Raw genomic sequence first — 115,343 nt, 5'->3', positions numbered from 1 at the left:
CTTTCATCGCATCAAATCCCTGACTGCCAATGGCAGTTGCGATCAAACCGAATGTTCCGTACGGTGCGAACTTCATCACTATGCCGACAAGGTACATCATTAATTCATTTCCTTGTTCAAACAGCTTTAGCAAACCTTCCGTCTTCTTCCCAAGCATGGCAATGCCAAGACCTAAAAATACACAAAAGACGATGATTTGAAGCATGTTTCCTTCAACTAAAGATTGGACTGGATTGGTTGGGATGATGTTGAGTAGTGTTTCTGCCATTGATGGGGCTTCCTCTGCGGAATAATCAGCTGCTTTCGTATCAAAATGACCGAATGCTCCCGGCTTGATTAATAAGGCTAATGAAATGCCAATGATGATGGCAAAAGTAGTAGTAAGCAGGAAATAAGTAATGGTTTTTACGCCGATTCTGCCAAGCTTTTTCGGATCACCTAGACCTGCTACACCTAGTGTGATGGAAAAGAATACGATCGGCACCACTAACATTTTAATCAGGTTTAAGAAGATTTGACCTAGAGGCGTAAATAGATAAGGGTCTAACACTTTGAATACATTTGGAGCAAAAATGTTAAGCAATAGTCCTGTGATTGCACCTACAAACAAGGCAATAATAATTTTCGTCGCTAGCTTCAATAAAATCTCCCCTTCCTCATCAACAAAGACCCACAAGAGAGTTTTCTCGTGGGTCTTTGTTTCCATACACGTACCACTGTTTACTCTCTTCACGCCGATGAGGTTAGCTGACGGGTTAGGACGAAGAGATGTCCTTTTTTCTCACAGAGAAAAATTCACCCCAAAAACATGGGTCCCCCATTCCTTTAGAAGGATTAAGCGTGTGGTAATATGATATTTTCATACTATTTATACCTTATTTTCGGAAAATTGTAAACAGGTTCATATGAACTTTTTAATTACTTTCTTCCTTATTCGTGACCTCCAAAATATCTAAAATGAACACAAAGATCGGGATACCAATAATCAGTCCCCAAATGCCGATGTAGTGTTCAGAGAAGATCAGCACAACAAATGTGAAGAAGATAGGGAGTTCTGTTTTTGCTGACATGAGCTTCGGGTTTAGGAAATAGGCTTCAATGGCATGGATGATGACGATCACAAGCACGATATACAGGACATACATGCCGCCTCCAAGCGTATACGCAATGATGCTGAGTGGAATAAGTGAGATAACCACACCTGCCACAGGGATTAAGCCTAGCAAAAAGACCATGACCGCTAATCCAAATAATTGCGGGAATCCCATAATACCTAGCGCAATGGTTGTTAAAACACAGTTAACAGTTGCAATAATAAACTGTGCTTCGAGTACCTTTCCGAACGTTCTGGAAAATTTACGTCCAAAGAAGGCGATTTCGTTATAGAACACAGAGATTTTACTCGTTTTGAACTTGTTCATGAATTGAATGAGGCGTTCCTTTTCGAACAGGAAGAACATGCTTAATATTAAGGACATAATGACCTGGATACTGAACGTACTGAAATCAGTTAAGTATGTATAGAGGAAATTAAACCCTTTCTCAAAGTAAGCTGATATTTTAAAATCTCCGAATACGTTCGTGATGACATCAATGAAGGGTAAATCTTGTGGATGATCTGCAATTTTCTTTCCTAAATGAAATAGCTGCTCCACCTGTTTGGCGATGATTGGCACAAACACGAATCCGCCAACCGTCAATCCACCAGCCAAAAGAATATACAAAATGGTAATAACCGATTTCTGCCCTATTTTCAGGAAGCGACTTAAAAAGCCTCTAATGACCTCTTCTAACCGATTCATCAAAAAGGTGAATATGAAGGTCAAGAGAATTAAATTCATCATTCCTCTTAATAAATATAAGGCTGTGGCTAATACTACAAATACAGAAAACCGCTTAACACCGGGTTTTTCGAACAATTTTAAAAATGCTGCCATTTCGTTATACACCTGCCAGGACTAAAGTCTATTTTTCATTGGATCTGATATACATTATATCGGATCTTTCTGTAAATTATATAACAAAAGGTCAATGAGGTCTTACGATTCGACCTAAATTTATCAAGCTTTCATGTTTTTTCTTTTTTTACACAAGAAAAAACCGAACCCCATGTAGACATAAGGTTTCGGTTTTTGGTTGTTTTTATACTATACAGCTTGCTTTATATTGCGCATTTCTTGAAGGGCTGTTTTGCTCTTCGCTTCGTCAAATTCACCTTCACTTTTCGCCACAACAATTGTCGCGATTCCATTTCCAATGAGGTTTGTGATGGCTCTTCCTTCGCTCATGAATCGATCTACACCAAGCAGAAGTGCAAGCCCCTCTAGCGGAATGACCTGTAGTGCAGCGAGTGTAGAAGCCAGCACGATAAATCCGCTTCCTGTCACCCCAGCCGCTCCCTTTGATGTGAGCATTAGAACAAGGATAATGGTGATTTGCTGGCCGATAGACAAGTCTACACCAAACACTTGCGCTAAGAAGACCACAGCCATCGATAAGTAGATCGAGGTTCCGTCCAAGTTAAAGGAATACCCTGTTGGGATGACAAGACCCACAACAGACTTAGAGCACCCGTAGCGTTCCATTTTATCCATCATTCTTGGCAGCACGGATTCTGATGAGCTTGTGCCAAGAACAATTAAAATTTCATCCTTGATAAATCGCAGGTAACCAAACAGGCTGAAGCCATACATTTTACAAATGATATTCAGCACAACGAAGATGAACAGGAACATAGTCAAATAAACGGAGAGCATCAGACTTGCGAGCGGTTTAATCGATGCCAAACCAAAGTGACCGATTGTATAGGCCATTGCCCCAAATGCACCGAGCGGAGCTGCACGCATGATATATCCAATGATTTTAAAGAAAACAAGTGACAGCTTATCAAGCCACTCAATGATTCCTTTCCCCTTCTCGCCAAGTGCAGCAAGCGCAACACCGAATAAAATAGAGAAGAATAAGACCTGTAAAATATCACCCTTTGCAAAAGCATCTACCATATTAGATGGCACGATGTGTGTGACAAATTCCATCCAGTCGATACCCTGTCCCCCGTTTTGGGTATACTGTGAAACATCCCCTTTTTCAAGCTTGCTATAGTCCAGACCTGCACCTGGCTTCATGATATTGACGACAAAAAGACCGATGACCAAAGCAAGCGTCGTGACGACTTCAAAATAAATAAATGCTTTTCCCCCAACTTTTCCAACCTTTTTCATATCCCCCATCTTGGCAATACCAAGAACAATGGTTAAGAAAATAATTGGTGCGATGACCATTTTAACGGCATTGATAAAGGTGTCACCAAGCGGCTTCATTTCTTTTCCGACGTTTGGCCAAACCATCCCGACAATGATCCCGATAATGACAGCTGCAATCACCTGAAATGTCAGGTTCTTCAAAAGCCTCTTCATAAAAAATCAACTCCCTCACCCTTTGATGTAAACGCTTAACTGTTATCTGTAGCTAAATGATAGCGATTTCATCAAAGGCTGTGAAGCTTATGAACATATCGTACATTTTGGTCTTTTTGGTCTCTTAGTCAGAATGTACGATATATTTATTGACAGGCCGGCCTACCCCGCCATATTGCATATCTAATTTCAGCTCGCCTTCTTTCACTAAGAAGTCTAAATACCGGCGTGCCGTGACACGTGCAATGCCGAGTGCATTGGCAACTTCCTCTGCAGACTGCGGACCTTCCTGCATGCCCATATAGGCTTTAATTTCATTCATCGTATGCACATTCAGCCCCTTAGGGAGCCAAGTATCTTCCTGTTTAACAGCAGGCTTTCGTATGATATCATCCAGCATCTCCTGAGAAAATTCTGCTGCTGTACGAATTTTAGATTTAAACGCTTTATAGCTTTCAAGCGATTCTTTCATACGTTCGAACTTAAACGGCTTGATGATATAATCTCGTGCACCATTTTGAAGCATGATGCCAATGGTCTCTTTGTCCTTTGCCGCAGAAATAACGATCACGTCCACCTGTATCTTTTGCTTTCTAATGTCTTGAAGCGTCTTTACGCCATCTTTTTTTGGCATATATACATCGAGGACTACAAGGTCTGGATGAATTTCTTTGATGAGCTGGATGCCCTGCTCCCCATTACCTGCGACTGCCGCCACTTGAAAGCCAGGAACACTCTTAATGAACTCTTTATTCACTTCTTGCACCATCGGATCATCTTCAATTAATAGCACCTTAATCTGAGTCATCTGTCTCTCTCCTCTATGATCATTGGGAATTCGATTGAGAAGGTGGTACCAATGCCGATGCTTGATGTGACTTCTACATTTCCCATCCCTTTGTCGATAATCGTTTTTACAATATACAGGCCATAGCCTGTTCCGCCTTCTTTGCCGTGTGTGAAGCCTTTATCGAAAATATAAGGAATCATTTCCTCTTCAATCCCGGAGCCATTGTCTTCAATTAAAATCGCGAGGACATCCTCGGTTTGATCAATACTAATCGAAATGCGTTTTGTGTCTCTTTCTACAGTATCATAAGAGGCAAAAGCATTCTCGATCAGGTTGCCAAGCAGCTTCGTCATATCATGCTGATCTAGACGCTCAGGGAAATCACGCAGACAGCTATGTTCGTCTACTTCGACCTTTATGCCTAGCTCCTTGCCCCTTCTGATTTTGCTCATCAATAATCCCGCAACGGCATCATGCTGTATGACGCGGTGAAGAAAGTCCAGCACATGTTCCTGTTCTTCCGTCGTTTGAAAGGCTAAATCGAGCGCCTGATCGGGTTTACCAAGCTGAATCAGCCCGGCAATCGTATGAAGCTTATTCATATGCTCATGATTTTGCACCCGCAGACCGTCTACAAAGTTCTTAACCCCGGTTAGCTCCTCTGCTAATTTTGCCGCTTCTGTCCGGTCCTGAAAAATGGCGACCGCTCCAATAATTTTCTTTTTCATGACAATCGGAATCCGGCTGCTCATAATCCGCTTTCCGCTCATATGAATTTCTTCATTGTAGACGGGTTCTGCGCGATCAATGATCTCTGGAAGTCTTGTGTCAGACAGCACATCCCAAATATTCCGGCCTACGACATCCCCTGTCACGCCAAAGATTTGCTTCGCCTTTTCATTAAAAATGGTGATCATGTGCTGATTATCAATGGCGATGACCCCTTCATTAATAGAGTGAAAGGTTGCGGTGCGCTCCTCTAGCATTCTGACAATCTCATGCGGCTCCAGCTTAAACATTTGCTGTTTAATATGACGAGCGAGTAAAAATGAACCTACAAGCCCAAAGCTGAGCGTCAGCAAAAGGATCATGAGGATATCCCGCTTCATTTCTCCTAATATATCGATCATACTTGGCAGCGTTCTCCCTACAAGGACGACCCCTGTTTGATTAAATTGATCATCCTTCACTGGATAAAAGGCTCTGATGGCGGTCCCAAGCTCTCCCTCTGCTTCTGAGAAATAAATATGCTCGGCAAAAGCAGGCTCTTCATCTGTCCCCTCCGAACGCTGGCCAATCCTTGCTTTCACTGGATGCGTTAATCTCACATGCTCCATATCCATGACGACAATGTAGTCAGCGTCTTGAATAATCCGAATCTCTTCGATGGCATGCTGTAATCGGTCACGTTTCTTTGTTTGATCAGCTAACGCCTGCTTTACCTCATTCATCTCCGCAACTGTTCTCGCTGTGTTCATGAGCCTTTTTCGAAGCTCTCGTTCCTCTGTTTGCTGGATTCCCCCAACAAGGACAATTCCTCCGATTAAAAGGGCGAAAATGACAACGAAATATGTGAGGATGGTGAGCTTCCATCTAATAGATAATTGTTGTAATTTCAATCGATTTCTCATCATTTTTTTCACCTGTATCTTTACGAATTCTTCCTCGGTCAAGTATGCTTGACATAAGGGGGATCGGACGCATGAAGAATTTACTCGCCTATACACTATTGCTCTTGATCGGTTTTGTAACCGCTTTATACTTTGGTTTCTATCATATGATGCCAAAAGCAGCGACGACCTTTGACGATGAACAGACAGGGCTAAAGGATCAGCTTGTGTTCAAATTTAGCCATGTCGTGGCAGATAATACACCAAAAGGACTTGCCGCAAAGAAATTTGCTGAGCTTGTGCACGAAAAATCCGATGGGAAGATCACCATTCAAATTTTCTCCAACGGAAGTCTTTATTCTGATATAGAAGAAATTAATGCACTCAAAGAGAATCAAGTTCAATTTATCGCACCATCTACCTCGAAGCTCGGCATGCTATCCTCTGAGTGGCTGGCACTTGACCTTCCTTTTGCTTTTTCTAATTATGATGCGGTTCAGGAAGGCTTGCACGGTGCAATTGGACAAAGATTGTTTGGCACCCTGCAAAAAGACGGGCTAAAGGGAATGGCGTATTGGACAAATGGCTTTAAGCAAATCACCTCTAATAAAGGTCCAATCAAACAGCCTAGTGATTTAAAAAACCAATCTCTCCGCATTATGCAAAGCGACATGATTGAAAAACAATTCAAACTTCTTGGCGCAAAGCCCTATCAGGATTCGTTTAATTCGACGTTTCAGCTATTAGAAACAAAAAAAGTAGATGGTGAAGAAAATACCATTTCAAATATTTATTCAAAAAAATTCTATCATATACAAGACTATATGACGATCAGTAATCACGGGTATTTAGGCTATGTGGTCTTAACAGATCAATCCTTCTTTGATCGCCAGACACCTGAAACGAAACGAATTTTACTTGAAGCTATGGAAGAAACAACAGCTTGGAATGAAAAACATGCAGAACAGATGAACAAAGATCAGCTGGAGGACATTAAACGGGAATCGCAGATTGCCATTCATGAATTGACGCCAGCAGAAAGACAAAAATGGATGAAAGCCCTCGATCCTTTGTATGAGGAAGCCGAAAAAACCATTGGTTCTACCCTAATCAAACAGATTCGTGAGCTGCGTGCGCGTTATGAACATTCTCCGATCCATGCTTTTCAAGAAGAGGATAAGACCAAATAAAAAATCCCTTTGAGAAAGGGATTTTTTATGCACCAGATTCACTCTGTTCTTGCTGCGTGAGCTCTTCTAATCTTGAGACAATTCTTCGCTTTCGGTATTGCATCATGCCTGTTTCGGCAATACTTTTTAGTTGTGAGCGGTTGGAAACTGCGCCAAATAAAATCCCTGCTACGGGAACAAGCTGAAACAGTTTCTTCCAGCCAAATGAATCTCGGTAATTATAGACTACCTCACGCCATCCTTGGATTTGTGAGAACATGTTTTCGTGTTTCCCTTCGGAAGCATGATAGCTCCTGAGTTCTTTTAATATCGATTTCTTCCCAACCACATCAGCAGAGGTCAACTGTAAGCATTTTATGATGAAGACCCGTTCTTCCTTGTTTTTAGGATCATAGCCATAGGTGACGGCAATATCCTGTAATGTTTTAAGGGAGAGACCAAGTACCGCAGGAATATCTGCAGCCAGTGTAAACATACCACCGACACCCGTTGTCGCCCCTTGTACCGTGGCGAGATTCGTCCTATTTTTCCCCATATGTTCACTAATGGCATCCATGATTTCAATTGGAGCTTTTTCTATATCTTCTATACGCTGAATCGATTCGTCGGCACATTTCTTTTGAAATTGATGGATGATGCCTTTTTCTGATGTCAAATAGGCACCGCCTGATTGAATGTAATGCCCCATTTCATCTAGCAGCACACCGATTTTTTTCTGGATAAAGGCAGGCGTCAGCTTGTCCAGCATTTGAAATGGCAGGCGGCTGAGTTTCTCCCAAAACCATACCTTTTGCTGATCTTTCTCCCACTGTTCAATCTGCTTTAATTGTGCTTTTAGCCACTCTCTTTCCTCCATGCCTTTTTCCTCCTTAGATGCTGCTGAAGTATTTGTTTGTTATTATACACAATCCTTTTCCATCATACGTATAGAACATTGAATCGGTTTCGAAAGGTTTGAAACTTTTTCAAAACGGTTATTGCTTAATACACAAACAAAAAGAGGAGTGATCAACATGTTAGGATTTCTGATTTCATTAGTTGTGGCGATTGTCATCGGCCTTATTGGCAGTGCACTCGCTGGAGGTAGTGTACCAGGAGGATGGATCGGTTCAATGATTGCAGGACTTGCAGGTGCTTGGATTGGTCATGGATTACTTGGAACGTGGGGTCCTAGTTTGGCAGGCTTTGCGATCATTCCAGCAATCTTAGGTGCAGCGATCTTTGTCATCATCTTAAGCCTGATCTTCCGTAGTGTGGGATCAAGGGTATCTTAAAAAAACAAATAACAGAGGAAGCAGTAGGGACACCGTCTATAAAGGCGGTGTTTTTTATGTGTTGGATTGACAAGGTATCTATTTTTTTCACTTACATATGATAAACAAACCTATTAGTTCAGATAGTTGACTTTTCATGAAGATGGGCATATGATGATTAAAAATTGCATCAAGGAAACATTTTGTGCCCAAGCAAAACTTTGTAGAATCTAGGTGATGACATATGACAAACAAATACATCGAGGCACAGGCACACATGTCAGAGGCAGCTGAGCGTGCACTTGAAGGAAAAGTCAAGGGATTTAGAAGACTCCTTCCTTTTCTCGGTCCTGCTTTTATCGCAGCCATTGCTTATATTGATCCAGGAAATTTCGCCACCAACATTGCGGCTGGCTCCAAATATGGATATCTCCTTTTATGGGTCATTCTCATATCAAATCTCATGGCTTTGCTCATCCAGTCTTTATCCGCAAAGCTTGGAATTGCGACAGGCAAAAACTTACCTGAAATCGCACGTGAAGAGTTTCCAAAGCCCGTTTCGATCGGTTTATGGATTCAGGGAGAGCTCGTCATTATTGCCACGGATTTAGCTGAGTTTATCGGGGCGGCACTTGGTTTATACTTGCTCTTTCGAATCCCGCTACTTGAAGCATCCATTATCGCGGCTATCGGTTCATTTGCGATATTGGAGCTGCAAAGACGAGGATATCGAGCATTAGAAGCAGGTATCACAGGCATGTTGTTCGTTGTCGTGATCGCTTTCGCTGTACAAACCTTTGTCGCCAAACCAGATATCGCAAGTGTCGCTGGCGGACTGTTCATTCCAAAATTTGATGGCGCAGACAGCGTGCTGCTTGCAGCTGGAATTTTAGGTGCCACTGTCATGCCTCACGCAATCTACTTACATTCAGCTTTAACCCAAAGAAGAGTCGTCGGCAGAACGGAAAAGGAGAAAAAGCAGATTTTCCGCTTTGAGTTTTTAGATATCCTCATTGCAATGATCGTCGCCGGGGCCATCAATGCCAGCATGTTGATTGTGGCAGCCGCTTTATTTTATAAAAATGGTCTTTTTGTTGAAGATTTGGATGTTGCGTTTCAGCATTTTGGTACACTCGCAGGGCCTGTATCAGCCATCTTATTTGGTGTAGGTCTGCTTGTAGCCGGACTATCCAGCTCTTCTGTCGGTACATTGTCAGGCGACATCATTATGCAGGGCTTTATTCAATACCGGATCCCGCTGTATGTTCGCCGGCTGATTACCATCATTCCTCCTATTGCGATTATTGCATCTGGAGTGAATCCGACCTCCGCGCTTGTGATGAGTCAGGTCGTCTTATCGTTTGGGATTGCCTTTGCTTTAATTCCGCTCATTTTATTTACAAGTAAAAAACGAATTATGGGCGAATTGACGAATGCTCGCTGGGTGACAGGAATATCTTGGGTGATAGCAGCTCTTGTTGTAGCACTTAATCTCTTCTTAATTGTAGATACGTTTATGTAAAAGACCGTGTTGAGCTGTCTTTTTCTTTCCATTTGGTTATGGTAGAATTCCCCTGAGAGGATGTGGATACATGTTTGTTTATCAGGATCAAGAGATATCCATGCGGCTGCTTGAGCCAAGAGACGCAAGAAGTCTGTATTTGCTCATCCAGCGGTCGAGAGAGCATTTACGTGAATGGATGCTTTGGGTGGATTCAACGCAGACAGAGGAAGACAGTATGGCGTTTATCCAAGGTGCGATGCAGCAAGCGATGCAGAACAACGGTTTTCAAGCGGGCATTTGGTCACATGGAGAACTTGTCGGCATCATTGGCACCCATCAAATTCATTGGATCAATAGAACCGTTTCAGTCGGCTATTGGCTCGGAGAAGGCCATCAAGGAAAAGGCATCATGACAAAAGCATGCCAAGCAGTCATTCGCTATTTATTTGAAGAGTGCGGGCTGCATCGTATTGAGATTAGGGCTGCTGTCGATAACCAGAAAAGCAGACGCATCCCAGAGCGATTATCCTTTTCGCTTGAGGGAATTTTAAGACAATGTGAATGGCTGGGCAATCGCTTTACCGATCATTGTGTGTACGCCCTTTTACAGCCTGAATATATAAAACAAAAAACGCATTCGATGAATCAGCCCACTTAATTGTGTCGATTGCATGAATTATTTTACAAAGTGAAGCTTTGTAGTATCCGTTGTGATCGGCATCTGATAAAATAGAAGGAAAAATCGAGGTATGATGTATGTCTCTTATTATTTTATTTTACTTATGGATTGTCCCTTTGTTATTTGGTATTTTCTTCTCCTTCCTAACAAAGAAAGCCACCTACAAACGCCGCTTTGTCCCATCCTATTGCATGATAGGACTCAGCATCGTTTTTCTCATTCTGGCACTCGTCTTTTCAGCCAGCCATTTTCTATTTATTTGCGGTATGTTCCTATTTGCCACCACCCTTGTTGGCACAGGCATTCCCTTATTCTTAGCCTTTGGAAAAACACCATCCTAAACAAAAACCACCTTTTCACGATGGAAAGGTGGTTTCTTTTTATTGAAGAGGCATTCGGTATGTCATTGTGGCATTTGGATGTTCTTCAATCGTCTTCATCATGTCTTGAAGGATCTCGGCTGCGCGATCATTTGAGTCATACTTGCCGAGCATCTTTGCCCAGGAAGTACTCCCCAAGATCATCCCTTCAATTTTTTTGCCGCTTACTGAGACTTCTTGGACATGAATCAGCGTTTGTTGGTTTTGTGTGAGGATCCATAGCATGGTTGTTATTCCCCTTTTCAATTTGTAATGACTTCTATTTGATTTCTTCTCATTTTAAGCTTTTTTAACTGATAATTCATTTGACCATTGATCATTCATTGAATTTTTCAGCATATATTAAATCTGATTCATTAGGTTCTTCCTTATACTCTTTCACATGACCATCTTTATCATATTTTATGTAAGTCATCTCTCGACCAGCAATACATTCACACTCATACTTTTTATTTCCATTCTCAAAAAACTCCACTTGATATCCCTCTGTAGTGTTCTTCCTCATATACCCTATTTTTTTCAAACTGCCATTTGGGTAAAACTCCACGTACTTCCCCTGTTTAATACCTTTCTCTACATAGAAATAACTTTCAACATGTCCGTTTTCGTACATATCATAGGCTAGTCCCGTAAATAGTTTTTCTTTCCCTCCTTGAGTATATTCTACAATCGCTAGTTCATAGGGTCCCCCATACTCTAGAGACTTTTCAAACTCAATACCACTTTCTACAACTAACTTCTTTGTCAATATATCATTCAATATTTAAAAACCCTTTCCGTTTCTATGTTTGAACAAAACAAAAAACAGCTGTAAAAAATTATATAATCCATTTTCACTTGCTCATGAGGTGGCTTCTAGCACTTTCTTGATAATGAAAAATTCCTTCACCATATTCATCACTATCAAATAATTTTCTAAACTCCGATCAACACAAAAAACCTTTTAAGACATTTAGTCATCAAGGTTTTTGTATTTCATAATACTCTAATTCAATGCATCTTCTAATGTTTTCTTTTCATGTTCTAACATGCCACTTATGATAATACCACATACTACTTCTTCTTTATCCAAAGCAAATCCTACTGTATCATTTTGTAAAATAGATACTGCATCATTTTCTGAGAATGAAATGAATACCTTATCCCTACCTATATACACGTCTAATTTACCTTTTTCGTCTATATAGGTATTATCATTAGATTCTTCTATCTGAAAACTCGGTACACCTTTAACCATAATTATATCTTCCATATCTAATTTCAAACTTTCCATTTTGTGTACATTTTCACTTAACGTTAGTGTAATTGAACGAATATTACCCGTATATTTCCCTAAACCTATTTCAATTAAAGATTTCTTGAAATCTCCAGTTCTCCAATATATCGTTGGCTCTTTTGATATATTCCAACTACCAAATTCTATATTAATCGGTGTATAAAGATCATATTCAATGTTGATAGGTTGACTGTCTTTATATTCTATTACTTTTAACATCATCATTTCTCCTTTTAAGGCATATACACAGCATGCTTTATTACTGGTAGCAATCCGTCTCCGCGAGGTTTACTAAATATTAATTCCCAATTACCTACCTTCATAATTTCTTCATATTTAATTCCTTGCTTGGCAGCATTGTTAACAGAGCTTTGGAAAATCGACAATAAAGTTTGACTATTTATCGGCATACCATGTGTCGTTGCATCTCTAGTTATATACTCAACCATATGTTTTGTCCCATTAGGGTGCACCCAGAACTTTCCATCAACTGTTGCTAATTCAAAAGATTTTGGGATTTTTGTACCTTCATAAAGTGGTTGAGTAACTTTTATATCCTTCCACACTGTACCATTATCCACATTTTTAACAGTACCACCTTTAATCCCCATCTTCCCATTGAACCCCTTCGCCCCAAACGGCAAAAGCATTCCCAGAGCCGCATTCATACTCGCTTCCTGCTGTTCTTTTGAGATCTTATTCCCAAACATATCACGCCCTGTAATCGCTTCGCTGAAGCCGTTGGTGGCGGTAAGACCATATAAGCCTTTTTGAGATGTTTTTAAGGCGTCAAAGGATTTTTGCGATGTCTTGTAAATGTCAACTGCTCTCACTGCGGCTGATGTGGCTTGAGTTGTTTTATAGACGGCTTTACCACCTTTGAAAATACGACCTGCCCATCCGACGATTGGGATATAACCCGCTGCTGCCATGCCGCCTGCGGCGACGCGCTGTCCTGCGGTGAGCTCTTCACCTGTGATCGGGTCAACACCTGTTGCGGCACGTTTTGCATCGTTCACACCTGTCAATTCATTGACGATATTTCCGCCATAATCAAGTGCTTTTTCATACCAAGGACGGTTGGCGAGTGCTTCTTGTTCCTTTGCGATCTCGCGTGCTTCTTCTTGTTCTTTTTTGATTTTCAGATATTCAGAAGTTTGCTTCTCAATATCGCTTTTTGCCTTGTAGATTTCGCTATTTTGATACGCTTTCTTGTCAAAATTCATAGGCGAAATGGCTTTTCCATCATTTGTGGCATTCATCATTTCCGTATACAATGCCATTGTAGCTTGCTGCTCCGTTTCTGACAAAGCATATTCATCTTTTAAATTTTGATCAAGCTCTCTTAGATCTTTGATCGTCTTTTTTCGCTCGTCTTCCGCATCTGCAATTTTTTCATCAAAGGTTTGACTATCAAATACTTCTAGAGAAATGAGGTCGTCGATGTCTTGAAAAATCGTTTTAAGCGCCTTTTTTTGATCCTTCACAATGCTTTTGGCATTTTTGATGCCCATATGTACAGCGTTGTCTAAAAAGTGTTCTTCTACGAAGGTTTCGCCGCCAAAACTCGTATCATCAAGTGTCCCAGAAACACCTTCATGAAAGGCTTTTTGCTTATCAATGAAGCTGATAAACATATCTACATTTCCAGCCAGTTCTTTATAAAAGCTTTTAATGTTATCGGCACCTTTTCCAGTGAAATCATCACCGAGGTTTGCCACGCCTTGAAGTGTCTTTTTCAAGTCTACCATTTGTTCACGGAGTTCCTGGTAGTGTTTTGCCCTTGCGTCCATGGCACTTGTTAGTGCTTTTGCATCAAGTATCTTGCCCAGAAGAAGTCACTCCCTCCATTATTGATCATAAAGTCTATTTTACCTTTCTCAGCGAATTGGAAAAATAGGCTTTAAGTTACAAAAATTATTTCCAAATATTTTAATAGAGATGAAGGCAAGTGACAATTGAAATATTTTTCCTAATCATCGCAAAAAAAGTCAGCCCTCTTTTCAGAAGACCGACTACTTTGTGTTTAGAAAAAGCGTTTGAGGCTTTTCTTGAGTGGAGGGATATCCAGCTCACCTTTTTCAAAGAATTTTTTCAATAAATATTTACTGAAGCCTGCTGCTTGGGTGTAAGTGATTTTCCCAGGTAACGGAGGTTCATTGGCGACAGCGACATCAATAATGACTGGTTTATCGGATTGAAGAGCTGTATCAAAGGCTGGAGCTAATTCTTCATGTGATGACACGGAGATTCCTTTGCCGCCACACGCTTCTGCAAACTTAGCAAAATCAATATCCTCCAGCTCTATACCATAATTTATGTTTCCTTTTACCTGTTGTTCATATTCAATCATCCCTAAATTGTTGTTGTTTAAGATTACGACAACGATCGGCAGCTTATACTTTACAGCTGTCACAAAGTCTTGCATGACCATTGTGAAGCCTCCATCACCACAGACGGCAATGGCTTGTCGGTTCGGTTCATTCAATTTAGCTGAAATCGCACCAGGTAAACCGCAACCCATTGTGGCAAGCCAGCTGGAGATAATGAAATCCTGCTGTTTCATTTCAAAATGACGTGCCATCCATACCGTGACATTACCAACATCAACTGAAAGAATGGCATTGTCCTCGACTGCTTCTTCTAGTCTAGCAATGACTTGCTGCGGTTTAATTGGTGAAGTAGCAACAGATTTTTCTTTATCCATTTCTTCTCGCCACTTCATCATATGCTCTGTACAAGCTTCAAGAAAGCCACGCTGTTCTTTATATTCAATGTAGGAAGTTAGTTCATGCAAACCACTCTTGCTGTCGCTCACAATTCCCACATCTACCGGATACCTTTTGCCGATTTGATCTGGTTTAATATCTAGTTGAATGGCTGGCGTGTCCTCTGGTAAGTAGTCTCTATATGGAAAGGAGGTGCCAAGCATAATTAAGAGATCACATTCTTCCATCGCTTCATATGCCGGCTTCGTTCCAATTTGACCTAAGTTACCTAAAAAGTATGGATGCCTGTCTGGCACAACCCCTTTTGCAGGAAGCGTGATGACGATAGGAGCAGCTGCCTTTTCTGCAAATGAAAGAAGCTCTTCTTTTGCATGTCTTAATCCTTTACCTGCTAAGATGACTGGCTTCTTAGCATTGTTAATCAGCTGAGCTGCCTTTAGCAATTGATCTTTCTTCGCCCGTACTTCTCCCTCAACATAAAGAGGAGATGTATAGACGGGTTTACGCTTTATTTTTTGAGAAAATAAGTCATCCGATACGGTGAGAACTGCCACACCTTTATGGGTATAAGCTGCTTTGATGGCTTGATTCAATAAGTCAGGCAGCGCCTCTGCTGTCTGTACCTGCTGATTAAAGACAGCGACATCGTCAAACATTCGCTCCAATTTGATTTCTTGGAATGCGTCTCTGCCTACTTCGGCCGAAGCAACCTGCCCTGCAATTGCTAAAACTGGTGCACCATCTGCTTTTGCATCATACAGCCCATTTAATAAGTGGACAGCACCCGGCCCAGCGATTGATAAGCAGACACCAAGTTTACCTGTTAGTTTGGCATCAGCCGCCGCTGATAGTGCTGCCACTTCTTCATGTCTCGTTTGGATAAATTTTATTTGGCTTGATTCATGCCTAAGTTCTTCAATCAATTCGTTTATACTATCGCCGGGCATTCCATAAATATGTTTCACGCCCCACTCTTCCAGTAGCGCTGTTACTTCTTTTCCTGCGGTTCTTTGCGGCATGTGAGAAAACTCCTTTTTTCTTACTCCATACCACCGCATCCTTTTGATCAAACGTTTCAACCTGCTTCTGCTACTTTTTAAAATGATAGGGCAGGGTTGCCACCACAATATCCCGCTTCCATAATAGGCGGAATCTTAATAAAAAGGCAGATTGATTATGCAAAATGGTGTGCCATCTTTTTTTCGGTATAAATTGTGGCACGAGGACCATCACTTTATATTGATGGGCATTTGCTTTTGTCTCAACTGTCTCAAGAAATTTATCTAGTGGGTGAATGAGGCTTCGATAGGACGAATGCAGCATCACAAGCCGTACACCGCTATTGAGTTTTTCCCAATCTTCTTCAATTTTCTTATCCTTTTCTTTATCAAAGGATACATGAACCGCTATGACTTGCTCTGATAAAGATTTTGCATACTGAACAGATTGTTCAACAACACGTGTGACTCCTGCTATCGGTACGATGACCACATTTCCTTTAATCTCAACTGGCTCTGTTTCATTCAATAAACGCAGTTGTTCTCCAACAGACAAATAATGCTTTTTAATGGAATAAAAGATAAATAAAACAATAGGCAGGAAAACAAATATTGGCCATACGAGATGGAACTTGGTCAAAATGAGAATCATAAAAACTGTAAAAGAAATCAGTGCTCCGACAATATTGATTGGCATTTTCGTTTTCCAGCCCTGCGGTTTTTCACGAATCCACTTCACACACATGCCGGTCTGCGACAGGGTAAATGGAATAAACACACCGACAGCATATAGCGGGATGAGATGTTCTGTCTTCCCATCAAACAACCAGATGAGCAGCATAGAGGCTACGCCTAGAAAGATAATGCCATTAGAGTAACCAAGCCGGTCTCCTCTAACAGTAAACATACGCGGCATATATTTATCCTTTGCTAAATTGACAGCCAATAACGGAAAGGCTGAAAAGCCGGTATTTGCCGCTAATATTAGAATTAGCGCTGTGACTGCCTGAATCACGTAATAGAAAAACGTACGTCCAAAAGTGTCTGACGCAATTTGTGATACAACCGTTTCTTCTGGCTTTGGCGAGATGCCGAAACCAAATGCAAGCAATGTGACTCCCACAAATAAAACAGCTAGCAATCCACCCATCATCAACAATGTTCTCGCTGCGTTTTGTGCAGCTGGTTTTTTAAAGGATGGAATCGTATTTGAAATGGCTTCTACTCCAGTCAGAGCAGAACAGCCAGATGAAAAAGCTTTTAATAACAAAAATAATGTAATGCCTTGTACGTGTGTGCCTACCGCTGTATGTTCAGGTGCTGGCGGTACGCCGCCTGTTAATAATTTGAAACCGCCTACTCCAATTAATATAAGGAGTGAAAATACAAACAAGTATACAGGATAAGCCAGAATAGATGCCGATTCTGTTAATCCACGGAGGTTGAGCACCATAATCACGATGACCAATACAATTGAGATCAAGACATGATATGGATATAGTGTTGGAAAAGCCGATGTGACGGCATCGGTCCCCGCTGAAATGCTCACTGCTACAGTCAAAATATAGTCTACAAGCAATGATCCGCCAGCGATCAATCCCGGTTTTTCACCTAGGTTTCTGCTAGAGACGACATATGCCCCGCCGCCTTCTGGATAAGCATAAATGATCTGGCGGTAAGACAGAATTAACGCCATTAAAAGAATTAATACACAACCTGCAATCGGGAGTGAGTACCAAAATGCTGCTGCACTAACGACAGAAAGAACAATTAAGATTTGTTCTGTACCATATGCAACTGATGATAATGCGTCTGATGACAATAATGCCAACGCTTTGATTTTTGATAGTTTTTGTTCTCCTGCTGCCTGTGATTTTAATGGTTTACCAATTAAAATACGCTTCATCAAACTGTACATGTGATGCCCGCTCCTTTAGTGTCAAACGATTTAAGTTGCAAAAGATGGATCGCCAAAAAGACACAGAGGCAATAGAATGCCCCTGTGTCTATTGTTTAGATCACAGGTTGGTCTTTGCTCTCTTTAACGCTTACGAGGTTAGCTGACGGATTCGGGCGCATGAGACTTTGCCCTACCTTAAAAGGATTCACCCCACATGGTGTTTTATACCACCAAAATTGGTTCCCCCGCTCATCGAAATGATTCAGCGATTGGTCTTTTATAAAAGAGATCATACTCCCGTTTGACACCAAAGTAAAGAGATTTTTTCGAGGTCTTTTGACCGTTTATTAATCAGTCTTTTTGCGGTTTTTTCGTACGAAATAAACAATCATCACAACGACAAAAGTGATCAGTACAGCGATACATGCAAAGTAAATCCAAGAATCACCGCCGCCTTGCTTTTCACCTTTTTTAAGATCATTTTTTGCATTGCTGACTGTTTGGTGATTAGAGAACACATCTTTGTTTTTGCTTTCTATTGCAACTGTTGCGGTCTCAGTATTTGTTTGAAGGAATCGAATCACTTCATTTGATATATCAGCGTCAGCTGCCGTCATTCCTGAAAAAACGGTCATGGTTTGTTCTTTATTCCATACGGATGGCTGCGTCCATACAATACGAGCTGTTGTTTCGTTGATCATGCCAAATGAGGATACATCATATTGACCCTTTTTCGCTGGAACGATGAGATCATCTGCTTTTTCTTTTAAAAGAGAGAATGTCTGGATGCCTCCGATGAAAATGAGAGAGTTCTTTTTCAATTGTTCATTTGTCACATTCGATGCTTCAATCAAATGATATTGAGTAGCTTCCGGCTGACTAAATGATTCGGTCAGCATAGCCATTTGATTGATTGAGGCTTGATTGATTTGATCTGGCATAATGATCAATGTGTTTCCTTGCTCCGTTTCTGAAGTGTAAGGAAGCGGCCATGCGGCTAAGTCCGGTGTATCACTAGTTGTTCCTTCTGGTATTTGAAGAGAGCTGTTCTTATCAATGTAAATCCAGCCTTCTTCATCTGTATGTCTACAGGATTCCATGTTTTTAAAACCTGTTGTGACAAACTGTAAGTCCACATATTCGTTCTTTTGAAGCACTTGTGAATCTACTGGAATCGACACATGGTAGAACCCATTCTCATCTTTGTTTCCTAGTTTTGTTAACGGTACGTCGTGCGGTTCGTTATTGATCATCACTGTTAGACGCTCTGCTTTGTTCGCTGGATCTGATTTTTTAAATGATAGATTTAGTTTTGCACCTGATTTTTGTTGAGCCATTAATGCTTTCGGATAATAGTAATGATCAGATGCTGTCTTTTTGGTTCCAACTTTGACATCATCTGCGCCAAAATCTATTAAGGAAATATGATGAGATGGCTTAGAAGCACTAGCTGTCACCTTTTGCAGCAGCAAGTCGGTTCCAGTGAGCTGACCTGTCAGTTCTGGCTGAGTCAAGACATTGATTTTTTCAGCAATTGTCTTTGGCTGCTTAGCAGTGACAAATAAAATGGGCTGTTCTTTTTTCTTTGCTGTCAGGGTTCTCACCGCTAACGTAAGTTGATCGCCTTCTGTTTTAATTCCAGCCGCTTGCTCGAGCGATTTTATTCGTCCATTCCAGCTTCCTTTTGCTCCAACAGCAATAGTTGGGTGCGCAATTTGCTCGACGTCCTTTTCTTGAACGAGTTTGAGGTCTGCTAGGCGGTCTTTGTTTTTCAACGTACGATATACTTTCATAGCCGCTTCTAATTCAGCCGCTTCTGGTTTATTTGGAATCACAATATCTGTTTGTTCTTCCTGATCACCTGATGGAATAAATGGTGAAGGGAAGCTGTCTAACGTCACGTCTTTCGTTTGAACTCCTTTGAACGCCAGCTCACTTTCAGGATATACTTTCAGCCAATTGGCAGGCGTCTCTTGGTTGATACACACACCTTCTTTTAACACACCATAAAATGCGAGCTGAATTTGATGAGATCCTTTTTTCAGTTGCGTTTTGTTCAATTTGATTTGAATCGATTTTTTTGGGTTTTTCCCTGATACAGGGATCGTTTTTTCAATCTCTCCATCGATCATCACTGTGAAAGATGATGGCGATATTAGTAATGGTGAAGCCTCTATATTTAATGTAAGAGTGCTAGACTCTACTTTTTCTTTCTCCATTTGATAGGAAAATTCAGTGCGGTCTTCTTGACCATACAAGGTCACCACATCTTCTGATAGATGCTGCGTTTCTGTTTGATTTCCTTTTGATGAGTGAACCCAATCGTCTTTCACTTGTACTCGATTGGATTGCGCCATTGCTTGACTTGCCATGAAAAAAGGCTGAATGGCAAGGGATAGCGCTAATATTAAAAACATCCATTTGACCGATTTCAATTTGTCACCCGCTTTTCTTTTGTTGTTGATCGTAACGCTCTGTTTTGTACCATTTCACTTCTTGTTTCAATAATCGGCTCTTCACCTCTACACATAAGGAGTACACGACAAGCGCAATCCATACTTGAGAATAGGTGAAGTACATGAGGACCACAATGAGAATATTTTGTTTGGTGAGCTCTGTTTTCTCAATACTTAATGTAATCATCACTTCTGTTAGAAAGAGGAAGAAGGCTAATCCCCAAAGGATTAGTGCGACAGCCCCTACAGATAAATGAAGATCAACAAATAGGTTTACAATAAAGATGCCATTTGAGAGCAGAACGCCGAAGAAAAATAAGAAATACGTAAAGAAGAAATAAAACAAATCGAAAACCATTCGTTTTCGTTTCAGCTTCATAAACTGCCTTAAAAATTTAAGGACAACATATTGATTCCCTCTAGCCCAGCGCGTTCTTTGCCGCCACCAGACCTTCCATGTCTCAGGCTCTTGTTCCCATGTGATCGCAGCTGGAAAAAATCGAATCACATATCCCAGGTTATACACACGGATCGTTAATTCGGTGTCCTCGGCCAAAGCTTGGACATCCCAGCCGCCGAGCTCTTCTAAAATGTGCCGGCGGATGGCGAAGTTGGTACCTGGTATTGTCGCAATACCAAACCATTTCCATCTCCCGCCCTGCGCCATCCATTGGAAACAGATGGTCTCAATATTAATAAATTTGGTCAGCAAATTTTTGGTTGCATTGATCACCCTGAATTTCCCGACAACAGCGCCTGCTTTTGGGTCATTTAATAATCCAAGAACCAAATAATAGACAGCCTTTGGTTCAGGCATGTTATCTGCATCGTATACGCAAATCACTTCTCCTGTTGAAGCCTTCAAGCCTTCATTCAGCGCAGTGGATTTTCCCTTCCCTGCAAATGGCGGCTTCGTTTCAATCATATGGACATGATCATATTGTTCACTGAATGATTGCACAATCTCTCCTGTGCGATCAGAAGAATTGTCATTAATCACAATGATTTCAAGGAGGTGTTTAGGATAAGATAGCTGAACCATCGCTTTTAATGTCTGCCGAATGACGACCTCTTCATTATGAGCAGGAATCAGGATACTGACGGTCGGCAGCTCTTTCCCTTGTTTTGTCCATTTAGGCAGCACTTTTTCATAGGTGAGGTAATGCTGAAAGCCGCCCTGCATGAGAAACATGTGGTATAGAAGCATGATCCAAATGAGCATTAATGAAAGATAAAATAAGACATCAGCCACCTAATTTTCTCTCCTTAAAAATTCGTTTTTTCATTGTCAGTCTTAAATACAATGTGTATAAAGCAAATGCCGCAATAAACAGCATGACCACGACCGTGAGAATTCTCAGCATATTTTCCATGCCACTTCGTTTGACTGTTTTTGTTTCGGCGATGTTGGATTCCTCTACTTGAATATGTCCATTCCCAGATGTTTGGATTTTTACATGTGCAGTTTGGACCGTCTGTTTTGTTTTCTTTACATCCAGCCATTCGCTAGAAGGGATTGCCTCCATCTGTGTGATTAAATTCTGTAACCCTGCTATCCCTAACTCCACGTCATAGGACAGCCCGATTGCGGCTGATTGCAGATGCTGCACGGATTGAATCGTCTGTTCAGTTAAAACATTTGAACCTTCTTTGTCAGACACTTGCTCAACTTGCTGCTGAGGATATAAGGTCATGCCGTGTAACATGGCAGGAGACGTCACGAGCGGCGATGCACCGGCTGTTTTCCAAGTGCGGTCTGACAGCTGCACCTGTCCAAATAGACTGGACACATGCTTTGAAATTACTTCATAACCTTTTTGTGATATCGCATCATGCGGCACCTCGAACGCAAGAGGATATAAGCCTTGCCTAGCAAGAAGCTCAATGCCCTTTGTCAGTTTCTTTTCTGTATAGGCGACTTCTTGCTGCTGATTCAATTTGGTATACGTATGAAAGTCTTTTTCATTTGGGAATTGGCTTTTACTTTGTTTCTTCTCTGCATTTTTTGGATCATTTGTCGTGATGGGCTGATCATATTTTGCATCCCAGAACTCAAATCCCTGACCAGATTCCTCCGTTCGATACGTACGGCTAAAGCCATGAAGAATGATACTCGCTCCATTTTCTTGCAATTGTTTTAACACATTCACGAGCTTCGGGCGGTCGCTCAGTGTGACTTCATCACCTGTTGCTCGATCTATCCAAACAGGGGTCACTGCAATTTGATAAGGAATATGCTGTGCGGATACGTATTGTCCAAGTTCTAGTAGCTTCTTCTCGTCACTTGCTGGACTGATGTTCCCGAGCATTAAGTATTTTGTCTTCATTTGCACAGAAGATGGCATGTATTTTTCTAGCACTTCTGCAAGAAGCTTGTTGTGTTGCACGACATCTAAGATACCGATATATGCCGTACCTTCTTTTGTCTGAGTCACAAATGGCAGATCAGATTGACGTTTCTTCACTAGAAATTCATTTTCCAAGTCTGTCCCTCGAACCGTTAACACATTGATCCTTCTCTCTAGCTGACGGTATGTCTGATCATGTGTATGTTTCAATTGACTGATATGATCTTGTTTGTGAAAAGTAAGCTTGGAGAATGGGCGAAGCTGTTCCGCATTGTATCCAATAGCGATGAATTGCTGTGATTCGTTCATCGCACGAATGGTTTGTTTTGACAGGGTTCTCTTTATTTCTCCAAGATAAATGACTTGCTGAAATTCATTCATCCTCTTTTCAGCCAAATGTTCATCAGATACAATCGTCGTCTGTTTTGAAAAATGACCGGCGAGTAGATCCAGCATATGAACGGCTGGAGTCACTTCCCCCGATGGTGTGGAATAAACGATCAGTGTATTTGGCTGCGTGACGAGCGCATCGGCTGAAGCCATGTGTTTAAACGAAAGAATCGAAAAAAGCGTGATCATCAAACAACATTTCATCAAAGAATTAAAGTTCATTCATCATCATCTCTTTTTCTAGTTCTTCTAAAAACTGCTCTGGCGTACGATAATCCGAGCTGCTTGTTAAATGACAGACATGAAATGTCAAGGTCACTTCACGACCGTTTAATAGGACATGCGTTTGCAGTTTATCCTTTAGCTTATCAAGGACAACTGACACATTTTCTTCTGGTGTATGGGTTAGCAGCAAGCCCATTCGTTCTTCAGATAACCGAAATTTTTTATCGGTTTCTCTTACGCTTTCGCGTATCTTGAGACTTAATTGCTGAAATAGATGCTGCATTTCTTTTTCTCCATATAACGATTTGAATTCCGCTGCGTAATTCATATGAAGAAGGATAAAGACAAATGGCTGTTTGTACCGTTCCGCCCGTTTCATTTCCTCGGATAATTCGAGCTTCATCCGCTCAGCATTGTCAAATCCTGTTGTCGAGTCAATCGCCACAAATTGTTTGATGGCCTGCTTTTGTTGTTCAATGGTGTGACGCAGCGTATTGATCCGTTCATGCAAGCTTCCCGCTGAAATAGCGAAAAAAAGAAGTGCTACGCCCCAAATTACTACATCTTGCAATGTTTGATTTGAAAAAAGGGAATTTTCATGACCAAGCTCTGTAAAGAACATGACGCTTCCTATAAAGAACAAAAACAGTAAGGTGAAAATTAATGATGGTAGGATACCAAATAAAATACCACAGCCTAACACGACAAATGTCAGTGCGATGATCATAAAGCTCTCCGCATCTTGTACGTTAAGGTAGCCCATAAACAAAATAAGGCCTGCAAACGTGAGGAGCAGAGAATAGTACAAGCGATACGTGTTACTGAACAACCGATTCATTTAGAAGCTCCCTTTCTGCAATTAAAGGCAATAAGTTATCAAATGAGTGTGTCTCTTTTTCGTTCATGTATCCTCCGTAGTAAGGCTTGAGAGGATCTTGAGTTTGTAATTCTTTCATGCGGTGATAGACAGTCTTTGCGAATTTCAGCTCGTTTTGTTTAAGGGCATACAAAATGACGAGTGCATATACCGAAGGCGATTCATATGTGACAGATGGCTTCAATGTGCTCAGTTTGTATCTTCCGTACAGTTTGCCTTCTTGTTTAAACGACGTTTTAAGCCATTTCATGATCTCGGACGTATTCACCTTTGCATGATATGCATGTAAAGCTGTATAAAGTTGATCGATCATATTGATTTCTTGATCGAATGAATAGGTTTTTTTCTTTATGTCATAGGATTTAGGAAAGAATCCTTTTTTTCTCGGTGCTTGTTTTAGAATGGCTAATTGGTTACTGGTCATTTGTTTCGTGAATATTTGGAGGGATTCCAATTCTTTGATTGCTTTTGGGTCTATATATGAGAGTGTGATTGTATGTGAAGTTCGATTGGTTGATGCATCATAATAATCGGACAATATGCCTTTGAACATGTTTTTTTCTTTTAACGCTTGAGCGATTTCTTTTGCTGTCGTTTGATACGCTGACTTCTTCCACAAATGATTTGCCTTTTGAAGTGCCGTCACTACACGTAAATCATCAACTAAAGCATTGGCCTTATTTTTTTGATCGGATTCAATTTGCCAGCTGAGAAGATGATGGTCTAGTAAAAATTGATCTTGCAGAACATCAAATTGTTGGTCAAATGAATTTTGATCTTTTTTTCGAACAAGATAATCCATCCAAAGTCCAAGTGATTCAGATAAGTAAATGTGCTGCTCTGCAAAAGAGGTGCGAATCAAGCCTTGATCTGTCATTAAGTGGTGAGTGATAAAATATTCTCCAGGCAAAACGGGCTGAGGTGATACTGGATCAGCTGATTCTTTCTGCTGTTCCCAGGTACATCCGCCTAGTAGAATGACAATGAGTAAAACAATTGCTGTACGATATATGCGTGTATGCATTCGTGTCCCCTTTCAATTCCGCGTTCTCTAAGCATCTAACGATTTATTATAGAGCGTTTTTGTTTAAATTTAAATGAATATTTTATGCCAAATTACGAGCCTTTTCGCATATTTATTCCCATTTTCAGAAAAACAATATGTCGATACACTTAATAATACTGAAAAACCCATGCGTTTCCGCACGGGTTTTTATAGAACTATTGATCTAATTTTAACTTCTTTAATTGTTCAGCTAGTGCGTTATTAATTGGTTCTTCCACTTTCTTTTGTTTCTTCATATATTTAGACACATCGTGCTTACTGGCTTTCTTTTGATTGGATTGAGATTTGCGTTTTTCGAAGACAGACAGTTTTTCTCTATGGCCGCATACACAAGCAAAGATTTTGCCATCGCCTTCTCCGCGCAGCTCGAGCTTTTTATGACAGTTCGGGCAGCGTGCGTTTGTTTTCTTCGCCACATTTTTACGATGGCCGCATTCTCGGTCCTGGCAAACGAGCATCGTGCCATGTTTTCCATTCACTTTCAGCATGAGTTTACCGCAGTCTGGACAATGGGTGCCAGTGACATTGTCATGCTTAAAGGTCTGGTTCGTCTGTTTGATTTCAGATACAGCTTGTTTGGCATATGACTTCATTTCACTCATGAATTGAGAAGCTTTCAATTGCCCTTTGGCGATTTTAGAAAGCTTTTGTTCCCATTCCGCTGTTAATGCAGGAGACTTTAAGTCCTCAGGCACTAACGAGAGCAGCTGCTTCCCTTTCGATGTGATGAAAATGTCTTTGCCCTTTTTCTCGATTAAGAAGCTATTGAACAGCTTTTCAATAATATCGGCTCTTGTTGCTACTGTTCCTAGTCCACCTGTTTCACCAAGGGTTTTCACTAAGTCCTTTTCCTCGTTCTGCATAAATGCCGCTGGGTTTTCCATAGCAGATAATAGGGTCGCTTCATTAAAACGTGCAGGAGGCTTCGTTTCTCCTCTTGTCTCTTTCAGCTGTCGTACATCTAGTGACTGTCCTTCTGAAAGCAGCGGCAAATGTTGATCTGCCTCGGCTGATTCCTCTTCTTCATATGAGTCATCGTACACGGCTTTCCAGCCAGCTGCTTGCACGGTTTTCCCTTTTGCTGTGAACGTTTCACTGCCTATTTTGGTGATGACCGTTGTTTCCTCATACTCGAAAGGATTCATGAGTACCGCAAGGAATCGTTTGGCAATGAGGTCATATAATTTACGCTCTTTATCGCTTAATACTCCTGGGTACAGCTCTTCCTCGGTTGGAATAATCGCATGGTGATCTGACACTTTGGCATCATTGACGAAGCCTTTGTGCGCTTTGACACCTGATTGTAAAATCCGGTTCACATGCTGGGCGTACGGTCTGACGTTCATTCCTTTTAAACGATCTTTTAATGTAGGAACGATATCCGCTGAAATAAATCGTGAATCTGTACGTGGATATGTTACGAGCTTATGCTGCTCATACAATCGCTGAAGCGTAGATAATGTTTCTTTGGCTGAAAAACCATAGCGTTTATGTGCATCACGCTGCAATTCAGTCAGATCGTACAGTCCCGGCGCGAAAGCTTTTTTCGCTGTTTTTTTCAACGCATCAACCACTGCTGGTTTTCCTTCGCAGGCTGTCAAGCGTTCTTTGATCACACTCTCTTGGAATGTCCGGTTTTGCTTTGTTTTGGCATCCTGCCATGTCAAAGTCAGTCCATCTACTTGTGCAGTCAATCCATAGAACGGCTTCGGCTGAAATTGCTGAATGTCTTCTTCTCGTTTGGCGATCATGGCGATCGTTGGTGTTTGCACCCGTCCGCAGGAAAGCTGTGCATTGAACTTCGTTGTCAGCGCTCTTGTTGCGTTGATGCCGACAATCCAGTCTGCCTCTGCACGTGCAACGGCTGAGCGATACAGGTTATCGTATTCTTTGCCGTCTTTTAATCGTTTGAAGCCTTCTTGAATGGCTTTGTCCGTGACAGATGAGATCCATAATCGTTTCAAAGGCTTTTTCACATGCGCTTTTTCAAGAATCCATCGAGCGACAAGCTCCCCTTCACGTCCAGCATCTGTTGCGATGACAATGTCTTTGACATCTTTCCTCGCAAGCTGCGCTTTCACTGCTTGGAATTGTTTTCCTGTCTTTTTCATCACCACAAGCTTAAGCGGTTCTGGAATGATTGGTAAATCCTCTAAACGCCAGGATTGAAATTCTTTTCCGTAGCCTTCTGGATCAGCCAGTGTGACCAAATGGCCAAGCGCCCACGTCACAATGTATTGATCTCCTTCTAAAAAGCCATTTCCTTTTTTATGACACTTCAGTACACGTGCAAGATCACGTCCGACTGAAGGTTTCTCTGCTAATACAACTGTTTTTGACACTAGATTTCACATCTCTTTCTTCTATCCATCCTTTTATTATAGCAGACGTGGAGATGCGGTTCTAATGGCGGATTATTTCTTCAATCGTGTGATGATTTCGTTTGTGACTTCTTGCGTTTGATAGGCGCCGCCGATGTCTGCCGTTAAAAAGCCATCTGCTGTGACTGATTCGATGGTTTCGAGCAGATGTGTGCCCAGTTCTTCCTCTCTGAAATGATCCAGCATGAGTTTAGCCGTCCAGATTTGACCGATTGGGTTAGCGATTCCTTTTCCCGCAATGTCTGGAGCTGATCCGTGTACAGGCTCAAACATGGATGGGTATTTGCCATTTACATTGATGTTGGCGGCAGGCGCTACGCCAATACTTCCCATAATGGCTGCCCCAAGGTCTGTCAAAATATCACCAAACAAATTACTGGCAACAATCACATCGAATTTTTCTGGTCTTGTTACAAAGAAGGCTGAGAGCGCGTCAATGTGCTGTGAGTCTGCTTTCACCTCTGGATAATCCTTTGCTACGTCTTGAAACACTTCATCCCAAAAAGGCATGGTATGAACGATCCCATTCGATTTGGTTGCACTCGTCACATGCTTTCGCCTTTTTTCTGCTAATTGAAAGGCAAAACGCATCGCACGCTCTGTCCCTTTTCTTGAGAACACTGCATTTTGAACTGCAAGCTGATCTTCCCCTTGATACATACGGCCTCCAATTTCACTATATTCACCTTCACCGTTTTCTCTGACAACTAGAAGATCGAAATCCTTTGGCTGAGCAAGCGGTGAGCGAATGCCGCTAAGCTGTTTTGCAGGTCTGATGTTTATCACCTGTTCAAATTCCCGCCTAATCTTAATAAGCAGTCCCCAAAGTGATACGTGATCCGGCACTAAATTGGCATCTCCGACAGCCCCTAAGAAAATGCTGTCAAAGGCTTTCAATTGATGTAATCCATCCTTTGGCATCATCTCGCCATGCTCTAAATAATATTCACAGCTCCACGGAAAATCCTGAAAGGTAAAAGACAGACCGCCATGCACTTCTGATACCGCTTTCAATACTCGTATGGCTTCAGGTACAACTTCCTTCCCAACCCCGTCACCTGGTATCGCCGCAATTGAAACATGCTTCATTTATTTCTCCCCCTTTATTATCGGTCGACCGTCGACCGTTTAAGTTTGAGTTTACTAGAGAGTGCATGTTCTTTCAATGGATAAAGGCGCTTTTTTGATCAAAGCGCCTGTTTATCCTGCAAAAGCATCGAGGGTTTCTCCTTCTTCCTCTTCGTACCTTTTTTATCTGAAAGCAGCAGTCCGCCTAAGGTCAGAGCCGTTCCAAGTACAGACATGAAAGTCAATCTCTCATGAAGAACGATCATTGAAATGACCATCGTAATAATAGGAACGCCATAAATATACACACTCGCTTTCACCACACCGAGCGTTTTCACTGAAAAACTCCATGTGAGAAAACAAATAGCTGATGCGAACAGGCCTAAAAACAATAAGTGAAAGGCAAACGACGGGTTCGTCAATCGCCCCCAGTCTATACGAATTTTAAAGTGCCAGATCAGGGGAAGCATCCAGAGTAAGCCGTAAAAAAAGACACGTCTCGTCACTTGAATGATATGGTATCCATATTGATTGATGATTTTCGATAAAATAGAATAGAAGGCCCAGACAATGGTCGCCGTTAATGCTAGCGCATCACCGATTGGATTCAATTGGAACGTCGTCATTCCATTAAAGCTAATCAGGACAATTCCTGTCATCGCGATGAAAAAGCCTATGAAAAACCGGCGATGCAAAGGCTCATCTTTCAATAAAAAATAAGCCAATAAAAATGAGAAGAATGGTACAACTGAGCTGATGACACCTGCATTCGAAGCAAACGTATAGGTGAGTGCGACATTTTCTAAAAAATAGTATAAGACCACACCACATAAACCTGCGAGCGCAAACATCAATTCATGCTTTTTACGCTGCACCTTCATAGTGACCGGATAGATCATCATCAGAGCGAGATATCCAATAAAAAAGCGGAAAAATAATATTTCTGTTGGAGAAAAAGCCGTTAACAATATTTTGGTTGAGATAAAGGTTGATCCCCATAGAAAAATGGTGAACATGGCCGCCAGATGACCAAGAAGCTGTTTATTTTTCATCTGCTGTTACCTGCTTTGTGAAAATTTGCTGATATTGCCCTGGTGTGAGCCCAATAAATTCTGAAAAGAAATGACTCAAATGACTTTGATCAGAAAAACCGGTGGAGACTGCCGCATCTACAGGCTTCACTCCTTTGGCGAGAAGCTCCTTCGCATAATTCACTCTCACTGTTTGTAAATAACGATACGGCGAGATCCCTCTGTACTTTGTAAAAGCACGCAGAAGTGAGTATTTATTCATGGATACAAGCTCTCCTAAGTCGTCTAACGATATATTTTCCGTAAGGTGTGTTTCAATATATTGCTGTACGTCTTGGACTTTTTGTTCGGCGGCATGTACTACTGACGCTTTTTCCTCTGATGTATCAGCGTAGGCTTCAATCAGCTGCTTCATAAAGAAATAGAACGTTTCCTGTTTATTCAAAGCTGGGGCTTCTTCTGTCATCATTTGATGAAGATCATATAACGGCTTTGTCAGTTCACTTTGTGAAAACACAGGAGCTTTAAAATGCGGCTTGTGCTGAAACATCTTCTCTATCACATCTGCTTCAATATTTAAACAACGATAATCTAGTGTACTGTGATCAATCTGCTCGCATGCATGATTGTCATATGGATTGAAAAGAAGAATGTCTCCCTTTTCAATGATGTATTCTTTATTTTGGCAGATCAAACGTCTTTGACCATCCTCAATAAATCCAATCACATAGTATGTATGAAAATGATTCGGGAACTTTTGCATGATGCCATGAAAGCGATACGCCTCTATTTGCAAGTCCTGATCAAAATGTACCGTTCGTTCCTCTTGTGTTTTCATGTCGATCCCCTCTTTCACTGAACTGATCATCAGTGTAGCACACCCTTTTTCTCTTGAATTGTACGATATTGACTTTTCCGATGCAGGCTTGCCTAGAGGGAAAAACTTGGATAACATGAGACAAAAGATGATGTGTAAATGAGGGAATGACAGGATGAATTCATTCGAGATGGAAAGACCAGCACCATACCATATGCAATTTTATGAACAGCTGAAGCAAATGATATTTGATGGACAGTTTCAGCCAGGGGAACGCATCAATGAGACACAGCTTGCCAAACAATTTGGTGTAAGCCGATCACCAGTGAGAGAGGCAATGAGACTTTTAGAAAAAGATGAGCTCTTGATCGCTGATCATCGGTCGGGCTACTCTGTCTATACGTTAACGGAAAAAGATGTCGAGGAGCTTTATCAAATTCGGATCGCCCTAGAAACGCTTGCTGTTGAGCTTGCATGCAAGGAAGCCTCGCAAAGAGAGCTGGAGGAAATTGGGCATGTCCTCACGCAGGCAGACGAAGCAATCAAACAGCAGCTGCCATCTAAAGACATCGTCCAGTTACATGAAGCCTTTCATCAAAAAATCATTCTAGCGAGTCACAATCACCGCTTATGTAAACAATTGAATCATGTGAATGCACTCATTCATTTTTGCCGCATCTTTCATTTTAGCGGCGGGGCGCGTGCTGAGACGATTCAAACAGAGCATGCTGCCATTTATTCTGAAATGAAAGAGCGCCGCTCCACAGAAGCCATCCAAGCAATGACGAATCATTTGTTACATGATGTGATGCACTTAAAGCAAGTACTCTCTGAAACAAACACGGATTAAGTGATTTTTCCTTTTTCCCATTTTTTAAGCATTACATGAACATATTTTGAATTTTTCGTAGATTTCAGCATGTCCAGACGATCTTTCGTTTATATTAGAAGATGAGAAACTAGCTTTTATACAGGAGGATTTGTTTATGCATACAAGTATTAGCCGTCTTCGAAAGGCGGGTTTTATTGAGGGTATGTCTCTTTTAACCCTTCTTTTAATTGCCATGCCTCTGAAATATTTTGCGGATATTCCGATGGCAGTCACCATTGTAGGCTCTCTTCATGGCGCATTGTTTGTCATCTATATGCTGATTTTGGCATATGTGACCTTTAAAGTTCGCTGGCATTTGAAATGGTCGATCGCTGGTTTTTTTGCGGCGTTCATTCCTTTCGGCAACTTCGCCTATGATAAGGTGCTCCGCCAGTATGATACAAAAGCTTAATCAAAAAGGGCTAAAACGAAATTCGTTTTAGCCCTTTTTCTACACACTAAAGTATTTTTTAAATCGAGGCATATTTCACTATGGCTGCTTGACGCGTCATTTCGTGATATGCCACCCATAATTCATCACCTGGCAGTACGCTGGTGATTGGATCGATTGGCTGGTTCACTTCATACATCATGCCATCTCGCTCAATCTGAATGATCGCTAGCGGCTGGTTGCCGATGACACCAGCAAATGCGACATGGGTCACTTTTGCACTTCCTTGTTTCTCTTGCATGAGACTGATTTCTTTATCCAGCTCTTCTTGTTTTGTCTGCATCGTGATTTGAGTTCCTGGCGCGACCTCCATATGATCAGGGATGAATTGACTGACCGTTTTTGTGATGGACTGATCTCCGCTAGAAACCGTCACATCTAGCATGATCGGCTTCTGACCATGAATCGTGACTGGATATTGCTTCACCCGCTGGATGGTTCCTGTTAATGTCACGTCTTTCCCCGATCGATTGCGCACTTCATGGCCATAGGCTGCCATTTTCAACTGACCGCTAATGTCGACGAGGTCGGCTTTTTCTCCTGTTCTAAATTCAAAACCAGCGGCTTGAATCATCGGAATGGTATACCTTTTCTGATCTGCTTCAAATGTAAGCGATAAGACCGTGCCTCGTCCTACGGTTCCATATGATTCTATATTTCTTAAAACAGCGCCTTTGATGAACTTTGGCTCACTTGTCTGTGAGAAGTCCCCCTCTTTTAAGAGCATCGCCTTTTTCTTCTTCGGATTGTAGAGAATGGCGATACGCTGACCCGGCTGCGGTATTTGGGTGTAGGATACAACCGTTTTAACTGCCTTCTCGATATTTTCCCCATCGTATTGAAATTGCAGCTGCATTTTGACAAGCGGCTGTTCGTTGATGTAGGTACCCGTTTCTTTGACAGATACAATATTGGCTTCTAATGTGACACTGTCCTTGATCTTGTTCTTTCTCACCAGTCTCAAAATCGGCGGCAGGAAGATGGCTAGCACAAATAACAGCAGTGGAATAAACAGCCATATCGCCCAGTTGAGAATGAGCGGTCCGCCTTTCATGACATATTGCATAAAGGTGTCAACAGACGTTTGGTGAGCAGGACTGGCGTTTTCGATTGAGATCATTTTTTTCAAAGGAAATTCCTTTAGCTCTTTGCTCTTCGTCTCAAATGCACCCGTTAATTGATTGTCGATTGAATAATAGATCCAATCGCTTTTCACATTTTTATTGAAAGAGAGTCCTTCTCTTTGTAACGTTTCATATGAAAACGACTGCAAAAGCTTGCTAACAGACGTCGCCTTATTCGTGCGGTGGTTATAAATATAACCAGTCAGCTTGCCTTTTGCTTCGTCCTTTGCTGTAGAGCCTGCAAGAAGAACTTCTTCCTCATTAAGCTGGTAGATAAGGGTTTGATAAATCGGTTTTGGTGTTGGGACGACTTCCCCAAGCCTTCCCTCTGCATTCACTTTCCTTGGTCTTTTTGGATAGTTAGATTCGACAGCGACTGCAACATTTTGGGATGTTCCGATCGTTTTTTCCAGCTGCTGCTCCACTTTATCTTCAATGAGGCTAAACGGTTCAGCGTTTTTGGAGACATAGACCCCAAGCTGATTCTTATCGTTTGAGACTCCGCTGACATATGCCTTCTGGTCATTTTTCAAAGTCAATTCAAATATAGGAATAGGGGTCTGTCCTCTAAAGGAATTCATGACGACATCGATGGAAACTGGCCTTGCTGGCAGCTTTAGCTCGCTTAGATTGTGCACATGAAACTGACCATCCTTTAGCTCACCAAGGACTGCAGCGGCGCCTTCCATTTCTCCTGTAAACACAAGCCGTCCATTCCATTGATATGTATTCGTTTTTAAAAACGAGGGTATCTGTAGATTTTGCTTAACGAGCTCTTTCTTTTCTCCGCTTGGCGTTAGTTTCTCGATCAACAGCTGCCCGTCTTTATTTTTTAAAGCAAGTAAGAGATTGTTACCTTGAATGGATGGCAGCATTTCATTAAACGAATCGCTTGCTGTCGTCCATTCACTGATTCTTTTTCCTGATTGAGGATCATACATTTCAAAATGGAGCTGCTGGTCTTTTGATACAGCACTCACCACTCGTTTTCCTTCATCAAATGTAAATATTCGTTTGACGTCATATTCCGTCACTTTCCCTGCTGACAAATCATCTTGGTAATGGTTCCACACCAAGACACTAAGAATGATCGCTGGAATAAAGAAGACAATATATTTGAGGAAAATCACTGGTATTCTTTTCACTTGATCGCTTCCTTTCATGAGGTTCCTTTATCTTATACGTCAGTGCAACGAGAATGTTTCATGCTAGAAGAATACCATTCCAGCCTTTAAGTTCCATATTTTACAAACTTGGTAGTTTGCGATAAAATCCAATCAGATTCGAAAAAAGGATGTTATCACAATGAGTAAGCTATCATCGATCATTCTAGCGGCTTGGCTGCGTGTTCCCCGTTGGTTCAAGCAATGGGTGCTCGTATCCATTTCCATTTTCTTTTTTTATATGTGTTTTGTAAAGGGGCTGACTAGCTGGCATACCTTGCCGCCCATCACTTTACTATCATGTGTCATCGGTTCTTTCTTCATTTGGCTGTTATGGCTAAAAGGTCAAAAAAATAAGTGAAAGGGGGAAAATCATGAAAGAATCCATTAGTTATTTTGCTATCTCTTTTGTTCTGCAATTGGTTTGGTTTGGCATTGTGCACCCAAATAGAGGCGTGACACTCTTGGACATGTTCATTTTTTCTATTTTGTTTGCGGTGATGTTCTTTTTTATTCAGAAGATTTGGCGTTATCAGAAGAAAGGAAGAAGTGAGTGATCATGAAATGAATCCAATGAAAAAGGCTGCCAAATAGATGGCAGCCTTTTTCTTGCTTTTTTCATGCAAATAAATAATCAATGTGTGATCTCCGTTACGGAGTGTATGAATTAAGATTCGATCATATCAGTGTGTCATATGTGTTCCGAGTGAACCTACGTTTGAAAGTAAACGCCATGGAAGTTCTGGATAACAAGACAACGAAAGCCCTACCTCTCATTCGTCCTTACGGCTCCGAAGCCGTGCCAGTGTGAATTGTAAATCAAAACGTCTTTTTTCCACTCTTCCGCTTTTATAGGGGGCGGGTGCAGAAGGAAAAGAATAAGTTTGTTCGCTTTGACAGCGTCTCGTTCTTATCTAGTAGAAGCTCTATTGCTTCTCATTATGTCATAGAAAAAAGAAAGTTTACTTTCTTTATTTATTTGCTTATTTCAACACTTAATATAAAACTATAACACATCCCCCCATCTTACGCAAGTGTTAAAGTGATAATTCAGCTGGAGTACGGTTTCCTTCATTCATGTAACGAATAGATGTTGGATCAATCTTCAGAATCACTAGGTTCGGATCATCTTTTCCTTTAAACCATTTCTCCATCTCCTCAGACCAAAGGCGGTCGATCAGTTCTGGATCATCGGTTAATGTGGCGGTACCTGCGATTTCTGCATACGTGTCACCGAATCCTTCACCTGAATAACCAATGAGAATATGGACATTCGGGTTTTTTTCAATTTCGTCTGCTTTATGTGTTTCTTTGCTCGTTGGTGTATATAATGTCAGTCCCTCATGGAAAAAAGTCATGTAGCGGGTATGCGGCTTATCCTGTTCAACGGTCGCCAGTGTTCCGACCTTTTGTTCATCTAATAGATTGAGTACCTTTTGTTTTAATTCTTCTTGTGACATATCGTTTCACTCCTTCAAATTTCATCCGTACTCTTAGGTTTCCACGACAATCCATTCATTAAACAAAGAAATGTGTTTTTCATAAAAAGAGATCTTCTGGCTGATGCTATAGAAAACAGGCTCAATGAAGGGAGAAGTTGAACATGCATCATGAAACGATGTTCCATTTAAGTTCACTTGTCATTGCGGCAGTTGTTGTGGGCATTATCGTATGGTCTGTCTCATCTGTGCAGAAAAATCGCAAGAAATACTAAACACACCGCCCAATCAGGTGGGCGGTGCGCTATTGATCATGTATTCATAAAGGAACCGCCGTTGACGTGAAGTGTTTGTCCTGTCATATAAGACGATTCGTCAGAAGCAAGCAGCACATAGCAGCCGACATGCTCTACAGGCTGTCCTGGTCTTCCCATTGGGGTTTCTGCCCCGAAGCTTTCCACACGATCCTCATCAAATGTAGATGGAATGAGCGGCGTCCAAATTGGACCTGGCGCTACACCGTTCACCCGAATCCCATCCTTCACAAGCGACTGAGCCATAGAACGCGTAAAGCCATTGATGGCGCCTTTTGTCGCCGTATAATCAATCAGCACTTTGTTGCCTCGATATGGGTTAATGGATGTTGTATTAATAATTGTACTTCCTGGTTTTAAGTAATCCAGTGCTTTCTTCGTAAAATAAAAATAGGAATAGAAGTTGGTTCTAAAGGTTTGGTGAAGCTGTTCACTAGATATATCCTGAATCCGTTCTTTCGGATGCTGTTCAGCCGCATTATTCACTAAAATATCTAATTGCCCAAAGGCTTCAACTGTTTTTTCTACCGCTTTCTCGCAAAAGGCTTCGTCACCGACATCTCCTGCAATCGTTAAACATTTGACGCCTTCCTGTTCTACGCGCTTTTGCGTATCCTTTGCATCCTCATGTTCATTTAAGTACACAATGGCGACGTGTGCCCCTTCTTTTGCATAGGCAACAGATACAGCACGTCCAATTCCACTATCTCCGCCTGTAATCAGTGCGACTTTCCCTTTGAGCTTGCCAGACCCTTGATATGATTCATCCTCAAAGATCGGCGCAGGATTCATTTCCCTTTCACTGCCTGGCTGCTGATCCTGTGTTTGGCGCGGAATGCCATTTGTTAAATATTCACGTAAATCCATGTGTAAGCTCCTCCTTGATTTGTTGATGTATCCTTTCATTACCACCTCATTTTTTCACTCAAACATCCCGGTGCGGCACTGATGCGTTTTGAAATTCGGCATGTTTCAAGATGGATAAAATCGGTTACATGATCATTAAAAAGGAGCGTTCTCACATGCTGTCAACCATTTCGAAAACCTTTAGCAAACCAAAAGGCTGGCTCGGAAGCATTGCAGGCTTCATTATGGCAAATGAAAATAAAGCACTGAATCAGTGGGCGATCCAGCATTTAGATTTGTCAGATGGTGAAAACATTTTGGAAATCGGCTATGGACCCGGCTACAGCATCAAGCATATGCTTAAGCATTATGAAGGTCTCCATATAGATGGACTAGATGCTTCCTCCACCATGCAGGAGCAAGCAAAATCCCGCGTCAGCAAACGGTCAAAAGACAAACAAGTCCGGCTGTATGTAGGAAAAATCGAGAAAACACGTTTGCCGGGAGAGCAGTATGACAAAGTACTGTCTGTGAACAACTTTACGATTTGGGATGATCCAAAGACTGGCCTACTCAACCTTTATCACACGTTGAAACCCGGCGGAAAACTCGTCATTGTGATGCAGCCAAGAGAAAAAGGTGCTGATGCGAGCCGGACAAAAGAGATGGGTGAAAACATATTGAATGATTTACAGTTTGCGGGGTTTGACCATTTTTCTGTTGAGTATGAGGAAATTCGTCCAACGCTTGCTGTCTGTGTCACAGCCAAAAAGCCGAGAAGCGAATAAGCTCTCGGCTTTTTTCTTACCACTTTGCCTCTTTGACAAATTGATAGAACAGCTGATGCAATTTCTGTTCAATGTCTTCCTTTAACCCATGACCATAAAGCGTCATGCTTTCCTCACTTTCAATGATGGATGAACTGATCAGACTAAACATTTCTGACCCTTCCTTGCCTAGCTCTAGCGGCGCCAGCATCATGAGCATTCGTGACATCTGCTGCTGCCCGCCGTCCATGCTTTTGACCTCGTATGCCTGATCAAGATCATAAATATGAAAGATAGGTTCCTTGATGAACGTATGCTTTAAATGAAAAAGAGCAAATTCTGTACCAGGAATCCCTAAACCACCTTGCTGTTCACGTTCTAGTAAACCACTTGCTACCTCATCCGCATGTGTGATAAATCCTTCCTCTTCAAGCTGACGAAGCAGCTGACTGATTGTTGCCTCATGCTGCGGCATCGCCTTTCTATTGTCGATGGTGAAATGGGACAAGATGCTGCGAATCACAGACATGTAATTCGTCACCCGCTCTGCAACCACCATCATATTAACGGATTCTTGTACCGCTTCTTTGGCAGCTTCTTTCATCCTTTTTTTCTCGATCATATAAGGGATCTTTCGTTTAATATGAGCCTTCACACGCATAGCATCATCCTCGTTTAAGAGCGGACTGACCATGATGTAATCGATATGCTCATATGGGATAGGAACGGTCGAGACAATCATGTCATAGCTTGATGCATCGATTTCTTTTAGTTCCATCAAGGAAGACAGATCGAATTCGGCGATCTCTGGCAATTCTTTTTTTAACCGAGATGCGAGCATTTTAGAGGAACCGATCCCGCTTGAGCACACGACCAATGCATGAATGTTCGTTTCTTCTTTTTTGATCTCAAGCACTGAGCCAAAGTGAAGCACAATAAAGGCGATTTCATCCTCTGGAAATTCGATCTCTGGAAAGAAACGTTCGACTCCTTCTTCAATCGCCATGAAAAGTAAAAAGTAGTCCTTTTTAATTTGTTGTGTAAGTGGATTGTAGATTCTCATCTTTTCCTTTAAACGGTTCATGGCAGGTTCAAGATGAGACACGAGTCCCTCATACAATGAATCATTCTCATTTAAATGATAGCCAGTTTTATTTGAAATAAAATCAATGAGCTTCTTCGTTCTAATCGCGATATCCAGCTCGATTTCATCAATACGGTATTCTGCCCCAAAGCTGCGGTTTGCACTGCGCAGATGGATGGTCATATATCCAACCTCTGCTTCAGGGATTTCGACATTAAACATGCGTTCAAGTGCTCTTGCGATTCGCAGAGATGATTCAAATTCTTTTGTGCGCTTTAGTTCAAGCAGCTCTTCCTCTTCCATTCGAATGGTTTCGCCAAGCTGAATCCGTTCGATAGCATAGGTTAAGTGAACGACAAGCGCAATATAGGCACTATCAGATAAAGAGAGTGACAGGCGATTTTTCAAATGAAAGAGAAGTCTTTCTACCTTGAGCAGCTGCCCTCTGCTGACAACGCCAAACACTTTTTCCGTCGCTTTCGTTCGTTGCTTGATATTCATTTCAATCGTTTCTAAAAATAATTGAATATCGAGCCGGTCGACAATGAGGTTGCCGACAATCTTTCGTTTTGCTTCCTCCGGTCCTTTTAATTCAATGCCATACCCGCGTTTTCGGATCAACTGCAAACCGTATGGCGCGATCCACTCCGTCAGTTCATCTAAGTCATAGCTGATCGTCGCATTTGTGACCTGCAAATCGGAAGCGAGTGTATATAATTTCACCGGTTCCTTTGCTTCAAGTAGCGCACATAATATTAAGAGCTTCCGTTCATCAGAGCTATATTCAATTTGATCCTCATTTGACATATGAGCAAGAAGCCGCTGTTTATCCTCCTGTTCACCGACTGCCTTCAAGCCTTTCCCCGGCTGTTTATCTAGTGAAAGATCATAATTCTTTAATATGGGTTTAATTGATTTTAGTTCTCTATGAATCGTCCTTGTACTCACCTGAACAGAATCGGCTATCTCACGAATGGTGACATAACGATTTTGCTGAATGATGTATTTGATGATCTTCTGTTCTCGTGCCGTTATGTACATGAAATGCCTCCTTCTGCAAAAATAGGTCTATTGTCGCACCTTAATATAAAACGCTTTCAACAATGATGCAATCTTAAGTTGATCTGACTTTGGCACATCAGCTGTGACAAAATTAAATACAACGTCTGATCATACATTTCTCCAAAATGACGGTCCATAATCCTTTTGATGAAATTGAACCTTTTGTTCATGAAAAGGCAGTGAACCCCCAGCTTTTAAAGAATACGTCGGATTGTATATTGGAGAGCCAAAGCAATAATCCATTGTTCCTTCTTCCGGGCGAAAGATGACAGTTCGCATTGTTCCAAACAGCTCCTCATAATTGTGCACAGCTAGACCATTAGGATATTCTGTCTGAAACAGCTTAGCAAGAGAATCACTTGTTTGTTGTTCTTTTAAAGCCTCTACTAACATGTCATATCTGACAACAGAATGATGTTTCGTCATTCTTTTTGCCGTTTGATCAGCAAGCGGATGATTTGTGGCTGCAATATAACCTTCCTCCGGTCTTCTCACCATTTTACGGCCATCAATGATTTCAATCACAGCCGCTTCTCCTTTTCGATCGGCAAGCATGAGGTGGACATTTGAGGCAACGGGCATTTCCTGAATAGAGCGAATGGCTTCCTCAACTGTTCTACAGTTTTCCAGAACAGATCGAATCACATGATACACTTGCAAGCCGGCAACTGCTGGAGGCTTTAAACCGGGTTCATTTCCAACCGGCGGACCACATGCAGAGAATGTGACAGAAAGACCATGCTCATTCATCCCATCAGATCTGCCAAACAAAAGCAGCGACGAGCCTGTATGATATGCCAAGCCCTTCACATGTGTCGTCACAAGACGCATATCATCAAATATCGGAGAGAAATCATAGTTACGCAGCATGACCGTTTGTTGACCTGTCTCCATATTTCCCTGCCTCACGCAGTGGGAACAGCCTGGCTGTAGATGAGATGAATAGAAAAAGGTCAAATAGCGCTCATCTAATTGCAGTTCATCACAAAATCCAGCAATCTCTTCTTCTAACTGAGGAAGATAAGGGCGCATCAGCTGCTTCGTTTCTTTCACAGCCTCTTTTGCAAGCGGTTCTGTTCGAATGTATTGTGTCTGTAGCCATTGCTTTTTCTTCATCCAGACAGCCTGCTGTTTTCCCACTTCATAAGCGGTTCCTGTCATTTCTTGAAAATATGCACTGATTTCCTCCATGCCTGCACACCTCTTTCGCTTTCGTTTCTTTTATCATATCGAAACCCTCCTTCATTTAAAAGGATGAAAAAAACTGCAATCCCAATGGATTACAGCTGTTTACAGGATTGTTGAAACAATGCTTTTGCCATTGCTTCATATCCTTTATGGTTCGGATGAAATTGATCAATCGATAAGTACTCATTTTCATGTCCTTCAAACGCCCGGTACACATCCACAACCTCTACATGCGGATTTGCAGCAAGCGAGCGAAGCTGATGATTGTATTGCTGAAGCCACCGCCCGGCTATAGGTATTTGCGGAAAAGGATTATATAAATTCATGAGATACACGCAATAGGGCTGCTTCTGCCCTCTTTTGATCTGAGCGATTTCTTGAATCATTTTGCTGAAATTCGCTTGGCAATGCAGCGTCGCTTGCAGCAATTTCTTTTCATCTTCACCCTTTTCATACTGCTGAATCGCTTGAACAAGGTCATTCCCACAGCCTGTGATGGTGATGATGTCAGCTGCTGCAATAGCACGCCTCACATCAGATCGTTTGAACAGCTGTAAAATCTGATCTGTTGTTAACCCTGACTTTGCAAATACAGACAGCTCGACTGGAGTATGTGTCTTTTTTTCAAGCATCCACTGATACCGCTCTGCGAAGCCTCCACCAAATAAACGTGCCCCCACTCCAACTGTTAAGGAATCTCCAATCGCAACATAGGATCGTCCCACTCTTATCCCTCACTCTCTCCTGCCTTCTCTTATATATACGAAATCGGAGAACAGATGCTTGTAGCAGATGACTTAGAGACATTCATCTTTTTTTCATGAGACATCTTTACAAACTCTTTACTTGCGAGATCGACTGATTTTTTGTTCAATAAGAATAGGTTGAGATCATGAAATTTGCACCTGCATGCGTTCCAGAAAAATTGACAAACTTTTTATCTTGATTTCGAGACTTTATACCTTGACTTCAAACTACATTGTGATTACAATAAAAATATCAGTTTTTATGTAACTGTGCTTGTTACATCTTTTTCGTAGCATTCCACTATGATTAAAGATGCCACATATTCAGTGTATCTTTGGGATACGCTAAAAAAATCACTGAAACAGAAAGGATTGAATAAACATGGCAAAAGTTTTATACATCACTGCACATCCGCATGATGAAACAGTTTCTTACAGTATGGCTACTGCTAAAGCATTTATCGAATCTTATAAGGAAGCAAATCCAAGTGACGAGGTTGTACATATCGATTTGTACAAAGAAAACATCCCTCACATTGATGCAGATGTATTCGCTGGCTGGGGCAAGCTGCAATCAGGTGCTGGTTTCGATACACTTTCAGCTGAAGAGCAAGCGAAGGTTGCTCGCCTAAACGAATTAAGCGATCAATTCGTTTCTGCTGACAAATATGTATTTGTTTCACCACTTTGGAACTTCTCATTCCCACCAGTTCTTAAAGCATACATCGACTCTGTTGCTGTAGCTGGTAAAACATTCAAATACACAGAGCAAGGTCCTGTTGGATTATTAACAGACAAAAAAGCTCTACACATCCAAGCACGTGGCGGATACTACACTGAAGGTCCTGCTGCTGAACTTGAAGCAGGCCACCGTTACCTTGGTACAATTGCGAGCTTCTTCGGAATTCCTTCTTTCGAAGGTCTTATCGTTGAAGGTCACAATGCTGAACCTGCGAAAGCAGAGCAAATTAAAGCAGATGCAATCGAACGTGCAAAAGCTTTAGGTAAAACTTTCTAATAAACTGAACGCGAAAAGCCAATGATCTTAACGGTCATTGGCTTTTTATTTATCTAGATGAAAGCCTAATTCTCTGGAGATACCGCTCGCGGCTTTTTTGACTTGTTCAATTAAGTATGGAAGACGTTCCTTTTGATAACCCGCTTCAAACCCAGCAATGCTAATTCCTGCTGCGACTTCCCCAAGGTGATTGAATATAGGTGCTCCAACCGCAGCTGTATAGTTTTCAAGCTCCGAATAACTTAACGTATACCCCCGCTCATTTGATTCTTCCAGTATGTTTCGAAGAACCTCTTTATCTGTAATGGTTCCGATTCCGATTTTCCCTAGCTCAATCGAATCGATATAGGCAAGTCTCTCGTTCTCTGGCAAAAAGGAGAGAATACTTCTCGCACAAGCACCCGCATATAAAGGAGAGCGCCTGCCGACGGCGGTGTAGAGACGAACAGGCTGCGTCCCTTCAATTTTATCCACGTAAATGGCTTCGTCTCCTTCACGAACGATGAGCTGTACAGCTTCTCCCACTTCATCCCGCAAGCCTTCCATAAATGGTCTCGCAATTCTCCGAATATCAAGGCGATCCGCCACAAGCTGACCGTATTCTAGAAACATCAGTCCTAACCGATAAGCACCTGAATCTTGCTTTTCTAATAACCCCATATCGGTTAAAGAGCTCGCCATGCGGTGCACAGACGTTTTCGGCATGCTGGAAAGCTCGATCATTTCATTTAACGTTAATTGGTCACGAGCGATAAACAGCCGCAAAATCTCCATTGATTTCACGACGGTTTTATTTGTATTTTGCATGGCCATCCCCTTTTCTAAACGAATGCTTCCAGCTTGATTCTAGCAGCAAGCTCCTTCAGTTCTGCTTCTTGCTTAAATACCGCCTGCTCCGCGTCCTGATGGTCGATTCGCTTAAAATACAAATTCGCCCCGGGCATCGCTTGTGCTATGAGCGGCAGATCGACCGTCGCAACTTCTCCAATCCGCGGGTATCCGCCTGTTGTTTGCCGATCTGCCAGCAGAATAATCGGCTGACCGTCAGGAGGAATTTGAATAGAACCAAAGGCAACCGCCTCTGAAATCAATTCAAGCTTTTCTTTTAAATGAACCGGCTCCCCCTTCAAGCGGCAGCCCATGCGATCTGATTGAGGCGTGACCTGGTAAGGCTGTTCAAAAAAGGTGTGTTGAGATGTTTCTTGAAAAAAAGAAAGGTGTCTCCCTGGCAGCACCCGAATCACGGGCGATTTCCGCAGCGGCAAAAAATGTGTATGACTTACAGTCCAATCGGGTGCGCTGTACGCCGACTGCTTCAGATTGCTTTTGAGTCTATCAGACAATCGATCCGCTACAATTAAAGGCTTTCCAATGGACAGGACGTCTCCTTTTTCAAGCGGACGTCCGTTCAGTCCACCGATTCCTGCTCTCACATAAGTGCTTTTGCTCTCCATCACCGGCTCTACATCGAATCCGCCTGCCACAGCAAAGTAAGCGCGGCAGCCTCTTTTACAAGGTCCAAAGGTGATTGTGCTTCCTGCTCGAATAAAAAGCGGCTTCCATAAAGGGGCTGGCTCTCCATCGATGTCGATCTCTACATCAGCGCCAGTCACTGCAATAAGCGCATCCTTGTGACATGTCAACACAGGACCCGGCCCCATTAATGTGATTTCCAGTACGGCTTCGTTTTCCTCGTTGCCTGTGAGAATGTTGGCAATTCTAAGCGAGAGCGCATCCATGCCGCCGCTCGTTAAGACGCCATACTTTTGATAGCCTTTCCGCCCTTTATCTTGAATGGTTGTGAACATTCCTGGCTTGATGACATGAATACTCAACGTTCTGCCTCCTTCATGCTGAAAAATTCCTTTTCAGACATTTGGACAAATCTGACCTCGTCCCCTGCTCTCAATAGACTCGGGACTTTCTCGTCTGGTCGAAAGAGTGGCAGCGGTGTTTGTCCAATGAGCTGCCAGCCGCCAGGTGTGGAAATGGGGTAAACGCCGGTCTGCTTTCCTGCAATGCCGACAGATCCTTTTGGAATGGACATTCTCGGTGTTTCCCTGCGCGGGGCTGTGATCTTTTCAGACAGCCCGCCTAAAAACGGAAACCCTGGGGCAAATCCAATCATATAGACAAGATACGTCCCTGCGGTGTGAATACGCACGACTTCTTCTGGTGTTAAATGATTGATCCGGGCGACTTCTTCTAAATCAGGACCCAGCTCTCCCCCGTAGCAGACCGGTATGTCGATGGTGCAGCGCTTAGCCTGAACCCCCTCCTGCCATTTCTCTTCAAGGAGTGTTTCAATATAGCTTTTCACCCATTCATAGGGGGACAAATCTTGTTGTTGAAGATGGGCAGATTGATAAACGGTATACGGCTCGTAGAAAACAGTCACGTTTGTAAAGGCTTGAACAGCTTCCACATATCCGGCAAATGGATGCTGTTCAATACAAGAAAACAGCTGCACAACACGCTCATGAATTTCTTCACATATGTCTGCTCCTGCTTGAATAACAATCGCTGCATCTCCCAACGGGTGGAAGGTGATAGAATTTTTTATTGCTGAAAATGCCACTTGAGGACCCCTCTCTTTCTAAAGCACACCAAGCTGTTGATCTCGTTGATCTGTGATGAACATATGCCCAGGTGCATGGGTAATCGCAATGTCTGGTTTTGTATGCATGACAATGGCTTGCGGCGTCACCCCACATGCCCAAAACACCGGGACCTCTCCTTCTTTGATCACAGATGGTTCTCCAAAGTCCGGCTGATCCACATTGTCAATTCCGATCATCGCTGGGTCACCTATATGAATGGGGCCACCATGAACTGACGGGAACCTAGACGTCACTTGTACACTTCTTGTGATCTGATGCGCCGGAATGGGTCTCATGCTGACGACCATCGGGCCATGAAATGCCCCCGCCCTTTCACAAGCGATATTCGTTTGATACATCGGAACGTTATGGCCGTTTTCAATATGGCGAACAGGGATATCATTCAGCATGAGCGCATGCTCAAACGTAAAACTGCAGCCGATGAGAAAGGCAACCATATCGTCCTCCCAATAAGCAGAGATATCTGACACCTCTTCTTGAAGAATCCCTTTTCGGTAAACACGGTATTTAGGAAAGTCCGTACGAATATCCGCTTGAGGTGCAGACCGTCTCGGCACTGGATCACCCGGCTCCAGCACATCAAGCAAGGGGCATGCAGCCGGATTGCGCTGACAAAACAACAGAAAATCAAAGGCAAGTTCCTTTTTGACGATCATTAAGTTGGCTTGAGCATATCCCTCTGCTAGGCCTGCCGTTGGCCCTGTGATTTCTTTTTTACGAATCAACTCTCTGATCTGTGAAGGCTCATATGTTTGATAGATATTCATTCGATTCAGCTCCATAGTTTTGGAATTTCATTGATGATGGTATATCCGCCCATCATTGCCATGATGACAACTACAAATGCGCCTGATACTGTCAAAAAGAATGGATGTCGATAATCCCCGACAATGTCTTTCTTATAAGCCGCTACCAGCAAGGTGCCAAGCGCGAGCGGTAAGATCAATGCATTGATTGCCCCAACTAATATCAATATGTTCACAGGTCTTCCGATCGTAATAAAACAGATGGTCGAGAGGGCAATAAAGCCGATGATAATGCCACGTTGATTTTGCTCAATTTTTGGCGAGAAGGTTTTAAAGAAGGAAACTGATGTATATGCTGCTCCAATGACGGACGTAATTGCCGCAGCCCACATAATAATGCCAAACATTTTATATCCGATATTTCCTGAAGCTAGTTGAAATACAGAGGCAGGCGGGTTAGATGGATCAATCTGCAAGCCTTTTGCGACAACTCCTAATGTAGCAAGAAAGAGTGCTACACGCATGATGGACGTAATGAGGACACCGAAAATAGAGCTTTTCGTCACTTGGGGCAATGCTTCCTTCCCCTTAATACCTGCATCCAGCAAGCGGTGTCCGCCAGCGAAGACGATATAGCCGCCTACTGTTCCGCCTACAAGTGTCACAATGGATAAAATATCAATTTTCTCTGGGACAAATGTTCTCACTGCCGCTTCTCCAACTGGCGGTGCTGTTGAAATCGCCACATACAGCATCAGACCAATCATGACAAAACCCGCTATCTGTGTGAAACGGTCCATCGCTTTTCCAGCCTCTTTGATCACAAAGATCAGAATAGCAATAGCAGCACTGACCCCTGCACCGATTCGCGGATCGACTCCGAAAATGACCTGAAAACCGAGACCAGCACCAGCGATATTTCCGATGTTAAAGGCAAGTCCCCCAATGACAATCAAAACGGCCAGGACATAGCCGAGACCCGGCAGAACCATATTTGCAATATCCTGCCCTCGTTTTTCTGACACAGCGATGATGCGCCATACATTGGTTTGCGCAAAAATATCTAACAAAATAGAGATGAGAATGACAAACCCAAAGCTAGCCGCCAGCTGCTGTGTAAAGACAGTCGTTTGTGTTAAAAATCCCGGTCCGATGGCGGACGTCGCCATTAAAAAGGCTGCGCCCATCAGCATAGACCGGTTCCCCTTTGGTGCCTTCGTGTGCTTGACTTCCTCTTTTTTCATGCTGTTTCCCCCTTGATGACGATTTTTATTGAAAGGCTTTGAGATGAATGCTCGCTTCTTTTAGCTTTGATGTAATAGTTTTGGCAAATTGGAGCGCATGGATGCCGTCTCCATGAATACAGACAGTATCCGCTTTAAGCGAAATGTCTTCCCCTTGAACGGTATGAACCTTCCCTTCTCTCACCATACGAACGACCTGCTGAACGGCCAGTTCATCGTCTTCAATGAGTGCGTGTGGTTCGCGGCGGGATGTCAGCGTCCCGTCTGATTGATAGGTCCGATCAGAAAATACTTCATGCGCCACTTGAAGACCCATTCTCTCACCTGCTATCGCAAGTTCACTGCCTGAAAGCCCGTATAATACAAGACTTGGATCGACATGATACACAGCCTTCGCAATCGATTCAGATAATTCAGTATTTTTAGCCGCCATGTTGTACAGGGCGCCGTGTGGCTTGACATGCTGCATCGTGCCGCCTTCTGCTTTGAGAAAGGCTGATAGAGCGCCAATTTGATAGACGACGAGATCATAGGCTTCCTCTGCTGAAATCGCCATTGGACGTCTGCCAAATCCGACTAAATCTTGCAGACCCGGATGCGCGCCAATTCGGACCCCTTTATCCAGTGCCATTCTGACGGTTTTTCTCATGACTGTTGGATCTCCTGCATGAAAACCACAAGCGATGTTGGCTGAGGTGACATATTCTAAAATTTGTTCATCCGAACCGATAGTATATTGACCAAAGCTTTCTCCCAAATCACAGTTGATATCTACTTGATACATAGGATCCCTCCTTGTTGTTCCGAATAACGGAACATAAAGTCCGAATATTCGAATTTATATTGATTATATCAATTTTGGATAGATTGCACATGACATTGTCAGAAAACATAACAATAGAACTAGGACATAAAAAAGCGAGAGGATATCGCCTCTCGCTTTTTCATCATGTTCTTTATTTAGACAGCACCCAATGCTGGATGGCTTTTGCTACACCGTGTTCTGTGTTAGGAGCTGTAATCCAATCAGCGGCTTCTTTCACCACTTCTTGCGCATTTCCCATCGCAATACCTAATCCGGCTTCTTGGATCATAGCCATATCATTTAGGCTGTCGCCAAGTGACATGACATTGTCCATCGTACAGCCAATGCGTTCTGCTACCTTTGCAAGAGCTGCCGCTTTGTTAATGCCAGCTGCGTTGACTTCGATATTGGTTGGACTTGAATTTGTGATTTCTAGATGCTCGTTTGTTTTCAATGTATTGAGTACTTCCTCTCGAACGTCATCATCATGAATATCAAAGCCAAATTTCAACCATTCATGGTCATGAATTCGTTCTGGGAATTCACCTCTCCACACCTTATCCACAGTGGAAGCCCAGTAATCGGTTTCGTACCTATTTTTTAGATCCCACATCATTTGGACATGATCAGGATGCAATAGATCTCGTTCGATCAGCTGGAAGTTTGAATCCCAGATTTCACTTCCGTTTGCTGTCACAAGGTAAGAAGACAGCTTAAGCGGCTCAACCAGCTCTCGGCATGTCATCAGCGTCCGCCCTGTGCTAATCACCACATGGACCCCTTTTGCTTCAGCATCTTTAATGGCTTGTTTATTTTCCTCTGGAATGACATGTTCACTGTTTAACAGCGTGCCATCCATATCAATAGCAATCAATCGGATGTCTTTCTTATCAGTTTGTATGGACAAATTGAGTACCCCACTTTGTATCATTTTTTTTAACTATCTTTATTTTAATATAAAGAGGGAGATGGCACAAAGGGACGAGTTTGATCCCATAGAAAAAAGACCTTGTTACAGGTCTCTTCGCATTGGCTTAGCGTTCACATGCAATCCCGTCTTTATCACGGTCAAGTCGCTTATTTTTTTGATAAAGTGCTTTTGACACATACGGCTTGTACTTTGTTTTGCCGCCTTTGTTTTTCGTGTTTTTGCTTTTCGCTACGCCGCCTTTATAGACTTTGTTCAGCGCTTTGCAGTTTTTGTAGGACTTGACTGTTTTTGCATCTGCAGTGTGGGTGTCGACTTGTGTAACGCTTAGTAAAAGACCTAAGGACAAGACAGCCACCATGATTTTTTTCAACATGTAGAATCCCCCTATTTTTTCTATTTTTACATTTTTATCATATGTCACCACTTTTTGTTTTTCAAGACTATCGAGCTAAATATATTGATTTTTTTGGAATAAAACATGCTTTATATCCTATATGGTACACTGAGTGGGAAACCTTTCCGGTTTTGACACGTATATGAAGAGAGGAGTTTTTCACATGAAAATGAAATATACCATTCTATATGTAAACGATGTTGAGGCAAGTATTCATTTTTATCAACATGTACTTGGCTTTCCTATGAAACTTAGGGTTGAATCCTATGTTGAGTTTGACACGGGGGACGTGACATTATCGATTAACTCGCGTCAGGATGTCAAAGATGCACTTGGATTGCCTGTCCCTGAAGCAAATCAATCCTCGCAAACGTTTGAGATTGGATTTGTTGTGGATGATGTGGAACAAACCATTGCATCAATGAAGGAAAAAGGGGTTTCGATCATCAAAGAACCTGCAAAAAAACCATGGGGTCAAACCGTCGCTTATGTCGCTGATCCTGATGGTCATTTCATTGAAATATGTGATGCCGTCTCCTAATCCTGTTTAAAGGAGTGAACCAGTATGAGAAAAAAACATGCCTTTATCGCCGGTGTTTGCTCAATGATTGTGATTTGCAGTGCCGCTATTATTTTGCAGCACCATGAGTGGATAGGATGGGTCAGTGGTGGAATCTCTATTATCGGGATCATGATGTCTGGGCTTCTAATGGGGGCTTGGACAAGCGGAGATGAAACAAGAGCCGCCTATCATTCTGAAACGAAAGAACACCGCATGTGGCGTCTGGATACGGCCTTTCTCATGATGATCTTTGCACTTCCGCACATGGCAGTGTCGATCTTTTATTTTTTAATGTAACACTTGTTAAAAGGAGTTCGTCATATGGCTGTTTTTATTTTATTCGTTGTATTTGGCTTCCCTATTCTTTCTGTGCTGATTGGCATTTTTGGCACAATGCTTTTGAAGAATGTTTGGATGCCGACTTTGATTGTCCTGTTAGCCAGCGTCATTCTCATGTACACATACATTGGCGGGGATGAATCCTTTCTCATTTGGGTCATCATCTACACCGTCTTTACGTTGATCGCTGCATGGATGACAAAGCGGTTTCGGTTCAAGTAAAAAAGAACAGTTTGCACTGTTCTTTTTTTGATCATATATCGGCGCACCATAGCTCAATTTCAATTTTCAGCTCAGGCCATCCTAAAGCTGATACATAAGCAACCGTCATTGATGGGTAAGCTGTTTTGAAGATCGTATCCCACTGAGGATATAGATGATCCCAGTCGATTTCTTCTGTTGCCCATATATTGACCTTGATGACATGCTCTTCATTCAATCCTTCTGATTCAAGGATTTTTTTGATATTTTCAAACGTATTGGTTACCTGGTCGTTTAAACTTGATGGTACCTGTCCATCGATATCTGTTCCGACTTGACCCGATGTAACAAATAATCCCGCGCCCTTTGGTACTCTTGTGATATGACTATAGCTGCCAACGGGCTTCGGCATACTTTCTGGGTTTTTTCTTGTGATTTTTTCCATATGATTTCCCTCACTCACTTTGATTTTTCTGCTAGATTTCTCTTCATGTAGACAGACTTCACCAATTTCTATCTATCCTAAAAGAAAACAGCAGTGGAGTATCCATAGCCACAAGGTAAGAACATCAATATTTTCTTTTTCATGACCGGAACACTCCCTTTTGATTGCGTGAGCAAGGTTTTGATCATCTATATAGTACCTGAAACGAGACGTTCAGTCAAAATGGTTTATAGACGATAGCGCGCAATATCGTGATTCAATCGTATGCTTAGTTCATTGAGCCTTTCTGCTGCTTTTGCCACATTGGATATGGCTGTCACTTGTTCGTCTGTGGATGCGGTGATCTCTTCGATCGCAGCGGCATTTTCCTGAGAAATATGGGCTGCGCCTTGCATGGCTTTTGTGATGAGGTCGTTTTGCTCTAGTAATGCATTCAGCTCTTTTGCCATGGCGTCTGTTTCAACGATGGTTTGTGAAATCGACGTAGAGATGGCATTGAATTCATGTTCTGTTGCATGTACCGCGTCATCTAACTCAGCGAAACGATCCATTGTGTTTGACATCATGTCGGCTGTTGCCGTCGTTTCTTCTTTAATGCCTTGTACCATTTGCTGAATTTGCACAGCTGATTGTTTTGTCTGCTCTGCTAAATTCCGCACTTCACTCGCCACAACCGAGAAGCCCTTACCGTGCTCTCCTGCGCGTGCTGCTTCTATGCTGGCATTCAGCGCAAGTAAATTCGTCTCATTTGAAATACTTTCAATCGTATCTGTAATTTTAGAGATATCCTGTACTTTTGTACTTAATTGCTCAATGCCTGCTCTAATGCCTTGAGACGCTTGAATGGATTGTTCATTTGATTGTTTTAATTGCTGAACAATTTGCTGGCCCTGCTGCGAAGATTGATTCGATTGGTCAGAGATTCGTTTAATTTGGTCACTTTGTTCTTTGACGTTCTCAATCGATTGATTGAACTGGGTCATTTGTTGATTGGCTACATCAAGGTCAGATGCCTGATGAAGCGTTCCAGTCGATATGTCACCAATCGCTCTGCCAATCTCTTCACTGCTGGCTGAGGTTTCTTCAGATATTGCTGATAAATCTGTGGCTGATTCGACGAGTTGACTGCTCGTCTCCTGTAGACCGCTTACAAGTGTCCGGAGTTCTCCTGACATATGATTAAAGCCTTTTGCCAGCTGTCCAATTTCATCTGTTGTCTCTTTTAAACTCGTGCGTTCAAGATTCCCCTCCGCAATTTCTTTTGAAGCAGCAGTGACTTGCTTGAGCAGTCTGACCTTTCCTCGAGCAGCTAAATAAAAGACGCCAAGACTGAGAAGAGCGACACCTGCTGTAATGAGCATGATATAGAGCTTCATCTGCTCTAATTCTTTATAAAATTCATCCTGGAAGACGGCGATGCCGATACTCCAATTCCAGGGCGTGAACTGGCTCATATAGGCAAGCTTTTGCTTTTCTTCCCCAGTGGCATCGTCCTTATCTAAATAGGTCACATAGTGTGCATCCTCGCCTTCTGATTTGGCTCCAGCGACCATTTTTTCACGATTGGTCGTGTTATCTGGAATGACGCCAATGTCATTGACAGGATGGACTTGAGAGGAATAATCTGCTCCATATGCGACAAGATAGCCTTTATTTTTATAGATAAAATCTGACTTTTGAAATTGGTACCCTTTCCCGTTGTCATTTTTTGGCCCGCTCAAGTAAATGCGGGCTTGTTCCTGTGCCTGTTCAATCGTCAGTTCTTTTTTCTCTACACGATCATTCAACTGTTCAAGTGTAGCCATTGCTCCGCTGACGATGTGCTTTAAATCGGCTTTCCCCGCATCAATTAAGACATGTTTCGCTAATAAATACCCCGTTGTCCCAACAAGTCCGCCGGTTAAGATCGTGATGACGATAATGGCAGACATTAATTGAAAAAAGACACTCCTTGACGCAAACATTTTCCTTTTCATATACAAATTCCCCCTTACTTCATATATCGACAAACGGGGTAAAGTATTAAAAAGTCATCAAAAAATCCCTTTCACTCGTTGGAAAGGGATTTTCTAATTATCGATCTGTTTCTTTAAGAATGGCTTGATAGAGATCATCTGCTGGCGTGAGGCCACATACTTCTTCCAGCACACCTTCAATGCCTTTTTCTTTTCTTAATGCCTGCAAACGAACCGCTTCTTCGTCTTCGGCGAAGTCATAAGCGAGAGCTGCAGCAATGCCTTTGATTAAGTACTCTGGCTGCTTGATCTTTTTCGCCGGACCGATTAAACGGTCATCTGCTCCTAGCTTTCTAAGAGGAGAGCGTGCGACGCGAGTGACTTCGTCGGAGATAAAAACATTTTCGAATCGTTTGATGATTTTTTGAATATACGCATCATGTTCTTCTTTTTCAAAGCCATATGTGTCGATTAAATAACTGCCCGTTTCGTGCAGTGCACCTTCAACCACCTGGCGAATCTCTGGTGTATCGACGGCTTCTTTAATCGTTTGAACGCCTTGCTGATACCCGACATACGCAGCTAACGCATGTCCTGTATTGACAGTAAAGAGCTTGCGCTCAATATACGGCGTCAAATCTTGTACAAAGGTCGCTCCGTCAATTTGAGGAACGTCCCCAATAAAGCCAGTCTCATCAATGACCCATTCGAAAAATGGCTCGACTGATACTTTTAAAATGTCCTCATGGTGCTGAATCGGCACAATGCGGTCCACAGCAGCGTTTGGAAAACCAACTGTTTTTGATAACGCTTCTTGTTCCTCTTCTGTTAGATGAGAGAAAACGGCTTCTTTTAAATGAGAGCTGCCTCCAATCATATTTTCACATGCCACGATGTTGATGATATGGTCAGGCTTTTTCTGTTTCAATCCTTCAGCAATCGATGAAGCAATGATCTTCAAAACGGTTGGTCCAACAGCTGTTGTAATCAAATCGGCTGATGCCACCGCCTCTGTTAATGCCGCTGGGTCTTGTGCAGAATTGATCGCTGTCACTGGACCGACTACTTCTTGCTTCTGACCTGGTGCTGCGAGTTCAACCGTGTATTCTCCTCTTGCATTCAGCTCGTTGATGACCGCTTCATTTACATCAGTGAAGACAAGCTCAAAGCCTGATGTTTTTAACAAAGAACCGATAAACCCTCTGCCAATATTCCCTGCTCCAAAATGAAGTGCCTTCATGTTAGTTCACCTCGTTAAAGATGGCGATCAATTCATCCTGATCCTTTGCATGGATGATGCGTTCTACATTTTCCTCTTCTGAACAGACAATCGCAATTTGAGAAAGAATATCGAGATGTTCGTTGTTTTTACCTGCGATGCCAAAGACGACTTTGGCGATATTTCCTTCGCCGTATTCAACGCCATCTGGAATTTGAATGATGGAAATCCCAGAATGAAGGACAGCTGCTTTCGCATCCTCTGTTCCATGAGGAATCGCAATCCCGTTGCCCATAAATGTAGACGAGATATTTTCTCTTTCAAACATTTTGTCAACATAATCACTTGTGACATAGCCATTTGCCACTAGGACTTCGCCTGCTTTTTTAATGGCTTCTTCTTTCGAGCCTGCTTGTTCGTTAAGAAATATATTGTCTTTTGATAGTACTTGTTTCATGAATGATCACACCTTTTTTTAGAATGGAAAATCAGGAAAACAACCAAAACGGGGAGTTCAATGAAGAAAAATTGAACTCAACCCGTTTCGCCATGTTATTTTTTCAATTTCTCAATTAGCTCATCGTATTTCGGGCTGTTTAAGAAATTATCAACTGAGATATGCACAGCGCCTGGCAATTTTGCCTTGGCTCTGTCTGTTAAATCTTTATGAGTGAAGACCACATCAGCATCATTTGGAATGTTGCTGATGGATGTGTTTGTCACATCAATATCAAGCTCTGCCTTTTTGACTTTATTCTTTAAGATGGATGCGCCCATCGCACTTGAGCCCATTCCTGCATCACAGGCAAAGATGATTTTGTTCACATCATCTGGATTGACATCACTTGGAGATGCTGCTTGCTCATTTGCTTCAGCGTCTTCTTTTTGTGCTGTAAGAGCAGAGGCGGCTGCGCTTTTCTTCCCTTTCATGTCCTGCATTTTTTCTGTTGCTGCTGTTAAGTCTTCGTCAACTGCTTTTGAAGCTTTTAAAATCACAGAAGCGACAAGGAATGAGACGACGGTAGCCACGACAACACCTGCTAGAACAGCAAGATGTCCGCCTTTTGGTGACATCAGCATGAGAGCGATAATACTTCCTGGTGACGGCACAGCCTTTAAGCCTGCATTTAACAGGGTAAAGGTCAGAACGCCGCTCGCTCCCCCTGCAATCACCGCCAAAATGAGCTTTGGTTTCATTAAGATGTACGGGAAGTAAATCTCATGAATTCCTCCTAAAAATTGAATGACAATCGCACCCGGTGCAGACTGCTTTGCATTCCCTCTTCCGAAGAACATGTATGCAAGTAGAACACCTAAACCTGGCCCTGGGTTTGTTTCAAGCAAGAACAGAACGGACTGCCCTGTCTTCGCCGCTTGCTCTACTCCTAAAGGACCTAAGATCCCTTGATTAATCGCATTGTTTAAGAACAAGACTTTCGCTGGTTCAATGAAAATACTTGCTAGCGGAAGCAAATGTGCATTCACAATGATATCTACACCTGCCGCAAGGGCTTTATTTAGACCAAGTACCACTGGTCCGATGGCGTAGAAGGCAATCGCGACAAGAATGGCACCTAAAATCCCTGCCGTAAAGTTATTCACAAGCATTTCAAAGCCCGATTTGATTCGATCTTTGAAGAGCTGATCAATTTTCTTAATCAAGTAACCGCCAAGTGGTCCCATGATCATGGCACCTAAAAACATTGGAATGTCCGAACCGACAATGACCCCAATCGTCGCAGTTGCACCGAGTACCCCGCCTCGATGGTCGTATACGAGTTTACCGCCTGTGTAACCAATTAAGAGCGGCAGTAAGTAGTTGATCATTGGGCCAACAAGTGAAGCTAATTGTTCATTTGGCCAATAGCCACTCGGAATGAATAATGCCGTAATGAGTCCCCAAGCGATAAATGCTCCAATATTCGGCATAATCATGCCGCTTAAATAGCTTCCAAAGCGCTGTACTTTTACGCGGAATCCGCTTTTTTCCTGCATCTATGAAAACTCCTTTCTTCTTTCCCTTTATTTAGGGCTTTATAGGTCAAAAGATATAAGAACAAGTGTCAGTGAAGCCCTTAACCTTATCGTAAAACGCTTTCACTTTCTCTTCAATTGAAACTAAATGTCACTTTGTCACTTAGTGTGTGACAAAATTGAAATATGATGTGAATTCTCTGTCAGAGCATAGGACAAATAGAGTAAAAAAGTTGATGTGCCGTGGTTTTGACGCAAAATTCATTGGAATTTCACAACTTTCAAATCGTCACTTCTTGTTTCCTCTTCTTAAATCGAATAGGCTTATACATGATCAAACCTATTCAATCAAGAAATGTCTGCGCAGACATGACACAGAAAAAGTGAACCATCTTGCTGTTTGTTTCGTTTACCTTTTAGAGTGAGCGGCACAATAGGAGGAGCGGTTTTTTCTGTGACTCACAGTTTACTGCCGCTTTCTTTCTGATACATGAGACATTTTCATAGGTAGAAAGGCGGTTATACACTTGTTGAAACATAGTAAGTGGCTTCTGCTCCTTATCGTTACGTTTGCTTTTTTCATTCCAAAGGAAGCATTTGCCCATGCATACGTCGTCAGCTCGAATCCAGCAGCAAATGAAGAGCTGGAGAAGCAGCCTCCTTCGGTCTCTATCACATTTAGTGAAGGAATTGAAAGTGGATTTCATGCCATTAAGGTGCTAAATGCAAAAGGGGATCGTGTGGATCAAGGTGATACGGTCATCAAAGATCAAAAAATCATGGAAGCTGCTTTAAAAAAGGGTTTACCAAAGGGAATTTACACCATTCAATGGAATGCGGTATCAGCAGACGGGCACTCTGTCTCTGGCATGATCCCGTTTAGTATTGGCAAAGCGGATGGCGGTTTTGACCAATTAGATCAAGGTCAAACGAATGAATCCATCGATGTTGCCTCAACCATTGACAAAGCCTTTCTTTATACGTCGTTTAGCTTATTTCTCGGGACCATTTTGTTTGGACTGTTTTGGTTTAAAGCAGCCATTTCACCTGTATTAGCGAAAAGAATGAAATGGCTTTTGACATTGTCACTGGTCATGATGGGCGGAGCACTCGTGTTCCAGCTGCCGATTCAAACAAAATCAGCAGCAGACGTGTCTTTTTGGGGAGCATTTCAGCCAGCGCTTTTACAAGAAACCATTGCATCGACTTCTGGCGGTAGTTTGTGGATGATGCTCATGGTGTCATTTGTGCTTCTAACCATTTGGAGCCTAGTTGCGATGAAAAAAGGGGATTTCACTTCTTTTCGGGTATGGTTGTTTCCACTGCTCCTATTCGCAGTACTTCTCTGGCTGAAGGCACAAATCGGACATCCAGCAGCAACGGATAATAAAATACTGACAACGTCACTTGATTTCATCCATCTCGTTTCTGCATCAATCTGGGTCGGTGGTTTAACAGCCATTGTGCTTTTATTGTTGAAGAAGCTGCCAAATGAAGATCAGCCGCTCTTACGGAATACGTTAACAGCGTTTCACCCTTGGGCACTGCTCTCTGTTGGACTCATTGTGTTTTCAGGATTTGTAAATGCGATCTTTATTTTGCAATCGTTTGATGCTCTTTTCGAATCAGCATACGGACGAACCTTTTTAATCAAGCTTGGCTTATTTATCTTGATGGGCCTTCTTGGGCTTGTCCATTACTTGATGCTAAGATGGGAAAAGAAACAGAAACAAAACGTTTCGTTACGAGCTGAGTGGATCATCGGAATCGCTATCTTGTTATTAACAGCTGTATTCACCAATATCCCGAGCCCTCCTCCGCCTGCACCTGAGCCGTTCTTCGGCGCAAACCAAGTGGAGCATCGTGACATTGTGTCCATGAGCATTACCCCTAATGCCCCGGGCAAAAACACATTCGAGGTCGCATTTACGAAGAAGGATGGACAAACGATTACTGATATTCAATCTGTGTCAGCCAAGATCCATAAAGTCACCTTATTCGGTGAAGAGAAACCGAGTGAATTTCAGCTGAAACGATTAAAAAATGGTCATTACTCTGCTGAAAACCTCTTGTTAAATGAAAAAGGTACTTGGAAAATTGACATCCATGCGTTAACTGGTTCTTTTGAAAATATTGATACCACATTTATTAGAAGAAACTAAAAGGAGTTCATACCATATGAAAAAATACGTTAAAGCTTTATTACCAATGCTTCTCGCTTCATTTTTATTGGCGATTCCTGTGAGTGCTCACGTCACAGTCAAACCTGATACGTCTGCGACAAATGCGTGGGAAACCTATACGTTAAAAGTTCCTTCTGAGAGTGACAGCCCAACGACTAAGGTTGTCTTGACAATACCTAAAGGCGTCGAATTCCAACAATATGAGCCAGTCTCTGGATGGAAAACGTCAACTGAAGAAAAAGATGGCAAGGTAACAAGAGTGACTTGGGAAGCAACGGGTAAAGGCGTGCTTGCCGGACAGTTCCAGCAATTCGTTTTTGTAGCGAAAAACCCTGAAAAAGCAGGCGAAGCTGCATGGGATGCGTATCAATATTATAAGGATGGAACGGTCGTTGAATGGACTGGCGATCAAGATGCTGATAAGCCGCATTCGATCACAAACATTGTCGCATCTAATACGGTAACGGATTCACATGGTCAAGAAAAACCAAAAGAAGAAAAGGCATCTGAAACAGCCTCCAATTCTTCTTCACCACTTGTGCTAGGGTTGTCCATTGCTGCTCTAGTCGTAGCACTGATTGCGCTTGTGCTTGCTTTTAGAAAGAAATAATTGATTCGTAAGCGATCGTTTTCACGGAAACGATCGCTTTGTTTCTTTCCACCTTGCCTGAACACGAGATGCAAGGCTTTGCCTGCAAGCTTGGACGATCAACCTCCATTTTCCCAACCTATTATTACCAATATAGGATTGAATAGGATGATGACGCATGCCATAATGAGACACATGACCACCTAGGAGGCTATAAGATGAACCATCTAATTATATTTGCTCATCCCCAGCAAAGCTTAAATCAAACCTTATTAGATCTTGTTGTCAGCACTCTTTTGAACAATGGTCATAAAGTGACTGTTCGTGATGTTTATGCTCTTGGTTTTTCACCAGAACTAAGCATCTTGGAAAAGGCTGCGATCAAACGGGGTGATCTCCCAATTGCCATTCAAACAGAGCAGAAGCTGATTCAGCAAGCAGATGTCCTAACGTTTATTTTCCCCATTTGGTGGACAGGCTTACCCGCTATGCTAAAGGGCTATGTAGAACGCGTTTTTTCTGAGGGCTTCGCTTATCAAATCAATGAGCATGGGGCTATTGAAAACCTGCTTCGGCACAAAAAAGGTGTCATTATCAACACGCACGATGCTCCAAGGACCTTTCTTGACTCTAACCGGATCGTTTCCGCTTCCCACCGAATGACATCAGATACAGAAGTCTTCAATTTTATTGGTGTTGAGCCTGTTGAACGACTTTTGTTCAGCAGCATGGAGCAGGCACCAGCAGATTACATCCACGACATTCTGAAAGAAACAAAAGAAACGGTGGAGCAGCTTTTTCCGCCGGCTGTTTAACATAAAAAAGACTGCCGAGATTCCTTATTCGGACAGTCTTTTTCACGTCTATTCGTCTAAACCAATAGATACATATTTGGTTTCTAAATAAGGTTCGATCCCTTCGATGCCGCCTTCACGGCCAATTCCGCTTTCTTTCATTCCTCCGAATGGTGCTTGAACAGCCGATGGCCCGCCATCATTCCAGCCAATAATCCCGTAATCAAGATTCTCTGAGATGTAGAGGCCGTTTCGATAATTTTCTGTAAAGAAATAAGCTGCAAGACCAAAAGGTGTATCGTTCGCTAATTCAATCGCTTCATCTAGCGTTTTGAACGTCGTAATCGGTGCCACTGGTCCAAAGGTTTCTTCATGCATGATGTTCATGGAAGGGTCCACATGTGTGAGAACCGTTGGCTGGACAAAATAATACGACTTGTCATCATCGAAATGCGTATCTCCGCCGACAAGGATTTTCGCCCCTTTATCGACTGCATCTTGAATTTGGCTGACAATTTTATCAAAGCCACGCTTGTTGATAATTGGGCCGATGGATGTGCCCTCTTCAAAGCCATTTCCCACTTTCAGCTTTTCGACCTCTTTGCTAAAGACTTGAGCAAATGCTTCATGAATGTCTTCATGCACAATTAAGCGGTTGGCACAGACACAGGTTTGTCCTGCATTACGGAATTTAGATGCCACTGCTTGTTTGACAGCTAGTTCGAGATTGGCATCTTTGTCTACGATGAGCGGGGCATGACCGCCAAGCTCCATTGATACGTGCTTGACTGTACTTGCACTGTTTTTGATCAAATGCTTTCCGACTGGCGTTGAGCCTGTGAACGTGATTTTGCGAATCAATGGACTATCTGTGAATATTTCACCGACTTCTTTTCCATCTCCAACCACCCATTGCAGGGCATCCTCTGGAATTCCGGCTTCGTGGCCTAATTTTACAAGTTCAATAGCCGTCAGCGGCGTATCTTCGGCAGGCTTCACAATAAAGGTACAGCCCGCTGCAAGTGCTGGTGCTGCCTTTCTCGTGATCATGGCTGCTGGGAAATTCCACGGTGTAATGGCCGCAACAGGTCCAACTGGCTGCTTTGTGACAAAAAGGCGTTTGTTCGTCGTATGTGACGGAATGGTTCTGCCGTAGATTCGTTTGGCTTCCTCTGCGTACCATTCAATATATCCAGCCGCATAAACGATTTCGCCTAATGCTTCTTGATACGGCTTCCCGTTTTCTTCCGTGATGATTTTTGCGAGCCTTTCTTTATGTTCAATCATGAGATCAAACCACTTGCGAATGATATTGGCACGTTCATGCGCTGACGTTTTTGCCCATGCTTTGAATGCTTGATGTGAGCGCGAAATGGCGTCTTCGATCTGTTCTTTTGTATGCTGAGCAACTGAAGCAATTTCTTCTCCTGTTGCAGGATTATACACTTTGAGTTCGTTTGTCATGCTCTACCGTCTCCTTCGTTCTTGGATTCATTACATATAGTATATACCCAATGAGTGCCCAACCTAAAAGCAATATCCATTCAGCTGGCCATGATAAGGAGGCCGGCATCCCTGGAAAATAAAATGAAAGAAACAGGAGACTCAGCCCGATGGCTAAAACGCCTGTCGTTCGCCAATACTTAATGCGGTACGGACGCTCAAGCTCTGGTTCTACTTTGCGAAGTCTCATAAAGGCAATGGACACAATTAAGTACCCGACGATGATCCCGACACCGCCTGCATTGACAATCCATACGAGAGCAGGGCGCCCTAATAATGGAGCGAAAAAGGCCAAAGCACCAAGAAATAAAATGGCATTTGTCGGCGTTTTATACTTTGGATGAATATACGCAAACCATTTGGAAATCATGCCTCTTTCCGCCATCGCGTATAGAATACGGCTTGCACCGATAATAAAAGCATTCCAGCTCGTCACAATCCCTGCTACACCGCCAATGACAAGCACTGTCCCAAATGCTTGATGACCGAGAAGCTGCACCATGGCATCTGCTGTCGCCAATGAAGAGGCTTCAAGCTGTCCTTTTGATAGCCCCGCAGCTACCCCAATGACAATAAGTAGGTAAAATACGACCGCACTCACGATGGAGATAATTAAAATTCTCCCAATGATTTTCTTTGGCGCATTAATCTCTGCGGCTACTTGCGGAATCACATCAAACCCAACGAATAAAAAAGGAATCATGACTAATACGGCCATAAGCCCGCCAACCCCGCCTTGAAACATTGGCTCAAGGTTTGCAAAATCTCCATTAAAAGTCGCGCCGCCTAAAAGGAGAAAGCCTGTCAAAATAATCGCTACTGTGAACACAGACTGAAAAATGGCTGCGGGCTTTGCCCCAATGTAATTCAGTGCTGTTAAAAACAGTGCACCGCCAGAACCAATCAATACCCATGTGAAATAAACGTCCCATCCCCCTATATTCCATAGGAAGCCAACATGCTGTGTTGGAATCACATAATCAATAACTGTCGGCAAGGCAACAGCCTCAAACGTAATGACGGACACATAACCAAACAATACGCCCCATGCTGAGACGAACGCTGATTTCATCCCAAATGCCCGCTGGACAAAGACGAGCCCTCCGCCTGTCTCTGGAATCGCAGACGAAAGCTCAGCATACGTCAGTCCAATAAAAATGACGAGAATACCGCCTATAACGAAGGCAATCACACTGCCTAAAAATCCAGCTGTTAAAATCCAATCTCCCGAAAGTACAACCCAGCCCCATCCAAGCATTGCACCAATGGATAAAAACAGTACGTCAGACTGCGACATGGTTTTTGCCATTTGTTGTTTTTGCATACAACCATCCCCCTTTGTTGTTTAGCGTGCTTTGAAGGCGTCCTCGATGATCCCTAGTCCTTCATGAAGCAGCTCATCTGTGATGACAAGTGGTGTTAAAAAGCGAATAATATTCCCATTAATCCCTGCCGTTAATAAGAGTAGTCCGTGCTTGTTTGCATAGACTGCAATCGCTGCGGCTGTTTTCTTATCTGGTGTACGCGTTGTTTGATCTTCCACAATTTCAATCGCCGCCATTGCCCCTAATCGGCGTACTTCCCCGATGAATGAGTACTTACTTCTCCACTCATTCGCTTTGTCCTCAATGACTTGTCCGATGTGCTCAGATCGTTGATTTAGTTGTTCTGATTCAATAATATCAAGAACCGCTAGTGCTGCCACGCAGCCTAATGGACTTCCTGCATATGTTCCCCCTAGCTCCCCTGGATCTGCCGCATCAAGCAGTTCTTTTCTGCCGACGACACCGCTCAGCGGCAGGCCAGCTGCAAGTGATTTTGACACCGTGATTAAGTCAGGCACCACATCAAAGTGCTCAATCGCAAAATATTTCCCTGTTCTCGCAAAGCCTGTTTGGATCTCATCTGCTACAAAGACAATCCCGTGCTGCTGACAGAATGAAGCGACATGCTGAACAAAACGCTTCGATGGTACAATGAATCCGCCCTCCCCTTGGACTGGCTCCATGACCACACACGCAACGGTTTCTGGTGCAACGGCAGCGACGAAGAATTGATTGAATTGATCAATGATGTACTCATCGTAGGCTGCATCGCTTAACCCTTCTGGCTTCTGATAGTAATACGGGTATGGCGCTTGATACACCTCTGACGCAAATGGTCCGAACCCAAATTTATATGGCTTGACCTTACTCGTCATGCTCATCGTCATATTCGTTCTGCCGTGGAAGCCTCTTGTAAACGAGACAACGGCCTGTCTTTTCGTATATTTACGTGCAATTTTCACCGCATTTTCAACGGCTTCTGCGCCTGAATTGAGAAAAATGGCTTTCTTGTCATGATCGCCTGGTGTGAGGCGGCATAGCTTTTCAGCTAATTCAATATACGATTCGTACATCATCACGTTGAATCCTGGGTGAATCAGACTGTCTGCCTGTGCTTTGACGGCTTCCACAACCTTTGGATGTGAATGCCCTACATTTAACGTACCGATAGCACCGGCAAAATCGATAAAACGTTTCCCATCGATATCGAACAGCTCGGCTCCCTTCCCTTTTGCTGCAAGATGACGGTTGCCATTACTCACGCCTCTTGCGACATATTGATCTCTTTTCCCCTGCCATTCCTCTGTTGAAAAACGGTTTGTTGTCGTTTGACTCATTGTCATCCATCCCCTTTATGTCTTTTTTATTATTCTGAATATTTTTTGGTATGATAGAAAGTACCAATATCATTTTTTTCATGGTACCAGAGAGGAAGGAATGACAAGATGCTGACAATTCAACTAGACCAAACAGGGGCAAACGGATTTATTTATCATCAAATTTACACGAAAATTAAAGGTGAAATTTTAAATCGAAACCTTCAGCCGCATGATCAATTACCTTCCAAACGAGAGTTAGCCGATACTTTAAATGTCAGCGTCAATTCAGTGAATGGCGCATATCAGCAGCTGCTTGCCGAGGGATATTTATATTCGGTTGAACGCAAAGGTTTTTTCGTGGAATCACTAGAAACGTTTCATGAATCAGGTCAGCTGAAACCCTCTACACTCCCAACAGATTTAAAGGAAGAGCCGATTGCACGGGACGATTGGTATTCCTTTTCACATATCTCAGTCGATACCACTCATTTTCCCTTTAAAAGCTGGTTGAAAAGTGAACAAAAGGCGATCAGCCTCCACCAAGAAGCGTTTGGCGAGCTTCCGCATCCACAAGGTGTGTACGAGCTTCGGGAAACGATTGCCCGGTTAATCGGGCTGGCAAGAGGAGTCAAATGCTATCCAGAACAGCTCATTTTAAGTGCAGGCACGCAGTCGCTTATCCATTCGTTATCAAGTATTCTTCCAGCCGATCAAGTATACGGGTTAGAAAACCCTGGCTATCGCCGGCTCTATCAAATGCTAAAAAACAATCATCACCGAATTGAAACGATAGGCATTGATCAAAAAGGAGTGCGGATGAGTGACATTCAGAAGAAAGAGCCGAATGTGTTGATCATTACCCCTTCACATCAATTCCCAACAGGGGTGATTATGCCAATTTCCCGGCGGATTCAGCTCTTAAACTGGGCAGCCGATGAGCATGACCGTTATATCATTGAGGATGATTATGACAGTGAATTCAAGTATGGGACTGACAGCATTCCAGCGCTGCAAAGTTTGGATCGATATGACAAAGTCATTTATATGGGGACCTTTTCAAAATCATTGCTACCAGGCTTAAGGCTAAGCTACATGGTGCTCCCGCAGCATTTATTAAGACGCTATAAGGAAGAACAGCACTTTTTCATTCAAACGGCCAACCTTTTTACACAACACACCCTTCTTCATTTTATAAAGGATGGGGCGTATCAGCGGCATATTAAAAGAATGAATGGTTTATATGAGGAAAAGCGGAAGCAGCTCATTGAAGAGCTCGACACGGTTTTTGCTGACAACGTGCGGATTATTGGGGAAAATGCTGGACTTCATTTTATCGCAGAGTTCCGTTCAAACCGCACGCAGCATGAGATTTTACAGCGAGCCAAAGAAAGAAAGCTGAAAATGTATGGAATGGACCGTTTTACCCTTGATGAGCAATTACCGGGGCATCAGGAAGGATTTGTTCCACTCGTTCTTGGCTTCTCTCATATGCGACCAGAGGATATTGAGCCAGCGGTAAAACGACTGTATGAGTCGATTTATGGAAAATAAAACAGCCAGCTGCTTTACTAGACAGCTGGCTTACCACCGCTCTTTATCTACGGCTAAAATGGATGACACGAGTCCAGGAAAAGCGGTCTCGATGTCTTGTTTTCTTAAAGAATAGTAGCGGTGTTTTCCGTCAATTCTCACTTTCACGATGCCTGCCTCCCTCAGCACTTTGAAGTGATGGGAAAGCGTAGATTTGGCAATGTTCATTTCATATGTGCCGCATGTCCTCTCCCCCGTTTCCGCTAAACAGCGGACAATTTCTAAACGGACAGGATCAGCCAAAGCGTGCAGCACAGAAATCAGTCTCATGTCTTTTTGGGTTGGATAGATTGGATTATTCATACGATAAATGTATCGTATTTTGTGCCAACATACAATTTTCTTACTCGCCTCATAAAGTAACGATACATCCTTCGCAAACGACTATGACCATATACAAGCTTTCTTGAAGGGAAGGACCTCATTTGACACGAAAGATATGGACTTACTTATGTATGATGTTACTCGCCATTTGCTTATGTGGATGCCAATCCGTCCGGTATGCCGAATCTAAACCACCTAGTGCAGAAGAGTTATTAGCTCTCGATGAACAGGCAGATTTATTTCAATGGGAAAAAACTGTCTATGAAGCAAATGTAGATTGGACCCATCAACTAACCGTCACTAAAGATCAGCAATTAGGTGTGATTCAGAAAACAGCTGCCGAACATTTTAATCACGGCACAGCTTCCCAGCTGAAAAAAGGGACAGCGATTTACTCTGTAAAGGAGCGAAAAGACCTTTTGATCGCTGAACTTAACGGACAGATCATCATATATGCCGCACATGCAGAAGGATAAAACACCTGTCATAAGATAGGTGTTTTTTAAGTTTCTTTTCTTGTCATAGGTCATTGGTTTTGTTATCATTGCAAAAGTGACCACTCGGTTTCCATTGTGACCATATGGTTTTGCCGATTCGGAAAGGACTTATGAAGATGAATGAAAAGCAAGAAGAGATTTTGCGGGTTTCGAAGAAATTATTTTCTCAAAAAGGCTATATGAGTGTCTCCATGCAGTCAATTGCCGATGCCTGTAAAATATCAAAAGCGTCTATTTATAAGCTGTTTGATTCAAAGGAAGCTCTTCTATTAGAACTGATTAAATACAATCAGTGCAAAATGAGAGAGATTTCTCAGATCATTCATTCAGAAACGACGCTGTCCAAAAAGGAAAAATTCACAAAGAAGATCAAGCTTGAGCTTGAAGAGTTTAAAGAGAATCATAAATTTTTGAATATGCTGTCCTTTGAAGCTTTTTCACAGCATTCGCCCATTGTGATTAAGCATTTACGTGAGACACGCTCCATTATCATGCAGCGGCACAGAGACATTATTTTAAGCACATATGGTGAATCTGTTGCGCCTTACGTCTGGGATCTTGTCATTGTCCTCAACGGATTAATGAGAGAATTCATTTTAATGCTGGCGATTGAGCGCAAGAACATCCAATTAGAAAATGCCGCCGAAATGATTATCGGCGTGATGGACCGTGTGTCGAAAAAGCCTTGCTCTATTGAGCCTGTGCTAACAGATCAGCTGATGGACTCTTATTTGCTTTCCACACAGGACGAATACGATGAAGAAAAGCTTGTCATCTCGTACTTAACGAAGATTAAACAAGAGCTTCACACACTGGTAAACGGGGAAGAAAAGGACGATTTCCTCTCTGCGTTTGAACTGCTAAGTGAAGAATTATCAAAGGACCAACCGAGAACCTTTTTAATCAGCTCACTACTCGATTATTTAGGCAAAAATAGCATTTTATCACAAAACGTGTCACAGCTGAAAAGCATCATCTTATAGATAAAGAAGGGATAACATGAACCAATCTACAACATCGTATAATCGATCTGTGATTGTGGGGATTTTCCTCGTTGGGGCATTCGTGGCGATTTTAAACCAAACGCTGCTCATACCAGCGATCCCACATATCATGGAGGAATTCAATATTGATGTCAGCAAAGGACAGTGGCTCACCACAGCCTTTATGCTGACAAACGGGATTCTCATCCCGATCACGGCTTTCTTAATCGAGAAATTTTCAAGCCGTTCTTTAGTTTTAACAGCGCTTAGCATCTTTACAGCCGGTACCATTCTTGCTTCATTCGCTACGAATTTCCCTGTATTACTTGCAGCGCGTATTGTGCAGGCAGCTGGCGCAGGGATTTTAATGCCGCTGATGCAAACGATCTTTTTAACCATTTTCCCGAAAGAAAAGCGCGGGCAGGCAATGGGCATGGTCGGACTTGTCATATCTTTCGCACCAGCTCTTGGACCGACACTTGGCGGCTGGATTGTTGATTCCTTCAGCTGGAAGTTCTTGTTCTATATTGTTCTGCCAATCGGTATCATTGATCTCATTCTTGCTTTCTTCTTAATGAAAAATGTAACGCAGCAAAGAGAGACACGTATTGATGTTTTATCTGTCATCTTGTCGTCCTTCGGTTTCGGCGGACTGCTTTACGGATTTTCTAGTGTTGGCACATACGGCTGGACAAGTGCCACTGTCCTCATTTCGTTGATTGTCGGCGCTGTGAGCTTGTTCTTCTTTATTCTGCGCCAGTCGAATTTGACAAGACCGATGCTTGAATTTGGTGTCTTTAAGTTTGCAATCTTTAGCTTGACGACCTTTCTTGGGATGCTTGTCTTTGCTTTATTGATTGGGACAGAGACGATTCTGCCGCTCTATACGCAGAATGTCAGAGGGTTGTCTGCTCTTGATACAGGACTGATCTTATTGCCAGGTGCTCTCTTTATGGGGCTCCTCTCACCAATTATTGGACGGATTTTTGATAAAGTCGGCGGAAAAGGGCTGGCATTAGGCGGGTTTACGATACTTACCGTGACGACCTTGCCATTTATGCTGCTCACCCTTGATTCATCGATCGCCCTCATTACGGTCGCTTACACGCTTCGCTTAATCGGGGTTGGGATGATCATGATGCCGCTGACAACAGCAGGTATTAACTCTTTACCACCTCATTTGATCCCGCATGGGACAGCGATGAATAACACGATGAGACAAATGGGCGGTTCCATTGGGACGGCTGTGCTTGTCTCCATCATGAGCAGCTCTGCTGCAAATGCAGAATTAGCCAGCCCATTAAAATCAGCCGTTCATGGAATGAATACGTCATTCTTCATTTCTGGTCTGATTGCGGTCATTGGGCTTGTCCTCTCCTTTTTCTTAAAGGAAAAACGCAATAATAAAGTGATGAAGCAGGAGCTATCTTCCTCATCATCTTCTTCATAAGAAAAGAGCTCGGCATATTGCCGGCTCTTTTTTCATATACTCACGCTATACCGTCCTCTCAGAAAATACATTTGTATTTCTAGTGAAGAAAAACCTTGATAATTTGAAGAAAAGAGTTGATAATAGGAACTATTCAATTTGTGAGAAAATTTTTACTTTAGGAGATGTATGCATTGAAGGTCGTTAAATTTGGTGGCAGTTCACTTGCATCTGGCAAGCAGCTGCAAAAGGTATTTGACATTGTAACAGCAGATCCAGCTCGAAAAGCAGTCGTTGTTTCCGCACCAGGAAAACGGCATTCAACGGATACGAAGGTCACCGATCTATTAATTAGCTGTGGTGAGCAATATTTACGTTTAGGCGAAGCACATGACTTACAGGAAGCCGTCATCAAGCGGTATGCCTCGATTGCGGATGAACTCGGCTTAAGTCATAACGTGATTGACACCATCCGGCAAGATCTAGATGCTCTTTTACAGGCTGATACGTCTCATCCTGAGCGATATCTTGATGCCATCAAAGCAAGCGGTGAAGACAATAACGCAAAACTCATTGCCGCCTATTTCCGCTATCAAGGTGTCGAAGCTCACTATGTGAATCCAAAGGAAGCTGGTTTATTTGTGAGCGATGAGCCTGGTCAAGCGCAAGTTTTACCGGAGTCATATGATCATTTGTATAAATTAAGAGAGCGCTCTGGCATCATCATATTCCCTGGCTTTTTTGGCTTTAGTCTATCGGGAGACATTGTCACCTTTTCTCGCAGCGGCTCCGATATTACCGGTTCCATTTTGGCAAACGGTTTGAAGGCAGATGTGTATGAAAACTTTACAGATGTGGATGCTGTCTACGCTGTCAATCCAACGATCGTTCATGAGCCGAAGGAGATTACAGAGCTAACGTACCGGGAAATGCGCGAGCTGTCCTATGCTGGTTTTTCTGTGTTCCATGATGAAGCACTCATTCCGGCCTTCCGTGCAGGCATTCCTGTGCAGATTAAAAACACCAATAATCCCTCGGCAAAAGGCACAAAAATTGTGAACCAGCGGGATCATACAAATGGACCCGTTGTCGGAATCGCTTCAGACAGCGGATTTTGCAGCATTTATATTAGCAAATATTTGATGAACCGAGAAGTCGGATTTGGGCGTAAGGTGCTGCAAACATTAGAGGAATATGGGCTTACGTATGAGCACGTCCCTTCTGGCATTGATGATATGAACATTATTTTAAGGCAGGATCAGCTGGAGGAGCAGCATATTGAACAAGAGCTACTCGATCGCTTAAAGCATGTGCTTGATGCAGATGAGGTCGTTTTAGAGCCGCATCTCTCTCTCATTATGGTTGTAGGAGAAGCGATGCGCCACAATGTTGGCACCACAGCAAGAGCAGCAAAGGCGCTGTCAAAAGCGAAGGTCAATATTGAAATGATCAATCAAGGATCTTCAGAGGTCAGCATGATGTTTGGCGTCAAAGCGGCTCAAGAAAAAGAAGCCGTTCAAGCGTTGTATGAGGAATTTTTCTCTATGTCTACCGTCCCTGTCTCTCTTTAATCAGCAGGCTGCCAGATCCCAGGATCGGCAGTCTTTTTGTTCTCACTCGATTCACATGGATTCGCGCATTAAAGTATATCTATTTCTCGTTTGATTTTGTATGATAGAGACAAACCAACTATTGTTCCGGCCTATGATCGGAGCTACAAGGAGTCCTAAAACAATGCCTCGTCAACAACTATTAAAACAGTTTCGCAATTTTCATGATGCTTCTACGAGTATTCTAAATATGATGAGTCAATTCACTGATGTGAATACACTGTTTATTGCTAAAAACGATCAAACCACCAATCAGATTGTCAAGGTGCTAAATCATGACGAGCAGCTTCTTGAAGAAGGAGAAGAAATTCCTTACGAGAAGACATTTTGCAAGTTGGCGGTTGATCATCAGGATACGCTTGTGATCCCTGATATATCATTGGATGATCGTTCTAAATACTTAGAAGTTACGAAACGTCTTCAAGGTGGATCATTCATCGGAGTGCCGATTGATTTTACAGATGGTACGAACTACGGAACGATTTGCGGGCTTGATCTAAGACCGCAGCAATTCACAGAAGAACATGTGCATATGTTTGAAACAATGGCTTCTCTATTAAGCTACGTCCTCGAACTAGACCGTGCCAACCGGCAGATTCAGCAATTATCTGTACCGATCGTCCCAGTTGTTGACGGTGTCGCTGTGCTTCCTCTACTTGGTGATATCGAGGAGACACGTGCTCAGCATATATTAGAAACCATTTTACAGGAAAGCTATAGGCTGTCGCTCTCTCATTTGGTCATTGATGTATCGGGAACAAAACGCCTGAATGAACAGAGCATTCAATATCTGGTCAGCTATGCACAAACGCTGAGACTTTTAGGGATTTCGGCTGTTTTAACAGGGATTAAACAAGACCTTGCTTTAAGTGCGATTCAATCGAATATTTCATTTAAAGACATCACCATTCGGAAAGACTTGCCGCAGGCACTTGCTCATATTGGCTTGACGTTTACCAAAATGGATTAAGAAATGATATATACAAAAAGGGCTAAAATGATGTTTATTTTAGCCCTTTTTCTTCTTTTTCAATCATGCCAACAGCTGCAAATAAGAAGAATCGTTTCCGTCTTCAATAACTTGTACAATCTTCTGTGCATGTGATGCGTCAGTGACACTGTTTAATTTTTGCATGATGTCTTCTTTCGATAATGCATGGCCTGGTGCGCCCCGCGGAATATCGACTCGTTCGCTAATGATGGTGCCATCAGATAAGGTAAGCTTCACAATCGTAAAGCGATCTTTTGGGACTGCGTCTGGATGGGGTTCTATCGTTTGATCATATCCTCTGCTCACCCGCTTCATCCATGTGCGCATGTGTGATGGAATGGATTTTTTCGCAAAGTGATCCAGCGTGAGCGTCTGTCCAAACACGGCAAGTGCGATCACGTATTCGGCACTGAATCGTCCTTCTTCTCCAGTCGAAGGTGCCCGCTCAATAAGCGCTGCATCTCCGCCAGGCGGGAATAGGACCTCTACTTGTTTCACCTGCTCCGGTAAGAAAGGATGCTCTTTCATTAAGGATTGGATCGCATCGGCTGCATGATGCGCAGCTGAACAGAACGGGTATACTTTGAACCACAGCCCCGGCGAGACAATACGCCACGCTATACCATACCCCTCTAGTAAACGACTTTCCGCACGCTCCTGATCTCCATAGAGAGAAAAGAAACCAAGCGTGCCATCAAGAACCGTTTCATTCCCGCCGAAACCTGAACAAGCTAAATCCATAGACCAGACAGCTGTTTTAGCCGCTAAGCCGGCTTGTAATGGTTTCATATCAGAGCCGAACTGCTTTCGCATTCCGGCCGATTGCGCTCCGGCAAAGCCGATTGCCTTCGTCAGCTCTTCCTGAGAAACTTGTTTTAAATACCCAATGGCACATACTGCCGCAATGGCTCCAAGGGTTCCGGTATTATGCCAGCCCCGTTCATAATGCGCCTTGCCGATGGATTCGCCAAGCCTCGCCATCACTTCAACACCGGTGATGTAGGCTGCTAAAAATCGATCGCCAAACCCTTTGCCGTCTGATAGCTGTGATAGCAATGCTGGAATGATGACTGCACTTGGGTGTCCTCTCACGTCTGAATGCACATCATCGTAATCAAGGGCGTGGATCAGGTAGCCGTTCAGCATCGCTGCGGATTGACGGCTGACCTTCTTCCCTTGTCCAATGACAGGAATTTGAGCTGCTCCGCCTTCTTGTTCCACAAGTGCCATGAGCTTTTGAATTCCTTCATCCTCTTTCGCAGCAAGCGCTACTGCCGCAGCATCTAACAGACCATTTCGAGCCATTTCTACCGCCCTCTGGTCTTGAAGTGGATGAGCAGACAGTACAACCTCTGCCAGTTGTTTTGTTAGTTCCATGATCGTGACTCCAATGCCCGAACAGCAAGCTCAGCAAAGAAGGCAGCGGCAACAGGAAGTGCGCCTTCATTTAATGTAAAGGCAGGGTGATGCCATTCCTCGGTACCGCTTGTCCCCATCCATACGAAAAAGCCTGGAATGTGTTCTTGATAAAGGGCAAAATCTTCTCCGCCCGGTGACTGCTCTGCCTGAACGACTGTGAGATCCAGTGCACTTGCCGTTTCTTCGACCACCTTTGTCAAACGATCGTCATTCAACACAGAAGGCAAATACGGATGCCATTTCACTTCACCTTTCGCCCCAAATCCCTCGGCAATCCCACTCACGATTTGTTTCATAAGCTCTGGAATCATCGCTCTTACTTCAGGCTCAAACGTCCGAACGGTTCCTTCCATCTCAACACGATCAGGAATCACATTCCATGAAGTACCACCTTGAATGCGTGTGATACTGACAACTGCATGATGCAATGAGCTGATGCGGCGGCTAACGATTTGCTGAAGAGCACTTGTGATCTGCCCGCTGATGGCAATCGGGTCCACCGTATGATTCGGAATACCTGCATGACCACCCGTTCCTTTAATATTTATTTCAAACCGGTCTACACTTGCCATCAACGCTTTTTCTCTAATGCCTATAGTGCCAACTGGCAGGTCAGGTTTGTTGTGCATACCAAAAATCGCATCCACTCCATCTAAAACGCCTGCCTCTATGACATGTTTCGCTCCTTGCGCGACTTCCTCAGCCGGCTGGAACAAAATGCGGACCGTTCCTTTGATCTCGTGTTTCCGTTCTTTTAATAAAAGAGCCGCTCCAAAGATAGAAGCTGTATGGAAATCATGTCCGCATGCATGCATTTTGCCCGGTACCTTTGAAGAAAATGGTTCGCCAGATGCTTCTTCAATCGGAAGTGCATCAATATCGGCTCTCAGGGCAATTGTTGGTCCCTCTTGTTCTCCTTTGATTTCACAGACAACACCTGTTTGAAGAGCTGGAAAATCGAGTACGGTGATCCCTTCTTCATTTAACCAGCCGCGCAGTTTTTTAGTCGTTTCATGTTCTTCAAATGCCAGCTCTGGATGCTCATGAAGCGCTCGGCGAATGTTAATTAAACGTTTGTTTAATGCTTCATTTCCTATTGATTTCACTGATACTCACCCCTCTAAAGAGTAAAAAGCAGCTTATGCTTCTTCAGCCGCTGCTTCTTTTTGGATAAATCGTTTTGTCCGTTCATTCTTCGTTTCATCAAATAGCTCAGTTGGTGTGCCCTGTTCAATAATATGACCATCCGCCATGAAAATCACATGGTCTGCCACTTCTCTTGCAAACGCCATTTCATGTGTGACGATGATCATCGTTGTTTCTTGAATCGCAATGGATTTAATGACTTGAAGCACACCTGAGACAAGCTCTGGATCAAGTGCTGACGTTGGTTCATCGAGTAGAATCGCATGTGGACCAACGGCTAATGCGCGGGCAATCCCAATTCGCTGCTGCTGTCCGCCAGATAACGTGACTGGATAGCTGTCAGCCTTTTGCTCTAACCCTACCTGCTTCAGCAGCTTCATTCCAATCTCATTTGCCTGCTGCTTCGTCATTTTTTTCGTCACAAGCAGTGATTCTGTGATGTTTTGCAGTGCTGTCTTGTTTTTAAATAGATTATAGTTTTGAAACACCATGGCCGTTTGTTGACGCAGGTGATGGGCTTCTTTTCGTGTATATTTAGACGCATCGAGCTTCGCATCGCCAATTTCAATCGTGCCTTCATCTGGTATTTCTAATAAATTTAAGCAGCGCAGCAAGGTGGATTTACCGGAGCCAGAAGGTCCGATAATGGCCACAACCTGCCCTTTTTGCACATCGAGATTGATTCCGTCTAAGACGACAAGTTCGCCGAATGATTTCTTCAAATTGCTGAGCTTGATCATGTCCACACCTCCTTAATTCCGGTAAGGTTTGCTGATTTTTCGTTCAAATAGGTCTTGAAGGAAGCTATAAATGATGGTCATCACCCAATACACAATCCCTACGGCTAAATAGGTTTCAAAGTATTTATAGTTCGCCGATGCAATCATCTTCCCTTGTGCAAACATTTCTGCCACACCAATCGTAAAGGCAAGAGATGTTTCTTTTAAAAGACCGATAAAGGTATTCCCCGTCGCTGGAATCGCATTTCTAATTGCCTGCGGGAAAATAATTCTGACGTAAGACTGCCATCTTGTCATGCCGACAGATAGACAAGCTTCCAGTTGCCCTTCATCTACAGAATTAAGGGCCGCTCTGAAAATTTCTGCTAAGTATGCTGAGTTTTTAATACTTAATCCGATAATGACCGCTGTTAGGGCATCCATTGAGGTCATCGCAGGGAATAGCTGCGGAAGACCAAAATAAATGAGAAAGAGCTGAACCAAGGTTGGAACCGCTCTGAAAAAAGAAATATACAGCTTGGCAAATTGGTATAAAACAGGTATCCGGTTTTTCGTAATGAGCGCGAATACCACACCAATGATAATGGCAAATACCATGGAGACAATCGCCATGAAGATCGTTATCGGCAAGTATTGGATCAATGTCGGAAAAACGGTCACCATATACTGCCAATCAATTTTGTTCATGTCTGCTCTTCACCGCCGCTGTCGTTATTTTTTAATTGGCACTGTGACATCGTCTTTGAAATACTTCTCAGACAATTTCTTAAGTGTCCCGTCTTCTCTTAATTCTTTAATCGCTTTGTTAAATTCTTCTCTTAGCTTGTCATGCTTTTTATCTTTGGCAAATGGGTAGCCTACTTCTTCATACACAATTGGGTTGCCAACGATTTTGAGTGGCAGACCTGTTTTTTCAATTTGAGCAAGTAATACACTGCGTCCGTTGACATAAGCATCTACGCGGCCATTTGCCACTTCATTTAAGACACCGTCTTGCGTTTCATATGTTTTAATATTGATTTTTTTGTCCGGATCTTTGCTTTCTAAGTTTTTGGCGTGGTTAGAGCCAAGAACCGCCGCCACTGTTTTTCCTTTTAAATCATCAAGACCTTTGATGTCGTTGTTGTCCTTTTTCACAATGATTTGTGTTCCTGCATAAGCGTACGTATCAGTGAAATTAAACGTTTGTTTACGCTCATCTGTGACTGCGACTTGGTTTGACACTGTATCCAGCTTACCAGATGTCAGCTGTCCCATGAGTCCGCTGAATTCACTCAGCTGCCAGTCTAGTTTGTAGCCGAGCTTTTTCGCAACCGCTTCAGTTACTTCGACATCGAAGCCAACAAGCTTACCATTGTCTTTATAGGCAAACGGATAGCTTTGTCCTGTGGCACCTACCTTTAATACTTTTTCATCTTTGCCTTCACCCTGATTGCCCCCGCCGCAAGCTGCTAAAACTGCCAGCATTGCTGCAAATAGAACGACTAGCCACTTTTTGTTTTTCATGTTCTTATACCCTTCTTTCCTTTTATGGTTGTGTGATATCTGATCTTAGTTGTTTTTTAAAATAAACCGTGATGTGCCCCTTGCCTAAATCCTTTTCTCCTGCTCTGACGTAGCCTTTGCGCTCATACATGTCTATGAGCCACGGATGCTTATCAGCTGTACCTAGAGATACGTATGGCACCTTCAAGGTATCCCTCAACACTTCGGTTTCCACCCATTCCAGCAAGACAGAGCCTGTCCCTTTTTTGGCGGATGGTTCTGAGGCAAACCACCAAATGTGAGGGACGCCGAACGGGCCTGGCTGTTCTCCCCAAGGCATACGGAGCGACAAGGTGGATAGAAGCTCTCCGTTTTCTTCCATCACATAGCAAAGATTCTTTTGTACATTTTTCTGAACGAGAGCAAAATCAGCATGTGCTGCTTGGAACTGGATGCCGAGCTCACGAATTGGCTCATAGGCTCTTGTTGTCAGTTCAAGCAGTGCCTCTATATCTGCCTCTGTTGCCAGACGAAACGTGTATCCCAACGTTAGTCACCTCACCCTTATGTCGTGTAGCGATTTTTTGGCTCAGTTAATCCTAGATTTTCTCGTAAAGTTTGTCCTGTATATTCTGTTTTGAATAAGCCTCTTTCCTGAAGGATTGGGACGACGCGGTCTACGAACATATCCAGCCCTTCTGGCAATAGCGGCGGCATGACGTTAAAGCCGTCTGCTGCTTCTTCATTGATCCATGTCTCCATCACATCTGCGAGCTGCTGCGGTGTACCAATGAAAATATTATGACCACGAGAGCCGGCAACCGATTGATAGAGCTGGCGAATGGTCAGGTGATCCTTTCTCGCCATATTCATCACGAGATCAAAACGGCTTTTTACCGCATTTGACGTGCTTGGATCAATCTCTGGAAGCGGTCCGTCTAAAGGATACTGAGACAGATCAATCCCACCTAAGTAGTTTTGCAGAATGCTCAGCCCAATCTCAGGAACAATCAGCTCCTGTAATTCTTCATATTTCGCTTTGGCTTCTTCCTCTGTATCAGCAATAATCGGGAAGATGCCCGGCATGATGCTGACGTCCTCTCTAGCACGACCAGCAGCCTCTACTTTCTCCTTTAAGCTTTGATAAAATTCCTTCGCTTTTTTGAGATCGTTTTGTGCTGTGAAAATGAGTTCAGCTGTCTTTGCTGCAAGCTTTTGACCATCTTCGGATGATCCTGCTTGAATGATCACTGGCTGCCCTTGAGGCGTGCGTGATACATTGAGAGGACCTCGTACTGAGAAGAACTCTCCTTTATGCTGGAGCTCATGAAGCTTACTAGATTCAAAGAATTCTCCCGTTTCCTTGTTTCTGACAAGGGCGTCTTCCTCCCAAGAATCCCAAAGACCTTTCACGACCTCGACGAACTCTTCTGCTCGCTCGTATCGTTTATGGTGGGCTAAATGCTCTTCTCCGCTAAAGTTTTTCGCTGTTTCTTCAATAGAAGATGTGACCACATTCCATGCCGCTCTTCCGCCTGATAAATGATCAAGGGAGGCAAACTGTCTTGCAATATGGAAAGGCTCACTGTATGTAGTGGATGCTGTTGCTGCTAAACCAATTGATGAAGTAGACTCAGCAATGGACGAAAGCAGGGTAAGCGGTTCAAATCTCGTCAGTACATTCGGATGAGAGGTTTGGTTAATGGATAAGCTGTCGGCTAAAAAGAGTAAATCTAGCTTTCCTTCCTCTGCTTTTTTCGCTAATTGTTTAAAATAATCCAGGTTCATGGCTGCATCTGATACGGCATTCGGATGTCTCCAAGAGGCAACATGATGTCCAGTTCCTGCGATGAATACGCCTAGCTTGAGCTTCCTTTTCGGCTGTGACACTTGTTCTTCATCCTTTCTATATCCTGATGTATCAAACTGAAGTCCTCGTAAGATACATTTTTCTGATTGAATTAATCGGTTTTATCAATAAAAAAAGGGCAAATGTTGCGAAAAATGAAAAATAATTATTACTATATGCCCTTTTTACAGGATTGTCAACCGCCTTCTGAACCTCCAAAATTAGGGATTTCACCCGTTTATCACGGTGTATCGATTTCAATATTCCCAATGAGCCGATCTGTAGTATGTGTCATCAATTGGCTGCGTTCCAGCATGTTATGGGCGATCACGGAATGAGTGGAAGATATGGTGCGGACGGCAATCGCTTTTTGAGGAGATAAATTAATGATGTTATTCCGCAGCACACGGGCTGAGGCGGCTTGATCGATAAAGATCGCCGTCGGCTGTCCGATCGAACGATTTAAATAAAAGCGGTTATCTCCGATTTGTGGTGAACCGTTCTTAATATACATCACGACATATAAAGATGATTCTTCAAAGGAATTGTCTTTGATTTCTAATGGACCAGTCGTGCTGCTGTATACGGCGTAGTTTTGGTAGTGCTTAAAGCGATTTTGCCAAATGAAAGCCTTTGCATTTCCAGTGACACTGATCGTATACGAAGACCCTAGCTCTGGGTGTCCTTCTTGAATAAAGAGGTTGCCGTTAACTCCAGCTTCTCCTTCCTGCACCCAGATCCCTCTGCTGAAATCTTTAAATTGATTGTGCTGGATCAGGATATTCGTTCCTCTCACCATCGCTCCATCAATCACCGAGTAAATCGTATTGTTTGAAAAGACGACGCTATCCGACTGATAGATACGCAGCGCTGCGCTTCTTTGCCCTATATTCGTCCCCGATTCAATATGATTTCCTTCTATTAGAATACGGTTCGCCATATAAACGGACAAAGCCGCATCTTCAAATAGACTGATCTTATTCCCTGTAATGTGAACACTATCGCCCCTCACATCAATCCCTTTTTCAAATCCCTCAATCATATTGCCAATAATGATCACATTGTTTTCCGTTTGACCAAAAGAGACTCCTAAGCTCGTAATCCCAGCTTTTGTGACGCCTCCTCCTACTGCACGGATCAAATTGTTGGCAATGATGGTTTCGGTGGCAAAGCCATAGGAGATACTGCTGTCTGTGTGATTGCCTTCAATGATGACACCATAGCCGTTGAAGTTATAAATGGAGCTTGCGGCACCACCTCTTACAATGTTGTTTCGAATTTGAATATTCAGTGGTTCCTCCATATTAACCGCATTTTCTCCGTAGCCTTCAATATCAATGCCCATTCTCGGCTCGACTCCGTCAACTCCTGCTCTCTCCAGCAGGCAGTCCTCCACAATGACTCCATCACAGCCTGTAATCGAGATATTGTTTCGTCTTGAATCTGTGATGTGGCAGCCAGAAATGTGAATAGATGAAGCAGGCGAGTACGATTCAGCTTGTGATAATAAACCGTGGGGACTGACAATGATGCCGTCTCCCGTACAATTCTTGATTTGTACACGATTCACTTCCACATCAGAGGCCCCTTCAATACATATCCCAAAGCCCCATTCATGGGTTTTTCGTTCAGGGGGAAGCGACTTGTACACATGCTCATGGCGATCCCCTTCGATTCGCCCACCCCGGATGGTCACATGCTGAACCTTTCCTATATAAAAGACCGCATACCCCCACGAATCATTTGGTTTCACCTTAATTACGGCATCCGGCGCCATCTCAATGGTCATATGACTTGGCACACGTATACCCGCACCCCGGAAAGGAAAAAATTGATCACCTCTGTACACAGCATCGATGACATACGTGCCGCTCGGCAGCCAGACATGGGAATACCCCTGTGCTTTCGTCCATTCTAAGCATTCATTAAGCCTCGCTGTACAGTCCGTTTTCCCATCCGCCACTACACCAAAATCTTGAACATTGACAACAGGTTTTTTTAGATCAGATTCATTCAATTCCCCCAATCTAAACCCCTCCTTTTCACACATGTCCTCTTGTCATCCTATGCATGTGTAAAAGGTTTGCTTGTACAATCCTTCAAATTTTAAATAAATTCTCCCAATATAACTTTCTGACCATTCTCACTTGAAATAATTTTTCGTTTTTTGAGTCTTTACACCTATTTAACTAACATTTTCCTGTTTTAGAATAGTTTTATATTGACACAAGAACTATACAAGAATATCATTTTTCTCATATCTCTTTTTTTAAGAAAGGATCTATGCCATGTCAACAATTGACCACGATAAAATTGTTAAAAGTGTTCCTCAAAAAGGTTTTTTTGGACATCCTAAAGGACTTTACACACTGTTTTTCACTGAATTTTGGGAGCGTTTCTCTTATTACGGCATGCGTGCACTGCTTATTTACTATATGTACACAGAGGTGACAAAGGGCGGTCTTGGTTTTGATCAGACGACAGCCAATTCGATCATGTCTGTCTACGGTGCGCTTGTCTATATGTCAGGCATTATTGGCGGATGGCTCGCCGACCGAGTATTCGGTTCGTCCAGTACGGTCTTTTATGGCGGGGTTTTCATTATGCTTGGACATGTCATTTTGGCTTTGCCAAGCGGTGCAACAGCGCTCTTTATTAGTATGGGGCTGATTATTATTGGGACAGGTCTTCTGAAGCCGAATGTTTCAAACATTGTTGGCGACTTGTATTCCAAAACAGACCCACGCAGGGATTCTGGCTTTAGTATTTTCTACATGGGGATCAACATGGGCGGTTTTATTGCCCCATTAATTGTCGGAACACTCGGTCAAAAAGTGAACTTCCACCTCGGGTTCTCACTTGCTGCCGTTGGGATGCTTGTTGGTCTGATTACATTTGTGATCACGAAAAAACCGAATCTTGGTCTTGCCGGTACTTATGTAACAAATCCGTTATCAGCTACTGAACGCAAGAACTTCAAAATTTTCGGAACATTAATTGCCATTGTGCTCGCTGTTTTTGTCGTCATTGGCATTCAAACAGGCGCACTCACGATTAATCTATTCACTTGGTTTGTCAGTGTCCTTGGTGTGCTCATTCCGATTGTGTATTTCATCGTCATGTATTTCAGTAAAAAGACGAGCCCAGTGGAGCAATCCAGGGTTCTCGCTTATATTCCATTGTTCCTTGCTGCGGTGATGTTCTGGGCGATTCAAGAACAAGGCTCAAACATTCTAGCCACATATGCAGATCAACGAACAAACTTGAATTTCCTTGGGATGACACTTGCCTCTTCGTGGTTTCAATCATTGAACCCAATCTTTATTGTGCTGCTGTCTCCTGTGTTTGCTTGGTTGTGGATTAGACTTGGAAAGAAACAGCCGTCTACCCCGATTAAGTTCTCACTTGGCCTTCTGTTTGCAGGATTATCCTTTATCATCATGATCATTCCTGCCTACATGTCTGGTCCGAATACACTTGTGAGTCCATTATGGCTCGTTCTGAGCTTCTTCCTCGTCGTGATCGGAGAGCTCTGCTTATCACCTGTTGGGCTGTCAGCGACAACAAAGCTTGCACCTGCTGCCTTCTCAGCGCAAACGATGAGCCTTTGGTTCCTTTCAAATGCGATGGCACAGGCGATCAATGCCCAAGTGGTCAAACTGTTTGATAAAGTGCCAGAAACCGTCTATTTCGGTATCATTGGATTGCTCGCCATCGTTTTATGCGGTGTGATGCTGCTCTTAACACCAGTGATTAAGAAAGCGATGAAAGGTATTCATTAAATAAAAAAAGAAGCCTCCCCTTTGGGTTGGCTTCTTTTTTCTAGTTTAAAACCGGATCTCATCATCTCCATGAATTTGCAGCTTAAGCGGTTCACTTTTCGCCTGATGCTTTTTCACATAGCGGTGATAGACGACATACCCAATGATCATGAGAGGGACGCCGACATATAACCCGATGCGCTGCTCCTGATCAAAGGCAAGGCTGACCAAAACAATGGTGTTGAGTGTGATCGCAATAATCGGCAGCACCGGATAAAGAGGGGTTTTAAATTTTAAGTTTTCCAGCTTTCCGCCTGCTTTAAGATATCTTCTGCGGAAAAGCATTTGTGATAAGGTAATGGTGATCCAGCCAGTCTGGGCACTCATGCCGGCAATGGACACGATCCAGGCAAATACTGTTTTCTCTGCAAAGAACCCGGATAATAGCGAAATCCCTGTAAACAGGAACGTGAGCAGTAAGGCATTCATCGGAATACCGCGCTGATTCACGCGTCTAAATGCTTTTCCTGCCATTCCTTCTTTCGATAAGGAATAGAGCATTCTCGTCGATGCGTACAAGCCAGAGTTTGCAACAGATAATAAAGCGATGATAATGACAAAGTTCATGATATCTGCCGCAAAAGGAATGCCCGTTCTCTCAAATACAGTAACAAACGGACTTTGCAGCACACTCGCTTCCTTCCAAGGCACCATACCCGCTAAGACGAAAATAGATAGGACGAAAAAGACGAGTGTACGCCAAACAGTCTGATGAATTGAGCGAGGAACGGTTTTCTCAGGGTTTTCACTTTCTCCGGCCGCAATCCCGATCAGCTCTGTTCCTTGGAATGAAAAGTTCACGGTGATCATCGTGACCACAACGGCGAGCAATCCATTTGGAAACAGCCCATCACTCACAAAATGACTGAAGTAAGGGGCAGGTTCACCGCTCGTTGTTTCAATAAAACCAAACATCGCCGCTCCGCCTACACCTATAAAGAGTAAAATCGCAATAATCTTAATGGTTGAAAAGAAAAACTCCGACTCCCCGAACGCTTTCGCCGACCGGGCATTTAATAAGAAAAGACACAGTCCAAATACGAGACACCAAATCCACACATCCACTTGTGGAAGCCAGCGCCTCATCAGCTGTCCTGCTGATAAAAATTCCAGGGCGACCGTTGCTGCCCAGCCAAGCCAATAAATCCAGCCGACCGCAAAACCCGCTGCAGGGCTGACAAATTTCGTCGCATACGTATGAAACGACCCGGACACAGGAAGTGCAACCGACAGCTCTCCAAGACACAGCATGGTTAAATACATAATCAATCCGCCCACAATATAAGAAAGAACGGCTCCAACTGGCCCTGCTTGTCCAATCGTATAGCCCGTTCCTAAGAAAAAGCCTGTCCCAATGACACCGCCAAGTGAAATCATAAATAAATGACGGGAGGTCATCGCCCTTTTCAATTGCTCGGGCTGATTTTGTCCAACATCCACAATGATGCCCTCCTTCTTCTAAGATGATAACTTATCAAAACATGTCTCCATGTGATTCATTCCATTTTCAAAACAACCTACTAATTATACATCTTTTATAATAAATATGCTTCCTTCTATGGTCACTGTCTCAAAGTCTTTATTTTAATAATGTTCACACAAATAAAAGATGAAAGGCTTTGTAGACGTGAGAGGTTTGAAAGAAACGGGTTGCGGGCATAAAGTTGGTGAGATTCGCTCAAGCTAGTTTCAAATGCTTTACTTTTAGGTTGCTTCTCTGTAAGATCATATGTTGTAAATACCAACAAGAAAAGTGGGGAATAAAATGAAAAAAATGTTCTTTGCCATTATGTTAGGCGCTTGTGTTGCATTGATCACGGCATGTGGATCTGGTGCAAGCGACAACGCGAATAAACAATCTGGGTCTAAGGAATCAGGTGACCTTTGGAAATCCATTCAGGATAAAGGTGTTCTGACGATCGGAACAGAGGGAACTTATGCTCCTTTCACATTCCATGACAAAAAGACAGATAAATTAACTGGCTACGATGTAGAAGTCATCACAGAAGTAGCAAAACGTCTTGACTTAAAACCTGAATTCAAAGAAACACAATGGGACAGCATGTTTGCTGGACTGAATTCAAAACGTTTTGACGTGGTAGCGAACCAAGTTGGTAAAACTGGACGTGAAAATCAATACGAGTTCTCTGATAAATACACAACGTCTCAAGCCATTGTTGTGACAAAATCAGATAACAACGACATCAAGAAACTATCTGATGTAAAAGGCAAAAAAGCAGCACAATCATTAACAAGTAACTACAATAAACTAGCTACAGATGCTGGTGCTAAAATTGAAGGCGTTGAAGGTCTTGCACAATCGATTCAATTGATTCAGCAAGGACGTGCTGATCTGACGTTCAATGACAAGCTGGCTGTATTGAATTACTTGAAAACAAGCGGGAACAAAAACCTAAAAGTTGCATTTGAAACAGGAGATCCTCAAGAAACTTACTTTGCGTTCAGAAAAGGCAGCGGCGAAGTCGTTGACAAAGTGAATGGCGCATTAAAAGAAATGAAAAAAGACGGTACACTTGCTAAGATTTCTAAGAAATGGTTTGGTGAAGATGTTACAAAGTAATACCCTAGGAGTCGTCATTCCTTGGGATCTTCTTCAGCAATCTTTTTGGCCAATGGTGATGCAGGGGATTTATTACACAATCCCCCTCGCCATCATTGCTTTTATTATTGGTATTTTTATCGCGCTTGTGACAGCACTTGCTAGAATGTCTAAAATCAAAGCCCTCAGATGGATTTTTTCCATCTATGTGTCGGCCGTTCGCGGAACGCCGCTTTTTGTGCAATTGTTTATTATTTTCTATTTCTTTCCGACATTTAATATCACACTGGATCCATATCCAAGTGCCATTATCGCTTTTTCATTAAACGTAGGTGCGTATGCGTCGGAAATTATCCGTGCATCCGTCCTATCTGTTCCTAAAGGTCAATGGGAAGCTGGTTATTCAATCGGGATGACGCATCGTAAAACGCTCGTCCGCGTGATTTTACCGCAGGCTGTGCGTGTATCGATTCCACCGCTATCTAATTCATTCATTAGCTTGGTGAAGGATACATCTCTTGCCTCCCAAATCCTCGTAGCAGAGCTTTTCCGTAAATCACAGGAAATTGCTGCGGCGAACTTGGATCAGATCTTGTTCATTTATATGGAGGCAGCCCTGATCTATTGGGTATTCTGCTTCATTCTATCGCTCGTTCAGCATCAAATTGAAAAACGACTTGATCGATATGTCGCAAGGTAAGGAGGGAACGACATGCTAACAGTCAAAGGTCTCAAGAAATCCTTTGGTGAAAATGAGATTTTAAAGTCAATAGATTTTACGATCAACAAAGGGCAGGTTGTAGCCATTCTTGGCCCATCAGGTTCAGGAAAAACAACGATGCTTCGCTGTTTAAATGCACTTGAAACACCAAATGGCGGCTCCTTTACCTTCGATGATTTCTCGATTGATTTTTCGAAAAAAAATAAGTCAGCTGATCTGCTGAAGCTTCGCCGGAAATCGGGAATGGTGTTTCAAGATTATCACCTGTTTCCACACCGCACCGTGCTTGAAAATGTGATGGAAGGTCCTGTTCAGGTGCAGCGCCGTCCAAAGGAAATGGTTCGAAAAGAAGCCATCCAGCTCTTGCAAAAGGTCGGTCTGGAAGATAAAAAGGATCTGTATCCATTCCAGCTCTCAGGCGGTCAAAAGCAGCGTGTCGGGATTGCCCGTGCACTTGCCATTCAGCCAGAGCTCATGCTTTTTGATGAGCCCACCTCTGCACTTGACCCTGAGCTTGTCGGGGAAGTCTTAAAGGTCATGAAGGATTTAGCGAAAGAAGGCTGGACCATGGCAGTTGTCACACATGAAATCAAGTTTGCCCAAGAAGTGGCAGACGAAGTGATTTTTATTGATGGCGGCGTCATCGTCGAACAAGGTCCTCCCGAAGAAATTTTCAAACGACCAAAGGAAGAACGAACAAAACAATTCTTAAACCGGATTTTGAATCCAGTATGATGAAAAAAGGCTGTTCTCACGTGGTGAGAACAGCCTTTTTTTATGATCAAGTTGTTAATTTCATTCTTTAAAACCTCTGCATCCGGAACTAAGATTTCGAATATATCCATACCACTGATTGCTCTGACAAACACAGAACGCTTTTATACATCGCAATACGGTCGGCTGCGTGCTCTGATGATTCGGACGTGTCACTCTACCTTACACTATGAAAAAACCCCGTTACTTATATTTATTTGTCTCTCTCCCTGTTTAGCCAAATCCTTATTATGTGTCACGATGATAATCGTCTTTCCCACACGATGGAGATCAGTTAACAAATCAAATATAATTTGTTCGCTTTCCTCATCTAAAGAGCCAGTGGGCTCATCAGCAAGAATGCAATCTGGATTATTAATTAAAGCTCTTGCTGTTGCCACTCTTTGAGCCTCTCCCCCAGAAAGCTCCTTAGGATATGCCTTTGCTTTATTTTCTAAACCGACATATCGTAGCATTTCTATAATGTGCTGTTGTTGTTTTTCTATAGACAAATCACTATTCCATAGCGGAATCTTAACGTTTTCAAATACGTTTTTTTCATCTACCAACGGATAGTTTTGCAAGATGATGCCTATTTTATTTTGTCTAAAATCAGCTAATTGTTTATAGTTATTGTTTGTCAAATCATGATTTCTATAAAAGTAAGAGCCACTTGTTGGTTTATCTAGACCTGCAATAATGTTTAATAAAGTAGTTTTTCCACTTCCGCTTCTACCTGTAATCATAACAAGTTCATTCTCTTTAATAGTTAAATTAACATCCGTTAAAACCCTGTTTGTTTGTTTCCCTGAGTTAAATTCTTTAGACATATTTTTAAACGTTATTAGGTCCATTATTCTCTTCCCTTCAGCAGCATTTGTATCGGCATTTTTCTAAATCTAAAATAAATCGGAGCAGTGATAATTAGACTAAACACAAGGGAAAGGACAATACCACCTATATAATAAAATGGATCTAAGGTTCCTAATATGAACGAGACACCCAATGCTGTTAATCCAAAGGAAATCAGACTAAGCAACAGCACTTCACTGAAAATGAAAGCAAATATATGCTTCATTGTAAGACCTGATATGAGATAAATCGCATATTTTTTCATATTTAATTTCAGCTTTGTCCGCAATACAAAATAAATGGTCGCTAGTGAAAATAACGATAAAGCCACTGTCAGTAAGATCAAAATTTGTTGATTTTGTTCCATCATACTCGACAAAACAACAATACCTGTTGTATTCGCCCCAAGAATCGCAAAATCTGTAAAATCAGCTTCTTTTCCAAGCAAATTGACTTCTTTAGTGATTGCAAGACTATCTTTTGGTGTAACTATGAATCCATTAATACTGTGAAGTAATACCTTCCACTGGAAATCGTAGAATTCTTTATCTTTCCGTTCAATTTGGTCAAAGTGCATCATCGGTAACACCATATATCTGTCTAAATATACTTGGGAATCTTGCCCTATTGTTGTATAAGTGTTTTTCTCCAAAAAACCACTCACACGAACGTCCAACTTCTTGAATAAGTATTCAACGGTTATCTTGTCACCGATATTGTATAAACCCTGATAGTTTGATCCCAAAAGAACAGGGATATCTTTATTCTCTTTATATTCAAAGGCTTTGTCAGTAAGTAGCTCACCTTCTGAAAGTTTTATATTTAGTAACTTCATCGCCTGTTTATTCATTTGCACAGCTTTAATCGTTTCATACATTTGATGATCTGTTTCTGATTCATAAGGTTCTATAATACTATTTTCTTCAAAACCAGCTAATAAAGATTGAGGACCATTAAAATTGAGGATGCCTACTGGTTGTTGTGTAACATTAATAAATTGAAACTTTTTGGCGGAATCAAATTTTTCATATAATACACGGAGTTTATCTACATTGGATGGACTGCTTAAAAATGCATCTTCTTTTTCATCTCGCAATTCATCATCAATTTGATACACGTTTTGATTTTCAAAAGGCCTCATAAAACTTTTAGCATGCGTTTCAGATTTTTGATAGTTTAAAAACAGTATCGTCATAAAAAAAGAAAGCACTATCAGCTCAAGAATGGCCAAAAATGCAATGGTTTTTTTGGATACTAAACTTTCCCAACATTCTTTTAACAGCAACATACATTTTTACCTCAGTCGTTTTATAATATTTTCGTATGATTTATTTTTAAACGCCACCAAGAAAGTTCCTAATCCAAAAGTCGTGGCGATTATATAGCTTAGAATGATTATTTTTGTTTGTTCTGCTGAAAATGGAAAAACAAGTTTTCCTGTAAGCAGGCCTAACAAATAAAATAATTGTGAAGCTGCAAGGTACTGAAAAATGAGGCTTTTTAAAATTTTTCTCTGTTGGAATCCGATGAGTTGTTGAATCGTAATCAACATGGTCTTTCGGTGAATCCAATATACAGAGATAAAACTTGATGTAAGGCCAACTATACAAAGGAGAATATAAAAAACAAACTGATTTTGCTTATCAGTACCCATTACACGATTTAAACCTTTCTCCTCCTTATCTTTAATGTTGATTGCTGTTTTTTTGCCAAGCATCTTTTGTAATTGATTCTTCATGTTTTTCATGCTTGAATAATCATCTATTACATAATAATTCTTGCTTTCTTCCTTTGATTCTTCCAGAGCATCAATATTAATAAGCATTTGCTGATCAAGAGGCGTAGGTTTTTCTAAACCCATACGGCCAATGATTCGATATTTGTCTCCCTTATAAAGAAAATATTCTCTATCTTTAATAGCTTTTCCTACAACAGCAACTTTTTTATGATTATAAAAATCACTCGACTTAAAGAATCTTCCTTCTAAAATGGGGGGGTCTTCAATTGGATCTTTTGAAAAAAAGCCTCTGACTTTTGTATCACCATCAGAGGCTTCTTTGAATATGGTATATTCCTTTTGATCATCAAAACGATTCCAATTGAAGGGGTCCTTTGTTGAAATTTCCACGTAAACGCTGACATTACTATACAAAGAGTTTGAAATTTTCTCTACCCGTTGTTGATTAGTTAAATAGTGGCTGTATAAAGCCACTATGAAACTAATAACAAAAAAGGGAATACATAAATATATTAGGATTGCTACTCTTTGTTTCATGTAAACCCACCTTCAATTATAGAGTCCAAGATTAATTGCCCCAGTAAGTTTTAGCTATTCCACCTTGGCACCAACCAGATTTGGCGATTGTCTTACCAGTTCCCCAGACTCGTCCACTACTCGTGATAACACCACTTAACGGCCATCTTTTTTCATATCTTGCTGTGGTATAGTGTTTTTTGCCTTTCCATTTCGTGATACCTACTGCTCTATGCCGATTCATACGGTCATTCAATTCTCTATAGCCCTTATGGGACTGTGGCTTACTTGCTGCGAGGGTAGCGAAGCCTTGCTGTACAACCCCTATATCTTCGTCCCAACCTAAATGTTCCGTTGCAGAAGCATTGGAAGGTAAAACACTGCTTCCTATTAATCCAGCGAAAGCAACAACCGACAAAACAAAAGATTTTCTTTTCATTATGACATTCCTCCTATTTAGTAAAACATTACTATTTTGTAATGTTTTTCATTGATTTTACCACTTTTCTGCAAATAGTCAACTAGTTTACAAAGCATATATGCCTATAATTTTCAATCGTGTTAGAACTTCCAAGCATCTTATTTATAGTGTCTTGAGAATCGTTGTATCTTTAAATTGAGTACGACGATTCCAACTTATAGTTGAATTTGATTAGGAATGAGGTCATTGATATGTCAAAACTTTTCTTTTAAAGTTATCTTTCTAGAAGATACCATACAAATATCCAATAAATATCATTTTGAATATAATAAGTGAAGCAAAAGCAGGAAGACAACTCTTATCACTATATGATTTGACTTTGTCAATGATAAATCAATGCACTGAACAATTTTACAATGAAAGTAATCCTTGTCAACAAATTAATTTAACAAATTCAGCTTCCTACTTAGAAGAATTTATAGTGTAGAACATGGTGTAAATATTTTCCTTTAAAAGAATTTCTCAATTATAAAATGAAGATATAGGGAATTTAAGGAGATAAATAAAGCTGTCGAGAAAATCTCGACAGCCTCTTTTATATTTCTTTTTTCAGACAAAGCGCCAGTAAATCTTGTAAGAGCAATCTCGCTCCCTCTGGACTGATAACCACTCCACCCGATAGCACTTTGTTGGAGCCTGTTACTTCCCCTGTGACGATACAAGGTTTGTCCTGCCAATACGGCTTTATGACAATTTGGTCTTCTTCTCGATAAATCTCCATAAAATCGCGCGGATGAATTTTCAACCGTTTTCTTATATCTGTCGGCAGGACAATTCTTCCGACGTTATCTATATATTTAACATAGTCTTTGTTTAACAAATTGACCCCCTCCCGCATCTCTAGATATAGGTGATTCCCTTTTTATCAAGAGATTAAGCGCTTTAATCGGTTCATGAAAGGATAAGCTGCAGGCTGATCCAGTGGCTAAACACGCTTCCCATATATGATATATCTGTTTGGTGCAGGACCAATGAAAGAAAAAGGATAACATGTGGTGAGGATAAGTTCTTCCTTTTCCTGTTGCAATGTAATAATACTTTGATCATCTTTTTTCACAATCTTTGTTTTCTCAATTTCATAGGTAAATCGACCGTATGAAAGCTCAATGACGAGTTGATCCCCTTTCACCAGTTCTCCTGTTCGTCTAAACACAGTATCACGATGCCCAGATAAAACGATTTGTCCCTGTTCATTAGGTAAATAGCTCTCGTGGTAATGACCAACGCCCTTTGCTAAATCCTCCGCTTTTGTTCCTTCTACAATTGGTAACTCAGCATTTAACTTTGGAATGTGCAAGAGCCCAATGGTTTCACCAGCCTTCGGGACAAAAGGGGAATCTGTTTGCCCCTTTTGCTGGATGGCTGCTTGGGCAGACCGGAAAGATTGATCTACTTGCCTTTGCCCATCAACGATCCTCATATATCCTATCATCACAAGACAAATACCTGCTGTGATCAATAGAGTTGAGATGATTTTTTGAAACATGGACAATTATTCGTTTCTTTTTCTTCTTTTCCATACAATAAGGGAGGCACCTATTAGCACAAGTGCAAATCCTGCTAGTAAAAGGTTGTACATCGCTGTTGCAGTGTTCGGAAGATGATGACCAGGTGTATCCGGTTCTGAATGAGAAGGCTGTTCTGGATTCCCTGGCACCTCTGGCACATGCGGCGGTTCTACTGTTGTTGAGTTTTCAGGTTTGTCTGGTTCATCCACATTCTCACCCTTCACAACTGCGATATTTTGAATGGTTTTACCTTCATATCCTTTAGCGACCTTCGCTTCAAAAGTAACCGTATGCCAGTCCATATCTTTGATATCGCCAAATTGACCGGTTACTGTGCCTTTTGTGTAGTCTCCGTTATCGTCATCTTTTGCATCTGTGACGGCTTGTCCATCTACTTTTAGTGAACCTTCGACATATTGAAGACCTTCTGGCAGTTGATCTGCGATGACTAGATCTTTGATGACACTGTCTTCTACACTATTTTTTGTTTTGATGGTGTAAAGAAGGGTGTCGCCTACTTGAACTTGTTTTTCATCTGTATTACCTTTTGCTTTTTGAGAAATCTCAGATGTTTTTTTTGATTCAAGCTTTGGATCTCTTGGATTAATTTTTGTTTCGGTTGTCGGCTCATCTGGCGGTGTGTTTTCGCCTGTTACTTTCGCTGTGTTTTGAATGCTTTTATCCGCTTGGCCTTTAGCGACCTTCGCTTCAAAAGTAATCGTATGCCAGTCCGTGTTTTTGATGTCACCAAATTGACCGGTTACTGTGCCTTTTGTGTAGTCTCCGTTGTCGTCATCTTTTGCATCTGTGACGGCTTGGTCATCTACTTTTAGTGAACCTTCGACATATTGAAGACCTTCTGGCAGTTGATCTGCGATGACTAGATCTTTTATGACACTGTCTTCTACACTATTTTTTGTTTTGATGGTGTAAAGAAGTGTGTCGCCTACCTGAACTTGTTTTTCATTTGTATTACCTTTTGCTTTTTGAGAGATCTCAGATGTTTTTTCTGATTCAAGCTTTGGATCTCTTGGTTCAATTTTTGTTTCGGTTGTCGGCTCATCTGGCGGCGTGTTTTCGCCTGTTACTTTCGCTGTGTTTTGAATGCTTTTACCTGATTGGCCTTTAGCAACCTTCGCTTCAAAAGTAATCGTATGCCAGTCCGTGTCTTTGATATCGCCAAATTGACCAGTTACTGTGCCTTTTGTGTAGTCTCCGTTGTCGTCATCTTTTGCATCTGTGACGGCTTGATCATCTACTTTTAATGATCCTTCGACGTATTCAAGACCTTCTGGCAGTTGATCTGCGATGACTAAATTTTTAACGATGCTGTCTTCTTCAAGATTCTTTGTTTTGATCGTATAAAGAAGGGTATCTCCTACCTGAGGTGTCTTTTCATCTGTGTTACCTTCAGCTTTTTTCTGAATGCTTGCATCCTTTTCTGATGCTAGTTTTGGTTCACGAGGGTAAATTTCTGTTTTCGTTGTTGGATCATCTGGCGGCGTGTTTTCACCTGTTACTTCGGCTGTGTTTTGAATGTCTTGACCAGCCTGTCCCTTTTCAACTGTCACTTCAAACGTCACAGTGTGCCAGTCCGTGTCCTTCACATCGCCAAAATACCCCGTGACCTTTCCATCTGTGTACTCACCGCTATCGTCATCTTTCACATCTGTGACGGATTCTCCATCAATCTCAAGAGAACCAGCGACATACTCCAACCCTTTTGGCAATTGATCTGAGATCACTAGATTTTCAACAAGACTGTCTTCTATCGTGTTCTTTGTTTTAATCGTATAAAGAAGGGTGTCCCCTACTTCTGGATGTTTCTCATCTTTGTTACCTTCTGCTTTTTTCTGCAAAACCGCTGATTTTTCTGATTCAAGCTTTGGATCACGCGGATAGATTTCTGTTTTTGTTGTTGGATCGTCTGGTGGTGTATTTTCACCTGTGACACTCGCTGTATTTTGAATGTCTTTACCAGACTGTCCTTTTTCAACCGTCACTTCAAACGTCACGGTATGCCAATTTGTATCCTGAATGTCACCGAATTGTCCTGATACGGTTCTGTTTGTGACATCCCCATTGTCTTGATCTTGCTCATCTGTCACCGCTTGTCCGTCTACTTCAAGTGAATTTGGCACATATGCTAATCCTTCTGGCAGTTCATCTGAGATCACTAAGTTTTTAACGAGACTGTCTTCTATCGTATTCTTTGTTTTAATCGTATAAAGAAGGGTATCACCGACCTCTGGATGCTTCTCATCTGTATTACCATCTGCTTTTTTCTGCAAGACGGCTGATTTTTCAGAAGTCAACTTCGGGTCACGAGGATAGATTTCTACATTCGTTGTCGGCTCGTCTGGCGGTGTGTTGCCGGTTGTGACACTCGCTGTATTTTGAATGTCTTTGCCTGCCTGACCTTTTTCAACTGTGACTTCAAATGTCACGGTATGCCATTTCGCATCTTTCACTTCACCGAACGTTCCAGTGACAGTTCCATCTGTCATATCACCGTTGTCGCTATCTTTTGCATCTGTGACTGGATTCCCATCTATCTGTAGAGAATTTGGTACATATGATAACCCTTGAGGTAACTTGTCAGAAATCACAAGATCTTCAATGAAGCTGTCTTCAACAGTGTTACGGGCTTGAATGGTATACAGCAAAGTGTCGCCTACTTCTGGATGTTTCTCATCTGTATTACCATCTGCTTTTTTCTGTAAGACCGCTGATTTTTCTGATTCAAGCTTTGGATCACGAGGATAAATTTCTATGTTTGTTGTTGGTTTGTCTGGTGGTGTATTTTCCCCTTTGACATTCGCTGTATTTTGAATATCTTTGCCAGCTTGACCTTTTGCTACTTTCGCTTCAAATGTCACGGTGTGCCAATCGGTGTCTTTCACATCACCTATTTGACCTGTAACAGTACCGTTTGTAAAATCACCTTTGTCTTGGTCTTTTGCATCTGTTACGCCTGCGCCATCCACCTTAAGTGAGCCTGGAACATAGGCTAAGCTGCTCGGAAGATTATCTGATATGATCAGATTTTTGACAATACCATATTGCACAGTATTTTTTGCTTTAATTGTATAAAGCAGCGTGTCGCCTACTTCTGGATGCTTCTCATCTGTGTTGCCCTCTGCTTTTTTCTGTAAGGCAACAGATTTTTCTGATTCAAGCTCTGGAGGATATGGATCAAATTCGGGCTTCACCCGTGAAGCTAAGTCGTAAGATAATGAATTACCTGCAGTACCCATATAAGTTGTACTTAATGTTTTCGCATCAAGTGTAAAAAGAGTAGAATGTCCAATAGACTCATTTAACCCTGACTGTAATAGCATTTGTCCATTTGGCAAAAAGCTAATCCCCCGAACGCCCCCGTCAATCGTTTTACCATCCGCATTTTTAATTGGAATGACACGAATCACTTCAGCTGTATCTGGATTCATTTGCGCAATGGCGCCACTTCCATTAGATGCGAACCAAAGATAGCCGTCCTTATCGACTACAAGGTCCCCGCCAACGCCAGAGCCGATGTCATAGCCTACAATTTTTTTGGATGTTTTTTGACCCGTAGCTAAATCGTACGTTCCAAGGAAGTATTCACCACCCGAAGCGTAAGAATGTATATATTTTCCCTTGTGAACAACGGCATTAGAAGCAGTTCCGCCTAAAGCACCTACACGCTGTGCTTGTCCAGAGGTCGCATTTATTTTATAAAGAACAGGTTCTCCACTTGCTGATGTCGTTGCATACACAGTGTTCTCTTGATCATTGACAGCAACACCGTTGACTAAATTTGTATTAATCCCCTTCACCGGCACACTAGCCTTTACGTTGGTTGGATTATTCCCATCAAGCTGATAAAGGGTCATTGGAAGACCTTGGCCACTTTGGCCAATCATGTAGGAATCTGTGTTGTTGACAACCACCGTTCCAGCGGCTTTCGTAACAGCTGGTGAGACTGTTAATAAATTCCCAGCAATCAGCACCAATATAAGAAATAATTGACTCGTTCTTTTTAATATGTTCATTCTTTGACATCCCCTTTCCATGCTTCAGATCATAATGGTATGTACCAGTTCACCTCCCACACTTTGGTAAAGAATATCAATAATATTTCAAAAGCCTCAACATGACTAAATGACTATTTTCGACAAAAATAGACATTTAGAACTATATACCTCTCAATGATTGATTCGCTTATGTCTTTCCAATAAATTAACCTTTTTCCATCTCAAATTTCATCATCTATCTATCTTTACAAACAGGTCTTATGATGCGAATCACATACAATCCTTTCTATTTAAAGATAAATATTCTTTTATTGGGTGACGATTAATTTTTTGTTAATATATATTGAATTTTTTTCTTTTTTTATTAAAAAAAGGGAATGATTGGTTCGCTTTGTTAAAAAAAACAAGCCGAAAGTCTTGCTGCTTGTTTTGATGTTTTGACTTTTACGATGCGAAAAATTCTTTTTATAAGTAAGCGATTACAATTGAGCAAAGCCATTTAAAGGGGCGTGGGAGTATGTTACGATTGAATTCGAGTGTTTAAGAAAGAAGGGAAAGCTTTTGAAGCGGGAACATCTTTTACGTTGGTTTTTTTATTTTGTTGGATTGATCGTACTAGCTTTTGGACTATCGCTGACAGTGAAAGGAAAGATTCTAGGTATTGGTCCTTGGGACGCTTTCCACTACGGACTGTTTCAGCACTTTGGACTCACGATTGGACAGTGGTCCATCATTATTGGTGCACTCATTGTGACACTGACTTCTGTCTTTACAAAATCATTTCCAAAGATCGGCGCATTACTGAACATGGTGCTGATTGGTATGTTTATAGATTTCTTTAATGCGGTATTGCCTGCACCACATGGGTATTTACCCGCTTTATATGTGTTTATTACGGGCGTTGTGGTTTCAGGTTATGGTGTTGGCATTTATGTCTCAGCGAATCTTGGCGCCGGGCCAAGGGATTCATTAATGCTGCTCATCTCAGCGAAAACAGGATTGAACGTGCAGTGGGTGCGAAATGGCATTGAGTTAACAGTGCTTTTATTTGCATGGATGCTCGGCGGGCCGATTGGCGTTGGCACGATTCTGACGGCTATTTTCACAGGCCTCGTCCTTCGGTTCTCCTTGCCGCAATCGACACGGCTCCTGCAGCTGCTTATTACAAAAACAGCAGAGAAACCTGTTCAGACGCTTATCCGATAAGAACAAGCCATTCTACATAAGGAATGGCTTTTCTTGTGTTAAAATAAATAAACAGAATATTCTTATATTCATAAGAGGAAATCAACCCACCCCTTCCACTTCCTGTCATTTTGAGCTTTCGCTGAAAAGGAGGTCTGTTTCCCTTTTGTACGGCGCTCTCCAATGGTACAATCAATGTAAAAAATTAGAGGTTCATTATGAAGATTTTCGCTATCCAATTACAGCATTTAGATGACATCCATGCACGAAAACAAATCGATCAATTGAAACCCTTTGTTTCAGCTGAAAAACGTGCCGCGGCTGAGCGCTTTCGCTTTTTGGTCGATGCAAGAAGGACCTTGTTAGGTGAGGTGCTGGTTCGTCAGATGATCCATGATATGTACGATCTGCCTTTTGATGAGATCGTTTTTGAAACAGAGGGCAATGGTAAGCCTGTCGTCCGTCACATTCCTTCTTTTCATTTTAATCTTTCTCACTCTGGTGATTGGGTCGTATGCGCAATAGATGATGCACCTGTAGGTATTGATATTGAGGAGATCAAACCGATTGATCTAGCGATTGCTAAACGATTTTTTTCAGCAGATGAGTATGAGGATTTACTTTCACAACCGGCAGAACGGCAGGAAGCCTACTTCTTTCATTTATGGTCAATGAAGGAGGCCTTTATCAAGCTGACTGGAAAGGGATTATCTTATGGTCTTTCGTCCTTTACAGCCCGCCTGTCAGAGGATGGACAGGCGACGCTTGCATTACCTGATCATGAAGCGCCCTGCTTTGTTCAAATATACTCACTCGATCCTACCTACCAAATGGCGGTGTGTACACGAAAGCCTTCTGCGGCTGAACGTGTTGAGATACTCTCTTGTAGTGATGTACTGTCTCGTCTTTAATATCGCCCAATTTGCTGAAATGCTGTCTTTATCAAATCGACTCCACGTGTGATTTGCTCTTCTTTCACATGCCAAATGTTCAACTGAAGAATGGGGTCTTTTTGATAAGTCGACAGATAATGGCGGTCGATTGACTGAATGGAAACAGATGCCTTTTTCAGCTGCTGAATGAGCTGGTTCATCGGAATTGACCGATCGAAACGTACATGTGTATGAGTAGCTGGCTCCTCTTCTCCCAGTTGATAAGCGATTTGATCGCTTTTCAGGCATGTCACTAGTTGTTTGGATCGGTTGCGATAGGTCGCCCGCATCCTGTCTCGATGCCGTTCAAACATCCCGCTTTTTAAATATATTTCTAAGGCTGCCTGTGACAGCATGGAGCTGTCGATGTCAATGAGCCGTTTGTGTTCGCTAAAAGGTCTAATCAGTTCCTCAGGTAAGACGACCGCTCCTGTTCGAAGTCCTGGAAAGATGATTTTGGAGAAGCTTTTTAAATAAATGACCTTCCCCGCCTGATCGTACGAATAGATCGGGTCTCTTTTTGCGTCGAATTCTAAATCGGCTATGTAATCATCTTCAACGATATAGACGTCATATGTCTCGGCAAGAGCTGCAATCGCTCTTTTCTCCTGCTTTGACAAGCTCGTTCCAAGCGGGTTTTGAAACCTTGGCATCGTATAGAAAAAACGAATCTCCTCTTCTCGAAAGATACGCTCCAATTCTTGAAGATCAATCCCCTTTTCCGTCCGCTGAACCCCCCGTACAGGCAGTTGATTTTTTTCTAAATATTGAAGGTATAGATGATAGCCTGGCTGTTCGACTAATATGGTCTGTTTGCCATTCGGAAAAGGGATGGTGCTTAAAATGGATAACGCCAGCTGAATACCAGAAGTCATAACGATCTGTTCTGGATTTGCAAACACTTGATAATCCATTAATCGCTTAGAAATGACTGGCAGCAGCGAGGGTAATCCGTTGGATGTGCCGTATATAAACAAGTCATTTTGATACAAATCGATGGCTTGGTTGATGCAGTGCTGGAAATCAACATATGGAAACACGACGGGATCAGGTGCAGATGAAGCAAAATCAATCCATGTGCTATCCTGTTTCCCCGCTGACTGCTTTGTTTTCACGACATAATAGCCACTTCTTTCTACAGAATACAGCAGATGTTCACGTTCTAATGTGTCTAGTGCTTTGATGACAGTGCTTTTACTCACTGCATATTGAGCCGCCAAATGGCGAATGGAGGGGATCTTCATGCCTGCATGGTATTCACCAGACGTCATCTTCTCTTTTAAGCTGAGAACAAGCTGATCATATTTCCTCACACCACTTCCTCCTTGTACCGGTACAGATATCATGTTCTCTTATTGTACACTTTAGATGATCCGATTACGATAGAAGAACAGAACCGGTCAATTCAACTGAAGCATGCATGCTTGTATAAGGAGTCAAATTGTGGACATTTCAAAACAGAAAGCGTATGCTGCCGCGATAGGCTACGCCACGATCATTGGTTTTTCATTTTTGTTTGTCAAAGTTGCATTAGAATCAGCAAATCCGATTGATTTATTGGCACACCGCTTTACAGTTTCTTTTGCAGCCGCACTATTGCTTTATCCATTTTTACGAAAGAAGATCCGCCTCTCCATTCAATGGCGTGATCTTCTCTACATCGTACCGTTTTCCTTGCTTTATCCTGTGTTGTTTTTTGCTTTTCAAGTATGGGGGCTGATGTATACCTCTTCGTCAGAGGCTGGTATTATTCAGGCAACGATCCCCATTCTGACGATGGTGCTTGCCGCGTGGTTTTTAAAGGAACGCGCGACATGGATCCAAGTGCTGTTTACCATTCTTTCAGTGTGCGGGGTGATGCTTCTCTTTGTCATGAAGGGAATTGATGTGAAGCATTCACACATGATCGGCTATGGACTGATATTACTTTCAGCCTTATCCTCCAGTGCATACAGTGTATTTGCCCGAGTGATTACACGGCGCTTCCATGTGATTGAACTCACTTTCGTGATGACATTCTTTGGATTTGTCTTCTTCAATGCCGCTGCGCTCATCCAGCATTCAGCAAACGGGACAATGCCGCAATTTTTCAGCCCATTTACACAACCATCCTTTGTATGGTCAATGCTCTTTTTAGGCATTCTTTCATCACTTCTCACGGCATATTTATCAAACTATGCCCTTTCTCAGCTTGAAGCGGCAAAGGTCAGCATCTTTAACAATTTATCTGCGTTTATTACAGTTGCCGCTGGGGTTCTCATTTTACATGAAACAATCGATTGGTATCATCTCATCGGAGGTGTGCTGGTCATTGGCGGAGTGATTGGCGGGAATGTGGTGAAGCGGAATTCATAAGAAAAAGCGGTCCCTTTAAGGAGGACCGCTTTCTTTTAAAGTTTCATTAATTGTTGTTTGCTTGCAACGTCAATCACATGTCTCATCTGTTCTGCGAAGGGCTCGAGGTGTGTGTTGATATACATGTGCCCTCCTTCGAAATTGGTGCGTTCGATGGTTTTTGCCCATGGCAGCCAGCCATTTGCATCTTTCATGCATTTTTCATCTTTTGTTCCATTGAATAAATAAACGGGTGTTTCGATGATGGATTGATCTTTGTGCTGGAAGGTTTCCAGCGCCTGATAGTCTGCACGTAAGGACGGCGTAAAGTAATCCATCATTGGTTTGTTCTCTAATAATTCCTTTGGAATCCCGCCCATTTCGGCAATATGCTGAACAAATGCTTCATTCGATAAATGGGTCAGGATCTGTCGTTTTGTTTGCGGCGGCTGAATAGCCGAGATCACGACTGCTGCAGGATCGATTCCTTCCTTTTCTAGCAGCTGAGCCAGTCTATACACAACAAGTCCTCCCATGGAATGTCCGAACAGGATAAACGGGCGGTTCAAGTTGCCCGAGAGCCCTTCTTTGTATAGCTCAGCCAATCGGTCAATGCTCGTTTCGAGCGGCATGAGATTGGTTCCATGACCTGGGGGCTCTGCTGCTGTTACTTCGGCAGTGCCTTTTAGCTGTTCAAAAAGCGGGCGGTACGAGGCGGAATAACCGCCTGCAAAAGGAAAACAAATAAGTTGAATAAGGTCTGATTTTTTTTCAAAGGTTTTAAATAAATGGTTCATATGTTCTTACCCCTTTATCATCGTTTGAAGAATCCGTGCCAGTTCATCTGCCTGCGGCCTTTTCATCATGGTGACATGGTCTCCTTTGATGTGATAATACGAGCATGATCCTTTCGTATAAGCCTCCCAGTCTGAGAACTTCTTCTGAAAATCAATGGCGTGATCACTGCTTTGTACAATATAAAACGGCACATCGAATGGTTCTTTTTCTAATTCAATGGCTTGTGACATGATTGTATTATGCGTTTGCATTTGCAAATATTTATCTAAATACTGATCATTCATAAATTGATGAACCACTTCATCCTTTTCTGCCTCTTTGAGTATTTTTTGCTTCACTTCTTGGAAGCTCAGCCCTTGTAATGCTTCTGGCTGGATGCCGACAAGATTCCCCATTCCAAGGACAAGCGCAAGCATTTTCACTTCTTCTTCGTTCATATCCGCATGGAGCGCCTGATCTGCCTCATCTCTTAACACAGGGACGGTATCTAAAATGATGAGTCCTTTCGGCGCTTTTCCTGCATGGCAGAGCCGCTGATTCATTCCGTAGGCAAGGTGCCCGCCCATTGAATGCCCTGCTAGATAGTCAACACCAGGTCGATAGAAGGTCTCAATGGCTTCAACAAATATGGACACAAGCTCTGTGTAATGGAGGAATTGCGGTTCTTCATCCTCATATAAGCCAGGAGACTGCAAGGCGTACACAGCGCCTTGATGTGTCATCAGCTTAGCCACATCGATATAGCCCATCACCGTTCCACCGGCAGGCGGTGCAAAGAAAATCCTCGGTACGGCTGGATCGCCTTTTTTCAGCTCAATCACGTAGTCCTTTGGAGACCTTTCTACGTGCTCTCCGGCCTCTGGCATTGCGTCCACATGTGCGGCTAGCTGAGCCGGCGCTGGATGCATGAAAATCCATTTTGGATCCACACGAATCCCCTGTTCTTTTAATTTGGCAACAGCTTGGATACTCATAATTGAATCGCCGCCTAAATCAAAAAATGAGTCATGTATGCCTACTTGTTTGACACCAAGCACGTCCTTGAAAGCTGTGACAATCAGCTGCTGTGTTTCGGTGACTGGTTTGTCATCCCCTTGAGAAAGAGAGATCGTTTCTGCTGGGTCTGGCAGTGCTTTTTGATCAACCTTTCCGTTTGTTGTGACTGGCATTTCGTCCATTACAATAAAGTAACTTGGAATCATGTAGCCTGGCAGGCTTTCCTGTAAAAATGCTTTCCAGCCTGAAACAGGATTCTCTCCGTCTGTGACAAGGTAGGCCGCCAGCCGTTTTGAGCTGCCATACGTTTTGGCGATGACTGTACATTCTTTTACTTGTGGATGCTTGAGGAGAGCTGTCTCTATTTCTCCACATTCAATCCGGTAGCCTCTAATTTTCACGAGGTTGTCTTTTCGGCCGAGATATTCAATGGTGCCATCTGAACGCCATGTACCTAGATCACCTGAACGATACAGCCTGTCTCCCCCTAGTTCAGGGAATGGATTGTCTATAAACCGTTCATGCGTCCGCTCTGGATCATGAAGGTAGCCTTTTGCCAGCCCTGTGCCGCCGATGTAAATTTCTCCTTTGACGCCTGCTGGCACTGGGTTGAGCGCATCATCTAGTATGACAACAGTTGAATTCGATACTGGGACACCAATCGGAACTGACCTTGCTTCCTCTGGCATGTGCATGACTTGATGTGTTGTGGCTAAGGTCGTGTTTTCTGTTGGGCCGTAAGCATTGATGAGTACACCCTCCATATGTGGCAGTGCCTTTCGTGCATGCTCACTGGACATCGCTTCTCCGCCAACGAGTAATGTGCGGTAGCCTGCTACACTTTTTGGATCGTGCTCCACCAGCCGATTGAATAAAGCGGTTGGCAGACAGTTGGCTGTCACTTGATGCACTTTGATCAGCCGTGATAATTCATCCATATTCAGTGCGGCATATTTCGGAATCAGAATGAGCTGACCGCCATTCAGCAGCATGCCCCACAACTCAAATGTAAAGGCATCAAAAGCATAGTTTGAGAGCTGAAGCATCTTATCATCTGGACCTAGTTTTATATAGTTTGTTTTTCGAACCAGACGGACAACTCCTGCATGGGGGAGCATGACGCCTTTTGGTGTACCTGTTGAGCCTGATGTGTAGTTGACATAGGCTAACTGGTCTTCTCCAATGATTGATTGTTCTCTTTGATACACTGCATCTGTTACTGGTAATGGCTTGTCCATCTCAATCTTTGTACCTGTAAAGTCTACTAGACGCTCTATTAAATGAGACTGAGTGATGATCACATCACTTTGCGTATCGCGAACAATGAGGCGGATTCGCGCATCTGGATATTCTGGTGACATTGGAACATATGCAGCACCAGATTTGACAATGCCTAGCACTGAGACAATCATGTCAAAGGAACGATCAAAAAGCATCGGTACAAGTGAACCTGGTCCAACTCCTTTTGATTGCAAGTAAGCAGCAAGCTGTGTTGCCTTCTCATCCAACTCTTGATACGTCATGTGCTCTTCCAAATAAGACAAGGCAATGCGGTGCGGATCACGCTGCACCTGTTCTTCAAACAGCTCTTGAATGGTGCGCTTTGGATATGGCGTAGCCGTTTGGTTTTTCCCTATGATCATCGCAGCCTGTTCCGCTTTGTCCATTAAGCAATAATCAAAAAATGTACGTTCAGGCTGAGCTGTCATACCATCTAGCAGATGAAGATAATAATTCATATAACGATGAATGGTCTCTTGATCAAATAAATCTGTATTGTATTCCACATGGATCGACAGCTGATCCCCCTGTTCAAATACATGTAAGGTGAGATCAAATTTAGACACTGTATGATGAACCATCACATGTTCACTTGTCAGCCCTTTGAGATTGACATGGAGCGAATCTGTTACATAACCCATCGCCACTTGGAAAATAGGCGATCGACTTAAATCTCTATCTAATGAAAGATCATCGACAAGCTTATCAAATGGATAACGCTGATGCTCGAAGGCTTTTAATGTCATCTCCTTCACGTTTTCCATGACATCAGCAAACGTATCTGCTGTGGAGATATCCTGTCTCAGCGCGAGTGTATTCACAAACATTCCAACAAGCTTCTCTGATTGCTTGGCACCTCGCCCTGCGATCGGCGAACCAATGATGATATCTGTCTGTCCGGACAGCTTGTGAAGCAGGACGTAGTACGCTGACAGCATCGTCATGAACAGTGTTGTGCCCTGCTGCTTGGACAAAGCCTGCAAACGGCGGATAAGCGTATCTTCCAAGACGATTTGCTCTGTAGCGCCGTTAAATGTTTGAACTGGCGGGCGAGGACGGTCAAACGGCAACTCTAACACCGGAAGATCACCTTGTAAATGATCGAGCCAATAGGCTTGGTCTACTTGATGATGCATTACTTGCTCATTTTCCCAATGGACATAATCTGTCCATTCAATTTCCAGCGCTGGGAGTTGCGGCGCTTCATCTGCAAGCAGCCCGTCATATGCCATTTCTAACTCCTGAATGAGCAGACTGAGCGACCATGCATCTGAAATGATATGATGCTGCGCGCAAAGAAGATAAAATTCTTCATTGCCCATATCCACAATCGTCCACTGCGCAAGAGGCCCTCTTTCTAAATCATAAATGCGGTTCGCTTCTTGCTGAATAAGCTGCTTGAGTCTTCTCGTTCTTGTTTTTTCATTAAATAATGAGAAGTTCGCAACAGTGACGGATGGCGGAAGGTCTTCACGTATCAGTTGAACTGGCTTGCCACCAAGCGATTGAAAAGTTGCGCGTAGTGCTTCATGACGTTTCGTTAAGAGACCAATCGCTTTTGTTAACGCTTGAATGTGCAGTTGTCCTGTCAGCTTCCAAGCACCTAATATATTGTAATGATGGCTCTTTTCCAATGTGGATAAGAACCAAATACGCTTCTGAGCATGTGACAGTTCATAGCTTGTTCGCTTTTCCAACTTTGGAATATTGGCTTCCTGAACAGCAGGTGCCTCTTTGATGTCATCAACCATTTGCGCCAAATGTGCCAGATGCTTGCTTTCAAATAATATTTTTAAAGGCGCCTTGATTGAAAACTCATGATTGATCCGAGAAATGGTTTGAGTCGCCTTTAATGAATGTCCGCCAAGGTCAAAGAATTGATCCTCTTTGTACACACGATCAACGTCTAAAATGTCCTCCCATATGGCAGCAAGCATTTGCTCTGTTTTCGTTTCTGGCAATTGTTTTTCAAGGGGTTGTCCATTTTTGTGATGATTAAGCTTAACGGCTTCATGATCAATAGAGCCATCTAGTTTTTTCGGTATTTCCTGTACTTGCTGAATATCCCAGTCACCTTTTGTTCCGCCTGCGATATCTTCCACATGCACTTCTTTGCCAGGCTGAACTGTGTAAAAAAGCTTTTTCTCAAAAGTCGGTATTGGCGCTGGCTGAAGATACGCTGCGATTTCTGGATTGGCTCCATCTAGTCCGATAAATAGATGCGCTTCATTCAGCCGAGCACCTAGACATAATGAATGGAGACCTTGCTTCTTTCCAATCAATTGAAATCCCTTGCGGACGGTAAGGGCTGCGCCGGTATGTCCCTTAGACAAACCGAGATTATCCCACATACTAAAGTTTAAAGAGATCGCCCGTCTTCCTTCTTGAAAGGTGAGCGTGTGCGCAAGCCCATCTAAAAAGCTGTTGGCCGCAGAGTAAGCCCCGAATGTTGTACCGCCAAAAAAGCCATTTACTGATCCAAAAAAGACGAGTGGTACTGCCGGATCATGCTTGAAGGCTTCCTGCAGGACAAACGCTCCGTCTGCTTTCCCTGACAGTTCCTTTGTAAAATCCTCTTCTGACGTATGCGCCAATGTATACTTATCTGTATGCTGAAAATGCTCTGATACATTGCCAGCACCGGCTAAATGCAGCACACCCCGGATGGTTTGACCAAAATGTTTTTCTGCTTTGTAAATCGCCCGCTCCATGTCAGCTAAATCGGTCACATCCGCTTGTACATAGATAACGTCACCGAGACTTTTTAGCTGTAAGAACGCTTCTTTCTTTTCCAAGCTGTCTTCCAAAGAAGTCCTTCCAATCAATACAAGCTTTAGGCCAAATTGGAGCATCTGCTTAGACAGTTCAAATCCAATACCGCCGAGTCCTCCGGTCAGCAAATAAAGTCCTTCATATTCTAAAAATCCTTCTGTTTGAGGTGCGTTCATCATATTGACTTTTTCCAGCTTTGGTACGAGCCTGTGCCCTTTTCGGTATGCTACCTCTGCTTTTATATGAATCGCCGACAGCTCATCAGCAATGTGCTTTGCATCCTGCTCCACTTGCTCCGCTTCAATATCAATATGGGACACCTCTGCTCCTTCCCATTCTTGCGGGATGGTTTTTAATAAACCAACGAGCGACGTTTTCTCCACATGAAGATCGTCTTCAGGGCTTACAAATTGACCACCCTTTGTCACCACAACAAGCCGGACAGGCTCTTTGTTTTCTTGCCTCCATGCTTGATACAAGTACAAAATCGATTGATTGGACCTCGCATGCATTTCTGTGAACTGCGCAGGCTCAACAATGGCTTCTTTGTCTGCCACATTCCACAAATGGAGTATGCACCCTGTCTTTAATTCATCTGCTTCAAGTGCTGCAACGAGCCTGACATAATCCCCCTTGATTCTCGGGTTCATCTGGTACATCCCTTTGGAGAGACGCAAAAATTCATGTCCTTTTTTCACAGAAACATAGGGCTGATTTCTTTTTTCAAAATGGGCGTAAAGTGATTGGTAAAGCCCTTTTTCATCCTCGAAAACGAGTACATGATCAGCAGCAGGCTGAGACGGACCAATATGCTCCTTTACCCAAGTGCGTTTGAAAAACCAATCTGGCAGTGTTTGTTCATTTTCAGAAGCAAGGTCCAGTGCCCTTTCAATGTCACGGAATATCCCTTCTTTTAGCGCCGCGCCTAACTGAGCACGTTGGATCTTTCCACTTTCTGTTTTCGGAAATTGGTCTTTTTTCACTGGAATGATGTGATCGGGCTCTATGCCAATTTTACGAATGATGGCCTCTCTAATCTGCTGAATCATCGTGATTTGTTCCTCTAGCGAATCCTTTTGTGTGACAAAGAAGACGGCAAGCGTGTCGTTGCTTGATTCGGGATTGTAGATGCCGTACGCAGCGGCAAAGGTGACTTCCACCCCGTCCACCTCTTCCACAACTGCTTCAATTTCGTAATTCAAATAGTTGGCTCCATTGATGACAATGATATCCTTTTCCCGGCCTGTTAGAACAAGACGCCCTTCGTGGATAAATCCTAAATCCCCCGTGTGAAACCAGCCATTTTCCGCAAATACCTCTTGATTGGCTTCCTCATTTTGATGATAGCCCATCATAATCGTCGGACTCTTCACCTGCAAGCGCCCGACCTGATCTTCTGGCAGCACATGATGATGCTCGTCTACAATCCGAATCCATACAGACGGAATCGGTGCACCGACTTCGGTAAACGTCATTTTGTGCGGATGATCTTGCGCCACGTATTGAATTTCACCTGTTAACGAAGTCTGATCAATCGTCAGCTGTCCATCCTGATCACCATGCCGCATGAATTTCTTTGATTGAACAATGGCTGAGGATGTTTCAGACATGCCGTACGCCGGCACCATCGCATGACGGCTTAATCCGTGCTGGCCCATCATATGCATGAAGCGCTGCGTCACTTTTGGCACAACCGCTTCGGCTGCATTCATGATATAAGTCAGTGTGGAGAGATCCCAGCTCCCCTTGCGAATGTCGTCCTCATATTCATTCATCATCGCAAAAGCAAAATTCGGTGCCCATGTCCTTGTGACGCCGTATGTTTCTACCCAATCCAGCCACACCATCGGCCGCTCGATAAATTGATCGATGGATGGACTAATCTGCTGGCAGCCAAAGTAGACGTCATGCACATGAAACATGACAATGCCTCCTACATGATCAAGCGGCATCCAGTTAAGCGACACATCCTCATGCGTAAAGCCATTTGTCTGCTCAAAAGAGATGATTCGAGATAAAATACTTTGATGGTTGTGACGAATACACTTTGGCACACCCGTACTACCTGAAGAGAGCAGCTGAAGCACAGGCTCATCTGGCTCTGGCTCATAATGCTGTTCATCAGGTTCACACGAGAGCAATGTTTCGATTGTTAAAATAGGTATGTCTTTTGCCTCAAATGACTCACGCAGCCCAGCAATGTCCTCAGCACTTGCTTCATTCGTCATAATAAACGGTTCATTTTGCAGCCGAAACACGCCTTTCAGCTTGTTCACAGCTTGATTCGTTTCATCATAAACAGGCGGTACAGAAACCGGAGTCGGAATGATACCACCGAGAATACAGCCCCAAAACGCAGTGATGAAATCTTGATGATCTTTCAATTGTAGTAACACTTGATCGCCGTTTGTCAGGCCTGCTTTCCTTAAACCAGACAGAACCCGTTCTGCGTTTGTGAGTAACTCAGGATAGGATTGGGTCAACGTGCACCCGCCTTCTTTGATGTAGGTCACCCCGCGGTCAGGTGACATAAAGGCTGATCGAATCAACACCTCTGTCAGTGTGACAGGTGTGCCTGGTTTTTTGATGACATCCCCGCCATACACAAGTGCAGGCGGCTTTTCATGACAAGATGCTTGCTTTGTTTCGCCCTCTTCATCCTTCGAGATCGATTCGTTCCCTTGCGCACGCTGCCGATTAGGAAACAGATCATCTAGGTGATAAGGCGTTTGTTTTTCTGTCTGACTTTCAATGAGAGCAGCCGCTTCCTCTACTCCATCTATAGCTTTCGTACGATCTTCTATCTTTCTCAAACTCTCTTCATCAATGATGTCAATCGAAAGCAGTGCTTCTGTATCGACCGCTCCACTTTCTGTCCTTGGCAAGGAAGGCAATAAGACGAGAGCGGCTGGCACTTCATCAGGGTGAAGCGCGCCTGTCATTAGATCCTCTCTTGCTAGCGAAGGGTCCTTCGCCTGTGCAAATAGCACAAGCGAGAGGCTACCTTCTTCATTTTTCTTCGGGATGAATGCACATTCCTTTAACGGAAAATGAAGCATCACGACCTGTTCTAATGCTTTGAGATCGATTCGTTTTCCGTTGATTCTGACGATATGATTTGCTGCATGTCCTTTTCTTCTACTCATTAACATCGTTCTTCTCCTCCTACACCCAATCCAAAATCTGAATCTTGTTTTTTTCAGTCCAAACGCCGACATCCCCTGTCGGATAGAGGTATTCGCCAGTTTGATGTTTGAATGGATGCGGAATTTTATGCGTCTCCATCCAATCGGCAAGCTCTCCGCAAAGTGCCTTGATATCCTTTGCACCGATAAAAATATCTCCAGGAAATCCTACCGGCATGAGCTGATGCTCTTCGCTCAGAACATAGATTTCCGTCTCACACGAAGGATCATGAATAACTGAATAGACCTCTTCTTGATCTGGGTACAGCACGCTGACTTGTGCGTTTTTCGCCCAATCGGTGATCATCCGCTCTTTTTCTTTATTTGTCACGATCGTGAAGGAAGAGAGTGGTGTCTCCACTTGTTCTGTCATGGCTTCAAGTGTATGGACCAGCTGCTGCATCAGCGATTGTATTTGTTTTTCTTTATATTGATTGAAGCGGTATGTGACCCGAAGCTCCAGCGTATCTCCCGGGACAGCCACAAGGGTCAGGTCATAGTTGGTTTCTTCATGACTAGCTATGTCTAAGATCCGTACACCATACGGCTCTACAGATTCAATCGGGTAGTTTTCAAACACGACAATGCTGTTAAACAATGATTCTCCATTCGGAATTTGGGTCATCTGCTGAATATCTGGGAGTACGGTATACTCGAATTCTCGCATGTGAAAAACCGTTTCCTGCGTCTGCGTAAGCAGTTCGGCAATGGTCCTGTCTGGTGTGATCGGCAAACGAAGCGGCAAGGTGTTAATAAAGAGCCCTGTCATGCTTTCAACCTCTGGTAAGTCCGCCGGCCGGCCAGATACTGTGACACCGAACACGACATCCTCTGAGCCTGAATGAAGGTGCAAGAGCAGACCCCATGCCGCCTGAATCAATGTGCTCATCGTGACCTTCTGTGTCCCTGTCATTTTGTCCAGCTTCTGCTGCATTTCAGGCGTCAGTTTGATACTAATTTGATCAATACCTGCTCCTTCATCCGAGGCTTGCTCTCCGTCTCCTGGAAGTGGTGTGGCTTCCTCTACTCCTGACATGTAATGTTTCCAGAACTCTTGTGCCTTCTCTTGATCCTGCTTTTGCAGCCACTCAATAAAATCTTTGTATGGACGCACAGCAGGAAGGTTCATCTCTCGTTCATCCACAAGCGAGCGATACATTGAAAAGGATTCCTCAATCAAGCCGAACAGGCTCCAGCCATCAATTAAAATATGATGAAAGCTAAAAACAAACGTGCAAGTTTTCTCGTCACGATGGAATAAAGCGATACGAATGAGCGGTTCAGCCGTATTTTCCAAATCAAAATCCTTTGAACGATCGGATTGTAAATAACGCTCAATGGTTTTCTTCTGATCCATTTCACTCAGGTGGCGCACATCGTGCTGAGTGAGGTGAATGCTTCCTTCTGATTGAATCAATTGGACAGGCTCCTTTAGCCCCTCCCAAGCAAATCTTGTCCGTAAAATCGAATGACGTTCCACAAGCAGATTCCATGCTTTTTCATAGGCTTCGCCGTCCGTTAAGCCTTCGAGTGTCATATGCACCTGACCAAAATACGCCTGTGATGCTTGATCTAACAGTGCATGAAACAGCATCCCTTGCTGCATCGGAGATAATGGATACACATCTACCACATTGTCTGGAAGCTTATCTATTTGCTTTTGCGTCAGCTGGACCATTGGAAAATCAGATGGCGTAAAGCCGCCTTTTGCCTCTACACAATGCGTCAAAATGCCCTCCATTTTTTCTTTAAATCGTTCAGGTAACTGACGCACCTCTTCCTCCTGAAGCAGTTCACAATTGATCATAAAATTCATCTGAAGCTGACCACTGACAACGTACCCGTACACATCGATCAAATGCTGTCTTTCTGCTTTTGGGTCATGTACATGTCCATTTCGTTCATCTGCTATATACAGATTTGCCTCACCATCTATTTGATCTAATTGTCCAAGGTAATTAAAGCTCACCTGCGGCGCTGCCGTTTTAAGTAAACGAGATGCTGTCATGTATTGAAGTAAGCCATAGCCGATCCCCTTTTGCGGCACAGCTCTTAAGGTTTCTTTGACATCTTTAATTTGTCTCTCAACATCGGTTTGAATAAAAGGAATAAAAATAGGATAAGAGCTTGTAAACCAGCCGACTGTCCGTGACAAATCCATCTGTTCAAATAAATCCTCGCGTCCATGCCCTTCTAACGTAATCAGTAGTGGCTTTCCAACAGCTTGCGCAAGTGCTGACAGGAGTAAATCGTTGACCTCTGTTCGGTACGCTTGTGATGCGTGCCTTAGTAAAATGTCTGTTTGATCCTTCGTCAATTGAACAGTCAGGATCTCTGCATGTTCTTCTATATTGAAAAGCGCAGGTGGTTGAAAAGGCGAACCTTCTTCCTCTTGATTCATGATCTTTTCCCAAAAAGGAACCTGCTCTTGTAATTGATCGGTTTGTGCATATTCATAGAGTGCCTCTGCCCACTGTTGATAGGAAGCGGTTTTCTTTGCAAGCGTGATCTCCTGCCCTGCCGCAGCCTGCTTTAACCCATTTAATACATCTTCCTGTATGATGCGCCACGATATTCCATCCATCACAAGATGGTGGGCTGCGATAAAGAGTTCAGACGTACGATCACTTGTCTGAAAAAGAATGGCTTTGATCACTTCTCCCCGCTCTAATGACAATGTTCCTTGACGAGCGCTTGTCTCCATGCGGATTTGCTCTAGTGCTTCCTCGTGAGAAACATCCGTCAAATCAAAGAAAGTGACACAAGGAATGATGCCAGGCGCACGAACGGTTTGAATCCATGTACCGTCTGCTGCTTTTGTATAAATAGCTCTCAGCATATCGTGATGATCGACAAGCTTTGAAAGAACTTGTGTTAACTGCTCGGGTTGTATCGATTGCTTGAATTCAATATGCGCTGATAGATTCCAATAATCTTGGTTTGTCATCGATTGTTCAAGGAACCAAGATTGGATTGGAAGCAGACGAACATTTCCTGTAACAGGTGATTGATCATAGGACACAGATACATCTGCTTTTTTCATAGCGCGTGCCAGCTGTGAAATGGTCTGTTTTTCAAATACATCTCTCGGCTGTATGATGTAGCCTTCCTGTGCTAGGCGTGCCACCATTTGTATGACAATAATAGAATCTCCGCCAAGCTCAAAGTAGTTATCATGAACACCGATTGAAGGAGTGCCAAGAAGCTGAGTCCACACCTTTTCCAGCACCCGTTCTCCCTCACTGAGTGCCTGATCTGCTGGTTTGTCTGCTTCTTCCTGTCTCCACACTGGCGGCGGGAGATGCTTTTGATCTACCTTGCCGTTTGGCGTGAGCGGCAGTTCCTCGAGCTCTATGAATAGGCTCGGTACCATATAATCTGGCAGTCTATCTTTTAACTTGCGTCGAAGGTCTTGCTGAGTCCATTCACCTTTTTGGACAAAGTAACCGATCAGGCGCTTATGACCACTCTCGTGCTGATGCGGAATAACCGCACATTCTACGATGTCTTCAACACTCAGCATAGCGGCTTCAATTTCTCCGCATTCGACGCGATGTCCGCGTATTTTCACTTGATGATCCATTCTTCCAAGGCAGTCGATGATGCCATTTGGGAGCCAGCGGCCCATATCACCTGTTTTATATAAACGCTCTCCTTTATGGAAAGGATGCGGGATAAATGATTGCGATGTTTTTTCTTCATCTCCAAGGTAGCCGAGTGCCAGCCCTGTTCCGCCAACGTAGATTTCTCCAATGACACCCTGCGGAACCGGCTGCAGCTGGTCGTCTAATACATAGGCTTGTGAATAAGCAATTGGCTGACCGATAGGAACGGTCGTCTGCCCTTCGTCTAATGAACGAATGTGATGCACACAGGAGAACGTCGTATTCTCAGTTGGTCCATAGCCGTTTAAAAGCCCTTCCGGTAAATACGGCAGTGCCTTGCGGATATGAGCAGCTGAGAGCGCATCACCACCGACCAATAATGCATCGAATCCAGATAAAGCTTCTGGATGTTCTTCTGTCAATCGGTTGAACAGCGGCACCGTCAGAAATCCTGTTGTGATCTTGTATGATGTCAGTGTATCAGCCAGTGTATCCATTGATAAAACTGTATTTCGATCGGTCAGGATCAGTCTTCCCCCGTTTAGCAGGGCTCCCCATATTTCATACGTAAAGGCATCAAAGGAGAAGCTAGCGATTTGTAAAATACGTGTATGTTCATCAAGGGTGACATAATCTGTTTCACACACAAGCCGGATGACTGCTTGATGCGGGATCAATACCCCTTTTGGCTGTCCAGTTGATCCTGAGGTGTAATTGATATAAGCGAGTCCATCAGGTTTTAAGGCAGCAGGTATGAGTTCTGCTTCTGATAAAAATTCTTCATATCCTTCATCAAGACAAATGAGTTCGGTTTGACTGATGGACACCTTTTTCAGCCATTTATTTTTTGTCAGTAACAGCTGAATACCTGTATCCCTCAGCATATAATCAATGCGGGCATCTGGATATTCAGGATCAATTGGCACATAGGCGCCTCCTGCTTTCACAATCGCCAGCACCCCAAGAATCATTTCAGGCGACCTGTCGATGAGCAGCCCTACTGGTTCATGCGGCGTCACACCTCGCTGCTGCAGAGAAGCCGCAAGCCGGTCGACTTTCTCTTGTAACACACGATACGTCCACTGCTCTTCCCCGAATTCGAGAGCGATGGCATCGGGTGACTTTCTCACCTGCGCTTCAAACCGTTCAGTGATGAGAAGCGGGCCTGCAGGCTGATCTGTTTTGCCGCTCCATTCATAGAGCAGCTGATGCTTCTCTTTTTCTGGCAGGTAATTCATTAGTCTAATCGGCTGTGCTGGATTTTCACAAATACGCTCAAGCAGCTGCTCGTAGTACTGAAGGAACCGGTCCATCGTATCGTCAGAAAATAAGTCCACATCATACTCCAGTTTTAGTTGAAGACCCTCCGCTCCTTCAAAAACAAACAGGGATAGATCGAATTTGGCGGTATCGTTATCTTCAATGGCTAAAACAGATGTCGCCTCCCCCATCGGAGAAGCCTCAAGAGGCAGATTTTGCAAAACGAACATGACCTGAAACAGCGGCTGTTTGCCAGCCTCACGTACAATATTCAGCTCATCTACGACCATCTCAAACGGCACATCCTGATGCGCATAAGCGCCCATTGTTGTTTCTTTCACCCGTTCTAATAGGTCAGTGAAAGCAGGATTCCCGCTATGATCGATCCGAAGTGCCAGCGTATTGACGAAAAATCCGATGAGCTGCTCCATCTCCGTCCGATTTCTCCCAGCAATGACTGACCCAATCACAAACTCATCCTGTGAAGACAAACGGTGCAGCAAGGTAGAAAAGGCAGTCAGTAACGTCATATAAAGGGTGCTGTCTGTTTTTTTAGAAAGAGCTGCCAGCTGCTCAGACAGCGACTGCGACAGGTGGTATTTTTTCGTTTTTCCCTTGTAGGATTGAACGGCTGGCCGCGGGTAGTCATATGGCAAAACCAAATCTTCTACAGGAACAGCAAATTGCTCCTTCCAATAGGAAACCTGCTTTTGCAGCGTCTCTCCAGTCAAATACTCCTTCTGCCATAGGGCGTAATCCGCATATTGTATTGGCAGCGGCGAAAGATCAGGCTCTCTCTTGTCAATCATCGCTGTATACCATTCAGACAGCTCTCTTGCGGCAATCCCAACCGACCAGCCATCTGACACAATGTGGTGAATGGACATCAGCAGCAAATGATCTGTTTCCGACAGGCGAATCATTTTTACCCGAAAGAGCGGATCATGCTCTAAGCGGAAAGCTGTGCTTGCCTCTCTTTTTGCCCACTCAGCCGCTTTTTGTTCTTTTTCTTCCTGTGACGTCAGATCTGATAGATCCACCACTTCAAGCTCTGGAAGGGTCATATGCTCATGGATGATCTGCACCGGTTCATCGCCGCTCATGGTAAAGGAAGTTCTAAGCGCCTCATGCCTTTGCACCATTTGCTGAAGACTGCGCTGAAGCACCTTCACATCTAAAGATCCATTCACCCGAAAGGAAATTGTATTATTGTAAAATGGCAGATCAGGCTGTAATTGATAGAGAAACCACTGTCTTTGCTGGGCATAGGACATCGGAATCTTCTGCCCCTTTGCCATTTTCCGCACCTGTACCGCTTCATCCACTTTTGCATGCGAATCGATCCATGCCGCTAATTCCCCAAGTCTCGTATGCTCAAAAAGAACAGCGAGAGGCACATCAAACCCCATTTTTTGTCTCACCGCAGACAGCATTTGCGTCGCCTTGAGCGAATGACCCCCGAGTAGAAAGAAATGATCACCACAGCTGATATTTGAGACATCAAGCAGTTCGGACCAAATGCTTGCCAAATGTTTCTCCGTCTCCGTTTGAGGCGCTCTGTCCTCGGCTTCCTGGCCACTTTCCTCAATGAGTGCTTTAAAATACGGTTCATCCGGCATGCCATCCTCTGATTCTTTCCAATATTCCTCAGGAAATAGATGGACGGAATATTCACCAGATAGATGAGACTGCAAAGACGTATAAATGGACTGATACAGCCGTTCTTCAATGGCTTTTGTTTTGTCGGTTTTGAAAAAGACATATACGGCTTTCTCTGTTCGGCTCTTCGCATGGAGCATCTCTTGAATGTCCTGCTTCGACCGATCTAATCCCATATAAATGAGAGGTGCATCTGTCATCAAACATGCCAGCATCGTCTGCAAGCCCGCCCGCTTCGGAATCGGAAGATAGCCTCTTTCTTTTAACATGCCTTTGATCATCGAACCCTCGCTCATGCCGATCTCATCCCACATGCTAAAGCTAAAGCAGTAAGGCTTCACGGTAGATGTCAGCCTCTGATAATGAGCAAATTGTTCAACGAACTCATTGGCAGCGCAATAAGCGCCTACGGTCATCCCGCCCTTTAACGTTCGAGCTGATGAGCTAGAAAGAAATAAGACATTCTGACGTTTAGAAGCCGCTTCATGAAGCGCAATCGTGCCATATACCTTTGCTTCGTACATCGCATGTAAGGACGCAGACGACATGTCCGCAAGCAGCTCTTCTTGAATGATGCCAGCGAAATGAATCACACCATGCAGCCTTTTTCCATGAGCCACCTCTTGTCTCGAGATAAGGGCTTCAAGGGCTTTTGCATCCGTCAAGTCCACTTCTTCATAATGAACAGTGCCGCCGCGTTT

At 42.9% G+C, this 115,343-nt stretch carries 94 protein-coding genes and 2 riboswitches (2 of these 96 running past the window's edge); of the genes, 30 read left to right on the top strand and 64 right to left on the bottom strand.

All coding sequences use genetic code 11. From position 1 onward, the window contains the following. The 5 genes from NSQ36_RS02510 to NSQ36_RS02490 form a co-directional block, all read right to left on the bottom strand. Positions 1-640 carry the 5' portion of a dicarboxylate/amino acid:cation symporter gene (locus NSQ36_RS02510; protein WP_034620244.1) on the bottom strand. It extends 602 nt beyond the left edge of the window, so only the first 640 of its 1,242 coding nucleotides appear in the window; the start codon lies at positions 638-640; the stop codon falls past the left edge of the window. 78 nt (positions 641-718) lie between these two features. Further along, a riboswitch (cyclic di-AMP (ydaO/yuaA leader) is annotated at positions 719-851 on the bottom strand. A gap of 63 nt (positions 852-914) precedes the next feature. Then, positions 915-1,937: an AI-2E family transporter gene (locus NSQ36_RS02505; protein WP_050945541.1), complete on the bottom strand. Its 1,023-nt coding sequence runs from the start codon at positions 1,935-1,937 to the stop codon at positions 915-917. A gap of 210 nt (positions 1,938-2,147) precedes the next feature. After that, positions 2,148-3,416 carry a C4-dicarboxylate transporter DctP gene (gene dctP / locus NSQ36_RS02500; RefSeq protein ID WP_003214472.1) on the bottom strand — a complete coding sequence of 423 codons (1,269 nt, stop codon included), beginning with the start codon at positions 3,414-3,416 and terminating at the stop codon, positions 2,148-2,150. Positions 3,417-3,540: 124 nt separating this feature from the next. Then, on the bottom strand, positions 3,541-4,224 hold the full coding sequence (locus NSQ36_RS02495) for a response regulator (RefSeq protein ID WP_050945539.1): 684 nt from the start codon (positions 4,222-4,224) through the stop codon (positions 3,541-3,543). Next, positions 4,221-5,825: a sensor histidine kinase gene (locus tag NSQ36_RS02490; RefSeq protein WP_251191231.1), complete on the bottom strand. Its 1,605-nt coding sequence runs from the start codon at positions 5,823-5,825 to the stop codon at positions 4,221-4,223. Before NSQ36_RS02490 ends, NSQ36_RS02495 begins: the two co-directional genes overlap by 4 nt. 83 nt (positions 5,826-5,908) lie before the next feature. On the opposite strand from NSQ36_RS02490, the gene NSQ36_RS02485 reads away from it, so the two are divergent. Further along, entirely contained in the window at positions 5,909-7,006 is a 1,098-nt protein-coding gene (locus NSQ36_RS02485) for a DctP family TRAP transporter solute-binding subunit (RefSeq protein ID WP_251191096.1), read from the top strand. 25 nt (positions 7,007-7,031) lie between these two features. Here the strand turns inward: NSQ36_RS02485 and NSQ36_RS02480 are convergent, their stop codons facing one another. Continuing rightward, positions 7,032-7,862 carry an EcsC family protein gene (locus tag NSQ36_RS02480; protein ID WP_126741652.1) on the bottom strand — a complete coding sequence of 277 codons (831 nt, stop codon included), beginning with the start codon at positions 7,860-7,862 and terminating at the stop codon, positions 7,032-7,034. A 157-nt stretch (positions 7,863-8,019) separates the two neighbouring features. Between NSQ36_RS02480 and NSQ36_RS02475 the strand changes: the two genes are divergently transcribed. The 4 genes from NSQ36_RS02475 (at position 8,020) to NSQ36_RS02460 (ending at position 10,783) form a co-directional block, all read left to right on the top strand. Then, positions 8,020-8,280 carry a GlsB/YeaQ/YmgE family stress response membrane protein gene (locus NSQ36_RS02475; RefSeq protein ID WP_003214275.1) on the top strand — a complete coding sequence of 87 codons (261 nt, stop codon included), beginning with the start codon at positions 8,020-8,022 and terminating at the stop codon, positions 8,278-8,280. 223 nt (positions 8,281-8,503) lie between these two features. After that, on the top strand, positions 8,504-9,781 hold the full coding sequence (locus tag NSQ36_RS02470) for an Nramp family divalent metal transporter (RefSeq protein ID WP_003214137.1): 1,278 nt from the start codon (positions 8,504-8,506) through the stop codon (positions 9,779-9,781). A 70-nt stretch (positions 9,782-9,851) separates the two neighbouring features. Beyond that, positions 9,852-10,421 (top strand): GNAT family protein, encoded by a 570-nt coding sequence (locus NSQ36_RS02465; protein WP_003213957.1) that lies wholly within the window; start codon positions 9,852-9,854, stop codon positions 10,419-10,421. A 98-nt stretch (positions 10,422-10,519) separates the two neighbouring features. After that, on the top strand, positions 10,520-10,783 hold the full coding sequence (locus tag NSQ36_RS02460) for a response regulator (protein ID WP_251191097.1): 264 nt from the start codon (positions 10,520-10,522) through the stop codon (positions 10,781-10,783). Positions 10,784-10,822: 39 nt separating this feature from the next. Here NSQ36_RS02460 and NSQ36_RS02455 read toward each other — a convergent pair whose 3' ends face one another. From NSQ36_RS02455 to NSQ36_RS02385, 15 genes are all read right to left on the bottom strand, one after another. Beyond that, the gene (locus tag NSQ36_RS02455) at positions 10,823-11,047 is read right to left on the bottom strand and encodes a hypothetical protein (RefSeq protein ID WP_003214145.1); all 225 of its coding nucleotides are present in this window, start codon (positions 11,045-11,047) and stop codon (positions 10,823-10,825) included. Positions 11,048-11,138: 91 nt separating this feature from the next. Next, on the bottom strand, positions 11,139-11,585 hold the full coding sequence (locus tag NSQ36_RS02450; RefSeq protein WP_050945534.1) for a hypothetical protein: 447 nt from the start codon (positions 11,583-11,585) through the stop codon (positions 11,139-11,141). A gap of 222 nt (positions 11,586-11,807) precedes the next feature. Continuing rightward, on the bottom strand, positions 11,808-12,317 hold the full coding sequence (locus tag NSQ36_RS02445) for a hypothetical protein (protein WP_050945533.1): 510 nt from the start codon (positions 12,315-12,317) through the stop codon (positions 11,808-11,810). 14 nt (positions 12,318-12,331) lie between these two features. Beyond that, positions 12,332-13,930 (bottom strand): T7SS effector LXG polymorphic toxin, encoded by a 1,599-nt coding sequence (locus tag NSQ36_RS02440; protein WP_339207311.1) that lies wholly within the window; start codon positions 13,928-13,930, stop codon positions 12,332-12,334. A 194-nt stretch (positions 13,931-14,124) separates the two neighbouring features. Next, entirely contained in the window at positions 14,125-15,846 is a 1,722-nt protein-coding gene (locus NSQ36_RS02435; RefSeq protein ID WP_050945531.1) for a pyruvate oxidase, read from the bottom strand. A gap of 70 nt (positions 15,847-15,916) precedes the next feature. Then, positions 15,917-17,743, bottom strand: coding sequence for an APC family permease (locus tag NSQ36_RS02430; RefSeq protein ID WP_339206662.1), 1,827 nt, complete (start codon positions 17,741-17,743; stop codon positions 15,917-15,919). Between the two features lie 112 nt (positions 17,744-17,855). After that, a riboswitch (cyclic di-AMP (ydaO/yuaA leader) is annotated at positions 17,856-18,003 on the bottom strand. Positions 18,004-18,072: 69 nt separating this feature from the next. Beyond that, positions 18,073-20,160, bottom strand: coding sequence for a cellulose biosynthesis cyclic di-GMP-binding regulatory protein BcsB (locus tag NSQ36_RS02425; protein WP_251191099.1), 2,088 nt, complete (start codon positions 20,158-20,160; stop codon positions 18,073-18,075). A 4-nt stretch (positions 20,161-20,164) separates the two neighbouring features. Then, positions 20,165-21,433, bottom strand: a complete 1,269-nt coding sequence (locus NSQ36_RS02420; RefSeq protein ID WP_050945528.1) for a glycosyltransferase — start codon at positions 21,431-21,433, stop codon at positions 20,165-20,167. Continuing rightward, complete coding sequence (locus NSQ36_RS02415) at positions 21,426-23,141, bottom strand: DUF2334 domain-containing protein (protein ID WP_339206659.1); 1,716 nt, start codon at positions 23,139-23,141, stop codon at positions 21,426-21,428. Before NSQ36_RS02415 ends, NSQ36_RS02420 begins: the two co-directional genes overlap by 8 nt. Next, positions 23,131-23,982, bottom strand: coding sequence for a GGDEF domain-containing protein (locus NSQ36_RS02410; protein WP_339206657.1), 852 nt, complete (start codon positions 23,980-23,982; stop codon positions 23,131-23,133). The genes NSQ36_RS02415 and NSQ36_RS02410 overlap by 11 nt, the downstream gene beginning before the upstream one ends. Further along, complete coding sequence (locus NSQ36_RS02405) at positions 23,963-25,045, bottom strand: glycosyl hydrolase family 8 (RefSeq protein ID WP_050945526.1); 1,083 nt, start codon at positions 25,043-25,045, stop codon at positions 23,963-23,965. Before NSQ36_RS02405 ends, NSQ36_RS02410 begins: the two co-directional genes overlap by 20 nt. Positions 25,046-25,242: 197 nt before the next feature. Continuing rightward, positions 25,243-27,429: a DNA topoisomerase III gene (locus NSQ36_RS02400; RefSeq protein WP_003214040.1), complete on the bottom strand. Its 2,187-nt coding sequence runs from the start codon at positions 27,427-27,429 to the stop codon at positions 25,243-25,245. A gap of 72 nt (positions 27,430-27,501) precedes the next feature. After that, complete coding sequence (locus tag NSQ36_RS02395) at positions 27,502-28,557, bottom strand: tartrate dehydrogenase (protein WP_335356145.1); 1,056 nt, start codon at positions 28,555-28,557, stop codon at positions 27,502-27,504. A 98-nt stretch (positions 28,558-28,655) separates the two neighbouring features. Continuing rightward, the gene (locus tag NSQ36_RS02390) at positions 28,656-29,588 is read right to left on the bottom strand and encodes a DMT family transporter (RefSeq protein WP_003214411.1); all 933 of its coding nucleotides are present in this window, start codon (positions 29,586-29,588) and stop codon (positions 28,656-28,658) included. Next, entirely contained in the window at positions 29,578-30,405 is an 828-nt protein-coding gene (locus NSQ36_RS02385) for an AraC family transcriptional regulator (RefSeq protein WP_339206652.1), read from the bottom strand. Before NSQ36_RS02385 ends, NSQ36_RS02390 begins: the two co-directional genes overlap by 11 nt. Positions 30,406-30,559: 154 nt before the next feature. On the opposite strand from NSQ36_RS02385, the gene NSQ36_RS02380 reads away from it, so the two are divergent. Beyond that, positions 30,560-31,234, top strand: a complete 675-nt coding sequence (locus tag NSQ36_RS02380) for a GntR family transcriptional regulator (protein ID WP_339206650.1) — start codon at positions 30,560-30,562, stop codon at positions 31,232-31,234. 136 nt (positions 31,235-31,370) lie between these two features. Then, positions 31,371-31,667 (top strand): DUF3817 domain-containing protein, encoded by a 297-nt coding sequence (locus NSQ36_RS02375; protein WP_003214125.1) that lies wholly within the window; start codon positions 31,371-31,373, stop codon positions 31,665-31,667. 58 nt (positions 31,668-31,725) lie between these two features. Here NSQ36_RS02375 and NSQ36_RS02370 read toward each other — a convergent pair whose 3' ends face one another. Then, on the bottom strand, positions 31,726-33,975 hold the full coding sequence (locus NSQ36_RS02370) for a hypothetical protein (protein WP_339206648.1): 2,250 nt from the start codon (positions 33,973-33,975) through the stop codon (positions 31,726-31,728). Positions 33,976-34,135: 160 nt separating this feature from the next. On the opposite strand from NSQ36_RS02370, the gene NSQ36_RS02365 reads away from it, so the two are divergent. Continuing rightward, positions 34,136-34,354 (top strand): hypothetical protein, encoded by a 219-nt coding sequence (locus NSQ36_RS02365; protein WP_251191103.1) that lies wholly within the window; start codon positions 34,136-34,138, stop codon positions 34,352-34,354. A gap of 13 nt (positions 34,355-34,367) precedes the next feature. Then, positions 34,368-34,550 (top strand): hypothetical protein, encoded by a 183-nt coding sequence (locus NSQ36_RS02360; protein ID WP_003214089.1) that lies wholly within the window; start codon positions 34,368-34,370, stop codon positions 34,548-34,550. Positions 34,551-35,030: 480 nt separating this feature from the next. On the opposite strand, the gene NSQ36_RS02355 is transcribed toward NSQ36_RS02360, so the two are convergent. Together NSQ36_RS02355 and NSQ36_RS02350 are read right to left on the bottom strand one after the other, a co-directional pair. Next, entirely contained in the window at positions 35,031-35,453 is a 423-nt protein-coding gene (locus tag NSQ36_RS02355; protein ID WP_003213986.1) for a pyridoxamine 5'-phosphate oxidase family protein, read from the bottom strand. 290 nt (positions 35,454-35,743) lie between these two features. After that, positions 35,744-36,613 carry an SDR family oxidoreductase gene (locus NSQ36_RS02350; protein ID WP_003214206.1) on the bottom strand — a complete coding sequence of 290 codons (870 nt, stop codon included), beginning with the start codon at positions 36,611-36,613 and terminating at the stop codon, positions 35,744-35,746. A gap of 155 nt (positions 36,614-36,768) precedes the next feature. Between NSQ36_RS02350 and NSQ36_RS02345 the strand changes: the two genes are divergently transcribed. Further along, positions 36,769-37,380, top strand: coding sequence for a class I SAM-dependent methyltransferase (locus tag NSQ36_RS02345; RefSeq protein ID WP_106036108.1), 612 nt, complete (start codon positions 36,769-36,771; stop codon positions 37,378-37,380). A gap of 16 nt (positions 37,381-37,396) precedes the next feature. Here NSQ36_RS02345 and NSQ36_RS02340 read toward each other — a convergent pair whose 3' ends face one another. The 3 genes from NSQ36_RS02340 to NSQ36_RS02330 all read right to left on the bottom strand — a co-directional run bounded on the left by NSQ36_RS02340 (position 37,397) and on the right by NSQ36_RS02330 (position 41,418). After that, positions 37,397-39,484 carry a BglG family transcription antiterminator gene (locus NSQ36_RS02340; RefSeq protein ID WP_339206646.1) on the bottom strand — a complete coding sequence of 696 codons (2,088 nt, stop codon included), beginning with the start codon at positions 39,482-39,484 and terminating at the stop codon, positions 37,397-37,399. 129 nt (positions 39,485-39,613) lie between these two features. After that, on the bottom strand, positions 39,614-40,696 hold the full coding sequence (locus NSQ36_RS02335) for a C45 family peptidase (protein ID WP_339206644.1): 1,083 nt from the start codon (positions 40,694-40,696) through the stop codon (positions 39,614-39,616). Between the two features lie 89 nt (positions 40,697-40,785). After that, positions 40,786-41,418, bottom strand: a complete 633-nt coding sequence (locus NSQ36_RS02330; RefSeq protein ID WP_003214300.1) for a GDSL-type esterase/lipase family protein — start codon at positions 41,416-41,418, stop codon at positions 40,786-40,788. A gap of 403 nt (positions 41,419-41,821) precedes the next feature. Here NSQ36_RS02330 and NSQ36_RS02325 point away from each other — a divergent pair, with 403 nt between their 5' ends. Continuing rightward, a complete protein-coding gene (locus tag NSQ36_RS02325) occupies positions 41,822-42,457 on the top strand; it encodes an FMN-dependent NADH-azoreductase (protein ID WP_003214444.1) in 636 nt (211 codons plus the stop codon). A 45-nt stretch (positions 42,458-42,502) separates the two neighbouring features. Here NSQ36_RS02325 and NSQ36_RS02320 read toward each other — a convergent pair whose 3' ends face one another. From NSQ36_RS02320 to NSQ36_RS02285, 8 genes are all read right to left on the bottom strand, one after another. Next, complete coding sequence (locus tag NSQ36_RS02320) at positions 42,503-43,264, bottom strand: IclR family transcriptional regulator (protein WP_050945516.1); 762 nt, start codon at positions 43,262-43,264, stop codon at positions 42,503-42,505. 14 nt (positions 43,265-43,278) lie between these two features. Next, positions 43,279-44,292 carry a biotin-dependent carboxyltransferase family protein gene (locus NSQ36_RS02315; RefSeq protein WP_251191109.1) on the bottom strand — a complete coding sequence of 338 codons (1,014 nt, stop codon included), beginning with the start codon at positions 44,290-44,292 and terminating at the stop codon, positions 43,279-43,281. Further along, the gene (pxpB, locus tag NSQ36_RS02310; RefSeq protein ID WP_339206641.1) at positions 44,289-45,035 is read right to left on the bottom strand and encodes a 5-oxoprolinase subunit PxpB; all 747 of its coding nucleotides are present in this window, start codon (positions 45,033-45,035) and stop codon (positions 44,289-44,291) included. Before pxpB ends, NSQ36_RS02315 begins: the two co-directional genes overlap by 4 nt. An 18-nt stretch (positions 45,036-45,053) precedes the next feature. Then, complete coding sequence (locus tag NSQ36_RS02305; protein ID WP_212046382.1) at positions 45,054-45,845, bottom strand: putative hydro-lyase; 792 nt, start codon at positions 45,843-45,845, stop codon at positions 45,054-45,056. A 5-nt stretch (positions 45,846-45,850) separates the two neighbouring features. Continuing rightward, complete coding sequence (locus tag NSQ36_RS02300) at positions 45,851-47,068, bottom strand: NRAMP family divalent metal transporter (RefSeq protein WP_050945512.1); 1,218 nt, start codon at positions 47,066-47,068, stop codon at positions 45,851-45,853. A 25-nt stretch (positions 47,069-47,093) separates the two neighbouring features. Beyond that, positions 47,094-47,852 carry a 5-oxoprolinase subunit PxpA gene (locus NSQ36_RS02295; RefSeq protein ID WP_003214363.1) on the bottom strand — a complete coding sequence of 253 codons (759 nt, stop codon included), beginning with the start codon at positions 47,850-47,852 and terminating at the stop codon, positions 47,094-47,096. A 172-nt stretch (positions 47,853-48,024) separates the two neighbouring features. After that, positions 48,025-48,780, bottom strand: a complete 756-nt coding sequence (locus NSQ36_RS02290; RefSeq protein WP_137055615.1) for a Cof-type HAD-IIB family hydrolase — start codon at positions 48,778-48,780, stop codon at positions 48,025-48,027. Positions 48,781-48,907: 127 nt separating this feature from the next. Then, positions 48,908-49,177, bottom strand: coding sequence for an excalibur calcium-binding domain-containing protein (locus NSQ36_RS02285; protein ID WP_003214076.1), 270 nt, complete (start codon positions 49,175-49,177; stop codon positions 48,908-48,910). A 184-nt stretch (positions 49,178-49,361) separates the two neighbouring features. On the opposite strand from NSQ36_RS02285, the gene NSQ36_RS02280 reads away from it, so the two are divergent. Genes NSQ36_RS02280 through NSQ36_RS02270 form a run of 3 tightly spaced genes read left to right on the top strand, consistent with a single transcriptional unit; the run spans position 49,362 to position 50,321 of the window. After that, positions 49,362-49,739, top strand: a complete 378-nt coding sequence (locus NSQ36_RS02280) for a VOC family protein (RefSeq protein ID WP_003214168.1) — start codon at positions 49,362-49,364, stop codon at positions 49,737-49,739. A gap of 24 nt (positions 49,740-49,763) precedes the next feature. Continuing rightward, complete coding sequence (locus NSQ36_RS02275) at positions 49,764-50,057, top strand: DUF5316 domain-containing protein (protein WP_137055614.1); 294 nt, start codon at positions 49,764-49,766, stop codon at positions 50,055-50,057. Positions 50,058-50,081: 24 nt separating this feature from the next. After that, the gene (locus NSQ36_RS02270) at positions 50,082-50,321 is read left to right on the top strand and encodes a DUF2651 family protein (protein WP_003214096.1); all 240 of its coding nucleotides are present in this window, start codon (positions 50,082-50,084) and stop codon (positions 50,319-50,321) included. A 31-nt stretch (positions 50,322-50,352) separates the two neighbouring features. Here NSQ36_RS02270 and NSQ36_RS02265 read toward each other — a convergent pair whose 3' ends face one another. The 5 genes from NSQ36_RS02265 to NSQ36_RS02245 all read right to left on the bottom strand — a co-directional run bounded on the left by NSQ36_RS02265 (position 50,353) and on the right by NSQ36_RS02245 (position 55,914). Further along, complete coding sequence (locus NSQ36_RS02265) at positions 50,353-50,745, bottom strand: RidA family protein (protein WP_034664057.1); 393 nt, start codon at positions 50,743-50,745, stop codon at positions 50,353-50,355. Positions 50,746-50,972: 227 nt separating this feature from the next. Next, a complete protein-coding gene (locus NSQ36_RS02260; RefSeq protein ID WP_137055613.1) occupies positions 50,973-52,721 on the bottom strand; it encodes a methyl-accepting chemotaxis protein in 1,749 nt (582 codons plus the stop codon). Positions 52,722-52,818: 97 nt separating this feature from the next. Further along, positions 52,819-53,940 carry a mannitol-1-phosphate 5-dehydrogenase gene (locus NSQ36_RS02255; protein WP_268459639.1) on the bottom strand — a complete coding sequence of 374 codons (1,122 nt, stop codon included), beginning with the start codon at positions 53,938-53,940 and terminating at the stop codon, positions 52,819-52,821. A 1-nt stretch (position 53,941) separates the two neighbouring features. Beyond that, positions 53,942-54,376, bottom strand: coding sequence for a PTS sugar transporter subunit IIA (locus NSQ36_RS02250; protein WP_012008933.1), 435 nt, complete (start codon positions 54,374-54,376; stop codon positions 53,942-53,944). 95 nt (positions 54,377-54,471) lie between these two features. Further along, positions 54,472-55,914 (bottom strand): PTS mannitol transporter subunit IICB, encoded by a 1,443-nt coding sequence (locus tag NSQ36_RS02245; RefSeq protein WP_212046378.1) that lies wholly within the window; start codon positions 55,912-55,914, stop codon positions 54,472-54,474. 506 nt (positions 55,915-56,420) lie between these two features. Here NSQ36_RS02245 and NSQ36_RS02240 point away from each other — a divergent pair. The 3 genes from NSQ36_RS02240 (at position 56,421) to NSQ36_RS02230 (ending at position 59,480) form a co-directional block, all read left to right on the top strand. After that, positions 56,421-58,055, top strand: a complete 1,635-nt coding sequence (locus tag NSQ36_RS02240; RefSeq protein ID WP_212046377.1) for a copper resistance CopC/CopD family protein — start codon at positions 56,421-56,423, stop codon at positions 58,053-58,055. Positions 58,056-58,071: 16 nt separating this feature from the next. Further along, a complete protein-coding gene (locus tag NSQ36_RS02235; protein ID WP_003214390.1) occupies positions 58,072-58,686 on the top strand; it encodes a DUF1775 domain-containing protein in 615 nt (204 codons plus the stop codon). A 197-nt stretch (positions 58,687-58,883) separates the two neighbouring features. After that, positions 58,884-59,480 carry an NAD(P)H-dependent oxidoreductase gene (locus tag NSQ36_RS02230; RefSeq protein WP_003213835.1) on the top strand — a complete coding sequence of 199 codons (597 nt, stop codon included), beginning with the start codon at positions 58,884-58,886 and terminating at the stop codon, positions 59,478-59,480. A gap of 48 nt (positions 59,481-59,528) precedes the next feature. On the opposite strand, the gene NSQ36_RS02225 is transcribed toward NSQ36_RS02230, so the two are convergent. From NSQ36_RS02225 to gabT, 3 genes are read right to left on the bottom strand one after another with little or no spacing between them, the layout of a single operon-like run. Further along, positions 59,529-60,923 (bottom strand): NAD-dependent succinate-semialdehyde dehydrogenase, encoded by a 1,395-nt coding sequence (locus NSQ36_RS02225; RefSeq protein ID WP_284905705.1) that lies wholly within the window; start codon positions 60,921-60,923, stop codon positions 59,529-59,531. After that, positions 60,898-62,286 (bottom strand): APC family permease, encoded by a 1,389-nt coding sequence (locus NSQ36_RS02220; protein ID WP_339206635.1) that lies wholly within the window; start codon positions 62,284-62,286, stop codon positions 60,898-60,900. Before NSQ36_RS02220 ends, NSQ36_RS02225 begins: the two co-directional genes overlap by 26 nt. A 21-nt stretch (positions 62,287-62,307) precedes the next feature. Further along, positions 62,308-63,624 carry a 4-aminobutyrate--2-oxoglutarate transaminase gene (gene gabT / locus NSQ36_RS02215; protein WP_050945505.1) on the bottom strand — a complete coding sequence of 439 codons (1,317 nt, stop codon included), beginning with the start codon at positions 63,622-63,624 and terminating at the stop codon, positions 62,308-62,310. A gap of 108 nt (positions 63,625-63,732) precedes the next feature. Here gabT and NSQ36_RS02210 point away from each other — a divergent pair, with 108 nt between their 5' ends. Next, complete coding sequence (locus NSQ36_RS02210) at positions 63,733-65,157, top strand: PLP-dependent aminotransferase family protein (RefSeq protein WP_339206632.1); 1,425 nt, start codon at positions 63,733-63,735, stop codon at positions 65,155-65,157. A 30-nt stretch (positions 65,158-65,187) separates the two neighbouring features. Here NSQ36_RS02210 and NSQ36_RS02205 read toward each other — a convergent pair whose 3' ends face one another. Beyond that, positions 65,188-65,499 carry a metalloregulator ArsR/SmtB family transcription factor gene (locus NSQ36_RS02205; protein WP_339206630.1) on the bottom strand — a complete coding sequence of 104 codons (312 nt, stop codon included), beginning with the start codon at positions 65,497-65,499 and terminating at the stop codon, positions 65,188-65,190. Positions 65,500-65,621: 122 nt separating this feature from the next. On the opposite strand from NSQ36_RS02205, the gene NSQ36_RS02200 reads away from it, so the two are divergent. The 5 genes from NSQ36_RS02200 to NSQ36_RS02180 all read left to right on the top strand — a co-directional run bounded on the left by NSQ36_RS02200 (position 65,622) and on the right by NSQ36_RS02180 (position 71,009). Next, on the top strand, positions 65,622-65,996 hold the full coding sequence (locus NSQ36_RS02200; protein ID WP_050945499.1) for a hypothetical protein: 375 nt from the start codon (positions 65,622-65,624) through the stop codon (positions 65,994-65,996). A 137-nt stretch (positions 65,997-66,133) separates the two neighbouring features. Then, a complete protein-coding gene (locus tag NSQ36_RS02195; RefSeq protein WP_226804653.1) occupies positions 66,134-67,000 on the top strand; it encodes a TetR/AcrR family transcriptional regulator in 867 nt (288 codons plus the stop codon). Positions 67,001-67,016: 16 nt separating this feature from the next. Next, entirely contained in the window at positions 67,017-68,450 is a 1,434-nt protein-coding gene (locus NSQ36_RS02190) for an MDR family MFS transporter (RefSeq protein ID WP_050945497.1), read from the top strand. A 173-nt stretch (positions 68,451-68,623) separates the two neighbouring features. Continuing rightward, complete coding sequence (locus tag NSQ36_RS02185) at positions 68,624-70,000, top strand: aspartate kinase (protein WP_339206627.1); 1,377 nt, start codon at positions 68,624-68,626, stop codon at positions 69,998-70,000. A 163-nt stretch (positions 70,001-70,163) separates the two neighbouring features. Next, on the top strand, positions 70,164-71,009 hold the full coding sequence (locus NSQ36_RS02180; RefSeq protein WP_003213998.1) for a GAF domain-containing protein: 846 nt from the start codon (positions 70,164-70,166) through the stop codon (positions 71,007-71,009). A gap of 63 nt (positions 71,010-71,072) precedes the next feature. Here the strand turns inward: NSQ36_RS02180 and NSQ36_RS02175 are convergent, their stop codons facing one another. The 8 genes from NSQ36_RS02175 to NSQ36_RS02140 form a co-directional block, all read right to left on the bottom strand. Beyond that, complete coding sequence (locus NSQ36_RS02175; RefSeq protein WP_339206625.1) at positions 71,073-72,407, bottom strand: MmgE/PrpD family protein; 1,335 nt, start codon at positions 72,405-72,407, stop codon at positions 71,073-71,075. After that, positions 72,398-73,555 (bottom strand): amidohydrolase, encoded by a 1,158-nt coding sequence (locus NSQ36_RS02170; protein ID WP_339206623.1) that lies wholly within the window; start codon positions 73,553-73,555, stop codon positions 72,398-72,400. Before NSQ36_RS02170 ends, NSQ36_RS02175 begins: the two co-directional genes overlap by 10 nt. 33 nt (positions 73,556-73,588) lie before the next feature. Next, on the bottom strand, positions 73,589-74,335 hold the full coding sequence (locus NSQ36_RS02165; RefSeq protein ID WP_339206621.1) for an amino acid ABC transporter ATP-binding protein: 747 nt from the start codon (positions 74,333-74,335) through the stop codon (positions 73,589-73,591). A 12-nt stretch (positions 74,336-74,347) separates the two neighbouring features. Beyond that, the gene (locus NSQ36_RS02160) at positions 74,348-75,022 is read right to left on the bottom strand and encodes an amino acid ABC transporter permease (protein WP_003214174.1); all 675 of its coding nucleotides are present in this window, start codon (positions 75,020-75,022) and stop codon (positions 74,348-74,350) included. Between the two features lie 24 nt (positions 75,023-75,046). Then, positions 75,047-75,841 (bottom strand): amino acid ABC transporter substrate-binding protein, encoded by a 795-nt coding sequence (locus tag NSQ36_RS02155; protein ID WP_050945492.1) that lies wholly within the window; start codon positions 75,839-75,841, stop codon positions 75,047-75,049. A gap of 22 nt (positions 75,842-75,863) precedes the next feature. Then, positions 75,864-76,367: a GNAT family N-acetyltransferase gene (locus NSQ36_RS02150; RefSeq protein ID WP_003214146.1), complete on the bottom strand. Its 504-nt coding sequence runs from the start codon at positions 76,365-76,367 to the stop codon at positions 75,864-75,866. Positions 76,368-76,384: 17 nt separating this feature from the next. Next, on the bottom strand, positions 76,385-77,710 hold the full coding sequence (locus tag NSQ36_RS02145) for an LLM class flavin-dependent oxidoreductase (protein ID WP_226804649.1): 1,326 nt from the start codon (positions 77,708-77,710) through the stop codon (positions 76,385-76,387). A gap of 200 nt (positions 77,711-77,910) precedes the next feature. Next, positions 77,911-79,695 (bottom strand): right-handed parallel beta-helix repeat-containing protein, encoded by a 1,785-nt coding sequence (locus NSQ36_RS02140; protein WP_251191132.1) that lies wholly within the window; start codon positions 79,693-79,695, stop codon positions 77,911-77,913. Positions 79,696-79,957: 262 nt separating this feature from the next. On the opposite strand from NSQ36_RS02140, the gene NSQ36_RS02135 reads away from it, so the two are divergent. Next, a complete protein-coding gene (locus NSQ36_RS02135; RefSeq protein ID WP_044140493.1) occupies positions 79,958-81,451 on the top strand; it encodes a peptide MFS transporter in 1,494 nt (497 codons plus the stop codon). Between the two features lie 45 nt (positions 81,452-81,496). On the opposite strand, the gene NSQ36_RS02130 is transcribed toward NSQ36_RS02135, so the two are convergent. Further along, positions 81,497-82,888, bottom strand: a complete 1,392-nt coding sequence (locus NSQ36_RS02130; RefSeq protein ID WP_050945663.1) for an amino acid permease — start codon at positions 82,886-82,888, stop codon at positions 81,497-81,499. 367 nt (positions 82,889-83,255) lie between these two features. Between NSQ36_RS02130 and tcyA the strand changes: the two genes are divergently transcribed. Genes tcyA through NSQ36_RS02115 form a run of 3 tightly spaced genes read left to right on the top strand, consistent with a single transcriptional unit; the run spans position 83,256 to position 85,506 of the window. Further along, the gene (tcyA, locus tag NSQ36_RS02125) at positions 83,256-84,071 is read left to right on the top strand and encodes a cystine ABC transporter substrate-binding lipoprotein TcyA (RefSeq protein WP_003213831.1); all 816 of its coding nucleotides are present in this window, start codon (positions 83,256-83,258) and stop codon (positions 84,069-84,071) included. After that, a complete protein-coding gene (locus NSQ36_RS02120) occupies positions 84,058-84,750 on the top strand; it encodes an amino acid ABC transporter permease (protein ID WP_034325166.1) in 693 nt (230 codons plus the stop codon). Before tcyA ends, NSQ36_RS02120 begins: the two co-directional genes overlap by 14 nt. A 12-nt stretch (positions 84,751-84,762) precedes the next feature. After that, on the top strand, positions 84,763-85,506 hold the full coding sequence (locus NSQ36_RS02115) for an amino acid ABC transporter ATP-binding protein (RefSeq protein WP_050945488.1): 744 nt from the start codon (positions 84,763-84,765) through the stop codon (positions 85,504-85,506). A gap of 206 nt (positions 85,507-85,712) precedes the next feature. Here NSQ36_RS02115 and NSQ36_RS02110 read toward each other — a convergent pair whose 3' ends face one another. The 7 genes from NSQ36_RS02110 to NSQ36_RS02080 all read right to left on the bottom strand — a co-directional run bounded on the left by NSQ36_RS02110 (position 85,713) and on the right by NSQ36_RS02080 (position 94,653). After that, positions 85,713-86,378 (bottom strand): ABC transporter ATP-binding protein, encoded by a 666-nt coding sequence (locus NSQ36_RS02110; protein ID WP_251191133.1) that lies wholly within the window; start codon positions 86,376-86,378, stop codon positions 85,713-85,715. After that, positions 86,378-87,664, bottom strand: a complete 1,287-nt coding sequence (locus NSQ36_RS02105; RefSeq protein WP_251191134.1) for a hypothetical protein — start codon at positions 87,662-87,664, stop codon at positions 86,378-86,380. Before NSQ36_RS02105 ends, NSQ36_RS02110 begins: the two co-directional genes overlap by 1 nt. 6 nt (positions 87,665-87,670) lie before the next feature. Continuing rightward, positions 87,671-88,651 (bottom strand): ABC transporter permease, encoded by a 981-nt coding sequence (locus NSQ36_RS02100; RefSeq protein ID WP_251191135.1) that lies wholly within the window; start codon positions 88,649-88,651, stop codon positions 87,671-87,673. A 31-nt stretch (positions 88,652-88,682) separates the two neighbouring features. After that, a complete protein-coding gene (locus tag NSQ36_RS02095; RefSeq protein ID WP_251191136.1) occupies positions 88,683-89,069 on the bottom strand; it encodes a hypothetical protein in 387 nt (128 codons plus the stop codon). Between the two features lie 577 nt (positions 89,070-89,646). Next, entirely contained in the window at positions 89,647-89,931 is a 285-nt protein-coding gene (locus NSQ36_RS02090) for an AbrB/MazE/SpoVT family DNA-binding domain-containing protein (protein WP_251191137.1), read from the bottom strand. 105 nt (positions 89,932-90,036) lie between these two features. Continuing rightward, positions 90,037-90,597, bottom strand: a complete 561-nt coding sequence (locus tag NSQ36_RS02085; RefSeq protein WP_251191232.1) for a class D sortase — start codon at positions 90,595-90,597, stop codon at positions 90,037-90,039. Positions 90,598-90,603: 6 nt separating this feature from the next. Then, positions 90,604-94,653 (bottom strand): isopeptide-forming domain-containing fimbrial protein, encoded by a 4,050-nt coding sequence (locus NSQ36_RS02080; RefSeq protein WP_251191138.1) that lies wholly within the window; start codon positions 94,651-94,653, stop codon positions 90,604-90,606. A gap of 543 nt (positions 94,654-95,196) precedes the next feature. On the opposite strand from NSQ36_RS02080, the gene NSQ36_RS02075 reads away from it, so the two are divergent. Together NSQ36_RS02075 and NSQ36_RS02070 are read left to right on the top strand one after the other, a co-directional pair. After that, entirely contained in the window at positions 95,197-95,841 is a 645-nt protein-coding gene (locus NSQ36_RS02075) for a YitT family protein (RefSeq protein WP_044140485.1), read from the top strand. Positions 95,842-96,038: 197 nt separating this feature from the next. Next, the gene (locus NSQ36_RS02070; protein ID WP_251191139.1) at positions 96,039-96,731 is read left to right on the top strand and encodes a 4'-phosphopantetheinyl transferase superfamily protein; all 693 of its coding nucleotides are present in this window, start codon (positions 96,039-96,041) and stop codon (positions 96,729-96,731) included. On the opposite strand, the gene NSQ36_RS02065 is transcribed toward NSQ36_RS02070, so the two are convergent. Further along, entirely contained in the window at positions 96,728-98,065 is a 1,338-nt protein-coding gene (locus tag NSQ36_RS02065; RefSeq protein ID WP_251191140.1) for a PLP-dependent aminotransferase family protein, read from the bottom strand. The two genes, NSQ36_RS02070 and NSQ36_RS02065, sit on opposite strands and share 4 nt — an antisense overlap. A gap of 130 nt (positions 98,066-98,195) precedes the next feature. On the opposite strand from NSQ36_RS02065, the gene NSQ36_RS02060 reads away from it, so the two are divergent. After that, entirely contained in the window at positions 98,196-99,107 is a 912-nt protein-coding gene (locus NSQ36_RS02060) for a DMT family transporter (RefSeq protein WP_339206610.1), read from the top strand. A gap of 35 nt (positions 99,108-99,142) precedes the next feature. Here the strand turns inward: NSQ36_RS02060 and NSQ36_RS02055 are convergent, their stop codons facing one another. The 3 genes in view from NSQ36_RS02055 to NSQ36_RS02045 are tightly spaced (at most 13 nt apart) and all read right to left on the bottom strand, a layout consistent with a single transcriptional unit that may run on beyond the window. Further along, the gene (locus NSQ36_RS02055) at positions 99,143-99,883 is read right to left on the bottom strand and encodes an alpha/beta fold hydrolase (RefSeq protein WP_050945481.1); all 741 of its coding nucleotides are present in this window, start codon (positions 99,881-99,883) and stop codon (positions 99,143-99,145) included. A gap of 6 nt (positions 99,884-99,889) precedes the next feature. Continuing rightward, a complete protein-coding gene (locus tag NSQ36_RS02050) occupies positions 99,890-108,085 on the bottom strand; it encodes an amino acid adenylation domain-containing protein (protein WP_339206608.1) in 8,196 nt (2,731 codons plus the stop codon). Positions 108,086-108,098: 13 nt separating this feature from the next. After that, a protein-coding gene (locus NSQ36_RS02045) for an amino acid adenylation domain-containing protein (RefSeq protein ID WP_339206607.1) crosses the window boundary here: on the bottom strand, positions 108,099-115,343 show its 3' portion. The gene runs 2,886 nt beyond the window's last position; 7,245 of the gene's 10,131 nt are visible here — the last part of the coding sequence; the start codon falls outside the window, past its right edge — the gene reads right to left on this strand; the stop codon is at positions 108,099-108,101.

The sequence above is a fragment of the Bacillus sp. FSL W8-1143 genome (genome assembly GCF_037965155.1).
GTDB lineage: Bacteria > Bacillota > Bacilli > Bacillales > Bacillaceae > Bacillus > Bacillus pumilus.
The sequence above is the reverse complement of the archived record's forward strand: the minus strand, read 5'-3'. Positions and strand labels throughout refer to the sequence as shown.

Coding starts and splice junctions, on each gene's coding strand:
- NSQ36_RS02505 (WP_050945541.1), bottom strand. CDS start 1,937: ATGGCAGCATTTTTAAAATTGTTCGAAAAACCCGGTGTTAAGCGGTTT.
- dctP (WP_003214472.1), bottom strand. CDS start 3,416: ATGAAGAGGCTTTTGAAGAACCTGACATTTCAGGTGATTGCAGCTGTC.
- NSQ36_RS02495 (WP_050945539.1), bottom strand. CDS start 4,224: ATGACTCAGATTAAGGTGCTATTAATTGAAGATGATCCGATGGTGCAA.
- NSQ36_RS02485 (WP_251191096.1), top strand. CDS start 5,909: ATGAAGAATTTACTCGCCTATACACTATTGCTCTTGATCGGTTTTGTA.
- NSQ36_RS02480 (WP_126741652.1), bottom strand. CDS start 7,862: ATGGAGGAAAGAGAGTGGCTAAAAGCACAATTAAAGCAGATTGAACAG.
- NSQ36_RS02475 (WP_003214275.1), top strand. CDS start 8,020: ATGTTAGGATTTCTGATTTCATTAGTTGTGGCGATTGTCATCGGCCTT.
- NSQ36_RS02470 (WP_003214137.1), top strand. CDS start 8,504: ATGACAAACAAATACATCGAGGCACAGGCACACATGTCAGAGGCAGCT.
- NSQ36_RS02465 (WP_003213957.1), top strand. CDS start 9,852: ATGTTTGTTTATCAGGATCAAGAGATATCCATGCGGCTGCTTGAGCCA.
- NSQ36_RS02460 (WP_251191097.1), top strand. CDS start 10,520: ATGTCTCTTATTATTTTATTTTACTTATGGATTGTCCCTTTGTTATTT.
- NSQ36_RS02455 (WP_003214145.1), bottom strand. CDS start 11,047: ATGCTATGGATCCTCACACAAAACCAACAAACGCTGATTCATGTCCAA.
- NSQ36_RS02445 (WP_050945533.1), bottom strand. CDS start 12,317: ATGTTAAAAGTAATAGAATATAAAGACAGTCAACCTATCAACATTGAA.
- NSQ36_RS02435 (WP_050945531.1), bottom strand. CDS start 15,846: ATGCCGCAAAGAACCGCAGGAAAAGAAGTAACAGCGCTACTGGAAGAG.
- NSQ36_RS02430 (WP_339206662.1), bottom strand. CDS start 17,743: ATGTACAGTTTGATGAAGCGTATTTTAATTGGTAAACCATTAAAATCA.
- NSQ36_RS02415 (WP_339206659.1), bottom strand. CDS start 23,141: ATGAACTTTAATTCTTTGATGAAATGTTGTTTGATGATCACGCTTTTT.
- NSQ36_RS02410 (WP_339206657.1), bottom strand. CDS start 23,982: ATGAATCGGTTGTTCAGTAACACGTATCGCTTGTACTATTCTCTGCTC.
- NSQ36_RS02405 (WP_050945526.1), bottom strand. CDS start 25,045: ATGCATACACGCATATATCGTACAGCAATTGTTTTACTCATTGTCATT.
- NSQ36_RS02395 (WP_335356145.1), bottom strand. CDS start 28,557: ATGAAGCATGTTTCAATTGCGGCGATACCAGGTGACGGGGTTGGGAAG.
- NSQ36_RS02390 (WP_003214411.1), bottom strand. CDS start 29,588: ATGAAAAATAAACAGCTTCTTGGTCATCTGGCGGCCATGTTCACCATT.
- NSQ36_RS02385 (WP_339206652.1), bottom strand. CDS start 30,405: ATGAAAACACAAGAGGAACGAACGGTACATTTTGATCAGGACTTGCAA.
- NSQ36_RS02380 (WP_339206650.1), top strand. CDS start 30,560: ATGAATTCATTCGAGATGGAAAGACCAGCACCATACCATATGCAATTT.
- NSQ36_RS02375 (WP_003214125.1), top strand. CDS start 31,371: ATGCATACAAGTATTAGCCGTCTTCGAAAGGCGGGTTTTATTGAGGGT.
- NSQ36_RS02365 (WP_251191103.1), top strand. CDS start 34,136: ATGAGTAAGCTATCATCGATCATTCTAGCGGCTTGGCTGCGTGTTCCC.
- NSQ36_RS02360 (WP_003214089.1), top strand. CDS start 34,368: ATGAAAGAATCCATTAGTTATTTTGCTATCTCTTTTGTTCTGCAATTG.
- NSQ36_RS02355 (WP_003213986.1), bottom strand. CDS start 35,453: ATGTCACAAGAAGAATTAAAACAAAAGGTACTCAATCTATTAGATGAA.
- NSQ36_RS02350 (WP_003214206.1), bottom strand. CDS start 36,613: ATGGATTTACGTGAATATTTAACAAATGGCATTCCGCGCCAAACACAG.
- NSQ36_RS02345 (WP_106036108.1), top strand. CDS start 36,769: ATGCTGTCAACCATTTCGAAAACCTTTAGCAAACCAAAAGGCTGGCTC.
- NSQ36_RS02340 (WP_339206646.1), bottom strand. CDS start 39,484: ATGTACATAACGGCACGAGAACAGAAGATCATCAAATACATCATTCAG.
- NSQ36_RS02335 (WP_339206644.1), bottom strand. CDS start 40,696: ATGGAGGAAATCAGTGCATATTTTCAAGAAATGACAGGAACCGCTTAT.
- NSQ36_RS02325 (WP_003214444.1), top strand. CDS start 41,822: ATGGCAAAAGTTTTATACATCACTGCACATCCGCATGATGAAACAGTT.
- NSQ36_RS02320 (WP_050945516.1), bottom strand. CDS start 43,264: ATGCAAAATACAAATAAAACCGTCGTGAAATCAATGGAGATTTTGCGG.
- NSQ36_RS02305 (WP_212046382.1), bottom strand. CDS start 45,845: ATGAATATCTATCAAACATATGAGCCTTCACAGATCAGAGAGTTGATT.
- NSQ36_RS02300 (WP_050945512.1), bottom strand. CDS start 47,068: ATGAAAAAAGAGGAAGTCAAGCACACGAAGGCACCAAAGGGGAACCGG.
- NSQ36_RS02295 (WP_003214363.1), bottom strand. CDS start 47,852: ATGTATCAAGTAGATATCAACTGTGATTTGGGAGAAAGCTTTGGTCAA.
- NSQ36_RS02285 (WP_003214076.1), bottom strand. CDS start 49,177: ATGTTGAAAAAAATCATGGTGGCTGTCTTGTCCTTAGGTCTTTTACTA.
- NSQ36_RS02280 (WP_003214168.1), top strand. CDS start 49,362: ATGAAAATGAAATATACCATTCTATATGTAAACGATGTTGAGGCAAGT.
- NSQ36_RS02275 (WP_137055614.1), top strand. CDS start 49,764: ATGAGAAAAAAACATGCCTTTATCGCCGGTGTTTGCTCAATGATTGTG.
- NSQ36_RS02270 (WP_003214096.1), top strand. CDS start 50,082: ATGGCTGTTTTTATTTTATTCGTTGTATTTGGCTTCCCTATTCTTTCT.
- NSQ36_RS02265 (WP_034664057.1), bottom strand. CDS start 50,745: ATGGAAAAAATCACAAGAAAAAACCCAGAAAGTATGCCGAAGCCCGTT.
- NSQ36_RS02260 (WP_137055613.1), bottom strand. CDS start 52,721: ATGAAAAGGAAAATGTTTGCGTCAAGGAGTGTCTTTTTTCAATTAATG.
- NSQ36_RS02255 (WP_268459639.1), bottom strand. CDS start 53,940: ATGAAGGCACTTCATTTTGGAGCAGGGAATATTGGCAGAGGGTTTATC.
- NSQ36_RS02250 (WP_012008933.1), bottom strand. CDS start 54,376: ATGAAACAAGTACTATCAAAAGACAATATATTTCTTAACGAACAAGCA.
- NSQ36_RS02245 (WP_212046378.1), bottom strand. CDS start 55,914: ATGCAGGAAAAAAGCGGATTCCGCGTAAAAGTACAGCGCTTTGGAAGC.
- NSQ36_RS02235 (WP_003214390.1), top strand. CDS start 58,072: ATGAAAAAATACGTTAAAGCTTTATTACCAATGCTTCTCGCTTCATTT.
- NSQ36_RS02230 (WP_003213835.1), top strand. CDS start 58,884: ATGAACCATCTAATTATATTTGCTCATCCCCAGCAAAGCTTAAATCAA.
- NSQ36_RS02225 (WP_284905705.1), bottom strand. CDS start 60,923: ATGACAAACGAACTCAAAGTGTATAATCCTGCAACAGGAGAAGAAATT.
- NSQ36_RS02220 (WP_339206635.1), bottom strand. CDS start 62,286: ATGCAAAAACAACAAATGGCAAAAACCATGTCGCAGTCTGACGTACTG.
- gabT (WP_050945505.1), bottom strand. CDS start 63,624: ATGAGTCAAACGACAACAAACCGTTTTTCAACAGAGGAATGGCAGGGG.
- NSQ36_RS02210 (WP_339206632.1), top strand. CDS start 63,733: ATGCTGACAATTCAACTAGACCAAACAGGGGCAAACGGATTTATTTAT.
- NSQ36_RS02205 (WP_339206630.1), bottom strand. CDS start 65,499: ATGAATAATCCAATCTATCCAACCCAAAAAGACATGAGACTGATTTCT.
- NSQ36_RS02195 (WP_226804653.1), top strand. CDS start 66,134: ATGAATGAAAAGCAAGAAGAGATTTTGCGGGTTTCGAAGAAATTATTT.
- NSQ36_RS02190 (WP_050945497.1), top strand. CDS start 67,017: ATGAACCAATCTACAACATCGTATAATCGATCTGTGATTGTGGGGATT.
- NSQ36_RS02180 (WP_003213998.1), top strand. CDS start 70,164: ATGCCTCGTCAACAACTATTAAAACAGTTTCGCAATTTTCATGATGCT.
- NSQ36_RS02175 (WP_339206625.1), bottom strand. CDS start 72,407: ATGGAACTAACAAAACAACTGGCAGAGGTTGTACTGTCTGCTCATCCA.
- NSQ36_RS02165 (WP_339206621.1), bottom strand. CDS start 74,335: ATGATCAAGCTCAGCAATTTGAAGAAATCATTCGGCGAACTTGTCGTC.
- NSQ36_RS02160 (WP_003214174.1), bottom strand. CDS start 75,022: ATGAACAAAATTGATTGGCAGTATATGGTGACCGTTTTTCCGACATTG.
- NSQ36_RS02155 (WP_050945492.1), bottom strand. CDS start 75,841: ATGAAAAACAAAAAGTGGCTAGTCGTTCTATTTGCAGCAATGCTGGCA.
- NSQ36_RS02135 (WP_044140493.1), top strand. CDS start 79,958: ATGTCAACAATTGACCACGATAAAATTGTTAAAAGTGTTCCTCAAAAA.
- NSQ36_RS02130 (WP_050945663.1), bottom strand. CDS start 82,888: ATGACCTCCCGTCATTTATTTATGATTTCACTTGGCGGTGTCATTGGG.
- tcyA (WP_003213831.1), top strand. CDS start 83,256: ATGAAAAAAATGTTCTTTGCCATTATGTTAGGCGCTTGTGTTGCATTG.
- NSQ36_RS02120 (WP_034325166.1), top strand. CDS start 84,058: ATGTTACAAAGTAATACCCTAGGAGTCGTCATTCCTTGGGATCTTCTT.
- NSQ36_RS02115 (WP_050945488.1), top strand. CDS start 84,763: ATGCTAACAGTCAAAGGTCTCAAGAAATCCTTTGGTGAAAATGAGATT.
- NSQ36_RS02110 (WP_251191133.1), bottom strand. CDS start 86,378: ATGGACCTAATAACGTTTAAAAATATGTCTAAAGAATTTAACTCAGGG.
- NSQ36_RS02105 (WP_251191134.1), bottom strand. CDS start 87,664: ATGTTGCTGTTAAAAGAATGTTGGGAAAGTTTAGTATCCAAAAAAACC.
- NSQ36_RS02100 (WP_251191135.1), bottom strand. CDS start 88,651: ATGAAACAAAGAGTAGCAATCCTAATATATTTATGTATTCCCTTTTTT.
- NSQ36_RS02095 (WP_251191136.1), bottom strand. CDS start 89,069: ATGAAAAGAAAATCTTTTGTTTTGTCGGTTGTTGCTTTCGCTGGATTA.
- NSQ36_RS02085 (WP_251191232.1), bottom strand. CDS start 90,597: ATGTTTCAAAAAATCATCTCAACTCTATTGATCACAGCAGGTATTTGT.
- NSQ36_RS02080 (WP_251191138.1), bottom strand. CDS start 94,653: ATGAACATATTAAAAAGAACGAGTCAATTATTTCTTATATTGGTGCTG.
- NSQ36_RS02070 (WP_251191139.1), top strand. CDS start 96,039: ATGAAGATTTTCGCTATCCAATTACAGCATTTAGATGACATCCATGCA.
- NSQ36_RS02055 (WP_050945481.1), bottom strand. CDS start 99,883: ATGAACCATTTATTTAAAACCTTTGAAAAAAAATCAGACCTTATTCAA.
- NSQ36_RS02050 (WP_339206608.1), bottom strand. CDS start 108,085: ATGTTAATGAGTAGAAGAAAAGGACATGCAGCAAATCATATCGTCAGA.